Here is an 89,764-nt window from a genome sequence, read left to right on the forward strand (position 1 = left end):
GGGGTGTCGTCAGCGGCTGCCGCCGGGACGACGAGCGCGGCGGTCACGACGAGCGCCACGGACGCGGCGGATGCCGCAAGGGCGGAGAGCAGACGGCGCATGTGTTGCCCTTTCAAGTGCTTCGTGCACAGCGATATGACAGCGCTGTCGGCACAGTAACAGGCGGGCCGCGGCACCGATACGTTGTGGAAACGGGCAACGTGCGGGAAGCGCCACGCTTCGGGTCCGCGGCCGCTCCGACGACTGGCTCTACGCCGCAGGGTCCCGTCGGTACGTTTGCCGGCGATGTGCAGTTCGTCGGCAGCACCGATCCGTCGTTTGTCGTCCGGAGGCCAGACGGCCATGACGCGAGGTTCCCACGTTCGTGTCCGGGCGCGAGACACCCAGACGAGGTCTTCGGGCTTGTGCCGTGCCAAAACTCGTCGCACAGCGTGTGAGCTGCTGTTTCGTGGCGGTGACGCAGCATGGTGGACATGTTCGTTCGGCTGCTGTACCTCAGCGCGGTGCGGGTGTTCGGCTGGCTGCCGCAGGCCACCCGCAGCAAGCCGGCGATGATCGCCGAACTGGTGGTACTGCGTCACGAGGTAGCGATACTGCGGCGCCAGGTCGGTCGACCGCGCCTGACCTGGCCGGAACGCGCGGTACTGTCCGCGTTGATGCAGGCTCTGCCTCGAGCGTTGTGGCAGCACCGGATCGTCACGCCCGCCACGCTACTGGCCTGGCACCGGCGCCTGATCCAGCGGCACTGGATCTTCCCCAGCCGACCCGGCCGGCCACGCATCGACGACGACCTTCGTGACCTAATCCTACGCCTGGCCCGGGAGAACCCCCGCTGGGGCCACCGGCGCATCCAGGGCGAACTCGTCGGTCTCGGTCACCGGGTCGGTGCCGGGACCATCCGCCGCATCCTGGCCGGATCGCGCGTCGGCCCTGCCCCGCGCGAAACGGACACCAGTTGGCGCACGTTTCTCCGGGCTCAGGCATCCGGCCTGTTGGCGACCGACTTCTTCCACGTCGACACCGTCATGCTGCGCCGCCTGTACGTCCTGTTCGTCATGGAGATCACCACCCGAAGGGTCCACATCCTGGGCGTCACTGCTCATCCGACCGCGGCGTGGACTACCAGCAGGCCCGCAACCTGGTGATGGACCTCGGCGAGCGGCCGGGGCGGTTCCGGTTGCTGATCCGCGATCGGGATGCCAAGTTCACCGACACGTTCGACGCGGTGTTCGAAGGCGAAGGCATCAAGGTGGTGAAGACCCCACCCCAGACGCCCCGGGCGAACGCTTTCGCGGAACGATTCGTGCGCAGCGTCCGGGCCGAGTGCACCGACCAGATCCTGATCTACGGCGAACAGCACGCCCGCACCGTGCTCCGCGACTACGAGGACCACTTCGACCGGCACCGGCCACACCAAGCCTGAACCAGCGCCCACCCGACCACGACCCGGGCATCATTATCGCGATCGACCAACGGATCCATCGACGACGTGTCCTGGGTGGCGTGATCAGCGAGTACCACCGGGCCGCCTGACCAACCCGCCAACAACCCAGCTCACAGCACGTAAACGAGTTTTTGGCGCGGTACAGGCGTAAACAGGTAGGGCGGCCATTACTTGCGGGCCGGTGCCGGTGCGGATCTGGGATCGGTCTTCGTCGTAGGTGACGTTCTCGTTCGTCGCGCTGCTCGCCGGCTGCGGGCCCTGACCCGGCGCGGAGCGACGCCACGGCCGCGGCTGCTGGCCTGCGGCCCGCCGGCGGGTGCGGGTGGTGTCAGGAGGGTGGGGAGCTGGTGCTCGCGCGGACGACCAGGCGGGCGGCCCGTTCCTGGTGCGAGTCGGGTGATCGACCGTCGATCGTGTCCAGCAGGACGCGCGCGGTGTGCGCGCCGTACGCCTGGATGTCCCAGGACAGGGCGGTTAGCGCCGGTCGTACCAGGACGCACAGCTGCGAGTCGTCACCGCCCACGATGGACAGTTCCCGGGGCACGGCGATGCCCATCTCCTGTGCCACGTTGAGCGCGGCGAGGGCCATCACGTCGTTGTCGAACATGATGGCGGTCGGCCGGTCGCGGCGGGACAGCAGCGTCCGGGTGGCCCGGGCGCCCTCCTCCCACGTGTAGTCGGTCTCGACGACCTGCGGCTCGCCGAGGCCGTGCCTGCGGACGGCCGCGCGGAACGCCGCGATGCGCACCTGCGTGTGATCCAGCGCCGGCAGCCCGGCGACCCGGGCGATGCGGCGGTGCCCGAGCGCCACCAGGTAGTCGACGGCCGAGTCCACCGCCGCCGAGTCGTCGGTCCAGACCGCGGGCAGCCGGGTGTCCGCCCGGGGACGGCCGGCCAGTACGGCCGGCATCTGCAGCTCCTCCAGGACCGGGACCCGCGAGTCCTCGCCCCACAGATCGGTGACCACGATGCCGTCGATGCGCCGCTCGGCCCAGCACAGCCGCATCGCCTCGATGGCGGCGCGGTGGTCCTCGACGACCTGCAGCAGCAGCGCGATGCGCCGCCCGGACAGCTCGCGCTCCAGCCCCGCGATGAACCGCATGAAGAACGGCTCGACACCGAGCGTCTCCGCCGGCCGGGTGATGATCAGGCCGACGGTGTGGGCCTGCGAACCGGACAGCGACCGAGCCGCGACGCTCGGCCGCCAACCGATCTCGTCGGCGATGTCGAGGATGCGCTGGCGGGTCTTCGCGGACACCCCGGGCCGGCCGTTGAGCGCGTACGACACGGCGCCGATCGAGACGCCGGCCTGCGCCGCGATCTCTGCGATGGTCGGCCGCTTCACCGCCGCACCCCGCCGGTGCCGAGGACGGCGGCCGGTCCGGCGACGAGCTGGTTTGCGCTGCGCAGCACCAGCGGGTCGAGGAACGCCTCCGGCGGCACCGCCGCGGCGGTGCGGATGGCGAAGGTCGCGGTCTCGCCCGGCAGGAGCGTCACCAGCGCCTCGTCGACGTGCGCGTCGCCGGCCACCCGGTCGGCGAGCACGGTCAGGTCGCGCACGAACGCGTCGGCGGTCACCGTCAGACGGTACCCGGACGCGGCCGGTTCGGCCCTGGCGGACAGCTGCGGCGCCGGCAGCAGCGCGTCGATGTCCTCCGCGAAGTGCCAGAGTGCCCGTGCCGCGCCGATCCCGGCCACGATGAGCTCGCGCGCCGGGTCGGCCGGCGTCGCCACGGACGGCGGCAGCGCCACCGTCACCGCTGCCCTGGCGGCCACGTCCACCCGCACCGTGCCCGCCGCCAGCACGCCGCCGTCGAAGTCGCACCGGCGTACCGGGACGTCCACGCGCCACGGCCGGCCGCTGTCGTTGACGGCGACCAGCGCCAGCCCGCCGTCGCGTGGCTGCACGGTCAGCAGCCGGTCCTGGAAGCTGCGGCGCAGCGCGTACCACATCGGTTTGCAGCGTCCGTCACCGTCCACCGCGGACCATGAGATGACCGGCCACACGTCGTTGAGCTGCCAGACCACGGCGCCCATGCACAGCGGGGTGAGCGAGCGGAGATGCTCGACGCCGAACGCCACCGCGCGTGCCTGGTTCAGCGAGGTCGCCCAGTGCCAGTCCTCGAACGTCGCGGGTGCCGGGAGGTGGCCGGTCAGGCCGCGGGCCAGCTTGGCATTGCCGTCAGCGGCCTTCTGGCGCTGCAGGATGCCCGGCGAGTCGGGCCGCAGCGGTTCGTCGTGGACGGCCCTGGTCAGGGTGGCCCAGGTCGGTGGTCCCTGGAACCCGAACTCCGCCACGAACCGGGGCGCGACGCTACGGTACTCGGTGTAGTCCAGCGTGTTCCAAACGTCCCAGATGTGCGTCGTGCCGTGCGCCGGTTCGTTCGGGTGTCGTTGCGGGTCGAACGAGTACGGGGAGCCCGGGATGTAGGGCCGGGTCGGGTCGAGCTCCGCCAGGACCGCCGGGAGGATCTCGGTGTAGTACCGCCAGCCCCAGCTCTGCCCGCCGAGAGCCGGCTGCCAGCCCCAGTCGTGGTACCCCCAGATGTTCTCGTTGCCGCCGTTCCACAGCACCAGGCTGGGATGGGGACTCAGCCGCGTCACCGCTTCGCGGGTCTCCGCGACGACCTCGGCGAGCAGCGGCTCCTCCTCGGCGTACGCGGCGCACGCGAAGAGGAAGTCCTGCCAAACCAGCAGGCCCAGTTCGTCGCAGAGGTCGTAGAAGTCGGTGCTCTCGTAGATGCCGCCGCCCCAGACCCGGACCAGGTTGACGTTGGCGTCGCGGGCCTGGGTCAGCCGCTGCGCATACTGGGAGCGGCCGACCCGGGAGGGGAAGCAGTCGCCGGGTATCCAGTTGACCCCGCGGGCGAACACCCGCTCGCCGTTGACGAGCAGCGTGCACGGCGTGCCGTCGGCATCCGGCGCGGTGTCCAGCGCGACGGTGCGGAACCCGATCCTGCCGTGCCACTCGTCCAGCTTGGCCGCCGCGTCGTGCACCCGCACGGTCACGTCGTAGCGGGGCTGCTCGCCGTACCCGTGCGGCCACCAGATCCGGACGTGCGGCACCCGTACCTCCACCGTGCTCGATCGCTGCCCGGCCGGCACGCGTGCCTCGACCCGGACGTCGCCGACCGACACCTCCAGCCGCAGCGGCTCCTCCGCCGGCGCCGCCGACCGCAGGTCCACGTGCGCGTGCACCACGCCGGTGCCGCCGACGACCTCCACCAGCGGCCGGACGCTCGCGATACCCGCCACCCGCCAGGACTCCAGGAGGAGCGGGCGCCAGATGCCCACGGTGCCCAGCTCCGGACCCCAGTCCCAGCCGTAGTCGCAGGCCATCTTGCGTATCGTGTTGAAGGGATGCCGGTTCACGTGCGGCCGCGCGCCCAGCTCGCGGCCGGACTGCTCGGCCGCGGTGAGCGCGCCGGTGAACGTCACCGCGAGCGTGTTGTCCCACGGGCGCAGCAGGTGCGCGACCGGAAACCGGTAGCTGCGGTGCATGTTGCGGGTACGGCCGAGGACGGTGCCGTTGAGCTCGACCGTGGCGACCGTGTCCAGGCCCAGCGCGACCAGGTCCACCTGATCGTCGCCGCCCGCACCGGCCCACGGCACGGTTGTCTCGTACCGCCAGTCCACGCGGCCGATCCAGGCGACCAGCCGCTCGTTCTCGTCCAGGTACGGATCGGGGATCAGGCCGGCGGCGAGCAGGTCCAGATGGACACAGCCGGGCACCGTCGCCGGCACCCGCACGCCGGCCAGCTGTGCCGGTATGTCGCCACCGACGGCGCGAACGGTCCAGCCCTCGTGCACGGTCGCCTGCGTCACTTCGTCGCACCCCTGGTGAATCCGTTGTAGATGTACCGCTGCAAGAACAGGAACACGATCAGCGTCGGCACGATGACGAGGACCGCACCGGCACAGATGATCTCCCAGTGCGCGCCGTGGGGGCCCTTGAAGTAGAACAGCGACGTGGAGATGACCCCGAGGTCCGGCGAGGGCATGTAGAGGAACGGGACGTAGAAGTCGTTGTAGACGACGACGCCCTTGACGATGACCACGGTCGCGATCGCCGGCTTGAGCAGCGGCAGGATCACCGTGCGGTAGATCCGGAACGAGGAGGCGCCGTCGATGCGGGCCGCCTCGTCGAGCGAGACCGGGATCGACCGCATGAACTGCAGGAAGATGATGATCGAGATGATGTCGGTGCCCATGTACAGCACGATCGGCGCACCCCGCGTGTTGAACAGCCCGAGCCGGTCGATGATCTGGAACGTCGCCACCTGCGTCGTGACGCTCGGTACCAGCGCCGCGACCAGGAAACTGGCGATGACCAGGCGGCGGAACCGGAAGGTGAACCTGTCGATCGCGTACGCCGTCATCGAGCCGATGATGACCGTGCCCGTGATCGAGAACACCAGTACCACGGCGGTGTTGGCGAACGCTCGCAGCATGTGCCCCTGGGTGAAGGCGACCTCGAAGTTGTGCAGGTTGAGCCAGTTGCCCGGCAGATCCAGCGGCCCGCCGTTGGCCGACTCCCGCTCGGTCTTCAGCGCCGCCAGGGCGACGGCCACCAGCGGCAGCAGCGTCACCGCCGACGCGGCCACGAGCGACAGGTACTTGCCGGCGACGGCGATGCGGGCGCCGACGTCCCGCCCGTTGATGGAGGTCATACGAGATCCACCCCTTCGTCGGGCACGATGCGCCGCTGGATCCAGGTCACCAGCAGGATGATGGCGAGCAGCACGACCGCGGCCGCCGAGGCCAGTCCCACCTTGTTGAACTGGAAGGCCAGCTTGATCGTCTGGATGACGAACGTGGTGCTGCCGTTGGCGCCGGCGGTCATGATGTACGGGATCTCGAACGCCGACAGCGAACCGGACACGACGAGGATGGCGCTCAGGCTGATCACCGGACGGATCCCGGGCAGGATCAGGTGCCGGAACTGGTGCCAGCGGTTCGCGCCGTCGATCTCGGCCGCTTCGTAGATCTCCCCGGGTATCGACTGGATCGCGCCGAGAAAGAGCACGAAGTTCAGGCCCAGGTAGCGCCAGAGCGACACCGAGGCGAGCGACCAGTTGACCATGTCGGGGTCGCCCAGCCACAGGTGCTGACCGCGCACGCCGAACAGGCGCAGGACGGAGTCGAGGGTGCCGCCGGGCTGGAAGAAGTAGAGGAAGACGAAGCCGATGGCGACGCCGTTGATGAGGTACGGGAAGAACAGGACGCCCTTGAAGAAGTTCCGGAACCTCGTGTTGAAGCTCAGCACGGTCGCGAAGTACAGGGCCAGCACCATCTGCACGACCCCGGACGCCATGTAGAACAGGCTGACGAAGAACACCTGGAACAGCTCCGGCCGGGTGAACAGCTGGACGTAGTTGTCCTGTCCCACGAACTGCTGTTCCGGGCTGAAGCCGTCCCACTTGGTCAGGCTGTAGTAGAACAGGTTGGCCGCCGGCACATAGGTGAACGTCACCAGGAACGCCAGCGGCACGGCCAGGAACAGCCATGGCGTCAGCCGGGCGAGCACGCCGCGCGGCCGCTGCCGCCGGGCCGGTGGTGCGATGGCCCGGTCGTCGGTCGTGTGGTCCGCGGGTTGTGGGGTTGCTGCGATGGTGCCGTGTCGATCAAGCATGTCGCCTCGCTCGTCGTGTCCCACCCGGGCGGGGTGGGGCGGCCGGCCGTGGCCGGGCTCCCCACCCCGCCCGGGGCGGCCGGTCAGGAACCCGCCGACTTGATCGCGGCCGACCACTTCTTGTTCAGGTCGGCGAAGTAGGCGTCCACGCTGCCGCCGGCGGCACCTCGCGCTATGTCGACGAGCTTCTGGCGGTAGTCCGGCTTGTTCACCCCGATCTCGGACTCGTTGTCGATCTTCGAGACCAGGGGGTTCTTCTCCTGGCTGAGCTCGATGAACTGGACTCCCGCGTCCTGGTATGCCTTGAGATCCGGCGGCAGCGCCCCGCTCTTGAGCGTCGGCAGCAGGGCCTCGTCCTGGGCGAAGGTGCTCTTGTCGACGAACCAGTCGACCCAGGCACGCGCCGCCTGCTTGTTCTTGGAGTGGATGCTCACGCCCTGCAGGTAGTCCGGGCCGATGACCGAGCAGAAGTGCCCGCCCACCTGGGTGGGCCACGGCATGAAGCCGATGTTCGCCGGGTCCTTGCCGGCCTGCTTCGCGGCCGCCTGCATCTGCGAGATCGCCCACGACCCCAGCATCAGCGTCCCGATCTTCCCGGTGGCGATGCCGCTCTTGGCGCCGCCGTCCCAGGCCGTCGTCGTGGGATCCGCCTCGATCAGCTTGTCGTGCACCACGTTGTAGAGCAGCGTGTCGATCTGGTGGAGCTCCTTGCCGGCGCTCCACGGCGCGGTCTCGGTGGCCAGGTTGTCGTTGGCCTTCGGGTCGCAGCTGCTCGAACCCACGTAGCCCTGCCAGGCCGTCAGCGGCCATCCTTCGTGGTAGATGGTGTACAGCGGGGTCGCCGACGTCTTCGTCCTGATCGCCTGCAGATCAGCGCGGAACTCGTCGAAGGTGGTGGGCCACCTGGTGATCCCGGCCTGCTGCCAGACCTCCTTGTTGTAGACGATGCCGTTCGCGTTGCCGTTCGTCGCGATGCCGTACACCTGGCCGTTGTAGGTGCCCTTGTCGACGAAGCGGTACTTCTTGCTGAGCTCGCCGGCGTCGCCGAGCGGGGCGAAGAACTTCGGATAGTCGGGCACCGGAACGGCCGCCGGGATCATCAGCACGTCGCCGTAGTTGTCGCTGTTCATCCGGACCTTGACGTCGGTCTCGTAGGCGACGACCGCTTCGAACTTGACGTGCACGTTGGGATAGATCTTGTTGAATTCGGCCGCGTACTTGTCCAAGGTGCCGTCGCCGGCGAGGTCGGTCTTGTGGGTGAGCACGGTGATGTCACCGCTCACCTTGGCCGGGTCGGCCGGGGCCGCGGCGCTGCCGCCGTCGCCACCACCCGAACAGCCCGCCGTCCACAGTAACGCCGCGGCCAGCAGGGCCGCCGCTCGCTTCTTCATGTGCCATCTCCCGGGGTCAGGGATGTCCGACAGAACAGAACGGACCCGTTTTCTTGAACGTTTAAGTGCCGCGGCGGCGCAGCGGCCTTGGCCGGCTCGACGGGCCGGGTCGCGCCCCCGGACGGGAGCCACGGCCCGGCCCGTCGCCTCGACGGGTTGCGGGTTACGGGTTCTGGGTGAGCAGGTGCGCCTTGAAGGCTTCGCCGAAGGTGCTGGTCGGCGTGCCGGCGTAGTCGGTGATGAGCACGTTGCCCTGGCTGGAGCAGACGCCCCACGGGTTCCAGGTCCAGGCCAGGTAGCCGACGCCGTGCGCGTCCGCCCAGGCCATCACCTGGTCGATGTAGTCGTGGGCGCACGTGTTCTGGCCGATCTCGCCGGCCACCACCGGCACCTGCGCGGCGACCGTGCCGATCTGGCTGTCCCAGCAGGCGGTGGTCACGCAGCCGTTGAAGTTGTACGTGTGCCACGAGGCCATGAGGTTGCCGGTCGGGTCAGTCGGCTTGTAGGTCAGCCACTGGGTCAGGTCGTTGGTCCAGGTCAGACCCGCCACCATCACCACGTTGGTGGCTCCGGTGGCGCGCACCGCGTTGAGCAGGCTCTGCATGCCGGCCACCTGGTAGCCGATCCCGGCGCAGGTGCCACCGTCGCGCAGGCACTTCCACGCCGCGGTCGCGTCGCTGAAGTTGTTGGCCGCGTCCGGGTACGGCTCGTTGAACAGGTCGAAGACGACCGCGTTGTTGGCCTTGAACATGGTGGCCACCGAGGTCCAGAACGCCGGCCCGTACTGCGCGTCCGGCATCGGCTTCTGGCACGTCGCGTTGGCGTCCGCACAGGCCGACGCGTTGCCGGTGTACACGCCGTGGTTCCAGTGCATCTCCACGATCGGCGTGATCCCGTTGGCCACGAGCAGATCCACGTAGTCCTTGACGCCCTGTTGATAGGTGGCACCGCTGGGGGTACCAAACGTGCCCAGCCAGCAATCCTCGTTCAGCGGAATTCGCACGGCGTGGATGTTCCAGGCCTTCATCGCATCAACGGTGGCCTGATCCGGTTGCGGACTGTCCCACAGCCCCTTGCCCTGCACGCAGGCGAACTCGGCGCTGGCCCGGTTGACCCCCAGCAGCCGGTACGTCGCCCCGGCCGCGGTCACCAGGTGGTTGCCGGTGACGTGCAGTGCCGGGGCCGCCCCGCCGGTGTTCGGCCCGTTGACCCGGATCGAGATCGGGGTGGTGGTCGTGCTCGCACCCAGGTTGTCCACCGCGCGGGCGCTCACCGAGTACGTCCCGGCCGGGACATTCGCCCACGCGTACGTGTACGGCGACGTGGTGTCCGAACCGAGCACCGTCGAGCCGTTCAGGAAGTCGACCCGGGCGACCGAACCGCCGGGATCGCTCGCGGTGGCCGCGAAGTTGACCGTCGCCGGCACGGTGAACGCCTGGCCGGCCGTCGGGTTGGTGAGGGCCACCGTCGGCGCCTGGTTGCCGCCCGACGAGCTGCTGGCCGACGGGCTCGGACTGGTCGTGCTGCCGGTACACGCGACCCCGTTGAGCGCGAAGTTGGTCGGCTGCGGCAACGGTGTCGGCGGCGTGGCGCCGGCGGTCGCCCGGGTCCACTCGCCCTGCAGCCCGACGCTCGCGTTGGTCGCGCCGGTGCCGATGGTGCCGTTCCAGCCCACATCGGTGGCGGAGACCGAGGTGGTGCCCGTGAACGTCGCGTTCCAGCCGCCGGCGCGAGTCTGCCCGGCGGGTAGCGTGAACGTCAGGGTCCAATGGCTGACCGGGTCACCGAGGTTGGTGATCGCCAGCGTGGTGTTGAAACCGCCCGACGTGGGCGACGACTGCCACGCATTGGTGTTCTGATATGTGACAGCGCAGCCTGCGGCCGCGGCCGCGGCCGGCAGCGTAACGACCACGGCGGCGGCGGCCACGAGCGCGCCCACCGCGCCGGACGCCAGCAGGGCTCTTCGGTGCCTCATGAGGTCTCCTCGTTCCACAGGTCATCGTCAATCGACGTGCCATGGAAGGTGGCGACCTTAAACCTTTAAGTCAATGCCTGCCCGCAACGGTAGAATTCTGGACTAACCCGGTGGCCAGGAAAAACTCACGGCCTCCCCGGGGAGCCGCGCCCCCGGCGAACACGGTGATTCCTGAAACTTTCCAGCCACGCGCCGCCCGCCGCTGCGCCACACAGCGAACACGGCGTCGAAGGACCCAGTGAACTTGGTGTCGCGGTCGCGGACCAGGCAAGAGCTTCGCGAATGTAGGGTCCGCGCTCTCAAGGCTCCACTGGAGTTATCAACACCAAAACCGCAGCTCAACAGCAACGTGTAGCCCAAGCAACGTAGACAGGAGACAGTATGTATGGAACACATCCCCCAATCGAGAGGAGACGCTGACGAGATCATCAGCCAGCAGCCCATCCCGACAGAACAGCACGCCTCGCAAGTCGCTGTACCTCAGCCCAGGGCCGAAGCGCCCGCACAACATCTGCCGGTGACCTTCGAGGAAGCCGAAGCGCACAACCCCTTCGCGCTGCTCGGTGAGCTACGTGATCACGCCATGGCCCTGCGTCTCGATGAGAAGCCCGCAGGGTTCCACCTGACCGAGCTGGCGCTGTCCGCGGCTGTCGTGGCCTGGTGGTCACGCTGGCAACCCATCGCTATGCATCGAGCCTTCCGGGCCGGTGCGAGCCTCGCCGAAGTCGCCGCCGCTGCCGGCACTACGGAAGCCGAAGCTTACGACCGCTGGTCGCGGTGGGCTGCCCGCCAGACTCAGCTCACCATCGCCGGACGGCCCAGCGTGGAGCCGGACGAGGTTACCTCCATCCGCGTCCGGCTCGACATTCCAGAGCCGAACCGTTCGAAGCCCTGACTCACCCTGCCCATGGCCGGAACGACGGAAAGATCAACAACGTAAACGGGAGCCCTTATGTATGGAACACCCACCCAGAGGAGGCATCGAAGCTCAACGTCTGGCAGCTGAAACAGCCGCTGACGCACTGGCGCGCGACACAGATGGACAAGTGCAACCGCGCTACACATACGTGCCGCGACCGGCGGGGCGGTTGGCTTGTAGCGAGCTGGTCATGGAGCCGACGCTTGGGCAGGTTCGGGTTGCGGATGTACAGCCAGCCGGGAAGACGCCGGGCCAGTACCCGGTTGGGGACCGCGACCGCATGACGTAGTACGGCGACCGAAGCTCCCGGCAATCGAACCAGCCCATGCCACCGCCGGACAACGGATGACAACGAAGCCACGGAAGCCGTTGATCGCCAAACAAGTTCCGGCCGAAACGGCGCTGAAGCTGATGGACGCCGCCTTCGCCCTGGGCGTGGAGGCGTCCCGATCCAGGGCAGCGTTGGCCAAGGCCCGTGTGCTCGTCGGCCATTTCCAACGCCGTCGCCTCGCCCTCGGCGACTGCGGGCGCGCCTACGGCACCAGCTGCATCCACGAACACAGCTGTGTTCGCTGCCCACTCCTCCGAGTCGACCCCGACCAGCGACAACGCCTCACCGAGATCCGCGACAACCTCATCACCCGCATCAGCGAAGCCGAACACGAGGGCTGGCTCGGCGAAGCCGAAGGACTCCGGGTCAGCCTCGCCGCCGCCAGGGACAAACTCGCCCAGACCGACGGCGCGATCCAGCGACGCAACACCGCCATCGCACTCGGCATACCAACCTTCCCCGCCATCACCGGACGCACCGTCACCACATCAACCACCCAGGTCAGCCCATCGCCCCACGCCGAACCACACGAAACTTCATGATCATTTTTAGTTCAGATGGTCACTACTCCGGCCGAGCCCTGCCCAACGGGCACGGCTGGAGGAGATCCACGCCACCGGCGACATGACGCAGGCAGCCACGTCCGGGAGTGACTCCAACGCTGATCGGAAGCCCTAGGCATGCGTCATCATGCGCGGCGTTCGGAAGACAACGACTCAGACCGGCCAGTCGCCTTTCCCTCAGCTGAGGGCACTGGGGCATCATCAAGCATGCGCCCGGACGACTGGCACCTCACCGAAGATATCGACGACTTCCTCGCGCGAGCCGGAGACTTCCTGCGCTCTCGCCCCTCCCTGCACACCATGGCACTGACAATGACCGAGAAGCTGCGCATGCTCGGGACGGCAGGAAACGGAACCCCAGCCGCCGTCTTCGGTTGGCTGGAGCAGGCGGGTGAGGTCCGGGCCACCTTCTACCGCTTCCCGCCCGCCGGCCTGAGCGTCACATGCCTTACGCCCGAGCAAGCCGACACCCTCGCCGCCCACCTGGTCTCCCTCGGGCACTCGCTTCCTTCCGTCAGCGCGGACCACCACACCGCCACCGCCTTTGCCGAGGCATGGCAGCGGCACACAGGTGCGACGCCGACGCCCCGCGTTCGGCTCCACCTGCACCGCCTCGGCACCCTCACGCCACCGGAACCTGCGCCGGCCGGCTGGGGCCGCCTCGTGGGCGAGCGGGACCAGGAGCAGCTCATGCGCTGGTGCCGCGAGTTCGCCGCAGACGTCGGGGAGGCTGTCACGATTGACGCCGCTTCCTGGGCCGGTACTCGCTTCGCCGAGAAACGCTACATGTTCTGGGAGACCCCGGACGGCACGCCCGTCTCCATGGCGGGCGTGAACCCGATGGCCGCCGGCCAGGTCCGCGTGGACCCCGTCTACACCCCCGCCCACCTACGCGGCCGCGGCTACGCAGGCGCCGTGACAGCCGAGGTGAGCAGAGCCGCGCTCGCCGCAGGCGCGACGGACGTCGTCCTGTTCACGAACGCCGCCAACCCCACCAGCAACGCCCTCTACCAGCGCATCGGATACGTCCCGATCGCCGACTGGGCCACCTACGACTTCACGCCTACCGAACCAGAGGCCAGCTAGGACGACCGGGGGGCCGTGAACGCAAGATACGAGGATTGCTGGTAGTTCAGAGAAGGGACGGGGACGAGGTGGTTGCGGCGGAACCAGCCGATCTGGCCCTCGACGCCGCCCTTCTCGTGGGCGCCTTGCAGGCCCGGCTGGCAGTAGAAAGCATCGATGCCGAAGTGGGATCGGAACGCCGTCCAGCGGGCGGTTTCGACCCGCTGCCGCGCAAACCCGAGGACCTGGGCGACCGCCGCGCGGAGGTTGTCGTAGCGGATTTTTCCGGTGGGGACGCCACCGAGGGTAGTGAACGCGTGGACGTGGCCCTCCAGGAACGCCTCCTGACCACCTGAGATGAAGATCCGATGGACGGTCTTGCCGGAGAAGGAGAGCCGCAGCGCGAACAGCATGCAGGTCACCAGCTCGCCGCGCAGGTTGACGGCGACTTCCCCGAAGTCGACCTCCGCCTCGGCGCCCGGCCGGTGCGTCTGCGGGAAGAACACGTCGACCGGTCCCCGTCCGGCCTCGGCTCGGATCTTCGGCTTGCGGTCCGCGACGTAGGCGCGGACCACCGCGTAGGACACGTCGAGCATGTCGTGCTCGGCGATCAGCCGGTCGTAGATCCGTTTCACGGTGTGCCGCTGCTTGCGCGGCGCGTCCAGATCCCCGCGGAGGATGCCGTCGATGATCGGCTTGAACTCATCCAGCTTCGACGCCCGGGGCGGCAGCGGTTTGCGCGACTGCGGCCACGCCGACTGCAGCACCGAACGCACCGTGCGGCGGCTGACCCGATACTGACGAGCCAACGCCCGCACGGACATGCCGGCCCGCGAGTCCCGTCGGATCGCCGCGAACAGGTCGACCTTCGACATCGGCGCCATCGGCAGGCTCCCGTCCAGACCAGCCGATGCTCCCGCCAGCCAAGGCGGGCCCGAAACTCACGAACATCGAAAACCACCCGAACGAGGTGGTCCCGAAACTGACCGATAAACCGCAGGTCATCGCAGCAACGAGCGGCAATGCGGCTCCTGACTGCCCATGCGGCACCCACCTAATGCTCAGTTCCTCTTTGGGGGTGTAGATCGCTGGTGCCCTGCGGTGGGATGCTGGTGGGGAGGCGATCGTTATGCCGAAGTTGCTGTACGCGCGTCCTCCGGTCGATGCGGAGGAGGAGCGCAAGGTCCGCAAGCTGGCCGGTGCCCGGCATGCGCCGGCGGACTGGATCATGCGGGCGAAGATGATCGCGGCGAGTTGGGATGGTGAACGCACCAGCGGTATCGCTGCGCGGCTCGGCTGTCACATGCAGACGGTGCGGGAACGGCTGGCGCGGTTCAACGCCGAGGGTATCGACGGCTTGGGCGACCTGCCCGGGGCGGGACGCAAACGCCGGATCACCGAAGGTGAGCGGGGCCGGATCATCGCGCTGGCCCGTTCGGTCCCGCCCGGCCGGCCGCAACGTACCGCCGGCGGGGATCTGAGCTGCGCCGACGAGCAGGGGCCGCCGCAATGGACCCTGGACAGCCTGACCGAGGCGGCCCGGGTCGAGGGGATCGATGTGCACCGCAGCCAGGTGCGCCGGATCCTGCTCGCGGAGCGGGTGCGCTGGCGCCATACCCGGTCCTGGGCCGAGAGCAAGGACCCTGACTTCGCCCCAAAAGAACAGCTGTCGTCGAGCTCTACACCCACCCGCCGTCGCGCACGACGGTGATCTGCGCCGACGAGTTGGGTCCGGTGATCCCGCGGACGTTCCCGCCCGCGCCGGGCTGGTCGCCCGACGGCCACCGCGTCAAAAGCGCCCTTGGAGTACTCCCGCGGGTCGGACAAGCTGTGGGTCTACGGCGGTCTGCGCATCCGTGACGGCACCGAGCTGACGTGCTGCGCCCCGTCCCGCAACAGCGACGGCTGGATCGGGCTGCTCACCCAGATCGCCGAAGCCAACCCGCGCGGGCAGATCCGGGTGGTCACCGACAACCTGTCCAGCCATTTCAGCGTCAAGGTGCGGCAGTGGCTGGCCCGCCATCCCCGCATCCAGCAGGTGTTCATCCCGAAGGCCGCCTGCTGGCTCAACATGACCGAAGGCTGGTGGCGGCTGCTGCGCAAAGCCGCGTTCGCTGGACAGACCTTCGCCGACACCGCGGAAATCGCCTACGCCGTGGACACCGCAACCACCCAGCTTGCCGGTGTGTCGCGGACCAGGCCGGTGAGGTCGTAGTTCAGTTCGACGAAGATGCCTTCCTTGGTCCAGGCGGCGAAGTAGCCGTAGACGGTGCGGTAGGGCGGGAAGTCGTGGGGCAGGTAACGCCAGGGGATGCCGGTGCGGTTGATGTACAGGATCGCGTTGAAGATCTCGCGTAGGTCGTGTGTCGGTGTGCGGCCGTCGACGCCGGCGTCGGTGCGGGTCTGACGCCACCCGGTCAGTCGGGGGGCGATGAGGGCCCAGCGGGCGTCGGACAGGTCGGAGGGGTACGCGCTGCGTTCAGCCATGCCACTGTGCGTACGGTGGCCATGGGTCGGCGTGACGGACGCCAGGTCCGTTGTTTCCGTGACAAAAGTGAATCAGACATGATCCGTTGCTGAAACGTCTCGTATGCCGCAGGCGCGAATCGGCTGTAATGATGATGTTCTTGGCTATTTCGGGCGCACGTGGGCAGTGACTGTTGATGTGCGGACCGGATGTTATCCATCCCAACCAGAATCAAACGTCCAGTTAGGCCGCGTTTCATAACGCGCGAAGCCATTGGCTGATGGCGGCGATGGTGACGGTGGCTTCGAAGCGAACGGCGAGCTTGATGCCCCTATGGATGTCAAGGGGTTGAGGGTTGGGGGCGGGTGATGAGTTGGTAGAGCTCGCGTGCGATGTATCGCTTGAGGCAGCGGATGGCTTCGCGACGGGTTTTGCCTTCGCTGGTGCGTCGTTCGACGTAGGCGCGGGTGCGGTGGTCCCAGCGGAGTCTGTCGATGGTGATGGTGTAGAGGGCGGAGTTGGCGCGGCGGTCGCCGCCGCGGTTGAGGCGGCGGCGCTGGGTTTTGCCGGATGAGGCTTCGATCGGGCTGACGCCGCAGAGGGGGGAGCCGAGGATCGCGTTGCGTGCCTCGGGTGTGGCCGAACGGGACTGCGGGGGGTTCGCGGTAGTCATCATCCTTCGACCTATTCGGTGGTGCTGGATGCGGTGGCGGATGCGTCGACAACCTCGCTCGTGTCGGGCGTCTTCGCCACCCGCATGCGCAGGGCGAGGATGGAGAGCGCCAGAGCAATCCCGAGGCAGATCGCCCAGACGGCGAAGAACGACGTCGGCGTCGACTGTGCGGTGACGGCCCCGTCGACGGTGCGGGCTGTGACGAACAGGGACATCACCAATGCGAACACGGCGCCTGCCGCCGCTCCCGCGGCGGTGCGGGCGGTGTTGAACAGCGCGGAGGCGATGCCGACGGAATCGGCGGGTGCGTTGCGCACGACGATCGCCGGAAGGACGGCGAGGAGCACGCCAGCGGACAGACCACCCACGGCCATCCAGGAGATGAAGAGGACCGTCGAGCCGGCGAACACGATCATCAGCGCGAAGCTCGCCGCCGCGAAGACGCCGGCCAATGCCACAGCTCGCTGCGGGGTGATCCAACGGGACAGGCGATCGCCGAGCAGCGTCCCCACGAACGCGGCGACAGCGTAGAGCACGATGGTGGCGCCGGCTGCAGCGGTGGGCATGCCGAGCCCGTAACCCACGCGGTCGGGCTCGCTGAGAAGCCAGAGGAAGCTCGCGGTCTGCCCCCCGTAGGTCTGCGCGCCGAACAGGACGGAGACGACGATCGGCAGGCCGATGCCGCTCTTCGTCAGCATGCTCAGGTCGACCAGAGGATCCTTCATCCGTCGTCCGAGAAACACCCAGAGGACGAGGAGGGCGATGCCACTGAGGATCAGCAAGAGGGTTCCTGGGTTGAGCCACCCCCATGCGCCGCTGTTCGAGATCCCCGTGAGGGTGGACAGCAGACCGACGGTGAGGAGGACCGCGCCCACCCAGTCGATGCGACCGCCCTTGCGCACCGTCGTCTCGGGGACGAGGAAGACCACGACCGGCAGGCACAGGGCAATCAAGATCGCGGGAAACACGAGGACGACGGTCAGATCCTGTATCGCGGCGTACAGCACACCCGAGGCGAGCGAACCGACGGCCCCGCCGAGGGTGAGCGCTCCGACCAGGACGCCGATGTTCCTACTCGCAGACTTCTCGTCGCGCGCACGGACGATCGCGAACTCGAGCGGCAGGAATGCCGCGAGGGGCGCCTGCAGTGCGCGACCGACGAGGAAGAGCTCGAAGGTCGGTGCGAACGCCACGACCAGGGAGCCGATGACGACGAATGCAGCGGCAACCGTGAGGAGTCTCTTGTGGCCGAACATGTCGCCGAGCTTCGCCAGGATCGGCACGCAGGCGACCGTGACCAGCATGTACATCGCGTTGACCCAGTTGAGCGCCCCCGCGTCGACGGCGAACTGCTGGCCGATCGCCGCGAGCAACGGCGAGAACCACCCCTGCAGCATGCCGCTTCCCAGCTCCATGATCACCAGGAATCCCACGACGCCGAACGGCGACCGGGAGCGCGATGCGAGTCGAATCATGGATGCCTCTTTTGCCGATGTGGACGGGACGCCTCATCATGCTGCGCCCGAAACACTCGCGACCCAATGTTGAAGATTCATGGATACTCTGACTGCTAACCTGCAGATTCGCGTCCTGGATGAGGGGGCAGACGACTGATCCACGCACTGCAGATTCGCCCTTGGGCGAGGTGGGCGGCCGTCACTCCGGTCGTCGGCGCCGGTTCGGTAACGCTCGCACGCCGTTCGGAGCGCCTGTCCATCTGTCCGTGCCCGTGGCCGTGCCCGTGGCCGTGGCCGTGGCCGTGGCAAAGTCTCCGCTCGTGGCCAGAAGACTGCGAGGGAGTCTCGATCCCTCGCTCACCCACGACGCAAGAAGGATCGTGGATCTCATCTTCAGCGGTTTACGGCACGAAGACGCCAACGACTGGCCCGAACCTTCACCAAGTACGCTCCCTCAACATTTTCCTGCGTCCTGGCCTGAGTTTCACGCTGCCCGCGGCGAAAGAGCTACGTTGTCTCACTAGTGCATGAAATGCGCTAAAGCCGAGGAAGGGAACACCCATAGTGAACGCATCAGATCACGGATGGGCCGGCTACGTGCCGCCCCTAACGCTGGAGGAATACTCCGAGAAGTATGCGGCGTTCTTCAAGATGCGCCGGGAGGACGGCATCATCGAGCTTCGGCTCCACACGGACGACGGGCCGTATGTCCACAACTGGGCGGCACACAACGCGTGGAACCGGGTATGGCAGGACGTGGGCAACGACCCGGAGAACCACGTTCTCATCCTCACCGGCACGGGCGCGACCTGGTTCCAGGGAGACCCGAAGCAAACCTGGCCGAGGGCGCTGGTCGAGGAGGAACCGGACTATATCTTTCAGCAGACGATCGATGCGTGGAAGCTGATTGAGAATTTCGTCAACAACCTCGACATTCCCACGATCGCCGCAGTCAATGGTCCCGGTATCCACACGGAGTTCGCGCTCCTGTGCGACATCACCCTGGCCGCCGAGGACGCGGACTTCATGGATCCCCATTTCATGGCAGGCACGGCACCCGGCGATGGTCTGTCGCTGGCCCTGCAACACCTGATGGGAACGAAGAGGGCGGCCTACAACATCTACACGGGTCGCTCGATCCCGGCGCCGAAGGCGCTCGAATACGGTCTCATCAGTGATGTCGTCTCGCGGGAAGATCTGCTGGCGAAGGCATGGGAGATCGCCAGGGACATCATGAAGCGTCCGCGGTTCGCGCGGTGGGCGACGCACAACATTCTCTCCCGCCCCTGGCGCAAGCTGGTCGCCGAGGACTTCGGGTTCCACTTCTCCCAGCAGTCGCTCGCGACGGTTGGCGCGAAGCGGCTTGTCCCCGACCCCGAGCTGGTTGCGGACGCTCGAGCGCGCAAGGTCTGGTGACGGGTTGACCGAAGGGCCGGTGTCGGTCGTCGCGACGAACGGCGGCCGCACCTCCTACCGGTTGGACGGCGTCGGCCCTCCGGTCGTGCTCGTCCACGGGCTGCAAGTCGGCCAGGAGCTGTTCGACAGGCTCCGCCGACACCTCAACACCTCGTTCACGGTGATCACGTACGACCAGCGAGACAGAGGCAGGAGCTCGTTCGCCGCTGATCCGTACACGATCGACGACCTCGCCGATGACCTCGCAGAGCTCATCACCGCGCTCGGGTACGAGAGCGCGCACGTGTTGGGAACCTCCTACGGAGGAATGGTGGCGCAGGCCTTCGCGCTGCGTCACCCGGATCGTCTGGACCGCCTCGTTCTTGGTGCTACGGGACAATCCCCTCCTGACCCGGATCGCCTTCCGGAGAACGCACGGGCGCTCCTCGTTGCCTTGGAGGCCGGCGATACGACCCGGGCAGAGGCGCTTCTGCGGCAGATGGCGCCCGCCGTTGATCGTCACGACAGACGCCTTGATAGCGGGGAGGCTGGGGGCGCTCAGGGTCGCGCGCTCAGCCGGCGTTTCGCTGCGACGCGGGGTTTCGACACGCGTGGGCGCCTCGGGTCGGTCGCCGCTCGCACACTGGTCGTGCATGGTCGCGAGGATCCTGTGGTCAGTAGGGAGGACGTCCTGGCGATGACTGCGGAGATCCCGCGCGCCAGCATGCTCCTGATTGCGGGCGCCGGCCATGCCTGGGAGAACGAACGCGCGGAGTTCGCGGCCGCTATGTTGGCGGGATTCCTGGCGGATCCCTAATGGAACGATGCTGTCTGCCCGAGGCGTTCAGCCGTCTCGGGCAGACAGCATCACCGGTTGTGCACTCAGCGAACCCGATCGCCGTTGAGCCACACCTGGCGTATGCGCCCGCGGAGATCGCGGAGATCTGTCAGATCGCCGTCGACGACGACGAGGTCTGCCAGCTTGCCCGGCTGGAGTACGCCGAGCTCGTCGTATCCGAGCAGCTGCGCTGCGCTCGAGGTGGTCGCGTGCCACGCGTCGAGCGCGGACATCGAGGACAGGTCGGTCATCAGCGCCAACTCGTTGAGATTGCTGGCGGCGGGGCTCCAGTAAGGCGGGGTGTCGGTTCCCATCGCGATCTTCACCCCTGCGTCGACGGCGAGTGCGAAGCTCGCCTTGTGTGCTTCAAACGCCTCGCGAGCGAGATCGGCGTTCTCTGCGGGGATCGGGACGCCGCTGTCGGACGCATCGATGATGGCGCGCGTCGCCGAGAGCGTCGGAACCAGCCAGGCATCCTTCTGCAGCATGAGGTCCACCGCTTCGTCGTCGAGATAGTAGCCGTGCTCGATGGAGCGGACACCGTTGCGCAAGGCGGCTTTGATTCCTTCCGTTCCTTGCGCGTGAGCGAATACGTACGTTCCCGCCGCGGCGGCCTCTGCGACGATCACTGCGATCTCGTCGTCTCGGAAGTGCGCGTGCCGCGGATTGTCTCCGGGCGACATGACTCCGCCGGTGGTGGCGATCTTGATCACGTCGGCGCCGGCACGCAGGACCTCGCGCACGCCGCGTCGGACTCCGTCGGCGCCGTCGACGATCGAGGCCGGACGTCCCGGATGTTCCATCATCATCGGCACGGAACGTTGGCCGCCGGAGGGCAGATGGAGGTCGCTGTGCCCTCCTGTCTGCGTCAGCATCACGATCGCAAGCTGCAACCGGGGCCCTTCGATGAGCTTCTGCTGGATTGCCTGCTTGACGCCGAGGTCTGCTCCCGCAGCGTCCCGGGCGGAGGTGATGCCCTGATCCAGCAAGAGTGAGAGGTTTCGCTGGGCTTCGAAGTACTGCAGGGAGAACGCCTGCTGCTCGGCGCGAGCGATGTTCAGATCGCGAACCGTCACATGCACATGGCAGTCGAACAGGCCGGGAACCACAGACATCCCGGCACAGTCCACGATCTCGTCGCCGTCCAGGTCCGAGCCGATGTCCACGACACGCCCGTTCTGGATGACGAGGTCAGCATCACCGATGCTGGCCCCGTCGAATACCGTTGCATTCTTGAATACGGTGCGAGCCGGCATGGGCAGTCTCCTTCCTCGGGCGACCCCGCTGGGTCGCTGCAACTGCGTGACGTGATTGATGTCGAAGTTCGACGGGCGCCGCTCAGCACTCGACGACATTGACGGCGAGACCGCCAAGCGCCGTCTCCTTGTACTTGTCGCTCATGTCCGCGCCGGTCTCACGCATGGTCGCGATGACCTGGTCCAGGGACACATGGTGGCTGCCGTCACCCCACAGCGCCATCTTCGCCGCATTGATCGCCTTCGCCGCAGCGATCGCATTGCGTTCGATGCACGGCACTTGGACGAGCCCGCCGATCGGGTCGCAGGTGAGGCCGAGATTGTGCTCCATCGCGATCTCGGCGGCGTTCTCGACCTGACGCGGCGTACCGCCGAGGATCTCAGCGAGACCTGCCGCGGCCATCGACGACGCCGATCCCACCTCACCCTGGCAGCCCACTTCTGCGCCGGAGATCGATGCGTTCGCCTTGTAGAGGCTGCCGATCGCCGCCGCGGTGAGCAGGAACCGCTCGATGATGTCGTCTTCGGCGCCGACCTCGACCGAACGGCTCGCCGGTGTGTAGTGCAGCGCGTAATACAGCACTGCGGGGATGATGCCTGCCGCACCGTTGGTCGGCGCCGTGACGATTCGTCCCCCGCTCGCGTTCTCCTCATTCACGGCGAGCGCGACGAGGTTCACGCGCTGCTGCCAGTACTCGTCTCGATGGTCGGGGTCTTCAACGGCGAGTCGGGCAGCCCAGTCACCCGCGCGACGGCGCACGCCCAGTCCTCCCGGGAGTACGCCGACGCGTGCAATCGCCGAATGGACGCATGCCTCCATGACCTGCCACAGCTTGCGCAACCCCTGCCGGATATCCGCATGTGATCGCAGCGTCCGCTCGTTGGCGAGCATCACTTGGCTGATGGTCAGTCCGCTGTCGTCGCAGATCGCGAGCAGGTCGGCTGCGGTTCGGAATGGCAGCGGCGCGGGCGGTGACGTGGCACCGACCGGTGGGGCGTCGTCACCATCCCGGACGATGAAGCCGCCGCCGATGGAGTAGTACGCCTCTGCGGCGAGAGCCGTCTCGGCGGGACCGAGTGCCGTGAAGGAGATCGCGTTGGTGTGTCGTTGGCGCACGGTCAGCGGCCGAAGCACGAAATCCTCGATGCGGCAGGGGATTCGATGTGAGCCTGCGAGGAGGACCGTGCCGGTCGAGGTGATCGCGGCTAGTCGTTCGTCGGCCTCGGCGGGGGTCACCGCATCCGGGCGGACTCCCTCGAGGCCGAGAAGGACGGCGGTGAAGGTGCCGTGCCCGCGACCCGTCGCGGCGAGGGATCCGAAGATTTCCACCCTGACGCTCTCCACACGGTCGATGACCTGCAGGTCTGTGAGGTGAGCGGCGAAGGTGGCGGCGGCTTTCATCGGTCCCACGGTGTGCGAGCTCGAAGGGCCGATCCCGACAGTGAAGAGGTCGAACACGCCGACGGTCGCCTCCGAAGTGGTCATGGCGGATCACCGTAGCCGCTGCGCGGCCGGAGGGGGTTCGGCTGCAGATTTTTACTCGTTCTGAGGTGTCACGTGCGGGAAAAGCGTCGGAAAGGGGGAGAAGACGCCGGTTGCGTTGCCCTGTGCGTCCAGGTGCCGGCCTTCCTTCTTGAGCGTTCGCAGCACCACCGAGCGGTCTGCGATCGTCACGCCGGGCAGCCTCTCCTCGATGGCCACCTCGAGTCGCTGTACGTCGGCCAGCGTCTTCATCCAGACCGAGAGGACGAGGTTGTAAGGCCCGACGGTGGAGACGCCAAGCCGGATCTCTTTGAGACGCGCGAGCGCGGACCCGACCCGCTCCACGATCGTGGCGGGGACACGCAGGAAGTACCAGGCGTGCACCGGCCATCCGGAGTGCGCCTTGGCCATGTCGAGTCTGGTGACGAGTCGGCCTCGGCTGGTGAGCGCGGCCATGGTCTCTCGCACCCGACGTTGGCTCACCTCGAGGGTTCTCGACATCGCAGCAACGGTCGCCCGCCCGTCCTGCCCCAGTATCTGCAGGAGCTCGTGCTCCAACTGCGGGTCGATGCGCAGCCGCTCGCGCCTCTCGTCCGCCGCAGCGCGTTCTATCGATGCCACTTCGTCGGCCGAGAGGGAACGAAGTCGCCACTGGCCGGAATCGGTGAAGGGCGACGACAGCAGATGTGTCTTCGTCGATCGCACACCTTCGAGTCCGCGCATTCGATTCATGATGTACGAGGTGAGGGCATTCAGACTTTCCGCGGTGACTAGCACCAGCATCTCGCGGCCCCCCGCGGTGAGATCGACGGTGAACGCCTCCCGGTCAGCCGCCAACACCTGGCCGATATCGAGCGTCGCACCCGGGTGCGTCTGCACTTCGAGGATGGCCGACGGTCCCCTCAGCTCCGGGCCGGGATGTCCCGAGACCCAGGCGAGACCGTCCCGTGAGAGCCGTTCCCAGCGGCGTGCGGCTGTCACTGAATCCACCCCGACGATCGGTGCGATCGCCGCCCATCTCGCGCGTGGGTTGATCTGGAGCGCATGAATCAGTCGTCGATCCACCTCATCAAGTCCGTGAACCTTCGAACCTATCCCGTCAGTGCTCATGATCCTTCAGGATAGCCCCCTCTTCGGACCCGTCACAGGATGCGCTCGGCCGAGCCATCCGTCGCGCGCGCAGACACCATCGACGACCTGCGCGAGACGAGCATCGGATTCTGAGCTGCTTCGAAGGCTCGGGTTGGATCATCAGGGGGCTGCAGCAGTTCGTGACCACCTCCACGTGGGACACGGCGGCGGTGCGGGCGCGGTTGGCCGCCCGGGCGGTCGACCTCGTCCAGCCGGTGGCGTGGGCGATCGATGACACCGGGTTCCCGAAGGACGGTGCCGGCTCGCCTGGGGTGGCCCGGCAGTACTCCGGCACCCTGGGCAAGGTCGCGAACTGTCAGATCGGGGTGAGTGTCCACGCCGTCACCGATACCGCGTCGTGCCCCCTGGACTGGCGGCTGTTCCTGCCGGAATCCTGGGACGCCGTCAAGGCCGGCCCGGCGGCGGTGAAGGCGGCCAAAGCCAAGCAGCGCAGGACGTTGAGCAACGCCCGGCGGGCCGCCGCACCGGCCGCACCGGCCGGCACCGAGATCGATGTGGAAGCGGTGACCGAGGCGGCGCGGCAGCGGCGGCTCAAGTCCGCGGTTCCGGACGGTGAAGGCCACCGTCCGAAGTGGACCCTAGACGATCTATTCCAAGGGTTTAGTGGTCGTAGGCGGTCAGGGATCGCATGATCGGCTGGCTGGTGTGCCAGTTGTGCCAGATGGCGGCGGTCATGGCCAGGACCCGTTGCAGGATTCGGACGGCGACCCCGGCGGCCGTCCGGCCGCCGTGGCGTTCGAGGTCGAGTTGGCCTTTAATACTCCAACGTCACTTCAGCCGTCGCGGAGGAGTCTGCGCTGGTAGTGCGATCGACGGGCGCGTGCTTGGACGGTTCGTCGCCAGAGTGACCAGTGCAGCACCTGGCGGGGGTCGGCGGGCTGGTTGCGGGCCAGGGCGTTGAGGAGCCGTCGGGTTTCGGCGACGGTGATCGCGATGACTGGGCGGTCCAGGTCGGGTCCGGTAGTGGGTTCGGGGACTGGGACCATGGTGGTGAGCAGCGCGAGGGCGAGCATGGCGAGGGTGATGAACCGGTGCCAGGAGGTCCAGGTCTGCACCTGGTAGTGGTCCAGACCGATCTCGTTCTTTCCGGTCTGGAACAGCTCTTCGATGTTCCATCGACTGCCCGCGACTCGGATCAGGGTGTGCAGCGGCACCGGTCGGGGTGACCAGCATAGGTAGTAGGCGAGTTCTTCGGTGTGCGGGTTGCGGCGGATGAGCAGCCATCGGTGTTCGCCGGGGTGGGTGGCGGTGGTGATCCAGGCCCACTGGTAGATCCGTGGGCCTTTCGCGCCAGGTCCGCAGCTGGAGGTCTGCCAGGCGCTGGTCGGGATCCGGTCGGTGAGGGTGTCCGGGCGGATGGCGGTGCGGCCGTGGTTGATCCGGACCCGCCGGTCGCAGCCGACAGCCAGGACGTACCCGATGCCGCGGGTCTCGAGGTCTGCGCGTAGGCCCGGGTCGGCGCCGTAGACCTCGTCGGCGGTGACCCAGCCGGCCGGCACGCCGGCGTCGAACGCGGTGGTGAGCATCTGCCGGGCGAGGATCGGTTTGGTGGCGAAGGTGGTGTCGTCGGGCACGCCTGCACCGGCGCGCCGGTCGGGCTGTTCGCACCAGGTGGTCTCGGGTAGGTAGAGGCGCCGGTCGATCAGGCCGCGTCCCAGTGGTGAGGCGTAGGCCAGGAACACCGCGACCTGGCTGTTCTCGATCCTGCCTGCGGTGCCGGTGTACTGCCGCTGCACGCCGACCGAGGATCGGCCCTTCTTGAGGAAGCCGGTCTCGTCGGCGATCAGGACTCCGTCAGCGTGGCCGACGTGCTCGAGGAGGAGATCGCGGGTGTCGTCACGGACCGCGTCGGCCTCCCAGACCGCGGTGCGCAGCAGCCGCTGCATCGGCTGGGGGTCCGGCAGCCCGGCTCGTTCCGCGAGGGACCAGCAGGTCTTGCGCTCCACGGTCGAGAGCAGCCCTTCCACGAACGCCGCCGCGGTTCGGCGCGGCTCAATGCGGGCGAACCGGGCGGCAACCCGAGCCATCCCCGTGTCGAGCAGCACTCGCCACCGCTCTGGGTCTACGCTGTGGCACGCGGCCACCGCTCGATCTTCGGTTGTCTTCACAAACCATCGATGATCACCGCGGTGGCCGTCTTCATGCCCACGCCACGCCGCCACCAGCCGCGAAGTGACGTTGGAGTATTAGGCCGCGCTTGCAACGGCTGCGTGGGTGCCTGCCTGGATGGTCTCGGGTGTTGTCGCGTCGACTGCGGTGACAGGCTTGTCTTTGGTGTCGCCGCCGATGGCGAAGTGCTTGATGTCCGGAAAGGAGGCAAGTCCGTCGACCATGGCGGCTACTGGGACTGGGCCTGCGGCGATGATGACGGTGCACTTCTGCACGCCGAGGGTGTTGTAGTACGTGACGCCGTTGGCGGCGTTCTGTGGGCCGGAGATGGCCAGGTGTTGGACCTTGACCAGCGTTTCGACTGAGGCCTTCTGCATGCCGGCCCAGGCGGCCTTGGCTGGGTCGCCGTTGAGGCCGTGGTCGTCGGTGAGCAGGCAGGCGGTGGTTGCCTTGTAGTGCCGCTCGCGGGGTGCGGGCGCTGGTGGGTCGCCCGGCCACAGCAGCCAGGTGGCGCCGGTCAGTACCAGCAGGACGACGGAGGTCGCTGCGATGCGCTGACTGCGGGTCCACGAGTGGACCGTTCCCTTGATTCGGGCAAGGATCGGTGCGATCACGGCCCACCTCCCCGTCGGCTCGCGGCACGAACATAGCGCCTCGCATCGATTCATGGAAGATCAGTGCGGAAGATCACCAGCACCCAAAGTGGATATTAGGCGATGAAGTTCACCGATGTTCGCTTGCATCTTGTACATGCACGGTTGCGCCCCGCACACTAGCTCGCGCCTGACTTGGGCAGCTCGGCTTCACGGGGGAGGCTGGCCGTGCGCGGTCGTTCTACTGTGCCTGGATTCGGTCGGTTCATCCGCCGGGCGAGTGTCGTCACCGTTGTGGTGCTGGCGCTCGGCGTCGGTTTGCCGCCCGCGCTGGTTCCATCCGGTCATGGTCTCGTGGGCTGGGCGGCGTTGCGGGACTGGCTGGTGGCCGCACCGTCGTGGGCGAAGGACCCGACGGTGCCGCAGCAGCAACGCGGCAAGGGCGTCGACGGGCACTACGTCAAGGCGCCGACGGCCCGCGACAGCGAGTCGAAGCACAAAGTCAAGGGCGAGCTGGCCAAGTACCAGGCGTTCCAGCCGACGGTGACGAACAAGAGCACCGGCCCGGCCCGGAAGGGTTTCGACGCCGGCACCAGCAAGCGGGTCGCGTCGATGAGCGACGCGAAGGCCGACGTGTTCCAGAACGCCGACGGCTCCTACACGCGGCGGGTGTACCGGAATCCGGTGAACTTCAAGGCTGCCGACGGCAGTTGGAGTCCGATCGACAGTCAGTTGCGGGCGGGCGGCGACCGGCGGCTGGAGTCGACCGCGAACGCGTTCAAGGTGAGTTTCGCGCCCGGTACGGCGAAGAAGGTCGACGCGGAGGGTGTGGAGCTGCCGCCCGCCTCCGGTGCGGCAGCCGCTCCCGTCGCCGAGGACCTGGTCCGGATGACGCTCTCGCCGGGCGTGGAGCTCGCGTACTCGCTGGCCGGTGCTTCGCTGAACATGGCGACCGTGGACCGGTCGGTGGCGAGGTACCGCAACGTGTATCCCGGCGTCGACCTGGAGCTGGGGGCGAAGGCGTCCGGCACCAAGGAGAACCTGGTGCTGCACTCGGCGGACGTGCCGACGCAGTACGTGTACCCGTTGAAGCTCAAGGGCCTGACCCCGCGGCTGAACGCGGCCGGCGAGGTCGAGTTCGTGACCGCGGCAGGCGCCGTCGGGCTGACGATGCCGGCCGGGTACATGGAGGACGCCTCCAACAGCCACGCCGGCGCCGGTGAGATCTCCAACGGTGTCAGGTATGAGCTGGTGCAGGTCGACGGCGGCCCGGCGGTGAAGGTGTCGATCGACGGTGCCTGGCTGCGGGACCCTCAGCGGAAGTTCCCGGTGGTGCTGGACCCGCAGACCCGGGTGGTGACCCAGTACGACACGTACGCGATCTCGACTGACCGGACGAGCCCTCGCAACCTGGAGCAGACCCTCGCGGTCGGCTCGTGGAACGGCACCGAGAAGGCCCGGTCGTTCATCAACTTCGACGGATTCCCGGCGACGATGGCCGGACGGAGAGTGGGTTCGGCCCGGCTGCACCTGTTCATGACCTACCAGGGCGACCTGGACGGCAACCCGTGCGTGGCCAGGCCCTACAACGTCTACCCGGTGACGAGCGCCTGGAACGCCGCCACGGCGACGTGGGACAACATGCCCGGCTACAACACCGGCAAGCTGATGGCCACCGACTCGCCGAGCAGCTCACTGGCCTGCACCAACTCCGACCACGTGCGCAACCGGGGCGTATGGTCGACGCCGTCGCTCGACACGCAGACCATGGTGGATTGGGCGACCGTCGGCGGCATCTACGGTCTGGCGCTGACCGCGTCGGAGACCGACCATGACGCCTGGAAGCGGTTCACGTCGTCGGACACCAGCCTGATCTGCCCCAGCTCCTTCGGCAACATCGAGTGTGACCCGTTCATCGAGGTCAACTACGTGGACAACGTGGCGCCGCAGCTGGACTACCGGTACCCGGCGAACAACACGGCGGTGAACACGTTGACGCCGGAGCTGTCGGCGAAGGGCAGCGACCCGGACAGCTACCCGAATTATGGGCTGCGGTACAAGTTCTTCCTCTACAACGACCAGGGCCAGCCCTTGGCCGTCAATCCGTCGTCGCCGTGGACCGACGGGTTCTGGAAGGTGCCGGCAGGCACGTTGACGTGGGGCAAGACCTACCTGTACCAGGTCCAGGTCGACGACCGTTCGTCGATCGGCCCGACGAACCCGGTGCCGTTCGCGTTCAGCACCGCGGTGCCGCAGCAGATGGTGAGCTCGTCGCTGGCGCAGAACGGCGGCAAAGGGTTCGAGGGCAGCGTCGGCAACTACACCACCAACGCCGTCGACGCGCAGATCGCGACCGTAGGCCCGGCGCTGTCGATCGCCCGGGACTACAACAGCCTCGACGTGCGCAAGTCGGCGTTCGGGCAGGGCTGGTCGACGCTGGTCGACATGCAGGTCCGCGAGGGCCTGGACGCCGACAACGCACTGCAGACCGCGGTCATCCGCTATCCGAACGGCCAGGAGGTCACGTTCGGGCGGAACAACGACGGCACGTGGGCGCCACCGCCGGGCCGGTTCTCGGTGTTCAAGCAGATCACCGGCGGTTACTCACTGACCGACAAGGACAGTACCGCCTACGAGTTCACGAAGAGCGCCGGCACCGGCCTGTACGGGCTGACGAAGATCACCGACTCGAACGGTCGTGCGCTCACCGTGGCGTATGACAGCAACGGCCGCGCCATCGAGCTGAAGTCGTTGTCCTCCAACCGGAAGCTGACCCTGGCCTGGTCGACGCCGCCGGGCGCGTCCGTGCCGCACGTCGCGACGGTGACCACCGACCCGAGCGACCCGCTGGTGCCGACCAGCACGCTCACCTACACGTACAGCTACACCGGTGACCAGCTGACGAAGGTGTGCCCGCCCGGCACCACCACCGACTGCGCGAAGTACGAGTACCAGACGGTGAACCAGCACAACAGCACCGTGCTGAACACCGGCCCGTACTCGTTCTGGCGCCTCAACGACCCGGTCTCCGCCGGTACGCAGGCGAAGAGCGGCGTGCTGTCCAACGACGGCATCGACAACGCCCTCTACAGCAACGTCACCCTCGAACAGCCCGCGGCGCTGCCGAACTCGACATCGAAGTCCGCCGGGTTCAACGGCACGAACTCGTCGGTGAAGGTGCCGGAGAAGCTCGCGAACGAGAGCTCCTACCAGTCGATCAGCATGTGGTTCAAGACCACCGCGACGACCGGCGTGCTGTTCTCCTACCAGAAAGACCTGGTCACGCCGGGCGCGACCACCACCGCCAGTTACAACCCGGCGCTGTACATCGACAACACCGGCAAGCTGCGCGGCTCGCTGTGGATGGGCAACACCAGCAACGTCATCACGTCCGCCAACGCGGTCAACGACGGTCAATGGCACCACGCCGCGCTCGTCGGCAATGGCGGCAGCCAGCAGTTGTACCTCGACGGCGCCTTGGTCCCGGTGTCCGTGGCGGGCACGATCCAGCTGCACAACACGGGCATGGACAAGCTGTACATCGGTGCCGGCTTTCTGAGCAACGCGTGGCCTGGCAACACCATCACCACCGCGACGGCCACGTTCTTCAACGGCTCCATCGCCGACGTGGCCTACTTCAACAAGCCGCTCACCGCGCAGCTGGTGTCGTCGCTGTACACCTCCGGCAAGACCCCGTCCGGTGCCATGACGAAGGTGACCAGCAACGCCGGCCGGGTCCGCGCCGTCATCGGCTACGACGCCGTCTCCGGCCGGGTCAACCAGGTCACCGACGAGGTCGGCGGTGTCTGGCAGGTCGGCCAGCCGACCGTGTCCGGCTCCAGCCAGGTCTACGCGTCAGCGGTGCTCGGGTCGCAGCCGCGGGAGTACTTCCGCCTCAACGACATCACCCTGCCCGCCGGCCCGAAGAGCCAGTCCGCGACGTGGCACAAGGCAGCGTTCAACAACGTCACGTTCGACACCACGCAGCCGAATACCACAAGCCCGTTCGCGGACTCATTCGGCGCCGGGTTCAACGGCACGAACTCGTTCATCCAGTACGTGATCCAGGACGAGGACGTGGCCGAAGGCGGCACCGAGGGCCAGACCGCCGTGGAGATGTGGTTCAAGATCCCGGCCGGATACGCGAAGAGCAGCGTCCTGTATGAATATCAGGAATTGCCGGTCGACGGTCCGAACCCGGCCAGCATCGGTTGGGTGCCGGCGTTGTACGTGGGCACCGACGGCTACCTGCGCGGCCAGTTCTGGGACGGCGCCGTGTCGCCCCTGAAGTCGAGCACGGTGGTGAACGACGGCAACTGGCACCACGTCGTGCTGTCGGCGGAGGACGTGGATTCGTCGGGGCTGGACCGGCAGTCGCTGTATCTGGACAACGTTCTGGCCGGCAGCCGTACCGGTTACCTCACCTACGGCGCCGCGAAGTTCGCCTACATCGGTGCCGGCACGACCAAGAACTGGCCGGCCACGTCTCCCGGTGACAACAGCTACTTCAAGGGTCAGATCGCCGAGTTCGCCTACTACGACCACGGGCTGAGCACCGCGCAGGTCGACGCGCACTACAAGGCGTCCAAGAGCGCACTGGCACCGACGGGCACAACGGTGCTGACCCCGGTCAGCAGCGTGAGCCTCATCGACCCGGACGGCAAGACGTCACGCAAGGTGTACGACCTGCTCAACGGTGGCCGGCTGGTCGGGTCGACCGACACGCTCGGCAACACCACGTCGTACGGGTACGACATCGGCGGCTTCGTCAACGTCGTGTACGACCCGGTCGGTCAGAAGACCGAGACGGCGAAGGACGTCCGCGGCAACACCGTGCGCACCACCACGTGCCGCAACGAGGATGCAGGGCAGTTCTGCCAGGACACGTTGTACAAGTTCTGGCCGGACGCGACCACCACGAACCTGACGCCGGACCCGAGGAACGACCAGCTGATCGAGGTGGTCACTCCCCTCGCGTCCGGGTACATGGGTGAGTCGAAGACAACGTTCACCTATGACCCGGTGACCGGCAACCGTCTGTCCATGACCGGACCGCCGGTCACCGGCTACCCCGGTGGCCGGACGGTCAGCACCGAGTACACGACGGCGACCACGCCGGCGGTCGGGAGCGGCTTCACCCCGCCGGGCCTGCCGACCAAGCTCACCTCGGCGCGTGGTGCGGTCCAACGCACCGAGTACAACTCGGCCGGCGACGTGGTGCGGGTCACCGAGCCGGAGCTGCCCGGCGGCCCGGCGGGTCTCGTCACCGAGTTCACCTATGACGGCCTGGGCCGGCTGACCCAGAAGAAGGTGCTGGCGACCGGCTATCCCAACGGCTTGATCACCACGTACACCTACGACGGCGACGGTCAGCTCGTGCAGACGACCGAACCGGCTGTCACGAACGCGGTGACCGGCGCGGTGCACACCACCCGCACGGTCGACGTGTTCGACGCCGACGACAACGTCACGTCCCGGACCGTCAGCGACCTGACCGGCGGCGACAGCCCCCGCGTCGTCACCAGCGCCTACAACAGCTACGGCCAGCTGGTGAAGAGCGTCGACCCGGTCGGCGTGGTCACCCTGTACGGCTACGACGTCTACGGCCGGCAGAACAGCACGGTCTGGTGCGACACCGACCCGGCCGTGGGCTCGCCGTGCCCGACCGGCGACCGGTTGCAGGTGGTGAATCAGGTCTTCGACTCCGAGGGCCGGTTGCTCACCAGCACGACCACCGGCAAGGACGGCACCTCCGTCCAGGAGACGTCGAACGCCTACTACGCCAACGGTTCGCTCGCTTCGACGACCGACGCGATGGGCTGGACCACCAAGTACGAGTACTACGACGACGGCAACCTGAAGCGGACGACGCGGACGGACGGCACCAAGACCACGGTGCTGCGGGAGACGACGTACGACCAGGCAGGGAACCCGTGGGTCAGCAAGACGAACAACGGGGCCACCCGGACGGCCTACAAGGTTGACAACGCGGGCCGCATCGAGACGCAGTTCAACTCCACGCAAGACGGCGTCACCCGCATGACCAACTTCGTCTACGACGCCGACGACCACGTCACGCTGACCCGCAACGAGGCCGGGACGACGACCTTCCAGCCGCTCCGGGACGTCCGCAACACCTACGACGCCATGGGCCGGGTCACCTCCGAGAGGGTCTCGGTCAACGCGGCCGGAGCCCCGGTGGGCTGGTGGGAGCTCAACGGCACGGCAGCACCGAACAGCGACTTCCAGGCCGTGGACTCGTCCGGCTCACAACACCCGATGTGGGGAAGCACGGCGGGGACCGGCATCTCGATGTCGGGCGGGTTCGCCTCGTTCACCGGCGGCGACAGCATCTCTACCGAATGGCCGACAGTCGATACGTCCCAGTCATACTCCATGTCCGCCTGGGTCAAGGTCAACAACTTCACGTCGACCCAGACCGCCGTATCCCAGACCGGATCCAACCGCGGCGCGTTCTACCTGCAGTACAACAAGGACTGGAACAGGTGGGTGCTGCAGTCACCGTCCGCCGATACGACCGGCGCGGTGTCGTACAACGTCGCCACCTCGTCCAACGCGCTGGCGACCAACACGTGGGTGCACCTGGTGGGTGTCTTCGACGCGTCCACGAAGCGGATGTCGCTCTACGTGAACAACGTCCGCGGTACCGACGGCACGAACGCCACGCCGTTCGCGTCGGTCTACGGTCTGGAGATCGGCGGCTCTCACTGGGGTGACTTCGTCGACCACTTCCAGGGCTCCATCGACAACGTCCAGGTCTACCAGCGCGCGCTGACCGACGCGGACGTCGCGAAACTGTGGAGCGCCGGCAACGGCCGCACCGCAGACACCGTCCTCACCTCCACCGAACTGACGACGAGCTACACCCTCGACAACCGTGGCCTCACCACCGACATGGTCGACCCGAACGGCAACACCACCTCGTACGTGTACGACGAGGCCGGCAGTCTCACCAAGACCGTCGCCCCGTCGGTGAGCACCGAGGTGTACAACACGACGGCGGTCCAGACGCGCCCGACGACGATCGTGGGCTACAACGCGTTCGGTGAGCCCGTCGAGCACCAGGATCCGCTCGGCAACGTCACGCAGGCGCGGTACGACGCGGCCGGTCGGGTGTGGAAGACGATCATGCCGTCGTACACGCCGCCGGGCGGGGCGCCGATCGTCGATGCCAGCAGCACGGTGGTGTACGACAAGCTGGGCCGCACGACGTCGACGACGGATCCGCGGAACAAGACGACGTCGTACGAGTACGACACGCTCGGCAACGTCACGAAGGTGACCGGGCCGACCGGGAAGATCACCACAGCGAAGTACGACGCGGTCGGCGACATCATCGAGGCGGTCGACCCGACCGGCGCGAAGACCACGGCGACGTACGACTACCTGGGCCGGAAGCTGACCAGCACGCAGGTGGTGCGGCAGCCGACGCCGGTGTCGAACACCACCACGTACGACTACGGCACCGGCGTGTACGGGGACGAGAACCCTGCGGCCGGCCCGTGGCTGCGGAAGGTCACGTCGCCGGGCGGTGTGACGGCGGAGATGACGTACAACACCCTCGGTGAGGTGCTGACGCAGAAGGACGGCGCGGGCAACGTCACCAGCACCGTCTACGACGGTCTCGGCCGTCCGGTCCTTGTCACGAACCCGGACAACACGAAGGCCAGCACCGTGTACGACGGCGCCGGACGGGTCGTGCAGACATCGCAGCTCGACGCGGCGAACGCCGTGCTGACGACGCGTTCGGCGACGTACGACAACAACGGCAACCTCGCCACGGCGACGGACGCGCGTGGGCACACGACAACGTTCACGTACAGCCCGCTCGACCAGGTCGTGGGCGAGGCGCAGCCGGTGACGTCGACGCTGTCGACCAGCACGTCATTCGGGTACGACGCCGCCGGCAACCGGACCCGGTTCACCGACGGGCGCGGCAACCAGTTCTGGAGCACGTACAACACGTGGGGTCTGCCCGAGTCGCAGATCGAGCCGTCCACCACCGCGCACACGGCGTTGGCGGACCGCAAGGCGACGAACGTGTACGACCTCGGCGGGCGGCTGACGTCGCGGCAACTGCAGTCCGGCGTTCAGATCAACTATGCGTACGACGACCTGGGCCAGGTGATCGGGCAGACCGGCAGCGGCACCGCCGTGCCGACGGCGGCGCGGACGTTCGGCTACGACGACGCGGGCCGGATCACGTCGTTGTCGGTGCCGGGCGGCACGAACACGATCAGCTACGACGACCGTGGTCTGCCGCTGAGCATCACCGGCCCGGCGGACAACACCTCGTACACGTACAACAGCGACGGCAACCTGACGACGCGGACCGACGCCGCCGGCACGACGAACTTCACCTATGACACCGCGGGCCGTCTGCAGACGATGGCGAACGCGACGACGAACATCAACCTGAGCGTCGCGTACAACACCCTGAACCAGCCGAAGACAGTCACGTACGGCATCAACAACAAGAAGCGGACGTTCGAGTACGACACGCTGCACCGGTTGAAGACCGACACCGTCACGTCGTTCGACGGGTCGGTCATCCAGGGGTCGATCGCGTACGGGTACGACAACAACAGCAACCTGACGTCGAAGGTGACGACCGGGTTCGCCGGCGCGTCGAGCAACACGTACACCTACGACTGGGCGGACCGGCTCCAGACGTGGACGACGGGGTCGACGACCACGAACTACTCCTATGACGCGTCCGGCAACCGTACCCAGAACGGTTCGAAGACGTTCACCTACGACCAGCGCAACCGGCTGACCGGGCAGAGCGGCGGCATCTCGTACTCCTACACCGGCCGCGGCACGCTGAAGCAGGTCAGCGGACCGTCGGGCGTGTACGACACCGCCGCGGACGCCTACGGGCAGGTGATCACGCAAGGGTCCGCGAGCGGCACCATCACGTACGCCTACGACGCCCTCGGCCGGGCGGTGAAACCCGGCTTCAAGTACAGCGGGCTGACCAACGACCTGGCCGATGACGGCACGACCAAGTACACCCGCGACCCCGGTGGCGGCCTGCTCGCCGCTGGTACGGGAACCGGCGCGAACTCGAAATACGTGTGGACGGACCTGCACACCGACGTGGTAGGGCAGTTCACCGCGACTGGGTCGAGCTTGACCGGGTCGGCGAGCTACGACCCGCTCGGCGTCGTCCTGGCGAGCACCGGTCTGGTCGGTAGCCTCGGCTACCAGTCGGAGTTCACGGAGCAGGCGACCGGCCGGGTGAACATGCACGCCCGCTGGTACAACACCGACACCGGCCAGTTCGACACCCGCGACACGGCGAACAACAGCCCCGTCCCGGCGTCGATCAGCGCCAACCGGTACCAGTACGGCGGCGGCAACCCCCTCACGAACACCGACCCCACCGGTCACTCGTTCTTGTCGTCGCTCAGGAGTTCGGTGTCGAGCGGGTGGAACACGGTCACCAGCGCGGTGAACAACACCATGACGGCGGCGTCGAACTCATGGAACTACGTCGCGTCCGGGCAGGCCTGGCAGGACGCGAGGAAGGCAGCGGACTGGGTCGTTGCCAAGGCCGAGTCGGTGCGGAAGCAGGTCGCCGCGTCCACGACGGACTGGGCGAAGAAGAAGGTCCAGTCCGTCCGGGACAAGCTCGACGCCGTCAAGAAGTGCGTGAACGGCGGCGTCAAGAAGTGCGCCACCGACACCGTGAAGGCAGCCAAGAAATACGCCGAAGACACCATCAACACGATCAAGGAAGACCCCTGGAAGTTCGTCGCCACCGCCGCCGTCGGCATCGCGGCAGCCGTCGCGGTCGGCGCCCTGTGCGCCACCGGTGTCGGCTGCCTGATCCTGGCCGGCGCGGTCGCGGGCGCGATGGCCGCTGGCGCCGGCTACATGATCGACGTCGGCCGCGGCGACGCCGAATTCTCCTGGGGCGGCCTCGCCGACACCATGATCCAGGGCGGCCTGGACGGCGGCTTCAGCGCCGGCATGGACAAACTCACCGGCGGCGCAGGACGGTGGGCCGGCGGCCGGGGAGGCGGCGGCGGTCGCGGCGGCCTGCCCAGCGCATCCCGTCCGGGCGGCGGTGGCGGCGGCCTGCCCAGCGCATCCCGTCCGGGCGGCGGTGGCGGCGGCCTGCCCAGCGCATCCCGTCCGGGCGGCGGAGGCGGCGGTCACCCCGCCGCTGGCCGACCCTCCACCTCCGGCAGCGGCGGCGGCGCACCTCGAGCCGGCGGTGGTGGCGGGGCCGGCGCGTCGAATGGCCATAGAGGCGGAAGCGCAGGTGGGAGTGGGTCGGGATGCAGCTGCGCCTGCCCGGGGAAGCGGCACAGCTTCGATCCGTTCACCCTTGTGCTGCTGGCGGATGGATCTTCCAAGGCGATCAAGGACGTTCGCCCGGGCGATGAGGTCGTGGCGGTTGATCCAACGACCCGCGAATCCAAAACCGAGATCGTCGAAGCGCTGCACCACAACGATGACACTGACCTTACAGACCTGGTCGTCACAATCGAACATGGTGCAGACGACGAGGTTGCGACCGTCAAAACGACCTGGCATCACCCGTTCTGGAACGACGTCACTGCGGCATGGGTTGATGCCCAAGATCTTAAGGTTGGCGACCAACTTCGTACGGCAGATGGCTCTCTAGCTACGGTCAGCTCAGTCCGTAACTATGCCGCCGAAGCAGAGATGTTCGACCTGACTGTCTCGGAAATCCACACGTACTCCATCCTCGTTGGAGATGTGCCGGTCGTCGTCCATAATTACAATTGTGGCGACGGTGATGATGACGACTTTCGTCCGGCGCCGGCGGTCGATAGCGAAATTCACGGTCCGCGTCAACTTAGCTCGCGCGGAGTCGAGATCCCGCCAGGCGTCCAGCGTCTGCCGAGTGGTAGACTTCCAGCGAACTTTTCTCAAGCCGGGCGGACGTTTGAAGGGGAAACCTGGACACCGGATCTGCAAAATCGGTTTCCGAATGGGGTGAGGATGACGAATGCCGGATACCCAGACTTCAGCCCTTACGCCGTTGAACAGGTAGTTTTCGGTGGTGATGGTTTTGCCGGAAATACGACAACGGACTTCACGGATGCTGATCGTATGGCGGGTATGACTGGTAGGCGGCCCAGGGGCTGGACGTGGCATCACCATGAAGATGGGCGAACGATGCAACTTATTTTGACCGAAGTTCATAATGGAGTGCGCCATGCGGGCGGACGTGCCCTGGCTCGAAGGTGGTAGACGTGTTTGATGTGCGCTATAAGGAGACCGGCCCGCCTGCGCCCGAGGATGGCATCCATCGGCTGGAGGCACTCGTCGGACGGAGTCTGCCTGTCGAGTATCGCTCCTATCTGGCGGCGCAGGACGGGGGATGGCTCGAAGACAATTCGTTTTCAACCGAAGACAACTCATATTCGGTCGATGAAATCTTTGGCGTGCGTGAAGACGCACCGTACTCGGCAAACATCTGGAAGATGATCCAGGTTTTCAATGGTCGGCTGCCTGCGTGGATGCTTCCCGTGGCGTCGGATGCTGGCGGTAACCTGTACGCACTTTCGATGCGAGACACAGACTTCGGAAGTGTCTGGTTCTGGGACCATGAGGAAGAAGAGCCGGAAGCGGGCGAGGAAGAACTGATATTGGAACTTGGCATCGCGAAGGTTGCGGAGGATTGGAGCTCGTTCCTCGGCGGACTGCAACCGATAACCCACGAATGATGCACCGTTACAAATCTTGAGGTAAATTCAATACCGAAACGTCGCCGAGGATCAGTGCCGCATCTTTCTACAGCCGGAAAAGACTTCTGTAGATTCGACAGGCATCGATGATGAGACGTGTCGCCGTTTAAGAATCAGATCACCGAGACGCGGGAGCTGCGTCGCGCCGACCGCAGATTTTGAAGGGTGGGGTTGATCGATGTTGTGGAGGCGTGCTGCCGTTACGTCAGTCGATGGTTGGGTCAGGGTGATTGCGTCGCCGACGCGACCGGATCACCCGGCACCGCCTTCTATTCCTCACCCGCCCAGGCCACGTCCGGGTCCCCGCTGAGCAACTCGAGCGCCTCCTTGAACGCCTGCTCGACGACGGCGGGCCACACGGGCACCGTCGGCGCACTGCCAGCCCTGGCCGACACTGTGACCCGAGGCGCCGCGAGGGACGCACGGGCGCTCGGGAGTACAAGGCCGGAGGGCCAGGCCATGTCGGGTCGGCGAAGCACCATCGCCGAGCAGCCTCGCACGATCGACTCGTTGACCAGGACCGCCTGCTCCCGCGACAGGTCCGACGAGGCCCTCACAGCGGGAAATGGCGTCATCGTGAGAAGCCGGTGTGGCGTTACGGGGATCTGGACCTCGTGCTGCTCGGGCAGCAGCATCGGCAGAAACGAGACCTGTCCCGTGCCGCTCACCGTCGTCACGGGTGTATCGCCCGTTACCAGCACCGGCCGGTCCGAGTTGTTCAGCAGCCATCGCATCGAGAGAAGTAGTGGCTTGAGGCGATCGCCCTCGCGGATCATGTTCCGCATCATCGCCCGCCGGCTCGCGTGGCGGACCTCCTCCGGCGCGCGCTCGGCGATCTGCCGCTGAAGGCTCGTACGAGTACCGCGCCGGGCAGTACCTCGTCGCCTCGGTCGACCTGCCGATCACCGGCCACTTCACCGAGGCCAGCCGGGCGCGGCCCGCGCTGGGGTTCGGTCTGCTTCTGAACCCGGCCATGGTCGCCGAGGTGCTGCTGCAGGCGGCCCCTGGCGTCCTTTCGCCCGTCGTCGGCGCCCCGTCCGGCATGGCCGTCAGCGATGCGCCCGACGAGCTTCTTGACGCGGTGGTCCGGCTGGTGCGCCTGCTCGAACACCCGCGCGACATGGCAGTGCTCGCGCCGCTGATCAAGCGGGAGATCCTCTGGCGGGTCGTCGCCGGCGAGCAGGGCGCCGTCGTCCGCCAGCTCGGCCTGCCCGACAGCGGTCTGACCCACGTCGCCCAGGCCGTACGCTGGATCCGCGAGCACTACACACAGTCGTTCCGGGTCGAGGAGGTGGCGCAGCGCGCCGGCATGAGCGTGTCAGCCTTCTACCGCAACTTCCAGGCCGTCACCGCGATGAGCCCGATCCAGTTCCAGAAGCAGATCCGCCTGCAGGAGGCGCGGCTGCTGCTCGCCTCGCATCCCAACGACGTGACCGGCGTCGGCATGCGCGTCGGCTATGAGAGCCCGTCGCAGTTCAGCCGGGAGTACCGCCGCCTGTTCGGCGCGCCGCCAAGTCAGGACGCCGCCCGTTTGCGTGCGGCGCACGGGGCCGCACCCGCCACCCTCTGACCCCGCCGGCGCGGGCCGGGCCGTACTGCCTGGACATCGGCGGGCCGATCGTCTTGACCAGCGTGCCGGCTGGGCCGCCCGCGAGTACGCCGCCGTCGCACGAGGCCGTGACTGGTCGCCGGCCCGCGCCATTGCTTGCGCCGGTCGAAGGCGCGTAAGACCTGGTTCCGGTGTTTGTACCGAACCGGGTCGAACCCGGGCCGGCTACGGGATCGGCACGCGCGACCCGCGACAAGGGCCTCGAGGGGTCAGCGCTGCCGCTGGCCGCCCCTGCCGGCTACGGACAGCCGGCGATGCGCTGAACCTCTACACTCCCTGCGGACCCGGGGGGATGCACATGAGCAAACGGCAGTGGATGGCCGGCGTGGCGGTGGCGGCGCTGCTCACCACGGGCTGCGACAGCGATGCGGGGGATTCCGCGGCGGTACCGTCCGCGAAGGCCGGACAGCGGAGCGTCCCGACGGACGGGCGACCGCCGGCCGGATTGTTGGCCGTCGTCGCCGACGCGCGGCGGGAGCACCGGGTGCTGGTCGTCATCGACCCGTCCACCGGCAAGCGGATCTGGTCACAGGCCGAGGCGGACGACGAGGAAACCGGCCTCGATCCCGCCGAGCCGATGACGCCTGCGGTCCGGGCCAGGGACTGGTACACGCCCCGCTGGAGCTACGGCCGGTACCGCAGCAAGGACTGGGACCTCAGGGCCGCCATGAAAGACGGTGTCGTGACGGTCAAGGCCCGGCGCGGGGGCCGCTGGGAGGACGAGACCAGATGGAAGGTTCCGGACCTGCCGAAGAACTGGTCCATCGTGGGGTGGTTCGACCACGGCACCGGCCGCGTGGTCGTGAACGCGTTCCCGCGCGACGTCGACGACGACTCCGAGCTGTGGTACTCGGCTGATCCGGCCAGGCCCAGCGAGCAGCCGCGCCGCGAGACGACAGGGGTCGGCGACCCCAACCAGCTGGGGAAGGCGACCACGAAGGACGGCGTCGTCGTCCAGTGGGCGGTCTCGCCCGACGCCCGGCTCGCCGGCGGCGGCATCGGCGGCGGTGACGACCCGTCGTACGAGTGCGGTGCCCGCCCCGGCGCCACGACCGTCTGGTGCGTCGCCGACTTCACCGATAGGCGGCCCACGCACGGCGCGGTGGTCGCGGTGACCGTCGATCCCGCCAAGAACACCGCCACGCTGCGTCCCGTCCTGGCCGAAGTGCCGCCCGGCGGACTGATCGGCGCGTTCGCCTCGCCCGACGGCGGCAAGCTGCTGCTGTGGACGGGCAACGGCTGGCTCACCGCGCCCGCCGACGGTTCCGCGCAGCCCGTCCCGGCGTTCACCGAGGTGGAGGGCATCACGCCGACGACCTTCCTGTGGCCGCTCGCCTGGATCTGACCGTCAGCCGACGTCGGCCGCGGCCAGCCAAGCCGGGGTTCACCGTCGGCCGGCGGATCCATCGGCCGGAGCAGTCCCATCAGGCAGTCATGGCCCTGACTGTCCTGCCCACCAGCACAATCGACGGGCAACGACTTACCCAGAAACCGAAATGTCTTTCATTGCAGTACCACTGGCCGAGTATGCCAAGGGACTTTCTCCAGCTATTGCGCCGAAGTTTCACCTGACCTCAGGCTGTGGCGGGCGGCGGCGCATCGTGGCGTACACCACGTCAGGGTGCATGTCGGCCGTGCGTGTTGCGAGATCCTCGAAATAGACCCAGAAGTGCAGGCCGTGCGTCTGCCGCTCCGCGTAGATGTACGGAGCCAGGACGTCCCACAGCCGCACGATCGTGGTGCCGTAGGCGCCGATGACGAGTCTCTGATCGATCACGCCATGTACGACGAGCTTCCCTAGGTCGTCGTAAAACAGCCCGATGGTGTTCGCGTGAGTGCGTGCCGGAAGCGGGAGACCACGGTGGCCAAGATCGGCCGCATGTTCCTCGGCCAGTCTGGAGAGGATGTACTCCTGTGCTTCGAACCATGCAGGGCTGCGCGTCTCCTGGAACGCGTTGATAACGACTGGAACGAGGTTCGCATCGCTGGCCACCTGGATTTGCCGCCGAGTGAGACGGGCGGTCATGGTAAGCGCGGTGACGGAGATAGCGAGAGTTACAAGGTTCAACGCAGTGTTCGCGTCCATAAGGGAAGGTTAGGCCGCCCATGCAACGGCCGGTCCAACTGGCGGACCACCGACGGAATGATCTGGCGCTACGCTGCTCCGACCGTTGGCCAGCAGGTCGACCTGCAGCCATGGGGTGACGTCGAGCGACAGGGGTAACCGCTGTGGCAGCCCGCGAACCCCGCCTGCTCTACGCTAACCGTGACGCGAATGCGCCCGAGTTGCCTGACGAAGTGGCTCCAGAAATCGTGAACTCGTGGCGGCCACAGCGGCATCGAGGCGAAGCGGTGCCCCGGGTCGAGGGCGTCGGCGCGGATGCTGCCGGCCGGCATCCGCACGACCGGGATCCCGGCCGAGGCGGCGATCCGCTCGAGGCGGTCCAGATGGGTGTAGACGGCGGCCGGCTCCCACCCGGTGTCGGCGAACACGGCAGCGTCGAACGGCGGGATCTCGCCGCGGGCGGTGGCCACGACGGTCCCGCCCGGACGCAGCAGGGTGGCGCAGCCGCGGAGGATCTCGGCGAATCCGTCGGCGAGGCCGGTGAGGTCGCGGTAGGCGAGGTTGCCCTTGTCGACCCCATCGTTGTAGCAGTTGTCGGAGATGTCGAGCTCGTCGCCGACGGCGACGTGCCTGAGCACGGTCGGCCCGTACGGCGGCGACGTCACCACCAGTGCGACCTGCCCTGCCAGGGCGGCAGGGACGAGGAACAGGATGGCGGTGGCGTCGCCGCGGATCACCCCACCCCGCCCGGCCGCGCCCTGGGCGCGGGCATGGCCAAGGTTGGCGTCGGCGATGTCGGACCAGCGCGACTCGTACTCCACGCCGAGGGCGTCCCGGCCGGCGTGCACGGCCTCGACCAGCGTGGTGCCGATGCCCCACATCGGGTCCAGGACCAGATCTCCCGGGTCGGTGTAGGCGCCGAGCATCCGGGCCGGGTGCTTGACCGAGTCCGGCACGTACCGGCCGCGGCGCTGCACCGGGCCGGTCTGCTGCGCGGTCGTCCACACCGACAATCCGTCCGGCATCGCGGAGCTGTCGCCGGTGGACGGACCGGTCGGCCTCGGACGAGGCGCCGTTGGAACGAGTCGGCTTCGCGTTGAGTTACCTGTGGGCGGGGGTTGAGCAGGGGTGCTGCGGCGTGGGCGCGGAGCCGGGGGCTTGAGCGACGGTCAGCGGGCCGGCGTGACGAGTGGGGCGATGACGTCGGTGCGGTTGGTCCAGATGCCGCCGGACCAGTCGTCGGGCAGGTCGGCGAGGTCGGCGGGGGTGTCGAAGCCGGCGGACCAGTCGCCCACCGAGCGGACCAGGACCACCCGCGTGTCGGCGGCGCGCATGCGGGTGACGAAGAGGTGGGGCCAGCCCCATAACCATTGGCCGTAGTGGGCGGGGAGCGGGAGCTCGCGGTGGTGGCAGGCGGCCGGGACGTGGCCGGTCCAGCCGGTGGCGGCGTAAGCGAGCAGGCAGTCCTTGATGATGGCGCGGGAGCTGGCGCGGACCTGGGGCAGGCGGCGCACGACGGCGGCGACCGCGGTGTCGCCGCCGGTGACGGTGACCGTGGCGAGGCGGTCGGCGGGGAGCGTGGCGAGGAATGTGGCGAGCGCGTCGCCGTCGGCCGGGTCGTCGCGCTTGAGGTCGAGCTTGAACGCGCGGTCCGGCAGCGCGGTGAACACCTCCGGCACCGTGGGCAGCAGGCCGACCCCGGTGCCGCGCAGCGGGAACGTGGTGCCGTTGTCGGCGGTGTACCCATAGCCGAGGTCCAGCCGTCGCAGCTCGGCCAGCGTGTGCTCGCCGACGGTGCCGTGGCCGTCGGTGCGGCAGTCGAGGGTGGCGTCGTGGAACACCGCGAGCTGGCCGTCGCTGGTCACCTGCACGTCGATCTCGGCCTGGTCGGCGCCGGCCTCGAAGGCGGCCCGCAGCGACGGCAGTGTGTTCTCCAGGAGCGGCACCTGCGGCGGGTGGATGATCCGTGCGGTGCAGGTGTCGGCGGTGACGCCGGCGAGGTCGAAGGTCTGCGCGATGCCGCGGTGCGCGAGCAGGAACGGCCGCTCGCCCTTCGACGGGCCGGCGAGCGTCGAGCTGTTGCGCAGGAACAGGCCGCCGACGATGACGAGCAGCACCGCGAGGGTGACGGTGATGCGGCGGCGCCAGCGGCGCGGAACGGTCGGCACCACTGCAGCCTCGCGCAACCCGCCGCCGGCGGGAACGGGCGAAAGTACGTGATCCGCCTATGTCTTTGGTACTACGACCCGCCCAGACCCCGGGCCAGCAGCGCGGCCTGGGTGCGGCTCGTCACGTCGAGTTTCGCCAGGACGTTGCTGACGTGGGCCTTGACGGTCCGTTCCGCGAGGCAGAGGGTGCCGGCGATCTCGCGGTTGCCCATGCCTTGGCCGAGCAGCTCCAGCACCTCTCGTTCCCGCGGGGTGAGGGAGCTGAGATCTGCGGCCGGTATCGGGGCGGCACGTGGCCACAGCAGGTCGGCGGCCGACGCGCTCAGCGGCCGCACCCCGGCGTGCGCGCCCCGCACCGCGGCGGCCAGCTCGGCACCGGTGGCGTCCTTGAGCACGAACCCGTCGGCGCCGGCCGCCAGGGCGCGCTGGATGTCCGCCGCGCTGCCGACGGTCGTCAGCATCAGCACCTTGACCAAAGGCTGCTGAGCCCGCAGCCGCAGCATCGTCGCGACCCCGTCAGCGCCCGGCAGGTACAGGTCGAGCAGGATGAGGTCGGCGGGGACGGGCTCGCGCAGCAGCGCCGCGCCGTCCGGGAACTCGGCGACCACCTCGATGCCGGCCTCGGCGCCGAGGATCAGGGCGAGCCCTTCGCGGACGAGCGCCTGGTCGTCGACGATGGCGAGCCGGATCACCCGGCCGATGATAGGGCAGGGGGCGTGGCATGTGGGTCGACCTGGCGTTGTACGCGACGCTGATCGTCCTGTACGCCGTGTCCGGGACGGTCATCTCGGTCCCCCTCGCCGTGGCGCAGCTGCTGCCGCTCGTCTGGCGGCGCAGGTTCCCGGGTGCGGCGCTCGCCGTGATCAGCGCGGCGACGGCGGCGCACTCGCTGCTGGGCATGGGCCGCGCCGTCGGGTACCTGCCGGTGTCGCTGGCCATGTACACGGCGGCGACGCACCGGTCGCCGGCGCTGCGGTGGGGCGTCTGCGGCGCCGCCGCGGCCGTGGTCACGGTCGCCGGCGCTGTCCGGCGCGGCCCGGTCGAGGGCGGCCTGCTCGCCGCCGTCGCGCTGATCATCACCTGGCTGGCCGGCTACGAGCGGGGTGAACACCAGCGGGAGCGGGCCGAACACATCCGGCAGACGGAGGCCGGCCGCACCAGGGAGCGGCTGGCCCGCCGGCTGCACGACAGCCTCGCCCACACGATGACGGTCATGCTGGTCCAGGGCGAGGCGCTGAAGGCGACCGCGAAGCTCGACCCGGACGACCGCCGCCGCCTGGACACCGTGCTGCAGGCGGGTCGGGACGCCCTGACCGAGGTCCGGCAGGCCCTGGCCGAGGAGGCCCAGCGGGACGCGACGCTGCCGGAGCGGCTGGCGGCGCTGCGGGCGGCGGGGCTGGCCGTACCGACGCCGCCGGACCTGACGCGTCTGCCGGAAGGCGTCCGGGAGCTGGCCGACCGGCTGGTGGCGGAGGCGGCGACGAACGCGCTGCGCCACGACGGCCCCGGCACCACGCTGCACGTCGCGTCCGACGACGCGTCGGTGGTGGTCACGACCCACCGGCCGGAGCACGCGCGGCCCGCGGCGACCACGACCGGCGGGTACGGGCTGCGCAGCCTCGACGCCGACGTGCGCGCCGCCGGCGGGACCCTCACCTACGGCCCGACCGCCGACGGGTGGCAGGTGCGGGCGGCGTTCACGCGGGCGGGTGACGCACCTGCCCCGCGGCGGCCCTGGCCCCTACGCTGAGGGCCGACCCAGGGAGGTGGCGGTGCAGGGACGGGTGCGTGCCGTCGCGCAGCTCGCCGTCGCCGTGCTGGTCGCCGCGGTGACCGCCGTCGTCGTCAACCGCATGCCGCCGCTGACCGGGGCCCGCCTCGCCGTCGTGGCGGTCGCGTCGCCGGTCGCGCTGCTCGGCGGCCTCTGGCTGGAGATCTTCGCGGTGACCCGCGACGAGCCGAGCCCACGCCCGCGCCGAGGCGGCTGGCGGCGGCGGACGAGGCGGTTCCTGCGCACCTGGCGCGGCGTGCTGTCGTCGGTGGCGATCGTGGGTGTGGTGGTGCTGATCCCGGTGCTGTTCACGCACTGAGGCAGACTGGTCGGCATGGTGAAGGCGCGACCCGCGGCCGGCGGGGGCCGGTGGGTGGAGATCTCCCCGGAGCGGTTGAAGGGCTGGCTGGACGGGTTCTACGGCCGGCACGACGGCGCGACCGAGGACGCGCTCACCCTGACCGGCGCCAGCAACGGCGACACCGCGACGCTGCACCCGCCGCCGGGCCTGGACGGGGTCGCCGACATCGACGCGCTGCTGCAGGGGATCGCCCGGCCGCCGAGGATCGGGCTGCTGCTCGTGCGCCGGGGCGCCGCGGCCGTCGGGGTCGCCGAGGGCACGACGCTGGAGACGTCGAAGGTCGAGCGGTTCTACGTGCAGGGGCGCACCGCCGCCGGTGGGTGGTCGCAGCAGCGGTACGCCAGACGCCGCGGCAACCAGACGGACGCGGCGGTCGAGGAGGCCGCGGACATCGCGGTGCGCGTCCTGTCCGGCGGTGCGGGCCTCGCCTCGGTCGTCTGCGGCGGAGACCGCGCCATGATCGACCACGTCCTGGAGGACCCGCGGCTGGCGTCCGTCGCCGCGCTGCGCCACCCCCACCTGCTGGAAGTCCCGGAGCCGCGGCTCAACGTCCTGGAGGACGCGGCGGTCACCGCGAGAAAGATCCGCATCCACCTGGTGCCGTGAGCGCGGGGCGCTACGCTGTCACTGGTCGCGAGCCGGACGAGAATGGATCCGTCGATGGTTGACGTGGTGGATCGGATCGACGTCGCGTTCCGCGGCGAAGGCAGCGGCGTGGCCGAGCTGACCTGGGGCCAGCAGTCGATGCTGCTGACGATGGACCGCGAGCGGTCGTGGCTGCCGATGGGCGGGCACCAGCCGGTGGCGCCCGGCGCGACCGTCGCGGACGTGCTCGACGAGCTGCGCTACTCCCTGCAGCGCTACCAGTCCTTCCGGACGCGGCTGCGCGCGGGCACCCTGCAGGAGGTGCACGCCGAGGGGATGCTGGCCGTCGAGGTGTACGAGACGGCCGACCCTCTCGGGCTCGCCGCCGAGGTCGAGCACGGCTACCGGGTCGCGGCGCCGGACCTGGCGGCGGACTGGCCGCTGCGCGCCGCGATCGTGTGCCGCGACGGGCGGCCGGAGCGGCTCGTCGCGATCATGCCGCACCTGGTGACCGACGCGATCGGCGCCGGGGTGATGGTGGCCGAGGCGAGCGCCCGCGTCGCCACGCCCGTCACCGGCCCGCAGCCGCTCGAACTGGCCGAGTGGCAGCGCTCGCCGTCCGGGGTCCGGCAGAGCGCCGCCGCGGTCCGCCACTGGGAGCGGCACCTGCCGTCGGTGACGGTGCTGCCGCCGGCACGGACGCCGGAGCCGGTGCGGTATCCGAAGGCGCGCTTCACCTCGCCGGCGATGGCGGCCGCGCTGCCGCTGGTCGCCGCGCGCACCGGGGTCGACCCGGCGACGATCCTGTCGACCGCGTTCATGACGGCCGTCGGCCGGGTCACCGGCACCGGCCAGGTCGCGGTGCGGCACCTGGTGGGCAACCGGTTCCGCTCGGGGCTGGCCGAGGTCGTCACGCCGCTGGCACAGCTGGGGCTGTGCGTCGCGGACGTGTCCGTGCCGTTCGACGAGGCGCTCGGCCGGGTCGCGCGGGCGTCGCTCGCCGCGCACAAGCACGCCTACTACGACCCGATGCGGCTCGCCGAGCTGCTCGCCGGCGCGGACACCGACGTCACCCGCACCGTCTGCTACAACGACCGCCGCATGCAGCGGGCCTCCACGGTGGCGGCGACGACCGCCGACGGCGTGCTGGAGTGGGTCGGCGCGTCGAGCGGGCCGACCGAGCCGCTGTTCCTGCACATCGACGACGAGCCCGGCGCCCTGGTGCTCACCGTGGACGTCGACACCGCGTTCCTGTCCCGCGCCGACGCCGAATCCGTGGCCCGCACCATGGAGTCGGTCGTCGTCGCCGGTCGGGGCTGACACGGCGGCTCCGGCCGGATCATTCCGTGACCGCCGCGTGCAGGGCCTGCCACGGGGTGGCGTCGAAGATGAGCCGGATCGACGTGATCCGGCCGCCGGTCAGGCGGAAGTGTTCGGCCGTGCGCTGCGTGCCGACCGGTGTCGCCGTGTGTACGTCGTAGACGAGGGTGGCCTCGTCAGCGCCGTACAACTCGCTGAGCAGATCGACACCGGTGACGATCCGCAGGAAGTCGGGGAGGCCGGCCAGGTGCGCGGCCGGGTCGTCGAAGCGCAGCATCGGGCTCTCGAACCGGAACGGCGTCCCGGTCAGCCCGACCGCGGCGGTGACGTCCCCGCGGAACCGCGCCTCGTGATACGTCCTCACCACGTCGGCAGTCTTCATCGTGATCGCAGTCCTCTCACTCCTTGGACGAGCCGCAGGCACAGGTCGCGCAGCTGATCGGCCTCGGCGGCGCTGAACCCGGCGAACACGGCCTCCATCGCCGCCCGGGTCGGCGCCCGGAACGTCTCCACCCAGGCCCGCCCCTCCTCGGTCGGGACGGCCCGCACCGAGCGGCGGTCGGCCGGGTCGGGGACGCGGCGGAGCAGGCCCTTGTGTTCGAGGGTGTCGACGAGGCCGGTGACGTTGCGCGGGGTGACGCCGAGGGCCTGGGCCAGTTCGCCCAGCGGCATGCCCTCCTGGTGGTCGCCGTCGTCGCTCGTGGTCAGTCTCAGGAGCAGGTCGAACGCGGCGGCGCTGAGCCCGCGGTCGCCGGTGCCGGCCGAGCGCAGCTGCTCGACCGCGGCCGCCGCGGACCGCACCGCGGCGGCCGCCTCCAGCAGCGGCAGTGCCCGGTCGCCGGTGAACGCCGTCAGCGCCGCCCGCGTGCCCGGGTCGAACAGCAGGCCGGCATCGTCAGTTACGTACTCCATAATAAAGCACTACATTACTTTTCCACGTCGTTCGACGCAACGCGCGCCGCCGAGGGGCGGGTGTGGACGGTTCCGGTCAGGCCGGATCAGGACGCGGTCGGGGTCTTCTGTGCCCGGTGGCGATCGGCCAGAGTAGTGCGCACCGGAGGGAATCGAATCCGGCCGGCACACCGGGGCCAGGGCCGGTGCCGCCGATCATCGAACTACACGGGGAGCGAAGCCATGTCCATGTCCATGTCCGTCACCACCACCAGCCCTTGGATCCTCGACCGTCCCGCCGCCGTACCGGCTGAGATCACCACCGGCGTCGCGCGGGTCACGATGGCGGCGAGGGCCACGGCGCCCGCCGAGGTGGTGGTCCACGCCTGACGCACCGCGGACCACCGGCCGGCCGCGGTGAAGCCCTACTCCCGCGTGCCGGAGGTCGCGGCCCCGGCGCCGAGCAGCCGCTCGATGCGGACCGCCCGCTCCCGGGCACCGGCGTCGGTGCTCAGCCGCAGGGCCGTGCGGTACAGGTCGCGGTCGCCGCATGCGTGGGCGCGGGCCACGAGGGCGTCGATCTCGAGCATGCGGTACCCGCCGCGCCGGGCGAGGTCCAGCGCGGTGTCGGCGGCCTGCGCGGCCGCGGCCGTCTCGCCGTCGCGAAGGTGCGCGGCGACCAGCCCGATGAGGGCCCGGGTCTGCAGGTACGGCGCACCGATCGCCGAGGCGATGGCGTACGCGTCGCGGGTGCACTGCGCCGCCTCGTCGTCGTGGCCGGCGTCGAAGAGCAGGGCGCCGAGGGAGACCAGCAGGCCCGCCTGCGAGGAGCGGTCCTGGGCGGAGCGCATCAGCTCCAGGCCGGCGCGGGCGAGGCCGATCGCGGTGTCGTGGTCCTGCCCGGCGGCCGCGTGGACCAGGGCGAGCTGCTCCAGGCCGCAGGCGTACGCGTAGCGCGACCCGGTCCGCTGGTGGATCTCCAGGCTGCGTTCGAGCTGGACCCGTGCCTCGTCGAAGTCGCCGAGCTCGCGCAGGACGAGGCCGAGGTTGTGCCGGTTGATGCCCTCGCCGTCGATGTTGCCGCCCCGCTCGTTGAGCGCCAGGGAGAGGGCCAGGTGGTTCGCGGCCTCCTTGAGCCGGCCCAGCTCCCAGCACATCATGCCGAGGTCGTTGAGCGTGACCGCCTCCACGTACTCGTGCTGGTGCCGGCGGCACACCGCCAGCGCCTCCAGGTAGGCCTGCTGCGCCGCCTCGGGCTCGCCGAGGGCGAGGTGCACCAGGCCGATGTTGTGGCTGATGTAGCCGACGGCCGGGTGCCAGCCGGTCCGCTCCGCCAGCGCCAGCCCGAGCCGGTACTGCTCCAGCGACTGCCGGAAGTCCCCGATCGACCAGCTCGCCTGGCCGAGGGTCTGGTACATCGCGGCCTGCGCGCGCAGGTCGCCGGCCTGCTGCGCGGCCTCGAGCCCGGCCCGGCCGGTCGCGAACCACTGGGTGGCCTGCCGGCTGCTGAAGAAGTAGCCGCGCAGCTGGTCGGCGACGATCCAGGCCAGCGACCGGGGGCCCCGGCGAGCGGCGTGCTCCACGATCGAGACGATCTGGGGCAGCTCGACGTCGAGCCAGGCGAGCGCCGCGTCGCAGTCGGCGAAGTGCGCGGACCCGGCGGCGTCGCCGTCCGGCAGCCGCACCATGTTGGGGTGCTGGATGCGGGCCGCCTCGACGATCCGGTCGAGGTAGTAGGCGAACAGCCGCTCCAGCGCGCCGGTCTGCTCCAGCGGGCCGTCCTCGGTCAGGGAGAGGTTGCGGGCGTAGAGGCGCAGCAGGTCGTGGAACGTGTAGCGGCCCGGCGCCGGGGTCAGCAGCAGGCTGCAGTCGACGAGGTCGTCGAGGAGGTCCTCGGCGTCGTGCGGCCGCGCGCCGAGCAGCGCCGCCGCGGCCGGCACCGACCAGTCGTCGATCGGGGCGACGGCGAGCAGCCGGAACGCGCGGGCGGCGGGCTGCGCCAGGTCCTGGTAGCTCAGCCGGAACGACGCGCCGACCTGCAGGTCACCGGCGCGCAGCTCGTCGAGGCGGCGCACCTCGTCGTCGAGGCGCCGGGCCAGCAGGTCGACCGTCCAGTTCGGACGGCTGACGAGCCGCGCCCCGGCGATGCGCACGGCGAGCGGGAGGTGCCCACACAACCGGACGATCGCCGCGGTCGCCTCCGGGTCGTCCAGGACCCGGGCCGGTCCGGCGATCTTCGCGAGCAGGTCGACGGCCTCGTCGACCGGCATCGTCTCCAGGTCGATCGTGGTCGCGGCCTCCAGGTCGAGCATCCGGCGCCGGCTGGTGACGATGACGCTGCACGCGCCCGCGCCGGGCAGCAGCGGCCGGATCTGCCGGGCGTCCCGGGCGTTGTCGAGCACGATGAGGATCCGCCGGTCGGCGAGCGTCGTGCGGTACAGCGCCGAACACTCCGCCTCCTCGGTCGGGATGAGCGCGGCGGCGACCCCGAGCGCACGCAGCGACTGGCTGAGCACGTCGACCGGGCGGGCCGGGTGGGCGCCGTCGCCGTGCAGGTCGGCGTAGAGCTGCCCGTCGGTGAAGTCGGCCCGCATGAGGTGCGCCGCCTGCACCGCGAGGCTGGTCTTGCCGACCCCGCCGGGGCCCGCGATCGCGCAGACCTTCACCGGGGCCGGCGAGCCAGGGTCGCGCTCGTCCCGCAGCAGCTCGCACAGCAGCATCAGCTCGCCGCTGCGGCCGGTGAAGTCACCCACCGGCGCGGGGACCTGCAGCGGCCGGACCCGGTCGAGCGGCGCAGGTGCGGCCCCGGGCGCCGGCATCGGCGGATTTGGCGTCGGTACGGGCGGCGCTGACACCACGGTCGGCATCCGCTGCGACGGTACGGGCGGCGCTGACACCACGGCCGGCATCCGCGGCGACGGTACGGGCGGCGGCGCTGCCAAGGACGCCGCGGGCGGCGCTGGTCTCACGGCAGACGCAGCGGGGGAGGCGGACGCCGTCCACTGCTGGCGCAGGACCCGCCGGTGGAAGCCGGCCAGCTCCGGACCGGGATCGATGCCCAGCTCGTCGGCGAGCCGCCCACGGATCTGCTCGTAGGCGGCGAGCGCGGCCGCCTGCAACCCGCTCGCCGCCAGCGCCAGGATCAGCCGCCCCCACACCGGCTCGTGCAGCGGATGCTCCTCGCTGAGCGCCTGCAGCGGAGTGACGGCCCGGACATGGTCGCCGAGCTGGTCGGCGAGGTCCGCGAGCCGCACCGCGGCCTGCAGCCGCTCGTTCGTCAGCGCGACCGCCCTCGGATGCCCGGCGAGCGCCCCGACGTCGCCGGCCGGTGCGCCACGCCAGACCGCGAGCGCGTCGACGAGCAGCTCCAGCGCCACCGCGGGCCGGGCCGGCCGCGCCTGCTCGACGGCGCCGCGGAAGCGCAGCAGGTCCAGCTCGGCGGGGCCGACCCGCAGCAGGTAGCCGGCCGGTCCGAAGTGGAGCGTCCCGCCGGAGCCCTCCGCCGGGGTCAGCAGGCGGCGCAGCCGGGTCACGTAGGTCTGCACCAGGTTGACCGCCGAGTCCGGCGACCCGTCCGGCCACAGCAGGTCGATCAGCTCCCCGCGGGGGACCGCCTCGTTGGGGGTCAGGGCCAGCCGCCCGAGCAGCGTCCGCTGCCGTTCGGAGCCGAACGGCACCGCGGCCTCGTCGCGCGACACGACCAGCGGGCCGAGGACGAGGATGCGGGCCGCGCGGGCGGCGTCGCCGTCCGGACCGGCGGCGACCGGCGGGGCGGCCGGCGGGGCGGTCGGCCGGATCGCGGCCTGGCGGAACGCCTCGGCCGCCGGGCCGGTGAGCCCGAGCGCCTCGGACAGGCTGCGCACCGACGCGGCCTGCGGATACAGGGTCCTGCGCTGCTCGAGGTCGCGCACCGCCGCGGCGCTGATCCCGGCCCGCTCCGCCAGCTCCCGCTGGGTGAGCGCCGCCGCCTCCCGATGCGTGCGGAGCAGCTCGCCGAATGGAGCCGCCCACGCATCGTCTGACCGGATCATGTCACCCCCGTGGTGATCCCTGTATGTCGATACATCGTAGTGCGGGCCGGCTACGGGCGGTGTCCCGCAAGCCAAACAGCCGGTCGCCGTCCAGCCCTTCATCGAATGCTGTCTCCACCGCCGAGCACGACCACCCCGGCGGACCCCTCGACAGACTTCAGAAGGAGCCGACATGGCCACCCACTCCCAGACCCGGCGCCACACGTCCAAGCTGCGCATCGGCGTCTCGGTCGCCGCGGCCCTCGCCGCCGCGATGTTCGGCATGGCGCCGGCGGCCCACGCCACCACGGACCCCGACCCCATCAACCACGCCTATGTCGCCTGCGGCTCCAACGGCACCCAGGACCGCTGGACGACCCGCGCAGAGGCGGTCGCCCGGGCCCGCAGCTGGATCGGCGGGCCCGCCTACAGCCAGGAGGCCTGCTACACCAACCAGTACGGCAGCTACCGCACCGACTGCTCCGGCATGGTCTCCATGGCGTGGGGCCTGGCCGGGAACGGGGGCAACTTCTGGACCGGCAACCTGGACCAGGTCACCACCCCGATCCCGGCGGCGCAGCTGCAGCCGGGCGACGCACTGCTGCGCCACGAGAACAACCCCGCCGTCGACCACGTGGCGCTGTTCGTGGGCTGGGCCGACGCCGCGAAGACCCGGCCGATCGTGATCCAGCAGACCGGCTCCGCGCACACCACCATCGAGGGCGAGCCGACGAACTTCAACTGGCTGCTGTACACGCCCGTCCGCTACGACCGGATCGTCGAGGACTCCGTGCAGTCGTCGGCGTCGGTCGTGTTCAACGGCAACCTGTACGAGTTCGCCCGTGGCACGGATGGCACGGTGAAGTACTGGTACGGCAATGGTGGCCCGTGGTCGGCGACGCAGAGCCTCGGCAGCGCGGTGGCGTCGGATCCGGTGGCGACGGTGTTCAACGGCACCCTGTACGTGTTCGCCCGCGGCACCGACGGCAACGTGAAGTACTGGTACGCCAACGGTGGTGCCTGGTCTGCGGCGCAGACGCTCGCTGGTAGTGCGGGCAGCGGGCCGCTGACGAGCACGGTGTTCAACGGCAGCATCTACGTCTTCGGCCGGGCCGCCGACGGGACGGTGAAGTACTTCTTCGCCAACGGTGGCGCGTGGTCCGCCGCCCAGTCGGTCTCGGCGACGGCCGTCAACGGGCCGCTGGCATCCACCGTGTTCAACGGCACCCTGTACCTGTTCGCGACCGGCACCGACGGGACCGCGAAGTACTGGTACGCCAACGGTGGTGCCTGGTCGGCGACGCAGACGGTGTCCGGTAGCGGTGGTCTCGCCAACGGGCTGACCAGCACGGTGTTCAACGGCAACCTGTACGTCTTCGGCCGCGCTACTGACGGGAGCGCGAAGTACTGGTTCGGCAACGGCGGTCCCTGGTCGGCGACGCAGACGGTGACCGGCAGCGGCTCGATCGGCGGCGCGGTGAGCAGCAGCGTCTTCAACGGCAACCTGTACGTCTTCGCCCGCGGTACCGACGGCACGGCGAAGTACTGGTTCGGCAACGGCGGCCCCTGGTCCGCCACCCAGACCGTCACCAACAGCAACGGCCTCGGCTGACCCCTTCCCGCAACGGGCCGGCCCGGACCGGGCCGGCCCCTGGAAACCGATCCTGAGGAGGAACCATGTCCATCTCCCGTACCCGGCGCGCACTGTCCGTCCTGCTCGCCGCCCTGACCACCGCCGCCACGCTCGGCCTGGCCTCGCCCGCCCATGCAGCCGCCACCGCGGACCCGAACATCGACGGCGGCGGCTGGCCCGGGCGGAGCTCGGCCCAGCACCAGACGACCAACGGGTTGTCCCGGGCCCTCAGCTCCGCACCCCCGGCCGGCTACCCGGTCTACGGCATCGACGTCTCCAGCCACGACTGGAGCAACGGCAAGACGATCAACTGGAGCGGCGAGGCCGCCAACGGCGTGAAGTTCGCCTACATCAAGGCCACCGAGGGCACCTCGTACGTCAACCCGTACTACAGCAGCGACTACGCCACGGCCAAGAGCGTGGGCATCTACGCCGGCGCCTACGCCTTCGGCCGCCCCGACCTGGGCAACCCGGTCGGGCAGGCGGACCACTTCGTCGACAACATGCAGTTCACCGCCGACGGCAAGACACTGCCGCCGTTCCTCGACCTGGAGTGGCCGTACATCCAGGGCACCCCCGCCTGCTACAACCTGTCCACGAGCCAGATGGTGAGCTGGATCAGCGCGTTCCTGAGCCGGGTGCAGTCCCGCATCGGCAAGACCCCGATGATCTACACGAACGTCAACTGGTGGAACCCGTGCACCGGCAACTCCACCGCCTTCGGCAGCTACCTGCTCGACATCAGCTCCTGCGACGCCTCGCCGCCGTCCGTCCCGGGCTGGGGCACGTCGTGGACGTTCTGGCAGTACGCGATCCCGGACTGCGACAGCAGCGTCACCCGTGACTGGAACGTGTTCAACGGCAACCTGACCCAGCTTGCCCAGCTGGCCGGCGCGGCACCGGCGCAGTCGTCGGGGTCGGTCGTGTACAACGGCAACCTGTACGAGTTCGCTCGTGGCACCGACGGCACCGTGAAGTACTGGTACGGCAACGGTGGCCCCTGGTCGGCCACGCAGAGCCTCGGCAGCGCGGTGGCGTCGGACCCGGTGGCGACGGTGTTCAACGGCACCCTGTACGTGTTCGCCCGCGGCACCGACGGCACCGTGAAGTACTGGTACGCCAACGGTGGTGCCTGGTCCGCGGCGCAGACGCTCGCTGGTAGTGCGGGTACCGGGCCGCTGACGAGCACGGTGTTCAACGGCAGCATCTACCTCTTCGGCCGGGCGGCCGACGGGACGGTGAAGTACTTCTTCGCCAACGGTGGCGCCTGGTCCGCCGCCCAGTCGATCTCGACGACCGCGGTGAACGCGCCCCTCGCCTCGACGGTGTTCAACGGCACCCTGTACCTGTTCGCGACCGGCACCGACGGGACCGCGAAGTACTGGTACGCCAACGGCGGTGCCTGGTCGGCCACGCAGACGGTGACCGGCAGCGGTGGCCTCGCCAACGGCCTGACCAGCACGGTGTTCAACGGCAACCTGTACGTCTTCGGCCGCGGTACTGACGGCACGGCGAAGTACTGGTACGGCAACGGCGGTCCCTGGTCGGCGACGCAGACGGTGACCGGCAGCGGCTCGATCGGCGGCGCGGTGAGCAGCAGCGTCTTCAACGGCAACCTGTACGTCTTCGCCCGCGGCACCGACGGCACGGCGAAGTACTGGTTCGGCAACGGCGGCCCCTGGTCCGCCACCCAGACCGTGACCAACAGCAACGGCCTCGGCTGACCTCGTCCACAATGGGCCGGCCCGCAACGCGCGGGCCGGCCCTTCCGGCGTCAGAAACCGAGTGCGGCGGCCGCGCCGGTGAGGCCGGCCGACGGGCCGAGCTGCACGGCGGTCACGTCGGCGGAGCCGGGCAGGCGCACGCTGCGGCTGACCGTGCCGGTGGTGATGTCCAGCAGCTCAATGACGGCGTTGCGGTCCGCCCCGCGACCGAGCACGGCGACGGTGGTCTCGTCGTACCAGCCGACGGGCGTCGAGCCGGCCGGCACGGTCGCGACGACCTTCCCGGACGTCGCGTCGAACACCGGCGACGCGAGGGGCCGCGCCGCCTGGATGGTGGAGGCGTCCGTCAGCACGTACCGGCGAGACGGCGAATAACACGTGGCGCCCTCGACCGATCCGCCCGTGCCGTCGAGGCGCGCGCCCAGGGTGCCGTCGGGCGACACGTACTGCAGCGGGCCGGGCTCGACCGTGTCGCCGGTCTGCGTGCCGCGCAGGAGGACCAGGTAGCGGCGCGAGTCGGCGGCCCAGCCGGCCGTCGAGCCGAGGATGTCCGCCGGGAGCGGGGTGTCCGTGACGTGCCGGTCGGCCACGTCGACGCGGTGGGCGGTGAAGCGGACCGTGGGGTCCTTCTCGATCGAGGTCCACAGCACCGCGGTGCCGTCCGGCGACCACGACGGGCCGTTGCCGGCGGGGACGTCGACCCAGTCGACGGCGTCGCGGCCACGGTCCAGCAGCGCGGCCCGGTCGGCGAGGCCCAGCCGGCCGTTGTCGTTCACCGCCGCACGGGTCAGGTCAGGGGAGAGGACCACGGTGAACGGCAGATCGCGGTACTTGCCGTGGGCCGGGTCGAGGATGCCGGAGTGCCCCTCGCGGCCGTAGACGTGCGCCACCTGAGGGCCGCCGCCGGGCGCGGCGGGCGCGGGTGCGCCGGGGTCCATCGGTGCGCCCGGCCCGCGCAGCAGCAGCGCGGGGACCGCCAGGGCGGTGGTGACCGCGACGGCGGCCGCGATCGCCACGGCACGGGTCCGGCGGCGCCGGCGGGCGGTGTCGAGGACGGTGTCCGCCAGGCCCGGCGGCGGCACGAGGTCGGCGGGGAACGAGACGTCTCGCAGGTGCATCATGGCGCGGTCCTCACCATCGGGGTGGTCGCGAGGTCGGGGTACGCGGCCCGCAGCTTCGCCAGGGCCTTGGACGCCTGGCTGCGCACGGTGCCGAGGGAGATGTCGAGCAGCTGGGCGACCTCGGCCTCGGAGCGGTCCTCGTAGTACCGCAGCACCACGACCGCCCGTTGCCGCGCCGGCAGCGTGCGCAGCGCGTCGAAGACGCCGTGCCGGACCACGGTCTCGGCGGCGTGGTCGTCGCCCGCGGCGCGGTCCGGCGCGGCCGGCACCAGCGTCTCGGGCCGCCGGGAGCGCAGCCGCCAGCGGTTGATCTGATGGCGGTACATCGCCGTGCGCACGTACGCCTCGGGATGCTCCCGCCGGCGGATGGTGGCCCACCGCCGGACGGTGCCCAGCAGGGCCGTTTGCAACAGGTCCTGCGCGAGATGGGTGTCGCCGGTCAGCAGGTACGCCGTGCGCAGCAGCGCGGCCGACCGGGTGGCCACGAACTCGCGGAATTCCCGCTCGTCCTCCGGGCTCATCGAGGTTCCTCTCCGTCGTGGCGGTGCCTCACCTCTCCAGACACCGCGACGCCCGGGAGCAATGCCTACGCCGGCGGGCGCGATGCCGCAACGGCGGCGGCGGGCCGCAGGGCGGGCGCGGTGGCGGCGACGAACAGCGCCAGCAGCACCGGGATGGCGAGGGCGCCGGGCAGGCCGACGACGGTGCTGGCGGCGCCGATCAGCACCGGCCCCAGCAGGAAGCCCAGGTAGCCGAGCCCGACCACCCGGGCGAGGGCGCGCCCCGCCGCGTCCGGGTTGCGGTCGCCCGCGGCGGAGTACACCTGCGGCGCGATGAGCGCCATCCCGGCGCCCAGGCAGGCGAAGCCGGCGACGCCCGCGACCGGCGCGCCGGCGAGCAGGGCGGCGCCGAGTCCGCCGGCGGCGAGCAGCCCGCTGGCGCGGACCACGACGACCGGCCCGAACCGGGCGGTGAGCCGGTCACCGGCGAGCCGGGTGAGCGTCATGGCGACCGAGAACGCGGCGAACGCCGCCGCGGCGAACCCGGCCGAGCTGCGCAGCTCGTCGCGCAGGTAGACGGCGCTCCAGTCGGCGGCGGCGCCCTCACCGACGAGCGCGCAGCAGACGAGGACGCCGAGGAACAGCACGCCCCGCACCAGACCGCCCCGCTCGACCGGCGTCGCGGCGGTCGCCGGCACCGCGACCGCGGCCGGCATGGCCCACCACGCGGACCACGCGGCGAGGGCCACCATCGCGACGCCCACGGCGGCGAACGTGCCGCGGGGGCCGGCGCCGGCGTGGGCGAACAGGCCGCCGGCGCTCGCGCCGAGGAAGCCGCCGATGCTGTACACCGCGTGGAACGAGGACATGATGGGTGCGCCCCAGGCGCGTTGCACGTCGATCGCGTTGGCGTTCATGGCGATGTTCAGCGTGCCGTGCACCGCCCCGAACACGAACAGCGCCGCGGTCAGCGCCACCAGCCCCGGCGCGTACGCGGGCGGGATGAGCACCAGACCCTCGGCGAACGCGACCGGCAGCATCACCCTTCGGCTGCCGAACCGGTCGACCAGGCGCCCGGTGGCCTGCATGCCGGTGATCGCTCCGGCGGCGAACGCCAGCAGCGCCACGGCGAGGGCGCCGTCGCCGAGCGCCAGATCCCGTTTGATCGCCGGGATGCGGGCGGTCCAGACGCCGAGCGTGACGCCGAAGAGCAGGAACAACAGCGCGGTCGCGACCCGCGCCCGGACGAGGACACCGGCTTGCACGCGCCGATTCTGCCGCATGTACCGGCGGCGCGCTGAATACCATCGGCTGATGGATTTCCGCGAAGCCGTCCGCGCCGACCTGCCCGCGATCGTCGCGCTGCTGGCCGACGACGTCATCGGCAGCACCCGCGACGCCGCCGCCGTCGACGAGGCCTACGAGCGGGCGTTCGAGGCGGTCACCGCCGACCCGCGCAACCAGCTGATCGTCGCCGACGACGGCGGTGAGGTCGTCGCGACGCTGCAGGTGACCTACATCCCCGGGCTGGGCCGGCACGGTGCCGAGCGCGCGCTCGTCGAGTCGGTCCGGGTCCGCGCGGACCGCCGCGGCAACGGGGTGGGGGCGGCGCTGATGGCCTGGGTGGTGGCCGCGGCCCGGCTGCGGGGCTGCGCGCTCGTGCAGCTCACCACCGACAAGCGGCGCACCGACGCGCGCCGGTTCTACGAGCGGCTCGGCTTCGTCGCCAGCCACGAGGGCATGAAACGGGACCTGTAGGGGCCGTGGCGGCGGCCTCTACGACGGTGGGCGGGCGCGCCGTCGGACCCGCTCATCCGCATCACATCGGTCCGCCGGCTACGCCTTGGTGATCCGGCCGCCGTCGACCTTGATGGCGATCTCCGTCAGCCCGGTCGTCGCCGGCCCGCTCATCCTGGCGCCGTCGGCGATGGCGAACGTCGAGTTGTGCGCGGGGCAGGTGGCGACGCCGTCCTTCGGCGCCGTGACCTTCACGCCCTTGTGGGGGCAGGCCGCGTTGTACGCCTTGAACGTGCCGGCGACCGGCTGGACGACCAGGACGTCGCCGACGACCTCCCCGCCGCCGACCGGGACTTCTGCGGTGCTCGCCAGGCTCGCCGCGGGCGCCGGCTCGGACGCCGCGGTGCTCGGCGCACCGGCGGCGGGTGCAGCGGCGGGACCTTCCTCGGTGGAGCCGCAGGCCGCCAGCAGGGCCGTGGCACCGGCCCCGGCGAGCAGCGCCCGGCGGCCCGCACACCATCGTATCGACACAGTTGAGCTCCTTCCGTCGGTTGTCGAACCCGCACGGTACGCATCAACTTCATCGATCGCAATTAATTGCATGGTTCTTTCATGCCCCGTTAAGGCAGGGCGCCGGCCCCCGCGTCGTTGCGGGGACCGGCGCCGGAATCAGAGGGTCAGGCCAGGGTGAACCGCCACTGCTGGTTGGTGCCGCCGTGGCAGGTCCACTGGAGCAGGCGGGCGCCGTCGGCGGTGGAGCCGCCGTTGACGTCCACACACAGTCCACTTTGGACGTTCTTCACCGTGTACACGCCGGAGGTGCCGGTCGGGGTCACGACGAACTTCTGGTTGTTGCCGTTGTTGCAGGTGAACTGCTGCAGGAAGGCGCCGGTGGCGGTGGAGCCCCCGACGATGTCGAGGCACTTGCCGCTGTGCACCGCCTTGAGGTAGACGGCGCCGCCGCCGGCGTCGACCGCCTGCCACTTCTGGTTGTTTCCGCCGGTCGGGGCCCACTGGATGATCTGGGCCTCGTCGGCGGTGGACACGCCGTTGACGTCGACGTTCTTGCCGCTGTGCTGGGCCGTCATCGTCCACGTCTTCCCGGCCACGCCGCCGGTGTTAGGGGTGCCGACGCCGGCGCCGCCGAAGGTGAAGGAGTCGAGGTCGAAGCCGTTGTTGGCGCTGTTCTTGAACACCATGTAGAGCGTGTGGGTGCCGGACAGCGCGGCGGTGTTGACCGTCGCGGTGTTGGCGTAGTTGTCCCACCCGCCGGTGTTCGGGATCGCCGTCGTCGCCAGCAGGGTGCCGGTCGGCGAGTCGGCGCGCAGCTCGATGGAGCCGCCGCCGGTCGGCGAGGAGACCCGGTAGGTGACGTTGGTGATGCCCTGCAGGCTCATCGGGTTGAACGAGATCCAGTCGTTGTTGGAGATGTCGCCGATGCGCTTCGTGCTCTCCGCGCCGGCCTGGTCGATGACCCGGATGCCGGACTGTGCGGTGAAGTACTCCGCCTGCTTGTGCTTCGGCTGCAGGATGGCCTGGCCGTAGCCGGTCAGCGGGGCCGCGCCGCCCGCGCCGCCGTTGTCGGTGTACTTGGCGATGAGGGCGTAGAACAGGTTCGCGCCGTCGGGGTGCCCGCCGAGCAGGTCGGTGGAGATGGTCCCGGAGCAGCCCGGGTACTCGGTGGTCTCGTGCAGGTGGTCGTCGTGGCCGAGGGCCGGGTTGACGTACACCTTGGAGCAGTCGACCGTGCCGCCGTCGGGGTCGGTGACCGTGACGGTGTAGGCCACCTGGTCGCCGAAGTTGAGCATGCCGCCGTTCACCGGGGTGCTGACCGTGACGGTCGGCGCGGAGTTGCCGACGGTGATCTGCACGTTGGCGAAGCCGGTCTTGCCCGTGTTGTCGGTGACCTTCAGCTGCGCGGTGTAGTTGCCGTTGGCGGTGTACGTCTTGGCGGGGTTGGCCGCCGTCGACGTGGTGCCGTCACCGAACGTCCACAGGTAGCTGATCGTGTTGCCCGGGTCCGGGTCCATCGAGCCGGCGCTGGAGAACTGCACGCTCAGCGGGGCGCTGCCGTTGGTCACGTTGGCGGAGGCCTTGGCGATCGGCGACCGTCCACCTTGGACGTAGTCGATGCGGTACAGGCCGGAGTCGTTGTTGCCGCCGCCGAAGTTGGAGCCCCACTCCAGCAGGTACAGCGAGCCGTCGGGGCCGAACTCCATGTCCATCGGCTTGTTGAAGTTGCCGCCGGGCAGGAACGTGTTGGTCCGCGTGACGGCGGTGTTGCCGTCGAAGTGGACCTCCTTGACGAAGTTGCGGGCCCACTCGTAGAAGAAGTGGACGCCGTCGTAGTACTGCGGGAACTTCGTCGTGGACGGGTTCGAGGCGTTGTACCGGTAGACCGGTCCGCCCATCGGCGCCGAGCCGCCGGCGCCGAGCTCCGGGAAGTTCGTCGAGGCCGGGTAGCCGTACCACATGTTCGGCGCGACGATCGGCTTCAGGTTGACCAGGCCGGTGTTGTTGGGCGAGTTGTTGACCGGCGCGGCGCAGTTGGACTTCGCGCCGACGACGCCGGTGTCGGGGTTGTACGGCGCGTAGGGCTGGTTGTCACCGTGGCAGAACGGCCAGCCGTAGTTGCCGGCCGTCTTGATGACGTTGAGCTCGACCAGGCCTTCCGGGCCGCGGTTGGTGGTGGGCGGGTTGCGGTCGGGGCCGTAGTCGGCCAGGTAGACCCAGCCGTTGGCCGGGTCGATCGAGAACCGGAACGGGTTGCGGAAGCCCATCGCGTAGACCTCGGCCCGCGTCTGGGCGGTGCCCTGCGGGTAGAGGTTGCCCGACGGGATGGTGTAGCCGCCGGACGCCGCGGGGCGGATGCGCAGCAGCTTGCCGCGCAGGTCGTTGGTGTTGCCGGCGGTGCGGGCCGCGTCCAGGTTGGCCTTGCCGGCCCGCCAGTCCAGCGGGGCGTAGCCCTGCCAGTTGGGGTCCAGGTTCGGCGGGGTGTCGTCGCCGGTGCCGATGTACAGGTTCCCGTCGGGGCCGAAGGCGATGTAGCCGCCGGTGTGGCCGGGCTCGGGGAACGTGCGGTCCCGGTAGGCCGGGATGTCGATGATCGTGACGCCGCTGGACATGTTCAGGGTGTCGCCGCTCAGCGTGTACCGCGAGACCCGGTTGATGTCCGTCGTGCTGCTGGCCGGCGAGTGGTACAGGTACACGTAGCCGTTGCTGGCGAAGTTCGGGTCCAGCGCCAGGCCGGTGAGGCCGTCCTCGCCGCCGGTGTAGACGCTCAGCGTGCCGGCCGTGACGGTGGTGTTGGTGCTGGGCTTGAAGATCTTCACCTGCCCGGCGCGCTGGATGTAGAGCACCCGCCCGTCCGGCGCGACGGCGAGGGCCATCGGGTCGGCGGTGTTGTCGTCGAGGGTGCGCTTCTCGAAGTTGCCCCAGACGGTGCCGCCGCAGTCGCCGGCCAGGTTCCCTGCCGCCCACCGGATCCCGCCCAGGACGTGGTTGCGGAAGAACGTCTCGCTGTAGGACTCGATCGCGTGGCCCATGGCGGTGGCCCACACCCGTCCGCCGCTGGTGTTGCGGCACCAGGAGATCGGGTGGTCGCTGCCCATGGCGCGCGGCCCGGGGTTGTACGTGCGCTCGTCGGCGGTGACGAGCACGTGCACGTCGCCGCGCGGGTTCTTGTCGAAGTTGTACCACTCCTCGCTGCGGTTCCACCGGTCCGGCAGGCCGACCGTGGAGGGGTGGAACTTGTCGGCGACGATGGCCTGGCCGGCCAGCACGCCGGGGGAGTGCTCGGGCATGTGGGCGCCCGCGTTGACCGTCTGGTCCCACCACGGGTACTCGGTGTCGATGCCCATGTCGGTGGCGTTGTGGACCGCGACGATGCCCTTGCCGCTGGCCAGGAAGCCTTCCACGGCTGAGCGCTGGGCGGCGGTCGTGAAGACCATGCCCGAGGTCTGCAGCATGACGAGGACGTCGAAGGTGGCGAGGTTGGCCGGGGTGAAGACGGCCGAGTCCTCGCTGAACACCGCCTCGAAGTTGTTGGCAGCGGCCTGCTGCTGGACCATCTGGATCGCGGCGGGGATCGAGTCATGCCGATACCCGACGGTCTTGGTGAACACCAGCGCGCGGAAGGCGGGCGCCGCCGCCGCGGGCTGGACGAGCGCCATCGACAGCAGCATGCCGACGATGGTGCCCAGGATCAACGTGCTTCTTCGCATGCCGTTTCCTCTCGGCGGGACAACGCGATGCGGGCCATGGGCGCACGACAGCACCCCGTGGACAGGGTTGCGTGGCGCGTGAGTGATCCGGTCGATTCGACTGCCGTCCGCCGCGACGGACAGTGACATCGACTGGATGGAGACGCGCTAGCTGCCGTGACGAAGAGTCACATCGATGGGCTCTTCTGTCATGGCTCGCGGCGCCAAGCCTGCTCCGGCGGGCCTTTTGAAGTCAATACGGACAACAAGTGGGCAGCTCATAACGCTTTTTTGCGGCTCAGTTCTGCGCCCGGAGAGCACGGTTTCGTAGCTGTTTCGTCTTGATCGGGTTACGTCATTGCCAGCCGACGTTCGGACCTTTAACGTGACTGACACAATCTTTTGTCTCATCCAGCAGAAGTGCTGCACCGGCGACCGGAAGATCTAGCGATGTGAAGTCCGTTGCCTACGTTGAGTGCTGCTCGGTTTGTGATCGTCGGCGCGATCACGCCCGGAGGTGACACACCGTCAGCAGAATTTGCCGTGGCATCGAGCTCCATGCTCACCCTCCGAAGGGTTGTCGAGGCACCTCATTCAATAGGAGTACACGTGAGACGATCCACGTCCGTCGTTGCGGCGATGAGTGCCGCGTTGCTGATCTTGTCCGGTTGTGCCACTGACGAGCCGGCCACGACCGCCTCCGGCGCCGCGTCGTCGACCGCGGCCGCCGGGTCCGGTACGGGTGAGCAGTCGAAGTTCTTCGTCCAGGCCGATTACGACAACGAGCTGTCGTTGTTGCAGGCGACCGCGACGGGTCCTGCGGAGAAGCCGTGGGAGCAGGTGCTGAACCCGAAGCTGGTGGATACGGCGAAGTTCAAGAAGGCCGGTCCGTACAAGGTGTGTTTCTCCAACGCCGCGTTGAACAATCCGTGGCGGCAGGTCGGGTTCAAGGTGATGCAGGCCGAGGTCGAGGCGCAGAAGAGCCTGATCAAGGAGTTCGTGCACGTCGACGCGGAGGGCAAGGACAGCAAGCAGATCGCTGATATCAACGACCTGCTCGGCAAGGGCTGTGACGCGCTGATCGTGTCGCCGAACACCACCGCGACGCTGACCCCGGCGGTTGAGGCCGCGTGCGCCAAGGGTCTGCCGGTGATCGTGTTCGACCGTGGTGTGGACACCAAGTGCCCGGTGACGTTCATCAACCCGATCGGTGGCTACGGGTTCGGTCACGTGGGTGCGTCGTTCCTGTCGGAGAAGGTCAAGCCCGGCGGGAAGGTCCTGGCGCTGCGGATCCTGCCCGGCGTCGATGTGCTGGAGACGCGTTGGTCGGCGGCGAAGGTGCAGTTCGACAAGGCGAAGGTGAACGTCGTCGGTGTCGAGTTCACCGACGGTGACCCGGCGAAGACGAAGAAGATCGTCAACGACTACATCCAGCGGTACGGCACGATCGACGGTATCTGGATGGACGCCGGCGCGACCGCGGTCGCCGCGGTGGAGGCGTTCCAGGATGCGGGCAAGCCGGTCCCGCCGATCAACGGCGAGGACCAGCTGGACTTCCTGAAGCTGTGGAAGGACAAGAAGCTGACCGCGATCGCGCCGACCTACCCGACCTACCAGTGGCGCACCCCGATCATCGCCGCACTGAAGATCCTCAACGGTGAGCAGGTCTCCAGCCCGTGGAAGCTGCCACAGCCGACCATCACACAGGACAACCTCGACAAGTACGTCGACGCCAACATGCCCCCGCTGCACTACGCCATGTGCGGCTGCACCGACCTGCCCGGCTACCCCCAACGCTGGAAGTAAGGACGCCGATCAGACCTGCGTGAACCGCCACTGCTGGTTGGTGGTGCCCTGGCAGGTCCATTGGACCAGCCGCGTGCCGTCGGTCGCCGCGTTGCCGAAGACGTCGACACACAGTCCACTCAGGACGTTTCTGATGACGTAGACACCCGCGGCCGCCGTCGGGGTCGGCGCCGGCGTTGCGGCAGGTACCGGTGTGATGGTGAACCTCTGGTTGTCGTCGTTGTTGCACCGGTACTGCTGCAGGTACGCCCCTGCGGTGGTGGAGCGGGCGTCGACGTCCAGGCACTTGCCGGAGTGGACGGCTTTGAGAGTGACGGCGCCACCGCCGGCGTCGATGACCTGCCACTGCTGGTTGTCGGCGCCGGTCCCGGGCCATTGGATGACCGGGGTTCGATCGGCGTCCGAGTGCGCCTCGACGTCCATGAGCTTGCCGCTGTGCTCCGCGGTCAGCGTCCACGTCCGCCCGGTGACCGGCGTGGTGCCCGAAGGGCTCGGTCCCGGTGTCGAGGATGCGGTGGGCCCGCGGGTGACCGCCGCCGGTCCTTTGGTTGTGGATCCGGCGGTGACCGGTGGTCGCGGCGGTGTCGGCGGTGGCGCCGCGACGCGGGTGGGCGCGGGTTCCGCCGGCGGCGTGGACACCGCGATCGGCGTGACGACGACACCGGCCACGATGACCGTGCCCGCGACGAGGGAGACGATGGGATGTGCCGCTACGGCAGCCGCGAGCTTGCCGGTCAGCGACAACTGCACGGTGCCGGAGGCGGCCTGCGAGAAAGCGGCCCCCGACAGGAAGCCTTTGGCCATGAGGGCGGCGATGAGCGTGGCCGGAACGGGGAGCACGGCGAGCGCCGTGATGATCTTGTCGATCCTGATCAGGTCTGCCGTGGTCGCGGTGCAGGCGGCGCAGTCGCGGATGTGCCGGGCGATCCGTTTGCGCCAGACGGTCGACGGCTGCCCGTCCCATCCGGACACGACGGTGTCCAGGCCGGCGCAGCGAGGCTCGGCGGCGAGGGCGCTGACGATCGCCCGGCATCGCTCCAGCTGCTCGCGCATCCGCTGCAGACGGACACCGGCGTGCGCGACGTTCACCCCCATGGCTTCGGCCACCTCGGCGCGGCTCATGAGCTCCGCCGTCTCCTGCCACCACAGCGACAGCAGTGTCCGGTCGTCCGGATCCAGCCATCGGCTCGCCTCGGCCAACCGGCGTCGCTGCTCCGCGAGCTGCATGTGCAGCACTGTCGTGTGCTCGACGTCCGCCGCGCTGTCCGCGACGTCGGCCGCCTCCTCGATCACCGTGGTCCGTGCTGCCGCGGACTGCCAGCGGTCCCTGTGCCTGCCGATCTGATGCATCGCCACAGCGGCCAGCCATGGCCGGAAGCTCTCAGGACTGCGCAGGCCCGGCAGGTCTCGCAGCACCAGCAACAATGTCTCCTGCACGACATCGTCCACGTCGGCGGGCCTGCCCACGGCCCGGCCGACGATGTTGTACAGCAGCGGCAGGCACGCCGAGATCAACTCGTCACGCGCATCCCTGCTGCCGGCCTGCGCGGCGATGACCAGCGGCGCATAGTCACCCCGGAAGGTCAGGGGCGGTACAGATGGCGGCTTCCGCAGCCGGGGTGCCGGTCCGCCGTGCATATCAGGTCCCACAATCGCTGTCATGAATGCGCAGGTCGTTCATCGGCCCATCACAGTGGCGACGGAAGGCGATGGTGTCAAGATCCCACCGCAGCGCGGTCCATTGCGCGGATGGACATAACAATTTTTCCGGGAGCGATTCGGCGACGTCTCGCCCGCCGCGACGGACAGTCACACTCAGGGTTCCCGAGCAGTGCCTGCGACGCCCAGCGTCTTGGGGCCATCCTGGGAAGTCAATATTTTGGCGGGTATGAGCAGGTCGGCGGCGCTTTCCGGCCCGCTCGGTCGGTAGAGCGCTCTCACTGGCATCGTCCGTTCGCCCGGTCGAACTCGGTCGATCGGTGGAGGTCGGGCAACGGCTTTGTTTCGGTGACGTTGCGCCGTTGCGGCCGAACATCGAAACATTTACTCTGATCTCCGCGACCTTTAGTCGAAACAAGCAAAAGTTCCGGACTTCAATGGCGAAAGTCCCCACGCTACGTGCTCCACCGATGCTCGAACGCAATCACGGCCGTCTTCGATGGTTACGGTCGGTTAGGGGTTTGGGATGTCTGAAACGCCCCCGCTGCTACGGCTCGGTGGGATCGGCAAGTCCTTCCTCGGCGTCCGCGTGCTGTCCGATGTGGACATCGACGTGCGCGCGGGCGAGGTGCACGCCGTCGTCGGCGAGAACGGTGCCGGCAAGTCGACCCTCATGAAAATCATCTCCGGGGTGTACACCCCCGACACCGGCACGATCGAGCTCGACGGCCGCGCCGTGAGCTTCAAGGGCCCGCGCGACGCGCAGGCCGCCGGCATCGGGATCATCCACCAGGAGTTCAACCTGCTGCCCGAGCGCACCGTCGCCGAGAACGTGTTCCTCGGCCACGAGCCGGTCCGCCGTGCTGGTCTGCTCGGCCTGGTCGACCGCAAGGCCATGCACGCGCGCACCGCGGAGCTGCTCGCCGCCGCCGGCGAGACGTCCTTCGACCCGGGTGTGAAGGTCGGCCGGCTCGGCGTCGCCCAGCAGCAGGTCGTCGAGATCGTCAAGGCGCTCGCGCTCGACGCCCGCCTGCTCATCATGGACGAGCCGACCGCCGCCCTCGCCGACCACGAGGTCGAGCTGCTCTACGCCCTCGTCCGCCGGCTGCAGGAGCGCGGCATCGGCCTGCTGTACGTGTCGCACCGCCTCACCGAGGTCTTCGACCTGTCCGACCGGATCACCGTGCTCAAGGACGGCCGCCGGGTCACCACGCTCGCCACCCGCGACACGACCGGCGACCAGCTCGTCAAGCACATGGTCGGCCGGGACCTGGCCAGCTACTACCCGCCGCGGGCGGAGCCCGGCGACATCGGCGCGGCCCGCCTGTCCGTCCACAGTGGAGCGAACCACAAGCTGCGCGGCGTCGACGTGACGCTGCGCGCCGGGGAGATCCTCGGCATCGGCGGCCTGCAGGGCTCCGGCCGCTCCGCGCTCGCCCGGGCGATCTTCGGCGCCGACCCCTTCACCGCCGGCACCGTCGAGCTCGACGGCGCGCGGGTGCAGCTGCGCTCACCCCGCGCGGCGATCCGGGCCGGCATCGCGTACGTCACCGAGGACCGCAAGGGCGAAGGCATCGTCGCCGGCCAGTCGGTCCTCGACAACGCCCTGCTCGCCGGCCGCGCCGTCTTCCCCGGCTGGCGCGGCCGGACCGACCGCACCGTCAAGGTGCGCGACCTGCTCGCCGCGGTCGAGGTGCACGCCGCCGGCGAGGATCAGGAGATCCGGTTCCTGTCCGGCGGCAACCAGCAGAAGGTCGTCCTCGCCCGCTGGCTCGCGCTCGGCCCGAAGGTCCTGCTCTTCGACGAGCCGACCCGCGGCATCGACGTCGGCGCCAAGTCCGCGATCCACGACCTCGTCCGCAAGCTGGCCCGCGAGGGCGCCGCGGTGCTGATGATCTCCTCCGAGCTGCCCGAGCTGCTCGGCATGAGCGACCGGATCGTCGTCATGCGCGACGGTGCCGTCGCCGGGGAGCTGCCCGCCGGCGCCAGCGAAGAGGACGTCGTCGGGCTCGCGACCGGCGCCGTGACCGTCGAAGAGGTGAAGGCATGACCATGGCGCCGCCCGTACCGGCGAAGACGACCGCGATCAGACTCAGGGCATCGGCCGCCGGTCCCGCCCGCGGGGTCTACATCGCCCTTGCGCTGACCCTGGTGATCGGCTGGATCGTCGTGGCGATCGACGGCGGGTCGCTGTTCAACCAGTCCACCGTCGTCAGCCTGCTGCACGTCGCGACCGGGCTGGGGCTCGTCGCCGTCGGGCAGACCCTGGTGATCCTCGCCGGCTCGCTCGACCTGTCCGTCGCGTACGTGATCAGCATCAGCACCCTCGTCGCGGCCGAGACGATGGCGGGAAGCGACGGCAACATCCTGCCGGCGCTCGGCCTCGTGCTTCTCGTCGCCGCCGCCATCGGGCTGCTCAACGGGCTGCTGGTGACGAAGCTGCGGATCAACGCGTTCATCGCCACCGTCGGCGTCGGGCTGCTGCTCAAGGGGTACCTCGACAACGGCTACGACGGCCCGGCGGGCAAGACCGCGCCCGCGTTCGTGCAGAGCCTCGGCTACCAGCGGATCGGGCCCGTGCCGGTCGCGTTCCTGCTGCTGCTCGCCGTCGCGGTCGCGGCCTGGTTCGCGGTGCGCAACACCCGCTTCGGCCACCACCTCATCGCCGTCGGCGGAGACCCCGACGTGGCCCGGCTCTCCGGCGTCCGCAACGACCGCATCCTCATCGTCGCCCACGTGCTGTGCGCGCTGTGCTCCGGCCTCGCCGGCATCTACCTCGCCAGCCGGCTCGGCTCCGGCGCGCCCCGCGTCGGCGTCGAGGGCCTGTACGACCTGGAGTCGATCGCCGCCGTCGTGCTCGGCGGCACCGCCCTCGCCGGTGGCCGCGGCGGGGTCCTCGGCACGGTCGGCGGCGTGCTGCTGCTGGCCAGCATCGACAGCATCTTCAACCAGCTCGAGGTCGACGCGTTCTTCAAGCAGGTCATCCGCGGCGTGATCATCATCGCGGCGGTGGCCGTCTACGCCCGGCGGATGCACCGCCGCCGCACGACGTCCCGGAAGGCGGCAGCATGACGGCCACCGTTGTCGAGACCAGCCCGCGTCGGTGGGCCGATCTCACCAAGCCCGGCGGGATCGCGCCGATCGTCGGGATCCTCGCGATCCTGCTGGTGCTGGTCGCCATCCGGCAGCCCGACTTCTTCGCCCCGGCGTCGCTGCTGTCGTTCGTCGGCCGGTCCGCGCCCATCATCCTGCTGGCCGCGGGGCAGTACTTCGTCATCGTCTCCGGCGAGTTCGACCTCTCCGTCGGCTCGCTCGTCACCGCCCAGGTCGTCGTCGCGGCCCGGCTCATCGACAGCGACCCCTCCCGGACCTGGCCGGTGGTGCTCGTCGTGCTCGCCTTCGGCGTCGTGGTCGGGCTCGTCAACGGCCTCGTCACCACCCTGCTGAAGGTGCCGTCGTTCATCACCACCCTCGGCATGTACCTGATCCTCGTCGGCGCCGTCTACCTGTGGTCCGACGGCGCGCCCAAGGGCGGCCTGTCCGAGGAGTTCCGCCGCTTCGGCCGGCGCGCCTTCGAGGACGTGCCGCTGCTCGGCCGGGTGCCCTACGCGCTGCTCGTCCTCCTCGGCGTCGCCGCCGTCGCGGTCGTCGTCACCCGCTCCGACTTCGGCCGCACGCTCGTCGCCGTCGGCGGCAACCCGCGGACCGCCGAGCTGACCGGCGTGCGGGTGTGGCGCACCAAGACGATCGCGTTCGTGCTCAGCGGCGTCTTCGCCACCGTCGCCGCGATCCTGCTCGGCGGCTACAGCGGCGTGTCGTTCCAGGCCGGCGCCGGCCTCGAGTTCGGCGCCATCACCGCCGTCGTCCTCGGCGGGGTCGTCCTCGGCGGCGGCCGCGGTGCCGTCGCCGGCGCCATGCTCGGCGCGCTCACCCTCGAGACGCTGTTCGCCCTCCTCAACTTCTACGGCGTCTCCGGCGCCCTCAGGTCAACCGTCCAGGGCCTGATCATCCTCATCGCGGTCGCGGTCGGATCACTGCGCCGCCGCTGAGGCACACACCCCACACCCCATCCCATAGGAGTACACGTGAGACGAACGACGTCCGTCGTTGCGGCGATGAGTGCCGCGTTGCTGATCTTGTCCGGTTGTGCCACTGACGAGCCGGCCACGACCGCCTCCGGCGCCGCGTCGTCGACCGCGGCCGCCGGGTCCGGTACGGGTGAGCAGTCGAAGTTCTTCGTCCAGGCCGATTACGACAACGAGCTGTCGTTGTTGCAGGCGACCGCGACGGGTCCTGCGGAGAAGCCGTGGGAGCAGGTGCTGAACCCGAAGCTGGTGGATACGGCGAAGTTCAAGAAGGCCGGTCCGTACAAGGTGTGTTTCTCCAACGCCGCGTTGAACAATCCGTGGCGGCAGGTCGGGTTCAAGGTGATGCAGGCCGAGGTCGAGGCGCAGAAGAGCCTGATCAAGGAGTTCGTGCACGTCGACGCGGAGGGCAAGGACAGCAAGCAGATCGCTGATATCAACGACCTGCTCGGCAAGGGCTGTGACGCGCTGATCGTGTCGCCGAACACCACCGCGACGCTGACCCCGGCGGTTGAGGCCGCGTGCGCCAAGGGTCTGCCGGTGATCGTGTTCGACCGTGGTGTGGACACCAAGTGCCCGGTGACGTTCATCAACCCGATCGGTGGCTACGGGTTCGGTCACGTGGGTGCGTCGTTCCTGTCGGAGAAGGTCAAGCCCGGCGGGAAGGTCCTGGCGCTGCGGATCCTGCCCGGCGTCGATGTGCTGGAGACGCGTTGGTCGGCGGCGAAGGTGCAGTTCGACAAGGCGAAGGTGAACGTCGTCGGTGTCGAGTTCACCGACGGTGACCCGGCGAAGACGAAGAAGATCGTCAACGACTACATCCAGCGGTACGGCACGATCGACGGTATCTGGATGGACGCCGGCGCGACCGCGGTCGCCGCGGTGGAGGCGTTCCAGGATGCGGGCAAGCCGGTCCCGCCGATCAACGGCGAGGACCAGCTGGACTTCCTGAAGCTGTGGAAGGACAAGAAGCTGACCGCGATCGCGCCGACCTACCCGACCTACCAGTGGCGCACCCCGATCATCGCCGCACTGAAGATCCTCAACGGTGAGCAGGTCTCCAGCCCGTGGAAGCTGCCACAGCCGACCATCACACAGGACAACCTCGACAAGTACGTCGACGCCAACATGCCCCCGCTGCACTACGCCATGTGCGGCTGCACCGACCTGCCCGGCTACCCCCAACGCTGGAAGTAGGAGGAACCGCTCGTGCGCGCCATCGGTGCCAATCCCTGGATCTGGTCCTCGCCCGTCGACGACGCCGCCCTCGCGACGCTCGTGCCACGCCTCGCCGAGTGGGGCTTCGACGCGGTGGAGCTGCCGATCGAGCAGGTCGGTGACTGGGACCCGGCGCGCACGAGCGACCTCCTCGCCGCGCACGGCCTGCGCGCCGCCGGGGTCTGCGCGGTCACGCCGCCGGGCCGCGACCTGGTCCGCACCGACGACGCCACCGTCGCGTCGACCCGGGCCTACCTACGGGCCTGCGTCGACGCGGCGGCGGCCGTCGGCGCGCCCTGCGTCGGCGGGCCCGTCTACGCCGCGGTCGGCCGCACCTGGCGGATGACCCCGTCGGAGCGGCAGGCGTGCTACCGGGACTTCCGGGCGGGCCTCGCGCCCGTCGCCGACCACGCCGGGGAGCGCGGTGTCACCATCGGCGTCGAGGCCCTGAACCGCTACGAGACGAGCGTCGTCAACACGATGGAGCAGACCGTCGAGCTCATCGAAGGCCTGCCGGACAACGTGGGGATCATGCTCGACACGTACCACATGAACATCGAAGAACGTGATCCCTATGCGGCCGTGGCGGTCGCCGGCCCGCACATCAAGCACGTCCAGGTCAGCGGCACCGACCGGGGCGCACCGGGCAGCGACCACCTCGACTGGCCGCGCTTCCTGGCGGCCCTGGACAAGACCGGCTACGCGGGCGCGCTGTGCATCGAGTCGTTCACCGCGCAGAACGCGACGATCGCGACCGCCGCGTCGATCTGGCGCCCCCTCGCCGAGACCCAGGACCGCCTGGCGCTCGACGGCCTGTCGTATCTGCGGGGCGTGCTGGCCGGGTAGCCTCAGTTCGCCGCGGCGCGGACGGCGGCGGTGGCGTCGGCGGAGATGCTCTTCCACGGGACGCCGAACACCGACTGGGCGGCGGTGTCGACGGGGCGGCGCTTGCGGACGACCTCGGTGAAGAAGGCCAGCATCTTCGCCTCGCCGTAGTGCTGGGCGAGGTAGGTGACGGCGAGCAGGGCGATGCCGTAGCAGGCGGCGGTCTCCTCGAACGTGGCGTCCGCCGGCGGGCCGGTGAGGGTGACCGAGCCGTCCCACCTGCCGGCCGCCACGTACGACCGGACCGACGGCAGCTCGTTGCGCAGCTCGCCGCCGGAGCCGTTGGCGATGTACGTGGCGATGCCCTCGGTCAGCCACCAGGCGGCGGCCGGCGGTGCGACGCCGCCGAGGGTCACCACGTGGGCGAACTCGTGGGTGATCAGGGTGGGCAGCCACGAGTCCGTCAACGTGCCGTGGTCGACGACGACGTCGGACGCACCCGGCTGCAGCGGGATCGTGTACGCGGCGGCGTTGGCGGAACCGCCCGCGTACCAGCCCTTCCACTGCTCCTCGCCCGCGACGTAGACGAAGTACCGCCGTGGCGGGCCGTCGAACGAGGCGGCGAAGCGGTCGTCGGTGCCGGTGGCCGCCTCCGCCGCCCGCAGCACCCGGTCCAGCACCGCCGGGGTGACCCGGGGGTCGTCGGCCGGCCCGGCGACGGTGACCCGGCTGCCCTCCTTGACGGTCAGCGCGGTCGCGTCCCAGGGGCGGCGGGTCTGCTCGTACCCGGCGAGCCGCAGCCGGCCGTGCACCACCGACCACTTCGTGCTGACGCGCAGCTGCACGGGCGTGCAGTCGTCGTCGGCGAAGCAGTAGCCGACGTCGACCGGCACCCGCCACGCGTCGTTGACCTGGGACGGCAGGTCGGCGGTGGCCATCGTCCAGCGCCGCACGCGCAGCGCGGTGAGCGAGTCGAACCGCCGGCCGGCCTGCTCCCGCAGCGGCGCGTCGTCGGCGGGGATCGCCTGCAGGTAGCCGTCGCGGTCGCCGCGCAGCAGCGCCGCCGACTGCCGGGCCAGGACGTCCTGGATCGCGAACAGTGGGTTCTCGTCGGGCCGGACGATCGGCCCGGTGAGGGCGATGCCGGCACCGTACGCTGTGGGTGTCGGCGGCACCAGCAGCGTGACGAGCACGGCGAGCGCGGTCACGGCGGCGGCCGACAGGACGGCCAGCGCGCCGTGGCGCGGGTCGGGCCGCCGTGTCCATCGCATCCACTGGGTTCGGGTCACGTCGGGACCGTAGACGCGCGGCGGCAGCCCGCCGGGCCGCCGCCCCGGGTCTGGCATCTTTCCGGGAGCCGCCGGGTTGCGCCCGCCCGGCGCGGCGAACAGGATGAGCGCGGATCTTGACTGAGGAGATGGTCGGCATGAACGTCGGGGACGTCGTCGAGGACTTCGAGCTGGCGGACGAGCAGGGGGTGACCCGGTCACTCACCGGGCTGCTCGCGGACGGGCCGGTGGTGCTGTTCTTCTACCCGGCGGCGCTGACCGCCGGCTGCACCGCCGAGGCGTGCCACTTCCGCGACGTGCGCGCCGAGCTCAAGGCGGTCGGCGGGCAGCCGGTCGGGATCAGCGGCGACGAGGTCGAGCGGCAGGCGGAGTTCGCGAGGAAGCACAGCCTCGGCTACCCGCTGCTGTCCGACAAGGACGGCGTCGTGCGCGGCCTGTTCGGCGTCGGGCGCGGGCCGCTCGGCCTCACGGCGACGAAGCGCATCACGTTCGTCATCGACATCGACCGCAGGATCCTCGAGGTCATCAAGAGCGAGATCCGGATGGACGTGCACGCCGACAAGGCCGTCGCCGCGCTGCGCAAGCGGCAGGCCGCGTAGCCGGCGACACCGTCCGGGGCCGTTGTCGCGGTGGCCGCCGCGGAGGAACTGTCATCCGGCGGGCCGGATTCCGGTCTGTTGCGCGCGAAGGGGGCACCCACGGGTGCCCGTGACGTCGCGCGACAGTGCGGGAGCAGGCAGTGGACGCACCGGAACGACGAAACGACGACCTCGCTGCCGGTGCGGCCGGCCGGCCGTGCGGGAGCATCGCCGCAAGTACATCAAACTGAACTGGTGTATGGTGCTCGGCGTGGAGCCTCAGGTCGGACTGCTCACCGTGCTCAAGGAGTGGGGACGGATCGGCTGCATCGGCTTCGGCGGCCCGCCGGTGCACATCGCGCTGCTGCGGCAGCTGTGCGTCGACCGCCGCCGGTGGCTGGACGAGACCGAGTTCGAGGACGCGGTCGCGGCCTGCAACCTGCTGCCCGGCCCGGCCTCGACCCAGCTCGCCATCTTCTGCGCCTGGCGGGTCCGCGGGCGGGTCGGCGCGCTCGTCGGCGGTGCCGCGTTCATCCTACCGGGCCTCGTCCTGATCCTCGCCCTGTCCGTGCTGTTCCTGGCCGGGTCGCCGCCGCTGTGGGTGCGCGGCGCCGGTGCCGGCGCGGGCGCGGCCGTCGCGGCGGTCGCCGTGCAGGCCGGCTGGAGCCTCGTCCCGGCGAGCCGCCAGCGGGCCTGGCGGTCGGGCAGCAAGGTGCGCTGGGTGCTGTATGTCGTCGCCGGGATCACGGCCGCGGCGACCCTCGGCCCGTGGCTGGTCCTCGTCCTGCTCGGCTGCGGCGTGCTCGAGGCCGCGCTCACCGTCGCCGGCACCCGGCGCACTCCCGGCCTGCCGCTGCTCGCCGCGGCCGGCGCGGGCGGGGGAGTGCTGCTGCCGCTCGCCTGGGTGGCCCTGAAGGTCGGCGCGCTGTCGTACGGTGGCGGCTTCGTCATCATCCCGCTGATGCGGGCCGACGCCGTCGACAATCATCACTGGATGACGGACGCGCAGTTCCTCAACGCGGTCGCGCTCGGGCAGATCACGCCGGGCCCGGTCGTGCACACCGTCGCGGTGGTCGGCTACGCCGCCGCGGGCATCGGCGGCGGCCTGCTCGCCTCGGCCGTGGCGTTCGGCCCGTCGTTCGCGTTCATCCTGCTCGGCGCGCACCGCTTCGACCGCCTGCGCGGCGACGCGCGGGTCAGGGCGTTCCTCGACGGGGCCGGCCCCGCCGCCATCGGCGCGATCCTCGGCTCCGCGATCCTGCTCGCCGCCGCGCTGCGCGAGCCGTGGCAGTTCGCCGTCCTCGCCGGCGCCGCGATCCTGCTCCTGCCCCTGCGCCGCGGTGTCGTCCCCACCCTCCTCGCCGCCGCCGCGATCGGTGTAACCATCAGTTTGATTTGATGTATTCTGCGTTCGTGAAGTCTTCACCTCCGGGCGTGCTGCAGCTGGCCGGGCACCCGGTGCGGTGGCAGCTGCTGCGGGAGCTGTCGCGCAGCGACCGGCAGGTCCGCGAGCTGGCGGCGCTGATCGACCAGCGGCAGAGCCTGACCTCCTACCACCTGGCCCAGCTGCGCTCCGGCGGCCTCGTGCGGACCCGGCGCAGCTCCGCCGACAAGCGCGACACGTACTACAGCCTCGACCTGGTCGCATACCGCTCGCAGCTCGCCTCGGCCGGTCTCGCGCTGCACCCCGGCGTGCGCCTCACCCCCGCGGAGCCGCCGCCGTCCTTCCCCCGCGCTCCCGTGCGCGTGCTGTTCCTGTGCACGGGCAACAGCTCCCGCTCCCAGATGGCGGAGGCGCTGCTGGAGCGGCTGGGCGGCGGCAGGGTCCGGGCCGCCAGCGCCGGCAGCGACCCGAAGCCCGTCCACCCCGAGGCGGTCCGCGTCATGCGCGCCGCCGGCATCGACATCGCCGGCCGCCACCCGAAGCACCTGAGCGTCTTCGCGGAGGAGCCCTTCGACCACGTGATCAGCCTGTGCGACCGCGTCCGGGAGCTGCGCCCCGCGTTCGCCGGCACGCCCGCCCTCGCCCACTGGAGCCTGCCCGACCCGGCGACCTCGACCGAGCCGTCGCCGTTCACCCGCACCGCGGAAGACCTGACGACCCGCATCACGTTCCTGCTGCACGCCATCGACAGCACCCTCGAAAGGTCGCAGTGATGAGCCTCGAACTGACCGATCTGGTCCACGTCCGCTACCTGGTCGACGACGTCCCGGCCGCCGTCGCGTTCTACACCACCCACCTGGGCTTCACGGTCAGGACCGACGCCGCCCCGGCCTTCGCCGACGTGGTCCGCGGCCGGCTCCGCCTCCTGCTGAGCGGCCCGGCCAGCTCCGCCGGCCGCCCCATGCCCGACGGCGCGAAGCCCGGACCCGGCGGCTGGAACCGGATCCATCTCCTCGTCGACGACCTCCCCGCCGAGGTCGCCCGCCTGCGCGCCGCCGGCCTCACCTTCCGCAACGACATCGTGAGCGGCCCCGGCGGCCGGCAGATCCTCCTGCAGGACCCTTCCGGCAACGTGATCGAGCTGTTCCAGCCCGCCTGAGCCGCACGATCCTGCGCCACCGCCGGCCGAGGGATGGCCCTTGTACTCGGCCGGCGCCTGGTGCGTCGCGAGGGGTCGTCCGCGTCGGTACCCCCCGCGACCGCCTGCTGCTTCGCCGCGCCGCGGCGCCTACTCGGGCGCGGACCCCAGCGCCTCGACGAGCGGGTGGCCTTCGTCCTCGACCGGTGCGTCCAGCTCCAGCCGCCGCAGCGCGTCGACGTACGCCGCCGGCGGCGCCCCGTGCTGCAACCCGAGCGTGATCGCCGTGGCGAGCGCGTCGGCCAGCCCGGCCAGCTCGGACCCGTGCACCCCCGCCCGCAGCTCGACCAGCCGCAGCCCACCGTCCATCCCGTGCCCGGTCGTCATCGCCCCCGGCACCCCGCCGATCGTGAACTCCACCGTGCACCCGTCCGCCCGCCGCTCCCGCGGCCCCGGCACAACACCAGCCATGGCTCCACCCCGTCCGGTTTCCGTGCCGGCCCCCGACGACCGGCGACGCCCCGAACCGTAGGCCACCCGGCGTCCGAGTCACAGCACCGACACGAGCGGACTTCGAACACCAGATCGACACGCCGCCGACACGCCGACCGGCGCGGCCACAATGCCACGGCCGGCCATCACCATCACTCCGGCCGCGGTGCCGCCTGGCGATGCGTGCAGGAAGCGATCACCCTGCTCGCCGCGGCCGCCGGCGACCTGAGCACAGCGATGGCACGCATCCGCACCCTCGCGTACGCGATCCTGGACGGCATCCTCATCCCGATAGACCGAGTCGCCGACCAGCGGCCGTACTCCTCCGGCAAACACCGACGACACGGCGTCAACGTGCAGGTCATCGCAGACGCTGCCGGGCTGCCTCGTGTGGACGTCGCCGGCGCTGCCCGGCGCGACCCACGACCTGATCGCCACCCTCAAGACCTGGAAGACCCTGGCGAAACTCCGCTGCTGCCCACGCCGAGCCACCACGATCGTGCAAGCCATCCTCGCGCTGCACCACGTGGAGACCAGGCACTACCCACAATGAAAATGGCTCACTGCCTGATCGAGAAGATCAGCGCGATCCGCGTCCCGGACGGATGAGCTCGTCTCGAAAGGGGCACTCTTGTCAATGTCCTCTATACACCGCCTATCCGCACAGTTCGAAGAAGACTTATATAAACCCCAATTGTAATTATCAGACGCATTGGATGTCGTGTATTTGTCAATTATCGCGCCGTAGGGTCGTGGTGGCATCACGCTGAGCTACGGTTGCGACACTTGACGTTGTGATGCGGTCGTCGGCCCGGTCGGCGACAGCGTGTCCGCATCTGCCGGGTGGCCTGTGTCGATCGCTCTCTGCCTGGAGGACGGGATGCCCCCTCGTGCGTGAAGGGCCCGAACCGAGCGGCGACCCATTGACGACATGGCGCGGTCGCCGTGCTGGTCACCCGTGGTGCGGTCGGCGGCGTCGCGCTGCCCCGGGCCGCTCTCGCGCTGGCGGTCACCCTCGACCTCGTGCCGACCGGGTGGGAGCGGCCCCCGTTGACCCGCCTGCCGTACGACCCGATCGCCGTCGACGGCGGCGCGTTCATCAACGGCAGCCACCGCGCGCTCGTCACGCTCGACGCCGCACGGTGGTCACCATTTTCCGCGAATGGTGACCCGCAGCACCGGAATCCAGTAAGAAATGTAGAGGCGCTTTATATATTGTCGTCAGTATATATCTCTGATAATTTGGCCCCACGCATCCGTCGGACCCGAAGGGCCTTTCAGTGAAACTGCAGGAATTCACCTCACCCGGCACCTTTACCGTTACCGTCCCACCTGGCTCGGCCGTGCTCGTGGAGGCCTGGGGCGGCGGAGGCGGGGGCGGGGGCGGCTGCGTGAACAGTTCGGCCGTGTGCTTCGGCGGCGCGGGTGGCGCGGGCGGGTCGGGCGCCTACGTGCGAGGTGTCGTGACCGCCTCGCCCACCGACGGGACCCTCACCGTCGTGGTCGGAGCGGGCGGAGCCGGGGGCGCCGGCGCCGCGTCCGCCTCCTATACCGGCGGAGTCTCCGGTTCCGCCGGCCGTCCGGGCACAGGCGGCGGCGACACCACGATCAGCAACGCCGGCTCCACCGTCATCAACGCACGCGGCGGCGCGGGCGGAGCCAACGGAGGGGGCGGGAACATCTCGGGCGCCGCCGGCTCCAACGGACAGGGCGGCAGCGGCGGAACCGGTACCTTCCCGGCCGACAGCGGGCTGAGCCGAGCCGGTGGCAACGGCGGAAACGCCGCCGCCACTTCCGGCGGCCCGCAGGCCGGCCAGCCCGGCAGCTCCACCAGCAACGGAATGCTGCCGCCGGCCCCCAACACCGGCGGCGCCGGAGGCGGCTGCACCCAGAACCAGAACCCGGCCGGCAGCGGCGGCGCCGGCAGATCCGGCTACGCCGTCCTCACCGTGCTCTCCAGCCCCACCACGGCTCCCAGCGAGCAGATCACTCCCGCGCCCTGGAACCAGAGCACCTACAACCCGACCATCGACAGTCCGAACAGCCGCGCCACCGTGACCTGCACCCCGGACGCGGTCAACGTCCAGATCGTCGTCAACCGCACCAATCAGCCCGACAAGACGTTGCAGTTCTACTACAAGATCGACGACAGCGCCCCGATCTTCACCAACGTGACCGTGAAAGCCGACGCCAACGGCAACGCCACCGGCTCTTTCAGCGTCCCCAACGTCACCCGCGGCGATCACCGGCTCAACGTCCTCATCAACACCGCCGAGTCCGGACAGACCTTTACACCATCGGTAGAACCATTCCCTTCACCTTCTGACCAACCAGGAGGTGGCCGCCGACCGCAACGGAGCACGTCCCACCACCACTGACCCCGATGAGCGCGTCGGTGCGCGATGCCGGCGCTCGTGGTGGCGACGGCGGGGGAAGCCGGCGGACTGTAGGACCCGGGCGCTGCCCGGGTCCTACGCGTCGGCGGCAGGAAGCAGCCTTCCGGTGCGGGTCCACGAAGTGCTGCCACCGGTCCCCGCCCACGCCGGGCCCCCTGAAGACGATCAGCTGGCGCCGATGTCGAAGAGGTTGCCCTCGGGGTCCGACAGGGTCGTCCAGACGGCGCCGTACTCGGCGAAGTCGGCGACCTGCTTCGCGCCGAGACCGACTGCGCGGGCGACGGCGCCGGGCAGGTCGGCGGAGTGCAGGTCGAGGTGGATGCTGTTCTTGCCGGGGGTCTTGTCGGGGACCTGGATGAACATGAGGACGGGCTGGGCGCCGGTCGAGCGGCCCACGGTCGCGAAGAACGGGGTGGCCTCGGGATCGACGGGGCGGTCCAGCAGCGCGGCGTAGAAGCCGGCGAGGGCGGCCGCGTCGGCGCAGTCGACGGTGACGTGGGCGATGGCGAGGTCGGTCACGGGTTCTCTCCTCAGAACGAAGGTCAAGCGGAAATGGGCCAGCAGATCTCGGTGCGGAACTCGTCGGGGTCGGTGGTCTCGCCGGGTCCGACGAGGTAGACCTCGACGATCGGGTCGGGCAGGGCGGTGTCGTGGGACGCGACGTGCAGGCCGAGCCGGCCGTACGTGATGTCGCAGTCGGCGAACGGGCCGTTGTGCACGGCGACGGCGTAGCGGGAGGGTGGCAGGGTCGCGAACCGGTCGTCGCCCACTCGGACCACATCGGCCGAAACCGGAACGAAGGCGACGACCTCCCCGACCTCGCCCTCGAAGAACTCGGCGGAGTAGGTCGCGCCGGACGGGCCGGCCGGATCGGTGCCGAGGTCGGCAAGGGTCGAGTACAGCGCGGGGAAGACCTGCCCGCACCAGTCCGTCACCTCGGTGCGGGAGAGCCGGGCCGACACCCGGAGCACGGGCGACCCCGCCGACAGCCGGTGCCGGACCGGCAGCTCAGGCTCGGGCCCCAGCAGGCGGCGCAGCGAGAGCACCACGTCCCGGGTGCGGGTGAGCTCGGCCTCCATCCGGTCCAGGTGCCGGGCCAGCGCCTGGTGCCGCGCGGACGGGTCGGGCTCGGCGAGCACCCCGCGGATCTCCGCGATCGGCATGTCGAGATCCCGTAGCCGCCGGATGAGGTGCGCGTCGTCGACCTGCCCGGGCGCGTACCGCCGGTAGCCTGTGTCCTCGTCGACCCCGGCGGGCACCAGCAGCTCGATGTCGTGGTAGTACCGCAGTGTCTTCGCGCTGAGATGGCACAGCCGCGAGAACTCGCCGATGGTGACGCCCGGTGTCATGCCCCCTGTCATGCCATTGAGTGAACCTGTTCCAGTAGGTGGAAGGTCAAGCTTCTCCGCATATGCTGTCGGGTATCGACACAGATGGAGGCCTCCATGGACGGAGCGCCACTGCTGTCCGCGAAGCTCACCCGGCCCGAGACGGTGGACCGGGCGCTGCCGCGTGAGCAGCTCATCGACCTGTTGTGGACCCTGACGGACCTGCCGGTCACCGTGGTCACGGGGCCGGCCGGATCCGGCAAGAGCCGCCTGGTCGCCGCGTGGGCCGACGACAGCCCGGGCTGGGACTCGATCGCCTGGCTCAGCGTCGACCAGGACGACCGGGGCCAGCCGGCGCGCCTGTGGCGGCACCTGCTGGCGGCCCTGCGCGGGGCCGGGGTGCTGCTGCCCGCGACGCTGCTGGACCTGACCGCCGCGCCCGACCACGCGGCGGTCACCGAGCTGGCGGCCGTCCTCGCCCACCAGCAGCACTCGATCGTGCTCGTCCTCGACGACGCCTGCTGGCTCGACGCGGAGCAGCTGGACGAGATCGAGTTCCTGCTGCGGTACGCGCAGAGCCACCTCCGCCTGGTGCTCGTCGGCCGGCACCGGCCACGGTTCCCGCTGCACCGCTACCGGCTGACCGACCAGCTCAGCGAGCTGCGCGGGCCCGAGCTGGCGCTCGGCGCCGACGAGGTGCTGGCGCTGTTCGCGCTGCACGACGTCGACCTGACCCCGGCCGCGCTCGCCGACGTGATGGCGCAGACCGGCGGCTGGCTCGCCGGGGTGCGGCTGTGCGCGCTGGCGATGGCGGACGGCTCCCCGGTGCCGGTGCTCGCGGGCCACGACTACGTCGTCGACTACTTCACCGGGGAGATCCTGGACCGGTGCACCCCGCGCCGGCGGCGCCTGCTGGCGGGGGTCGCCCGCCTGGACACGTTCACGGCCGGGCTCGCCGCGATCGTGGGCGGCGTCGATGAGGGCGACGTCATCGCCGAGCTGGAGGAGGCCGGCGCGTTCCTGGAGACGGTGAGCGAGGCGCAGGGCACCTACCGGCTCCACCCGCTGTTCGGCGCCGTGCTGCGCGACCGGCTCCCGCTGCCGCCCGCCGAGGAGCGGGCCGCCGGCCTCGTCGCGGCCCGCTGGTCCGCCCGGCACAGTGACCTCGCCGAGGCGGTCAGGCACGCGGCGGCCGTCGGCGCGTGGGAGGACGCGGCCCGGTTCGTCGTCGACGACCTGGCGGTCGGCGAGGTCATCGTGGACGGACCGGCGGGCCGGCTCACGGGCCTGCTCGCCGGCATGCCCGCCAGGCCCGAGACGCCCGAGGGCGTGATCGTCGCCGCCGCCCACGCGATCTCCCACAGCGACCTCCCGCGGGCCGAGCGGCTCCTCGCCGGCGACGCCTGGCTCCCCGGCCCGGACGCGTCGCTGCCGAGCCGGATCGCCGCATGCATGGTCCAGCAGTCCGTCGCCTACGAGACCGGCGACGCGGAGCGGCTCGAGGCGGTCACCGGCGCCGCGGCGCGGCTGCTGCCGCAGGTCGACCCGGGCAGGATCACCGCGCGGCCGGAGCTGTGGGTGTTCGTCCTGTCCGGGGTCGCGACGGCGCACCTGCGGGCCGGCCGGCTCGACGAGGCCGCCGGGAGTTTCGCCGCGGCGATGCGAGCGGCCCGCAGCGAGCGGTGCGGCGGCCTCCTCGCGTACTGCACGCAGCATCTCGCCTTCACGGAGGCGCTGCTGGGAAGGCTGCGCTCGGCGTACGACACGGCCCATCGGGCATCCGACGTGGTGGCGCGCACCGAGGCGCTGAACCGGGGCCCGCGGCACGTCGCCGACCTCGCGCTCGCGTGGGTGGCCGCCGAACGCTACGACACCGCCGCCGCCTGGCGTCACCTGCGCACCGCCGAGGCCGGGCTGGCCACCGACATCATGCCGCGGGAGTGCGCCTACGCGGCCACCCTGACCCTCGTGCGGTCCAGGCTCCTGCGCGCCCGCGGCGAACTGCCCGCGGCGCTGTCGGTGCTGCGCGGCGCGCCGCCGGAGACCTCGGCCCGCCTGTGGGTGCGGCACGAGCTGGACCTCGCCGAGTCGCGGGTCCTGGTCGCGATGGGCCGCCACGAGGAGGCCCGCACCGCCCTGGCGCGGCTCGACCAGGAGCGGCCGGAGGCGACCCTGGCCCGCGGCTCGGCGCTGCTCGCGACCGGTGACCCGCAGCGCGCCGTCGACTGTGCCCAGCAGGTGCTGCGCCTGCAGGGGCTGGCGGTCGGCGCGCTCGTCGAGGCGTGGCTGCTGCTCGCGGCCGGCACCGCCCGGCAGGGCGACGACGAGCGCGCCGCCGAGGCGCTGCGGACCGCCGTCGGGTTCACCGTCGACGACGGCGGCACCCGCGCCGTCCACGAGGCCGACGGCGTCCTGCGCCAGCTGCTGCGCCGGCTCGCGGCGACGGCGGATCCCGTGCCCGGGTTCAGCCTCCGGCAGGCGGAGGTGCTGCGGCACCTCGCGGCGCTGACCCCGACCGAGGAGATCGCCGAGCTCATGGACGTGACGGTGAAGACGGTCCGCACCCACATCCGGGAGGTGCTGCGCAAGGTCGACGCGTCCAGCCGTGCCGAGGCGGTCCGCCGGGCCCGCGACCTCGGCCTGCTGTAAACCGATTGGACCTGAAGCCCACTCCAGGTCGTACGGTGGCGGACGTGAGCATGGAAGTCACCGCCTGGAACCAGATGTACCAAGCCATCCACGCGACCCAGGACCGGCGGCCGTTCTCGGTCGCCACGCTGCGCCGGATCGCCGCGTTCGCGCGCCCGCACAGGGCCCGGCTCGCCGGGTTCCTGTCACTGAGCGTCGTGACGGCCCTCCTCGCGGTCGCCACGCCCGTGCTCGCCGGCCGGGTCGTCGACGCGATCGTCGGCGGCGGCTCCCGCGACACCGTCATCACCCTCGCGGTGCTGATCGCGGTCATCGCGCTCGTCGAGGCCGGCGTCGGGCTGCTCGCCCGGCTGCTGTCGGCGCAGATCGGCGAGGGGTTGATCCACGACCTGCGCACCACCGTCTTCGACCACGTGCAGCGCATGCCGGTCGCGTTCTTCACCCGTACCCGCACCGGCGCGCTCGTCAGCCGGCTCAACAACGACGTCATCGGCGCGCAGCGCGCGTTCAGCGGCACCCTGTCCGGCGTCGTCAGCAACGTCGTCACCCTGTCGCTGACGTTCGCGGTGATGGTCAGCCTGTCATGGCGGATCACGCTGCTCGCGCTGCTGCTCCTGCCGGTGTTCGTGCTGCCGGCCCGCCGGATGGGCAGCCGGCTCGCCCGCCTGCAGCGCGAGGCCGCCACGCACAACTCGGCGATGAGCACCCAGATGACGGAGCGCTTCTCCGCGCCCGGCGCCACCCTCGTCAAGCTCTTCGGCCGGCCCTCCGACGAGTCGGTGGAGTTCGCCGCCCGGGCCGGCCGGGTCCGCGACATCGGCGTCCGCACCGCCATGAACCAGACCGTGTTCATCACCGCCCTGACCGTCGTGTCGTCGCTCGCCCTGGCCCTCGTCTACGGTGTCGGCGGCGTCGCGGCCCTCGCCGGCCGGCTCGACGCGGGCGCGGTCGTGGCGCTCGCGCTGCTGCTGACCCGGCTGTACGCGCCGCTGACCGCCCTCGCCAGCGCCCGGGTCGAGGTGATGAGCGCGCTGGTCAGCTTCGAGCGGGTCTTCGAGATCCTCGACCTGCGCCCGCTCGTCGCGGAGAAGCCCGAGGCCCGCGACGTCCCGCCCGGCCCGGTGTCCGTCGAGTTCTCCTCCGTCCGCTTCGGCTACCCCTCCGCCGACAAGGTGTCCCTCGCCTCCCTGGAGGAGGTCGCGAGCCTGGACACCCGCGGCGGCGTCGAGGTCCTGCACGACGTCTCGTTCAAGGCCGAGCCGGGCCAGATGATCGCCCTGGTCGGCTCGTCCGGCGCGGGGAAGTCCACCATCGCGCAGCTCCTGCCGCGCCTGTACGACGTGGACAGCGGCGCCGTCCGCCTCGGCGGGATCGACGTCCGGGACCTGTCCTTCGACGCGATCCGCTCGACGCTGGGCATGGTCACCCAGGACGGGCACCTCTTCCACGAGTCGGTGCGCGCCAACCTGCTGCTGGCCCGGCCGTCGGCGACGGAGGACGAGCTGTGGGCGGTCCTGCGCCGGGCCCGCCTCGACGACCTGGTCGCCTCCCTGCCCGACGGCCTCGACACCGTCGTCGGCGAACGCGGCTACCGCCTCTCTGGCGGCGAGCGGCAGCGCCTCACCATCGCCCGCTTGCTCCTGGCCGGCCAGCAGGTCGTCGTCCTCGACGAGGCGACCGCGCACCTCGACTCGACGTCGGAGGCGGCTGTACAGGCAGCGCTCGCCGAGGCGCTCAGCGGCCGGACGGCGGTCGTCATCGCGCACCGCCTGTCCACCGTCCGCGCCGCCGACCTCATCCTCGTCGTCGAGGCCGGCCGGATCGTCGAGCGCGGCACCCACACGTCGCTGCTCGCCGCCGGCGGCCGCTACGCCGAGCTCTACTCCACCCAGTTCGCCGACACCGACGACCAGGTCCGCGTCTGACCCAATCCGAGGGCGGCCCGAGCGTGGCCTGCCCGAGGCGCACCCTGGCCGCTGACGACGCGCCGCCCGCCGGTTTCAAGGCGGGCGGCGCGTCGCGTTCCCGGCGGGTACTTCCGGTCGCGCCCGCCCCGCCGTCCCGCCGCCTTCGTGCATCCCGGCGATGCCGGCCGTCGATCGCCCTGCGTCAGCCGGCTGCCGACCGCACCTCGAGGAATTATGCGCTTCAGTCTCGCCGTGCGGCGGCGGAGTGGGATTGACAGCTTCAATGTGCGGGCCTAGGTTGATGGAACTTATCCGGTTCAGTGATCGCGCACCCCCACCCCAGGCGCGCGGCGGGGCCGGCACCGCCTGAAGGGTCGATCCGCGATGCCCCACCACGGGTTCAACGTCCAGTGGATGTTCAACGCGCACGCCGGCGTGGCAGGGCCCGACGAGCGGGTCCTGGACGCCGTCGCGGCGTGGGGGTTCGACTTCATCCGGCTGCCGGCGGACTACCGGCTGTGGAGCGTCGGCGGCGACCCGCACCACGCCGACGAGTCGGTGCTCGCCCGCGTCGACAAGATCCTCGACGCGTGCCGGCAGCGCGGCCTGCATCTTTCACTGAACCTGCACCGCGCGCCCGGTTACATCATCACCGGGTGGGAGACCGAGCCGTACAACCTGTGGACGGACCGCCCGGCCCGCGACGCGTTCGTCGCCACGTGGGAGCGGTTCGCCCACCGGTACATCGGCATCCCAGCGGACGAGCTCAGCTTCGACCTCGTCAACGAGCCCCCCGCGCTGGGGCTGCGCGGCTTCACCCGCGACGCCCATGAGGACGTCATCCGGCACGCGGCCGCCGCGGTGCGGGCGATCTCGCCGGACCGGCCGCTGGTCATCGACGGCCTCGACGGCGGCAACCTCGCCATGCCCGAGCTCGCCGACCTCGGCGCCACGCAGAGCGTCCGCGGATACCAGCCGATGAGCGTCTCGCACTACCGGGCGCCCTGGTGGCCCGGGCATCACGGGCTCCCGGCGCCCGCCTACCCGTGCGACTACGACGGGCGCTGGTGGGACGCCGCCGGGCTGCGTGACTTCTACGCGCCGTGGCGCGAGCTGGAAGCCACGGGCGTCCCCGTGCACGTCGGCGAGTTCGGCTGTTACGAGCACACCCCCGACGACGTCGCCCAGGCCTGGTTCGCCGACCTGTTCGACGTCTTCGGCCAGTTCGGCTGGGGCTACGCCCTGTGGGAGTTCGAAGGCCCGTTCGGCATCGTCGGGCACCACCGGCCCGGCGCCCGGTTCGAGCGGCGTGACGGCTTCGACGTCGACGTCCGCCTGCTCGACCTCATGCGCGCGTTCTGACCCTGGCACCTGTGCGGCACAACCGATAACACCCCCCTCAGATCGGAAGGTGGTACCCGTGCATATGAAGAAGCACCTCGTCGCCTTGCTCGCAGTGACCTCCCTCGTCCTCACCGCCTGCGGGGACGACGCGGGCAGCGGCTCGGACGGCAAGATAGCCGGCGACATCACGGTACTGACGCAGCGGACCGACCTCGTCGACACCGTGCTGCCGGAGTACAAGAAGAAGTTCGAGGCGAAGTACCCCGGCACGAACGTCAAGTTCGAGGCGATCACCGACTACGAGGGTGAGGTGCGCGTCCGGATGAACACGAAGAACTACGGCGACGTGCTGCCGATCCCGAACTCCGTCACCGCCGACCAGCTGCCGTTGTTCTTCGAGCCGCTGGGCACCGTGGACGCGCTGAAGGACAAGTACCGGTTCGTGCGCTCCGAGCAGACGTTCGGCGGCAAGGTCTACGGCCTCGCCATCACCGGCAACGCCCAAGGCTATGTGTTCAACAAGAAGGTCTGGGCGCAGGCCGGCGTCACCGAGCCGCCGAAGACGCCCGAGGAGTTCCTCGCGGCGCTGAAGGCCATCAAGGACAAGACCGGCGTGATCCCGCTGTACACCAACTACAAGGACGGCTGGCCGCTCGGCCAGTGGGAGGGCGTGCGCGGCGCCGTCAGCGGCGACCCGGAGGCGGCCACCAAGCTCGCCAAGGACGACGCGCCGTGGAGCCCCGGCAAGGAGCAGTACATCATCGACTCGCTGCTCTTCGACGCGGTCAAGGGCGGCTACACCGAGCCGGACCCGACGACGACCAACTGGGAGCAGTCCAAGGGCATGCTCGGCACCGGCAAGATCGCCACGATGGTGCTCGGCTCCTGGTCCGTGGTGCAGATGCAGGCGGCCGCCGCCAGCAAGGACGACATCGGCTACTGGCCGTTCCCCAACCAGGTGAACGGCAAGTTCCACACCGTCGTCGGCGGCGACTACAAGAACGGCATCAACGTCAACTCGAAGAACAAGGCGACCGCGCGGGCGTGGGTGGACTGGTTCGCCGACGAGTCGAACTACGCCACCGACCAGGGCGGCGTCTCGGTGGTGACGAGCGCGCAGCTGCCGGCGTCCCTCGCCGACCTGCAGACGGCCAAGACGGAGTTCATCGAGCTGAACCCGGCGCCGAAGGGCGAGGAGGGGCTCGCCGACAAGATCGGCAACACCGCCGAGATCGCGCTGTTCGACGGCAAGTACCGCCAGCGGATCGTCGACGCGGCCCGTGGCGCGAAGAAGGAGACGAAGGAGCAGATCTTCGCCGACCTGAACAAGAAGTGGGCCGACACCCGGGCGAAGCTCAAGTAGGTGCTCCTCGGCGTGGGGGCCCCCCCCCGGGCGCCCCCCCCCGGCCGCCCCGCGGGGGGGGGGGGGGGGGGGCCGACCCCCCCCCGGGGTTTAGTTGGGGCCCGGGCGGTGCAGAT

Annotated in this window: 67 protein-coding genes and 6 pseudogenes; 40 read left to right on the top strand and 33 right to left on the bottom strand. The window is 69.8% G+C overall.

Annotation, left to right across the window (positions count from 1 at the left end; translation table 11 throughout):
• Positions 1-473 precede the first annotated feature (473 nt).
• Together ACFY3L_RS49920 and ACFY3L_RS49925 are read left to right on the top strand one after the other, a co-directional pair.
• A complete protein-coding gene (locus ACFY3L_RS49920) occupies positions 474-1,145 on the top strand; it encodes a helix-turn-helix domain-containing protein (RefSeq protein WP_389341397.1) in 672 nt (223 codons plus the stop codon).
• Positions 1,145-1,423 carry an integrase core domain-containing protein gene (locus tag ACFY3L_RS49925; protein ID WP_389341400.1) on the top strand — a complete coding sequence of 93 codons (279 nt, stop codon included), beginning with the start codon at positions 1,145-1,147 and terminating at the stop codon, positions 1,421-1,423. Before ACFY3L_RS49920 ends, ACFY3L_RS49925 begins: the two co-directional genes overlap by 1 nt.
• A gap of 349 nt (positions 1,424-1,772) precedes the next feature.
• Here ACFY3L_RS49925 and ACFY3L_RS49930 read toward each other — a convergent pair whose 3' ends face one another.
• The 6 genes from ACFY3L_RS49930 to ACFY3L_RS49955 all read right to left on the bottom strand — a co-directional run bounded on the left by ACFY3L_RS49930 (position 1,773) and on the right by ACFY3L_RS49955 (position 10,442).
• Positions 1,773-2,789: a LacI family DNA-binding transcriptional regulator gene (locus tag ACFY3L_RS49930; RefSeq protein WP_389341403.1), complete on the bottom strand. Its 1,017-nt coding sequence runs from the start codon at positions 2,787-2,789 to the stop codon at positions 1,773-1,775.
• The gene (locus ACFY3L_RS49935) at positions 2,786-5,269 is read right to left on the bottom strand and encodes a glycoside hydrolase family 2 TIM barrel-domain containing protein (protein WP_389341406.1); all 2,484 of its coding nucleotides are present in this window, start codon (positions 5,267-5,269) and stop codon (positions 2,786-2,788) included. The genes ACFY3L_RS49930 and ACFY3L_RS49935 overlap by 4 nt, the downstream gene beginning before the upstream one ends.
• Positions 5,266-6,114 carry a carbohydrate ABC transporter permease gene (locus ACFY3L_RS49940; RefSeq protein WP_389341409.1) on the bottom strand — a complete coding sequence of 283 codons (849 nt, stop codon included), beginning with the start codon at positions 6,112-6,114 and terminating at the stop codon, positions 5,266-5,268. The genes ACFY3L_RS49935 and ACFY3L_RS49940 overlap by 4 nt, the downstream gene beginning before the upstream one ends.
• Complete coding sequence (locus ACFY3L_RS49945; RefSeq protein ID WP_389341412.1) at positions 6,111-7,076, bottom strand: carbohydrate ABC transporter permease; 966 nt, start codon at positions 7,074-7,076, stop codon at positions 6,111-6,113. Before ACFY3L_RS49945 ends, ACFY3L_RS49940 begins: the two co-directional genes overlap by 4 nt.
• An 83-nt stretch (positions 7,077-7,159) precedes the next feature.
• Complete coding sequence (locus ACFY3L_RS49950; protein ID WP_389341415.1) at positions 7,160-8,467, bottom strand: ABC transporter substrate-binding protein; 1,308 nt, start codon at positions 8,465-8,467, stop codon at positions 7,160-7,162.
• A gap of 163 nt (positions 8,468-8,630) precedes the next feature.
• Complete coding sequence (locus ACFY3L_RS49955; RefSeq protein ID WP_389341418.1) at positions 8,631-10,442, bottom strand: cellulase family glycosylhydrolase; 1,812 nt, start codon at positions 10,440-10,442, stop codon at positions 8,631-8,633.
• A gap of 385 nt (positions 10,443-10,827) precedes the next feature.
• Here ACFY3L_RS49955 and ACFY3L_RS49960 point away from each other — a divergent pair, with 385 nt between their 5' ends.
• The 3 genes from ACFY3L_RS49960 (at position 10,828) to ACFY3L_RS49970 (ending at position 13,341) form a co-directional block, all read left to right on the top strand.
• Positions 10,828-11,337: a hypothetical protein gene (locus tag ACFY3L_RS49960; protein ID WP_389341421.1), complete on the top strand. Its 510-nt coding sequence runs from the start codon at positions 10,828-10,830 to the stop codon at positions 11,335-11,337.
• Positions 11,338-11,706: 369 nt separating this feature from the next.
• A complete protein-coding gene (locus tag ACFY3L_RS49965; RefSeq protein WP_389341424.1) occupies positions 11,707-12,234 on the top strand; it encodes a hypothetical protein in 528 nt (175 codons plus the stop codon).
• A 228-nt stretch (positions 12,235-12,462) separates the two neighbouring features.
• The gene (locus ACFY3L_RS49970) at positions 12,463-13,341 is read left to right on the top strand and encodes a GNAT family N-acetyltransferase (RefSeq protein WP_389341427.1); all 879 of its coding nucleotides are present in this window, start codon (positions 12,463-12,465) and stop codon (positions 13,339-13,341) included.
• On the opposite strand, the gene istA is transcribed toward ACFY3L_RS49970, so the two are convergent.
• A complete protein-coding gene (gene istA, locus ACFY3L_RS49975) occupies positions 13,338-14,195 on the bottom strand; it encodes an IS21 family transposase (RefSeq protein ID WP_389341430.1) in 858 nt (285 codons plus the stop codon). The genes ACFY3L_RS49970 and istA overlap by 4 nt on opposite strands.
• 254 nt (positions 14,196-14,449) lie before the next feature.
• Between istA and ACFY3L_RS49980 the strand changes: the two genes are divergently transcribed.
• Positions 14,450-15,031, top strand: a complete 582-nt coding sequence (locus ACFY3L_RS49980; protein WP_389341433.1) for a helix-turn-helix domain-containing protein — start codon at positions 14,450-14,452, stop codon at positions 15,029-15,031.
• 90 nt (positions 15,032-15,121) lie between these two features.
• On the top strand, positions 15,122-15,535 hold the full coding sequence (locus tag ACFY3L_RS49985) for a transposase (protein WP_389341436.1): 414 nt from the start codon (positions 15,122-15,124) through the stop codon (positions 15,533-15,535).
• On the opposite strand, the pseudogene ACFY3L_RS49990 reads toward ACFY3L_RS49985, so the two are convergent.
• The 3 genes and pseudogenes from ACFY3L_RS49990 to ACFY3L_RS50000 form a co-directional block, all read right to left on the bottom strand.
• Positions 15,511-15,807, bottom strand: a pseudogene (locus ACFY3L_RS49990) (transposase); the annotation flags it as partial. The gene ACFY3L_RS49985 and the pseudogene ACFY3L_RS49990 overlap by 25 nt on opposite strands.
• 320 nt (positions 15,808-16,127) lie before the next feature.
• Positions 16,128-16,391: pseudogene (locus ACFY3L_RS49995) on the bottom strand (transposase); the annotation flags it as partial.
• 80 nt (positions 16,392-16,471) lie between these two features.
• Positions 16,472-17,875: an MFS transporter gene (locus tag ACFY3L_RS50000; RefSeq protein WP_389341586.1), complete on the bottom strand. Its 1,404-nt coding sequence runs from the start codon at positions 17,873-17,875 to the stop codon at positions 16,472-16,474.
• A gap of 606 nt (positions 17,876-18,481) precedes the next feature.
• On the opposite strand from ACFY3L_RS50000, the gene ACFY3L_RS50005 reads away from it, so the two are divergent.
• Positions 18,482-19,333: an enoyl-CoA hydratase/isomerase family protein gene (locus ACFY3L_RS50005; protein ID WP_389341439.1), complete on the top strand. Its 852-nt coding sequence runs from the start codon at positions 18,482-18,484 to the stop codon at positions 19,331-19,333.
• A gap of 19 nt (positions 19,334-19,352) precedes the next feature.
• On the top strand, positions 19,353-20,129 hold the full coding sequence (locus tag ACFY3L_RS50010; protein WP_389341442.1) for an alpha/beta fold hydrolase: 777 nt from the start codon (positions 19,353-19,355) through the stop codon (positions 20,127-20,129).
• 65 nt (positions 20,130-20,194) lie between these two features.
• Here ACFY3L_RS50010 and ACFY3L_RS50015 read toward each other — a convergent pair whose 3' ends face one another.
• From ACFY3L_RS50015 to ACFY3L_RS50025, 3 genes are all read right to left on the bottom strand, one after another.
• Positions 20,195-21,406: an amidohydrolase family protein gene (locus tag ACFY3L_RS50015; protein ID WP_389341445.1), complete on the bottom strand. Its 1,212-nt coding sequence runs from the start codon at positions 21,404-21,406 to the stop codon at positions 20,195-20,197.
• Positions 21,407-21,488: 82 nt separating this feature from the next.
• Positions 21,489-22,892 carry an L-serine ammonia-lyase gene (locus ACFY3L_RS50020; RefSeq protein WP_389341448.1) on the bottom strand — a complete coding sequence of 468 codons (1,404 nt, stop codon included), beginning with the start codon at positions 22,890-22,892 and terminating at the stop codon, positions 21,489-21,491.
• Positions 22,893-22,943: 51 nt separating this feature from the next.
• Entirely contained in the window at positions 22,944-23,999 is a 1,056-nt protein-coding gene (locus ACFY3L_RS50025) for an Lrp/AsnC family transcriptional regulator (RefSeq protein WP_389341451.1), read from the bottom strand.
• A gap of 121 nt (positions 24,000-24,120) precedes the next feature.
• Here ACFY3L_RS50025 and ACFY3L_RS50030 point away from each other — a divergent pair.
• Positions 24,121-24,673 (top strand): annotated as a pseudogene (locus ACFY3L_RS50030) (transposase); the annotation flags it as partial.
• A gap of 141 nt (positions 24,674-24,814) precedes the next feature.
• Here ACFY3L_RS50030 and ACFY3L_RS50035 read toward each other — a convergent pair.
• Together ACFY3L_RS50035 and ACFY3L_RS50040 are read right to left on the bottom strand one after the other, a co-directional pair.
• Positions 24,815-26,068, bottom strand: coding sequence for an IS701 family transposase (locus ACFY3L_RS50035; RefSeq protein WP_389341458.1), 1,254 nt, complete (start codon positions 26,066-26,068; stop codon positions 24,815-24,817).
• A 159-nt stretch (positions 26,069-26,227) separates the two neighbouring features.
• Complete coding sequence (locus ACFY3L_RS50040; protein ID WP_389341461.1) at positions 26,228-26,764, bottom strand: hypothetical protein; 537 nt, start codon at positions 26,762-26,764, stop codon at positions 26,228-26,230.
• A gap of 225 nt (positions 26,765-26,989) precedes the next feature.
• Between ACFY3L_RS50040 and ACFY3L_RS50045 the strand changes: the two genes are divergently transcribed.
• Positions 26,990-37,993: a LamG-like jellyroll fold domain-containing protein gene (locus ACFY3L_RS50045; RefSeq protein ID WP_389341464.1), complete on the top strand. Its 11,004-nt coding sequence runs from the start codon at positions 26,990-26,992 to the stop codon at positions 37,991-37,993.
• Positions 37,994-37,995: 2 nt separating this feature from the next.
• The gene (locus tag ACFY3L_RS50050) at positions 37,996-38,469 is read left to right on the top strand and encodes an SMI1/KNR4 family protein (RefSeq protein ID WP_389341467.1); all 474 of its coding nucleotides are present in this window, start codon (positions 37,996-37,998) and stop codon (positions 38,467-38,469) included.
• 290 nt (positions 38,470-38,759) lie between these two features.
• Here the strand turns inward: ACFY3L_RS50050 and ACFY3L_RS50055 are convergent, their stop codons facing one another.
• Positions 38,760-39,266 (bottom strand): hypothetical protein, encoded by a 507-nt coding sequence (locus ACFY3L_RS50055; protein ID WP_389341470.1) that lies wholly within the window; start codon positions 39,264-39,266, stop codon positions 38,760-38,762.
• An 80-nt stretch (positions 39,267-39,346) separates the two neighbouring features.
• Here ACFY3L_RS50055 and ACFY3L_RS50060 point away from each other — a divergent pair.
• The 3 genes and pseudogenes from ACFY3L_RS50060 to ACFY3L_RS50070 all read left to right on the top strand — a co-directional run.
• A pseudogene (locus ACFY3L_RS50060) lies at positions 39,347-39,667 on the top strand (AraC family transcriptional regulator); the annotation flags it as partial.
• Between the two features lie 75 nt (positions 39,668-39,742).
• Positions 39,743-40,060, top strand: a complete 318-nt coding sequence (locus ACFY3L_RS50065) for a helix-turn-helix transcriptional regulator (RefSeq protein ID WP_389341589.1) — start codon at positions 39,743-39,745, stop codon at positions 40,058-40,060.
• A gap of 337 nt (positions 40,061-40,397) precedes the next feature.
• The gene (locus ACFY3L_RS50070; RefSeq protein WP_389341473.1) at positions 40,398-41,444 is read left to right on the top strand and encodes a hypothetical protein; all 1,047 of its coding nucleotides are present in this window, start codon (positions 40,398-40,400) and stop codon (positions 41,442-41,444) included.
• A 219-nt stretch (positions 41,445-41,663) separates the two neighbouring features.
• Here the strand turns inward: ACFY3L_RS50070 and ACFY3L_RS50075 are convergent, their stop codons facing one another.
• The 4 genes and pseudogenes from ACFY3L_RS50075 to ACFY3L_RS50090 all read right to left on the bottom strand — a co-directional run bounded on the left by ACFY3L_RS50075 (position 41,664) and on the right by ACFY3L_RS50090 (position 45,024).
• A complete protein-coding gene (locus tag ACFY3L_RS50075; RefSeq protein ID WP_389341476.1) occupies positions 41,664-42,185 on the bottom strand; it encodes a hypothetical protein in 522 nt (173 codons plus the stop codon).
• 398 nt (positions 42,186-42,583) lie between these two features.
• Positions 42,584-43,204 (bottom strand): annotated as a pseudogene (locus ACFY3L_RS50080) (TRM11 family SAM-dependent methyltransferase); the annotation flags it as partial.
• Between the two features lie 129 nt (positions 43,205-43,333).
• Positions 43,334-44,332: a glycerophosphodiester phosphodiesterase family protein gene (locus ACFY3L_RS50085; RefSeq protein ID WP_389341479.1), complete on the bottom strand. Its 999-nt coding sequence runs from the start codon at positions 44,330-44,332 to the stop codon at positions 43,334-43,336.
• A 71-nt stretch (positions 44,333-44,403) separates the two neighbouring features.
• The gene (locus ACFY3L_RS50090) at positions 44,404-45,024 is read right to left on the bottom strand and encodes a response regulator (RefSeq protein WP_389341482.1); all 621 of its coding nucleotides are present in this window, start codon (positions 45,022-45,024) and stop codon (positions 44,404-44,406) included.
• A 29-nt stretch (positions 45,025-45,053) separates the two neighbouring features.
• On the opposite strand from ACFY3L_RS50090, the gene ACFY3L_RS50095 reads away from it, so the two are divergent.
• The 4 genes from ACFY3L_RS50095 to ACFY3L_RS50110 are packed head-to-tail and all read left to right on the top strand — an operon-like array spanning position 45,054 to position 48,369.
• Positions 45,054-46,082 (top strand): sensor histidine kinase, encoded by a 1,029-nt coding sequence (locus ACFY3L_RS50095; protein ID WP_389341485.1) that lies wholly within the window; start codon positions 45,054-45,056, stop codon positions 46,080-46,082.
• 22 nt (positions 46,083-46,104) lie between these two features.
• Positions 46,105-46,422 (top strand): hypothetical protein, encoded by a 318-nt coding sequence (locus ACFY3L_RS50100; RefSeq protein ID WP_389341488.1) that lies wholly within the window; start codon positions 46,105-46,107, stop codon positions 46,420-46,422.
• 15 nt (positions 46,423-46,437) lie between these two features.
• The gene (locus ACFY3L_RS50105; protein WP_389341491.1) at positions 46,438-47,070 is read left to right on the top strand and encodes an acVLRF1 family peptidyl-tRNA hydrolase; all 633 of its coding nucleotides are present in this window, start codon (positions 46,438-46,440) and stop codon (positions 47,068-47,070) included.
• Positions 47,071-47,124: 54 nt separating this feature from the next.
• The gene (locus ACFY3L_RS50110; RefSeq protein WP_389341494.1) at positions 47,125-48,369 is read left to right on the top strand and encodes a condensation domain-containing protein; all 1,245 of its coding nucleotides are present in this window, start codon (positions 47,125-47,127) and stop codon (positions 48,367-48,369) included.
• Between the two features lie 19 nt (positions 48,370-48,388).
• On the opposite strand, the gene ACFY3L_RS50115 is transcribed toward ACFY3L_RS50110, so the two are convergent.
• Both ACFY3L_RS50115 and ACFY3L_RS50120 read right to left on the bottom strand, forming a co-directional pair.
• Positions 48,389-48,751: a hypothetical protein gene (locus ACFY3L_RS50115; protein WP_389341497.1), complete on the bottom strand. Its 363-nt coding sequence runs from the start codon at positions 48,749-48,751 to the stop codon at positions 48,389-48,391.
• Positions 48,748-49,281 carry a MarR family winged helix-turn-helix transcriptional regulator gene (locus ACFY3L_RS50120; RefSeq protein WP_389341499.1) on the bottom strand — a complete coding sequence of 178 codons (534 nt, stop codon included), beginning with the start codon at positions 49,279-49,281 and terminating at the stop codon, positions 48,748-48,750. The genes ACFY3L_RS50115 and ACFY3L_RS50120 overlap by 4 nt, the downstream gene beginning before the upstream one ends.
• A 222-nt stretch (positions 49,282-49,503) precedes the next feature.
• Between ACFY3L_RS50120 and ACFY3L_RS50125 the strand changes: the two genes are divergently transcribed.
• Positions 49,504-49,650 carry a hypothetical protein gene (locus ACFY3L_RS50125; protein WP_389341502.1) on the top strand — a complete coding sequence of 49 codons (147 nt, stop codon included), beginning with the start codon at positions 49,504-49,506 and terminating at the stop codon, positions 49,648-49,650.
• A 35-nt stretch (positions 49,651-49,685) separates the two neighbouring features.
• Here the strand turns inward: ACFY3L_RS50125 and ACFY3L_RS50130 are convergent, their stop codons facing one another.
• On the bottom strand, positions 49,686-53,291 hold the full coding sequence (locus ACFY3L_RS50130; RefSeq protein ID WP_389341505.1) for a BTAD domain-containing putative transcriptional regulator: 3,606 nt from the start codon (positions 53,289-53,291) through the stop codon (positions 49,686-49,688).
• Between the two features lie 172 nt (positions 53,292-53,463).
• Between ACFY3L_RS50130 and ACFY3L_RS50135 the strand changes: the two genes are divergently transcribed.
• A complete protein-coding gene (locus ACFY3L_RS50135; RefSeq protein WP_389341508.1) occupies positions 53,464-54,882 on the top strand; it encodes a hypothetical protein in 1,419 nt (472 codons plus the stop codon).
• Between the two features lie 65 nt (positions 54,883-54,947).
• Positions 54,948-56,627 carry a GH25 family lysozyme gene (locus ACFY3L_RS50140; RefSeq protein ID WP_389341511.1) on the top strand — a complete coding sequence of 560 codons (1,680 nt, stop codon included), beginning with the start codon at positions 54,948-54,950 and terminating at the stop codon, positions 56,625-56,627.
• Between the two features lie 50 nt (positions 56,628-56,677).
• Here the strand turns inward: ACFY3L_RS50140 and ACFY3L_RS50145 are convergent, their stop codons facing one another.
• The 3 genes from ACFY3L_RS50145 to ACFY3L_RS50155 all read right to left on the bottom strand — a co-directional run bounded on the left by ACFY3L_RS50145 (position 56,678) and on the right by ACFY3L_RS50155 (position 59,513).
• A complete protein-coding gene (locus ACFY3L_RS50145) occupies positions 56,678-57,748 on the bottom strand; it encodes a hypothetical protein (RefSeq protein ID WP_389341514.1) in 1,071 nt (356 codons plus the stop codon).
• Entirely contained in the window at positions 57,745-58,269 is a 525-nt protein-coding gene (locus tag ACFY3L_RS50150; protein ID WP_389341517.1) for a SigE family RNA polymerase sigma factor, read from the bottom strand. Before ACFY3L_RS50150 ends, ACFY3L_RS50145 begins: the two co-directional genes overlap by 4 nt.
• Positions 58,270-58,334: 65 nt before the next feature.
• Positions 58,335-59,513, bottom strand: a complete 1,179-nt coding sequence (locus ACFY3L_RS50155) for an MFS transporter (RefSeq protein WP_389341520.1) — start codon at positions 59,511-59,513, stop codon at positions 58,335-58,337.
• Between the two features lie 49 nt (positions 59,514-59,562).
• Between ACFY3L_RS50155 and ACFY3L_RS50160 the strand changes: the two genes are divergently transcribed.
• Entirely contained in the window at positions 59,563-60,006 is a 444-nt protein-coding gene (locus ACFY3L_RS50160; RefSeq protein WP_389341523.1) for a GNAT family N-acetyltransferase, read from the top strand.
• A 78-nt stretch (positions 60,007-60,084) separates the two neighbouring features.
• Here ACFY3L_RS50160 and ACFY3L_RS50165 read toward each other — a convergent pair whose 3' ends face one another.
• Entirely contained in the window at positions 60,085-60,516 is a 432-nt protein-coding gene (locus tag ACFY3L_RS50165; RefSeq protein WP_389341526.1) for a Rieske (2Fe-2S) protein, read from the bottom strand.
• 146 nt (positions 60,517-60,662) lie between these two features.
• Complete coding sequence (locus ACFY3L_RS50170; protein ID WP_389341529.1) at positions 60,663-64,208, bottom strand: ThuA domain-containing protein; 3,546 nt, start codon at positions 64,206-64,208, stop codon at positions 60,663-60,665.
• Positions 64,209-64,796: 588 nt separating this feature from the next.
• On the opposite strand from ACFY3L_RS50170, the gene ACFY3L_RS50175 reads away from it, so the two are divergent.
• Complete coding sequence (locus tag ACFY3L_RS50175; protein WP_389341532.1) at positions 64,797-65,993, top strand: ABC transporter substrate-binding protein; 1,197 nt, start codon at positions 64,797-64,799, stop codon at positions 65,991-65,993.
• Between the two features lie 9 nt (positions 65,994-66,002).
• On the opposite strand, the gene ACFY3L_RS50180 is transcribed toward ACFY3L_RS50175, so the two are convergent.
• Positions 66,003-67,643 carry a sigma-70 family RNA polymerase sigma factor gene (locus ACFY3L_RS50180; protein ID WP_389341535.1) on the bottom strand — a complete coding sequence of 547 codons (1,641 nt, stop codon included), beginning with the start codon at positions 67,641-67,643 and terminating at the stop codon, positions 66,003-66,005.
• A gap of 535 nt (positions 67,644-68,178) precedes the next feature.
• Between ACFY3L_RS50180 and ACFY3L_RS50185 the strand changes: the two genes are divergently transcribed.
• From ACFY3L_RS50185 to ACFY3L_RS50205, 5 genes are read left to right on the top strand one after another with little or no spacing between them, the layout of a single operon-like run.
• Positions 68,179-69,702 (top strand): sugar ABC transporter ATP-binding protein, encoded by a 1,524-nt coding sequence (locus ACFY3L_RS50185; protein WP_389341538.1) that lies wholly within the window; start codon positions 68,179-68,181, stop codon positions 69,700-69,702.
• Positions 69,699-70,724, top strand: coding sequence for an ABC transporter permease (locus tag ACFY3L_RS50190; protein WP_389341541.1), 1,026 nt, complete (start codon positions 69,699-69,701; stop codon positions 70,722-70,724). The genes ACFY3L_RS50185 and ACFY3L_RS50190 overlap by 4 nt, the downstream gene beginning before the upstream one ends.
• Positions 70,721-71,701 (top strand): ABC transporter permease, encoded by a 981-nt coding sequence (locus ACFY3L_RS50195; protein ID WP_389341544.1) that lies wholly within the window; start codon positions 70,721-70,723, stop codon positions 71,699-71,701. The genes ACFY3L_RS50190 and ACFY3L_RS50195 overlap by 4 nt, the downstream gene beginning before the upstream one ends.
• 36 nt (positions 71,702-71,737) lie before the next feature.
• Complete coding sequence (locus ACFY3L_RS50200) at positions 71,738-72,934, top strand: ABC transporter substrate-binding protein (RefSeq protein WP_389341547.1); 1,197 nt, start codon at positions 71,738-71,740, stop codon at positions 72,932-72,934.
• A gap of 12 nt (positions 72,935-72,946) precedes the next feature.
• Complete coding sequence (locus ACFY3L_RS50205; protein WP_389341550.1) at positions 72,947-73,801, top strand: sugar phosphate isomerase/epimerase family protein; 855 nt, start codon at positions 72,947-72,949, stop codon at positions 73,799-73,801.
• 2 nt (positions 73,802-73,803) lie between these two features.
• Here ACFY3L_RS50205 and ACFY3L_RS50210 read toward each other — a convergent pair whose 3' ends face one another.
• Positions 73,804-75,069: a hypothetical protein gene (locus ACFY3L_RS50210; RefSeq protein WP_389341553.1), complete on the bottom strand. Its 1,266-nt coding sequence runs from the start codon at positions 75,067-75,069 to the stop codon at positions 73,804-73,806.
• A 116-nt stretch (positions 75,070-75,185) separates the two neighbouring features.
• Here ACFY3L_RS50210 and ACFY3L_RS50215 point away from each other — a divergent pair, with 116 nt between their 5' ends.
• The 4 genes from ACFY3L_RS50215 (at position 75,186) to ACFY3L_RS50230 (ending at position 78,190) form a co-directional block, all read left to right on the top strand.
• Positions 75,186-75,668 carry a peroxiredoxin gene (locus ACFY3L_RS50215; protein WP_389341556.1) on the top strand — a complete coding sequence of 161 codons (483 nt, stop codon included), beginning with the start codon at positions 75,186-75,188 and terminating at the stop codon, positions 75,666-75,668.
• Positions 75,669-75,918: 250 nt separating this feature from the next.
• Positions 75,919-77,046: a chromate efflux transporter gene (gene chrA, locus ACFY3L_RS50220; RefSeq protein ID WP_389341559.1), complete on the top strand. Its 1,128-nt coding sequence runs from the start codon at positions 75,919-75,921 to the stop codon at positions 77,044-77,046.
• A 14-nt stretch (positions 77,047-77,060) separates the two neighbouring features.
• Positions 77,061-77,804, top strand: coding sequence for an ArsR family transcriptional regulator (locus ACFY3L_RS50225; RefSeq protein WP_389341562.1), 744 nt, complete (start codon positions 77,061-77,063; stop codon positions 77,802-77,804).
• Positions 77,804-78,190 (top strand): VOC family protein, encoded by a 387-nt coding sequence (locus ACFY3L_RS50230; RefSeq protein ID WP_389341565.1) that lies wholly within the window; start codon positions 77,804-77,806, stop codon positions 78,188-78,190. The genes ACFY3L_RS50225 and ACFY3L_RS50230 overlap by 1 nt, the downstream gene beginning before the upstream one ends.
• A gap of 129 nt (positions 78,191-78,319) precedes the next feature.
• On the opposite strand, the gene ACFY3L_RS50235 is transcribed toward ACFY3L_RS50230, so the two are convergent.
• Positions 78,320-78,640: a hypothetical protein gene (locus tag ACFY3L_RS50235; RefSeq protein WP_389341598.1), complete on the bottom strand. Its 321-nt coding sequence runs from the start codon at positions 78,638-78,640 to the stop codon at positions 78,320-78,322.
• 39 nt (positions 78,641-78,679) lie between these two features.
• Between ACFY3L_RS50235 and ACFY3L_RS50240 the strand changes: the two are divergent.
• From ACFY3L_RS50240 to ACFY3L_RS50250, 3 genes and pseudogenes are all read left to right on the top strand, one after another.
• Positions 78,680-79,214, top strand: a pseudogene (locus tag ACFY3L_RS50240) (transposase family protein); the annotation flags it as partial.
• Positions 79,215-79,606: 392 nt separating this feature from the next.
• Positions 79,607-79,945, top strand: coding sequence for a hypothetical protein (locus ACFY3L_RS50245; protein WP_389341568.1), 339 nt, complete (start codon positions 79,607-79,609; stop codon positions 79,943-79,945).
• Positions 79,946-80,052: 107 nt separating this feature from the next.
• On the top strand, positions 80,053-81,039 hold the full coding sequence (locus tag ACFY3L_RS50250; RefSeq protein WP_389341571.1) for a hypothetical protein: 987 nt from the start codon (positions 80,053-80,055) through the stop codon (positions 81,037-81,039).
• A 183-nt stretch (positions 81,040-81,222) separates the two neighbouring features.
• Here ACFY3L_RS50250 and ACFY3L_RS50255 read toward each other — a convergent pair whose 3' ends face one another.
• Positions 81,223-81,576, bottom strand: coding sequence for a VOC family protein (locus ACFY3L_RS50255; RefSeq protein ID WP_389341574.1), 354 nt, complete (start codon positions 81,574-81,576; stop codon positions 81,223-81,225).
• Between the two features lie 23 nt (positions 81,577-81,599).
• The gene (locus ACFY3L_RS50260) at positions 81,600-82,418 is read right to left on the bottom strand and encodes a MerR family transcriptional regulator (RefSeq protein ID WP_389341577.1); all 819 of its coding nucleotides are present in this window, start codon (positions 82,416-82,418) and stop codon (positions 81,600-81,602) included.
• A gap of 84 nt (positions 82,419-82,502) precedes the next feature.
• Here ACFY3L_RS50260 and ACFY3L_RS50265 point away from each other — a divergent pair, with 84 nt between their 5' ends.
• The 4 genes from ACFY3L_RS50265 (at position 82,503) to ACFY3L_RS50280 (ending at position 89,648) form a co-directional block, all read left to right on the top strand.
• A complete protein-coding gene (locus ACFY3L_RS50265; RefSeq protein ID WP_389341580.1) occupies positions 82,503-85,034 on the top strand; it encodes an AAA family ATPase in 2,532 nt (843 codons plus the stop codon).
• 50 nt (positions 85,035-85,084) lie between these two features.
• Positions 85,085-86,959 (top strand): ABC transporter ATP-binding protein, encoded by a 1,875-nt coding sequence (locus ACFY3L_RS50270; RefSeq protein WP_389341592.1) that lies wholly within the window; start codon positions 85,085-85,087, stop codon positions 86,957-86,959.
• A 366-nt stretch (positions 86,960-87,325) separates the two neighbouring features.
• Complete coding sequence (locus ACFY3L_RS50275) at positions 87,326-88,303, top strand: glycoside hydrolase family 5 protein (protein ID WP_389341583.1); 978 nt, start codon at positions 87,326-87,328, stop codon at positions 88,301-88,303.
• Positions 88,304-88,367: 64 nt separating this feature from the next.
• Positions 88,368-89,648: an ABC transporter substrate-binding protein gene (locus tag ACFY3L_RS50280; RefSeq protein WP_389341595.1), complete on the top strand. Its 1,281-nt coding sequence runs from the start codon at positions 88,368-88,370 to the stop codon at positions 89,646-89,648.
• The last annotated feature ends 116 nt before the right edge of the window (positions 89,649-89,764 follow it).

Source organism: Dactylosporangium sp. NPDC000521 (assembly GCF_042898305.1).
GTDB lineage: Bacteria > Actinomycetota > Actinomycetes > Mycobacteriales > Micromonosporaceae > Dactylosporangium.

Bases quoted from the DNA above. Each gene is read 5' to 3' on its own strand.
- ACFY3L_RS49920 (WP_389341397.1), top strand. From the start codon at position 474: ATGTTCGTTCGGCTGCTGTACCTCAGCGCGGTGCGGGTGTTCGGCTGG.
- ACFY3L_RS49925 (WP_389341400.1), top strand. From the start codon at position 1,145: ATGGACCTCGGCGAGCGGCCGGGGCGGTTCCGGTTGCTGATCCGCGAT.
- ACFY3L_RS49940 (WP_389341409.1), bottom strand. From the start codon at position 6,114: ATGACCTCCATCAACGGGCGGGACGTCGGCGCCCGCATCGCCGTCGCC.
- ACFY3L_RS49945 (WP_389341412.1), bottom strand. From the start codon at position 7,076: ATGCTTGATCGACACGGCACCATCGCAGCAACCCCACAACCCGCGGAC.
- ACFY3L_RS49950 (WP_389341415.1), bottom strand. From the start codon at position 8,467: ATGAAGAAGCGAGCGGCGGCCCTGCTGGCCGCGGCGTTACTGTGGACG.
- ACFY3L_RS49955 (WP_389341418.1), bottom strand. From the start codon at position 10,442: ATGAGGCACCGAAGAGCCCTGCTGGCGTCCGGCGCGGTGGGCGCGCTC.
- ACFY3L_RS49960 (WP_389341421.1), top strand. From the start codon at position 10,828: ATGGAACACATCCCCCAATCGAGAGGAGACGCTGACGAGATCATCAGC.
- ACFY3L_RS49965 (WP_389341424.1), top strand. From the start codon at position 11,707: ATGACAACGAAGCCACGGAAGCCGTTGATCGCCAAACAAGTTCCGGCC.
- ACFY3L_RS49970 (WP_389341427.1), top strand. From the start codon at position 12,463: ATGCGCCCGGACGACTGGCACCTCACCGAAGATATCGACGACTTCCTC.
- istA (WP_389341430.1), bottom strand. From the start codon at position 14,195: ATGTCGAAGGTCGACCTGTTCGCGGCGATCCGACGGGACTCGCGGGCC.
- ACFY3L_RS49980 (WP_389341433.1), top strand. From the start codon at position 14,450: ATGCCGAAGTTGCTGTACGCGCGTCCTCCGGTCGATGCGGAGGAGGAG.
- ACFY3L_RS50000 (WP_389341586.1), bottom strand. From the start codon at position 17,875: ATGGAGCTGGGAAGCGGCATGCTGCAGGGGTGGTTCTCGCCGTTGCTC.
- ACFY3L_RS50015 (WP_389341445.1), bottom strand. From the start codon at position 21,406: ATGCCGGCTCGCACCGTATTCAAGAATGCAACGGTATTCGACGGGGCC.
- ACFY3L_RS50020 (WP_389341448.1), bottom strand. From the start codon at position 22,892: ATGACCACTTCGGAGGCGACCGTCGGCGTGTTCGACCTCTTCACTGTC.
- ACFY3L_RS50025 (WP_389341451.1), bottom strand. From the start codon at position 23,999: ATGAGCACTGACGGGATAGGTTCGAAGGTTCACGGACTTGATGAGGTG.
- ACFY3L_RS50035 (WP_389341458.1), bottom strand. From the start codon at position 26,068: ATGGCTCGGGTTGCCGCCCGGTTCGCCCGCATTGAGCCGCGCCGAACC.
- ACFY3L_RS50055 (WP_389341470.1), bottom strand. From the start codon at position 39,266: ATGATCCGCGAGGGCGATCGCCTCAAGCCACTACTTCTCTCGATGCGA.
- ACFY3L_RS50070 (WP_389341473.1), top strand. From the start codon at position 40,398: ATGAGCAAACGGCAGTGGATGGCCGGCGTGGCGGTGGCGGCGCTGCTC.
- ACFY3L_RS50075 (WP_389341476.1), bottom strand. From the start codon at position 42,185: ATGGACGCGAACACTGCGTTGAACCTTGTAACTCTCGCTATCTCCGTC.
- ACFY3L_RS50095 (WP_389341485.1), top strand. From the start codon at position 45,054: ATGTGGGTCGACCTGGCGTTGTACGCGACGCTGATCGTCCTGTACGCC.
- ACFY3L_RS50105 (WP_389341491.1), top strand. From the start codon at position 46,438: ATGGTGAAGGCGCGACCCGCGGCCGGCGGGGGCCGGTGGGTGGAGATC.
- ACFY3L_RS50110 (WP_389341494.1), top strand. From the start codon at position 47,125: ATGGTTGACGTGGTGGATCGGATCGACGTCGCGTTCCGCGGCGAAGGC.
- ACFY3L_RS50115 (WP_389341497.1), bottom strand. From the start codon at position 48,751: ATGAAGACTGCCGACGTGGTGAGGACGTATCACGAGGCGCGGTTCCGC.
- ACFY3L_RS50120 (WP_389341499.1), bottom strand. From the start codon at position 49,281: ATGGAGTACGTAACTGACGATGCCGGCCTGCTGTTCGACCCGGGCACG.
- ACFY3L_RS50125 (WP_389341502.1), top strand. From the start codon at position 49,504: ATGTCCATGTCCATGTCCGTCACCACCACCAGCCCTTGGATCCTCGAC.
- ACFY3L_RS50130 (WP_389341505.1), bottom strand. From the start codon at position 53,291: ATGATCCGGTCAGACGATGCGTGGGCGGCTCCATTCGGCGAGCTGCTC.
- ACFY3L_RS50135 (WP_389341508.1), top strand. From the start codon at position 53,464: ATGGCCACCCACTCCCAGACCCGGCGCCACACGTCCAAGCTGCGCATC.
- ACFY3L_RS50140 (WP_389341511.1), top strand. From the start codon at position 54,948: ATGTCCATCTCCCGTACCCGGCGCGCACTGTCCGTCCTGCTCGCCGCC.
- ACFY3L_RS50145 (WP_389341514.1), bottom strand. From the start codon at position 57,748: ATGATGCACCTGCGAGACGTCTCGTTCCCCGCCGACCTCGTGCCGCCG.
- ACFY3L_RS50150 (WP_389341517.1), bottom strand. From the start codon at position 58,269: ATGAGCCCGGAGGACGAGCGGGAATTCCGCGAGTTCGTGGCCACCCGG.
- ACFY3L_RS50160 (WP_389341523.1), top strand. From the start codon at position 59,563: ATGGATTTCCGCGAAGCCGTCCGCGCCGACCTGCCCGCGATCGTCGCG.
- ACFY3L_RS50170 (WP_389341529.1), bottom strand. From the start codon at position 64,208: ATGCGAAGAAGCACGTTGATCCTGGGCACCATCGTCGGCATGCTGCTG.
- ACFY3L_RS50185 (WP_389341538.1), top strand. From the start codon at position 68,179: ATGTCTGAAACGCCCCCGCTGCTACGGCTCGGTGGGATCGGCAAGTCC.
- ACFY3L_RS50190 (WP_389341541.1), top strand. From the start codon at position 69,699: ATGACCATGGCGCCGCCCGTACCGGCGAAGACGACCGCGATCAGACTC.
- ACFY3L_RS50195 (WP_389341544.1), top strand. From the start codon at position 70,721: ATGACGGCCACCGTTGTCGAGACCAGCCCGCGTCGGTGGGCCGATCTC.
- ACFY3L_RS50230 (WP_389341565.1), top strand. From the start codon at position 77,804: ATGAGCCTCGAACTGACCGATCTGGTCCACGTCCGCTACCTGGTCGAC.
- ACFY3L_RS50235 (WP_389341598.1), bottom strand. From the start codon at position 78,640: ATGGCTGGTGTTGTGCCGGGGCCGCGGGAGCGGCGGGCGGACGGGTGC.
- ACFY3L_RS50260 (WP_389341577.1), bottom strand. From the start codon at position 82,418: ATGACAGGGGGCATGACACCGGGCGTCACCATCGGCGAGTTCTCGCGG.
- ACFY3L_RS50265 (WP_389341580.1), top strand. From the start codon at position 82,503: ATGGACGGAGCGCCACTGCTGTCCGCGAAGCTCACCCGGCCCGAGACG.
- ACFY3L_RS50270 (WP_389341592.1), top strand. From the start codon at position 85,085: ATGGAAGTCACCGCCTGGAACCAGATGTACCAAGCCATCCACGCGACC.
- ACFY3L_RS50275 (WP_389341583.1), top strand. From the start codon at position 87,326: ATGCCCCACCACGGGTTCAACGTCCAGTGGATGTTCAACGCGCACGCC.
- ACFY3L_RS50280 (WP_389341595.1), top strand. From the start codon at position 88,368: ATGAAGAAGCACCTCGTCGCCTTGCTCGCAGTGACCTCCCTCGTCCTC.